We start from the raw sequence: 115343 nt of genomic DNA on the forward strand, positions 1-115343 counted from the left end.
GCCGGGTCGGGTCAAGCGGGGCAGTGTCAGGCATGATGGCAGGCCACTTCGTGATCGTCGGCCAATCGGCGCAGTTCGGGTTTCTCCCGGCGGCACAGGTCGGTCGCGCGCTCGCAGCGCGGGTTGAACCGGCACCCCGTGGGCGGGTCGAGCAGGTCGGGGATCGACCCGGGTATGCTTTTCAGCGTCACCTCGGCCTTGTCCATGCTGGGCAGCGCGGCCAGAAGCCCCTGGGTATAGGGATGACGCGGTGCGGTCAGCAACTCGGCGGTCGGCGCTTCCTCGACCATATTCCCGGAGTACATCACCCCGATGCGGCGGCACACGGCGGCCACCGCGCCGAAGTCGTGGCTGATCATGATCACCGACAGCCCAAGCCGATCGACCAGATCGGCGATCAGCGACAGGATCTGCGCCTGAATGGTCACGTCCAGCGCCGTCGTCGGCTCGTCGGCGATCAGAAGCTGCGGCTCGCCGGACAGGGCCATGGCGATCAGCACCCGCTGGCGCATGCCGCCGGAGAGCTGATGGGGATAATTACGCAGCAGCCGTTCCGCATCGGGCAAGCGCACCTTGGTCAACAGTTCGACCGACCGCTCGCGGATTTCTACCCTGGAGGGCTTGGCGCGCCCCATCGCCGCCGCATCGGCCCGGATCACGTCGGCCATCTGCTGGCCGACGCTGAGAACCGGGTTCAGAAAGGTCATGGGGTCCTGGAAGATCATGGCGATGCGCGCACCGCGCAGCCGCCGCCACCGTCGTTCCGACATCCCCAGCAATTCCTGCCCGTCGAAGCGGATGCTGCCCCCGGCGATCCGGGCGGGCGGGCTGGGCAACAGGCCTAGAAGACTTTTCGCCAGCACCGATTTGCCGCAACCGGTCTCGCCGACAATGCCCAGCGTTTCGCCCTGCCTGACGGTAAGGTCGATACCGTCCAGCACGCGGATGCGGCCGTCGAAGGTGTCGAAGTCGAGCTTGTAGTCCTCCACGGTCAGTAGCGGATCGCTCATCGGCCGCGGCTCCTTGGATCGAGAATGTCGCGCAGCCCGTCGCCGAACAGGTTGAAGCCGAGAACGGTGAGATAGATTGCCAGCCCCGGAAACAGCGAATACCACCACCAATCGGGCATATAGGTGCGCGCGATCGAGATCATCGCGCCCCATTCCGGCGCCGGCGGGCTGGCGCCCAGCCCGATGAAGCCCAGACCGGCGGCTGCCAGAATGGCCATGCCCATATCCATGCTGGCCTTGACGATGATCGGCGACGCGCAATTCGGCAGGATGTGGTGGAACAGGATGCGCGGCGTGCGCGCGCCGGCCGCGCGGGCCGATTCCACGAACAGCTCTTCCTTCAGCGACAGCGTCTTGCTTTCCACCAGCCGGACATAGCCGGGCCACCAGACCAGCGCCAGCGCGATGACGCAGTTCGTGATCCCCGGCCCCAGGGACGCGACGATCGCCAGCGCCAGCACCAGCGCGGGCACGCCCAGAAAGATGTCGGTGATGCGCATGATGATTTCACGCGTCCAGCCGCCGACATATCCGGCGATGATGCCCAGCGGCACACCGATGCCCGCACCGATGGCCGTGATCAGAACCCCGATCCACAGCGAGGTACTGGCCCCGATGATAACCCGGCTCAGGATGTCGTTGCCCATTTCGTCGGTGCCGAAGGGGTGGCCCCATGATGGCGCCAGCAGGCGTTGGGACATGTTGACCGCCCCGGCGGCGTCTTCGGGATAGGGGGCGATCCACTGGCCGAACGCGGCCAGGATCAGGAACAGCACGACCAGCCCCAGCCCCAGCATCGACGAGAAGCTGCGCGAGAATAGATAGGCATACAGCCGCCACTGCCGGATGGTGCTGGCGTTGCGTTCGCGCCAGGTCAGCTGGGGGATGTCATCGGCTTCTCGTTCGCCAACACTCATTATCCCGACTCCCTGAGCCGCGGGTCGAGCCAGATATAGGCAAGATCAACCATGAAATTGATGATCATGAAGATGAAACCGATCAGGAGCGTGGCGCCGATCACCGGCTTGAAGTCGGAATAAAGCGCCGACTCCACGGCATAGAGGCCGATGCCCGGCCAGTCGAAAACCGTTTCGACGAGAATGGTCGATCCCAGCATCCAGCCGAAACGCAGACCGACGATCGACACCGTCGGCAGCATGGCGTTCTTCAACGCATAGACGGTGACGATTCGCCAGGCCGACAGCCCGTTGGCTTTGGCCGCGAGGACGAAATCCGACTGCAGCGCCTCGATCATTTCGGCGCGGTTGACGCGCAGGATCGACGCCAGGCACGGGAACGACAGCACCACCGCCGGCATGATAATATAGGAGAGCGCCTGGGTGAAAACGTCGAACCGGCCCTGAAGAAGGCTGTCGATCAGCAGAAAATGGGTGATCGGGTCGGGCGGAAGCGTGACAAGGTTCAGCCGTCCGGAGATCGGCAGCCACCCCATCTGCACGGCGAACAGCAATTGCAGCAGAATGCCGAACCAGAAGGCCGGCAGCGCCACCCCTGAAATCGACCCGATGCGCACAACATGGTCGAACCAGCTGTCGCGCACCACCGCCGACATGATGCCGAAGCCGACACCGAACAGGATACCAAGCCCCATGGCCACGACGACCAGTTCCAGCGTGGCCGGGAAATAGCGCAGCAATTCGTCGACCACAGGCCGGGTCGAGACGATCGACCGGCCCAGATCGCCCTGAACCAGCCCGGTCATATAGACCACGTACTGCTCGATCAACGGCCGATCCAGCCCGTTTTGCTGGCGGACCGTTTCGACCATGGACTCGGTCGCATTGGGTCCAGCGATCAATCGGGCCGGATCGCCGGGCGCAATGTTGGTAATGGCAAAAGTGATCGTCGCCAGCCCCAGCAGCATGATGACAAGCAGCAGGAGGCGACGGGCAACGTAAATCAGCATGCTGTCCCGTTCGCGGGCCGGAGGACGGTAAGGCGCCGCCCGCGCCGGATCGCGGGCGGCGGCCGGGGCCGTTTGCTAAAAGGGCCGATTACTCGACATCGACCCAAAGCGGATAGAGATCAACTTCGCCGGTGAACCGGACGGGGCTGAACTGAAAGCCTTCCAACCAGTCCCGATGCGCCCAACGGCGGTTCTGAAGCATGCCGAAAATTTCCGGCGTGCCTTCCACGATCATCTCCTGGATCTCGGCATAGAGCGGTTCGCGCTCGTCCCAGTCGCTGAGCGAGCGGGCTTCCGAAATCGTGTCCCAGAGTTCCTGGTTTTCGTAGAAATGCATCGCGAAATACTGACCCCAGGAATTCTGGTGGTACTGATAGGCCACCGCATCCGGGTCGGTCGAAACCGGCGTGACAAAGACGCTGGTCATGTCCGGCGCGCTTTCCGGACTGGAACCGGCCGCGACCATGTTCGGCCACTGCTCTGGCACGATGTTCACATCGATGTTCAACTCGGCCAGATTGCTGAGCAGCACCAGCCCGATCCGCCGCGCTTCTTCCAGACCGGCGACGTGATAGTAGTCCAGCTCGATGCCGCCGTCGGGATACTCGGACTGCGCCAGATATTCGCGCGCCAGATCCATATCCTGTCGCGGGATGCCCTCGACGTCGATATGGCCCTGGATCGCTTGCGGGAACGGGCTGGTCTGCAGTACGGCATCGCCGTTGTAGATGTCGATCAGCGCATCGTAATCCATCGCATGGGCGATCGCCTTGCGCAGATTGATATCCGCCGTCGGGCCCTGCTGGGTGTTGAACTTGATGCCGAAGGTCGTCATCCCCGCATGGTTCTGGATGACGATGCCGGGCTCGTCCTCGATCTGGCCGTAATCGTCCGAACTCAGACCCTCGGCGATGTCGATCTCGCCGCGCTGAAGGGCGGCGCGCTGGGCGGCGGGCTCGCGGATGATGCGATAGATGATCCCGGCCGGGCGGTTTTCTTCACCCTGCGGCCAGCCGCGCCAGTAATCCTCGTTCGCGACCAGTTCATACAGCACGTTCTGCTGCCACCGGCCCATGGTAAAGGGACCGCTGCCGGCGGCGTTCTCGGTCATCCATTCCGTGCCGTAGTCGCCGTCGACCTCGTTTTCCATCACCTCGGCGGGGTTGACGATGTACCACCACGGCAGGAAGGACAGGAACGGGGCATAGGGGCGGCTGAGATTGAAACGGATGGTATAGTCATCGACCACTTCGATGCCGTCCGGCTCCAGAAAATCGGCCAGCATCCAGGCCACGCCCTGGTTCAGCTCAAGGCCGCGCACGAAGGAATACCGCACGGCTTCGGCATCGACCGGGTCGCCGTTATGGAAGGTCGCGTCTTCGACCAGATTGAAGGTCCAGACCGACGCGTCTTCGTTGACGTCCCAGGATTCCGCCAGCCAGGGCTCGATTTCCGGCGGGTCGCCGACATACTTGAACAGCGCGTCATAGATCGACTGCTGCATCATGCGGGTCGACCAGTCGTAACGGACATGGGGGTCGAGCACCGGCACCTGCTGACGGCCGCCAAAAACGATGACGATGCCGTCATCGGTACGCTCGAAGGCCTGGGCCGTATCGGTCAGCGCCGTGGCCGACAAGGCGGCGGCGGCCACCGCTCCAAGGATCAATTTTCTCATTGATTGGGTTTCCTTCTCTCCACTGTTCGGTAATAAATTGATTTTGTTAGAGTATTTGGCGGATACCCCCCGCAACGATGCGCCGGGACAACAAGACCGGGGCCTTGACCCGGTCGGCGACACGCCGGCGCATGGCCTCGTCATAGCCCATGCAATGCATTACGATCAGATCGGCCTCGGCCAGATCGTCGGCGGCCGCCTCGAACCGATCCTCGCCATAAGGGCTGGCATGGGTGCCCGTGACGCGGCGTCCGGGCGTTTCGCCCAGAGAAATATGCGCGATCTGGCGTTCAAGCGGCACGATGACGCCCAGATGACGCACGCCGGAGGCCAGCGCCTCGGCCAACCCATCAACGACCGCCTGGGCTTCGATCAACAGCGTATGGGACAACGGCGGCACGCGCGTACCGGTGCACAACACCACGACGGCATCCAGCGACGGATCGTCCATCTCGCGCAGCAGACGATCGAGGCGCGCTTCGGTCCGGGCCTTGTCGATGACCACTTCGCGCCCATCGGCAAGGCGCGTCGCCAGACTTGCCGCCCCGTCGGCCGGGGCCAGATCGGCAATGGCGGCATCGTCCAGCCCATCAAGCGCGCCGCGCTCGACCACCTCGATCGGCGGCAGATCGGCACAAATCTCCGGCACCATATCGGTTCGGGGCGACTGGCCGATGGTGACGAAAGCGATACGGCGCCGACGGGTCATGCGCGCTCTCCATCCTGATGGGTGCCAACGCGGTCTTGCGGTGCATCCAAGGATAGACGCCACGCCGACACCCCGCCCATAAGGGTATGCCCTTACAGCGCCGGTGAGGACTCTTGAATGCGAAATGACGCCACGGCCAGATTCGCCATCAAGGACGAACTTGATGTTTCATGATCTGTCATGATTGTTCATGATGGTATCGATGCGATACGGAGGATAACCGATGACCGACAGCGCCCGTGAAAAGTTCGCGACCCAAGTGGACGCCGAGATGCTCGCCACCGTTCGGAGCCTCGCCAAGACCGAGGGGCGACAACTTCAGTCGCTTGTTGAAGAAGCGCTCGCTGATCTGATCGAAAAACGCAAGCACACTCAGCCGCGCGCCCATGTCATGGCGGCCTATCAGGCCAGTCACGGCAAATATGCTGACCTCTACAAGAAACTGGCTGAATGACGGAGTACCTGACCGTCATCGAAGTCCTCATGATCCATTCCGACCAGATCGAACGTTATGGCGGAGTCGATGGCGTGCGCGATCCGGGTCTTGTCGAAGCGGCGGTGTTTCGCCCGCAGACGGGATACTACGAAGACCTGATCGCGGAGGCGGCCGCGCTCTGGGAGAGCCTGGCCATGAACCATCCCTTCATTGACGGCAACAAGCGTGTCGCCTTCGCGGCGACCTACACGTTTCTGACCATCAACGGTCTGGAAATCAAAGAAGAGCCCGACGCGATCTATCGCTTTATCATCGAGAGCCTGGAAATGGGTGAATTCCGACATGAACGGCTTGCCGCTTGGCTGCGCGCGAACACCGGACAAATAGGAAAGTGATCCGCCTTGCCGGGTTTGTGTGATCTGAAGAATGCCGCGAAGATGCTCACCGCTCGCTAAAGAAAGACCACCGGCACACCATAAGCCCGGGCCACCCGCACAGCCTGCCCCGTCCCGCCCGAGGCGCGGCCATCGGCCGTCCAGCAGATCAGGAATTCCGACGGGGTTTCGAGGTCAGCGCCCAGAACGATGCACACATTGCGGGCGTGGATGGCGCGCGATGCGGCGTTGCAGTTCCGCCAGCCCGGATGATGGCGAGCCGCAACTTCCATGGCGCGGTGCATGTCGGGCGGCACGACGCCGCAAGTACTGCCGTTGAACCCGGCCCAAGGCAGGAAGATTTCTTTCGCCGCACCGGCTCCCGATTCAAAGGCCCGGTCGGCGCCGTTCGCGCCACCGGAGCGCAGGACAAAGCCCTGTTCGCGCAAATTCTCCGCAATCCGGCGCATATGGTCCTGCACCGCCGCAGGCGTCTTGCGCGCCCCGACGCCTGAATAAAAACGCTGCATAGAGACCACCCCGAAAGGGGCGGTCCGCGCGTTTTTCATTGCGCGGACCGCCCGATGCCACAGTCGGGGAGGTCGAATAGCCGGTTACGAACGGCTCCGCTGGCCTTTGGCGACCGCAAGGTCGCTTGGACATACGCCAACGGCTCCCCGACCGCGAACACAGGAAATCATTACCATGATCCGGTGATCAACGGTCAGGGGTCCGGCATCGATTTTCGGCGATGCCATCCGTCGCAACGGGAGATTCGACCCTCCCAGGGGCAACGGCCGTCGCCCCCACCATGCATGCTATCGAAAGGCGGCGACAACGACAATAGATTGTTTTTATCAGTCAAGTTATCGCTTATTGGTATTGGTTATCGAGGCCGGAGTAGATCGTTCTTCTTACCTGTCCCGGGCTTGATCCCGCACAACCGCCCCATTCCTACCCCCTTAAGCGGATCGGCTTTTCAGGGTCACCCATGCCGCAAACGCCCTGCGGTCTTTGATTGGAACAGCGCGAAAGGCCCTTATCGCCACATCAGCCGCGTCAATCCAGGTGATGACATCGGTTCGGGCGAATGTTGCAGCCGGATCGTAATCCGCACGATGCCGCTCCAACTGAAGATCAACAAAGCAGTTCCCGAAGTCTTGAATATCGTTTGGGAATTTCCTCATGATGCGGCGGTCTTTACACTGCTTTGTCGCAAACCCGTGATCGATCGCGCGATAGGCTTGTTGCCAGGCGGAATTGCTTCTGTCAGCGCTGGCTGTTCCAATAAGACAGTCAGCGCCATTCCTGCACATCTGATGAAAAACAGCGTAATAAGCAGTGCTTAATGCACGCTTGAGATCGGATTGTTTGGGCCGTCGTGACCGGGAGGACCGAGCGAGAATGCGGGCCGAGCCAATCAGGTCAAGCAGTTTCACCAGTTTGCTCCGCTAGCGTCTTGAAGGAGAACACCGGAAAGCGGTCTTCGTTTAGGTCCTGCAGAGCCTCACCGACATGGCGGCCAAGACTCTTGACCTTCTGGGGGTTTAGCGGCCCGTTTCGCGGATCGAAGACGAATTCGACACGAAGAAACGGATCGCCATTGTGGTCATACTCACCCCTGACGAATACATCGAGATGAAAAACATCGCTTAATTCGCTCTGCACAACCCGCCTGATTTCGTCGATCACCGGCTTTTCGACATTGTTCACCATCACGTATCCCCGAAAGCCTGCCCAGTGAGCCAAGCGCCGATCGCTCTCCCCTGAGGCTGAAATATACCCGCTCGCTTGCTGAGAAACAAGGATCGCCCCTACAACTCAGGATGCTCCGACGAGAGCAGCAGCCGGATCAGCGCGGTGGAGCTGACGACCTCCATCTTGGACAGCACCTTGGCGCGGTGGATTTCCACCGTGCGCGGGCTGATGCTCAGTTGCAGGCCGATGGATTTGTTCGGCAGGCCTTCGGCGATCAGCGACATCACCTGGCGTTCGCGCGGGGTCAGGCGCTGCAGCCGGTCGGCCAGGATGTCGGCGCCGCCCAGGGGCCGGGCGACGGCGCCGCCGGTCAGTTCCGGCGCCAGCAGCAGGCGCACCGCCCCGGCGATGACGCGGCGGGCCAGAACCACCGGTTTTCCGGACGCTTTGCTGACAACCGCGCGGTCATGCTCGTCAAAGGTGACGGCGTTCAACACGATGATATCGCATCCCGACAGATCTTCGGCGGCCCGCGCCAGGGCATCCGCGTCGCCGGCCGCAGCCGAGGTCAGGCGGAACTCGACGCCCTCGACGCCGTCAAGCGTCGTCACCGGCACCTGCCGGGCGATCGGCTGGATGACGCCGACGGTCTGTCCGGCGCTGACCAGTGCGTTGACCGCGCTTTCCAGCGCGCGCTGGCCGTTGACGGTCGGCGACCGGCTTTCGAAATTGCGCACCAGTCCGGTCGACAGCAATACCACCAGGTCGAAATGCTTCTCGTCGAGCCCGGCCATGAGTTTCGCCAGTCTTTCGCCGATGCGCGACTTCGAAATGACGACCTGCCGCCCGGATCGAAGCAGTGTGGAGAATCCCGGATCGCCCGGTTCGGGGGCGAGACCGGCGATTGCCTGCTCGTCCAACCCGTCGAGCGCGCCGAACTGATGCACGTCGTATGGTTCCGGCAAATGGGCCAGAACGTCCGGAACCAGATCGTTTCGAGGCGTCTGCCCACCCGTAACGATGGCGACCCGGATGCGCTTCTCGAATGTCATCGCTTGATCCGACCGTGAAAATGCGGCGAAGCCGGCCCGGATCGATACCCTGCGAGCCGGTCCCGCTTCACCATGGTCACAGTAGTGCGATGCCGCATCGCGCCACAATAGCCGGTTTCGGGGCGGGATTTGGGACCCGCTTCGGTCCGTGGCCGCCATAGGGGCATGCCCTTATAGGCGCGCCGGTGCGGCTTATCCTAGCCTTCCACGGCTCCAAGCAAGGCGGGTGATATGCGTGAGTTTGCCGTAGACGAGATCGAACCCCTGGCGATCGGCGCCTGGATTCTGGGCACCGGCGGCGGTGGCAGCCCCTATCTTCATCAGCTCAACGTCAAGAAGCTGTACGATCAGGGCCATCGCATCCAGTTGATGGACTCCTCGGAACTGGCCGATGACGACATGGTCGCGGTGGTTTCCAAGATGGGCGCGCCGCTGGTCGGGCTGGAACGCCTGGTCGACCCGGCGATGATGGCGCGTGCGGTGCGGATGATGGAAGCCTATCTCGGCATTCGTTTTCGCGCCGTCATGAGTGTCGAGATCGGCGGCGGCAACGCACTTTCGCCCTTTCTGGCCGCGGCGATTGCCGACATCCCGGTGGTCGACGCCGATGCCATGGGCCGGGCCTATCCCGAAGCGCAGATGACCAGCTTTGCCATCGGCGATTTGCCGATGTTTCCACTGACCCTGGCCGATGTGCGCGACAATGACGTGATTGTCGCCCGCGCCGCGTCGTGGAAATGGATGGAGCGTATTTCGCGCAAGGTCTGCACCGAGGTCGGGTCGACCGCCGCGACCTGCAAGGCCCCGCGCACGGGCCGCGAAGTCAAGGATTGGGGCATTCAGAATACCGTCACCAAGGCGATCGCCATCGGGCGCACGATCATGGAAGCCCGGCGCGTCCATGACGATCCGGTGGCCGCGCTGGTCCGCGACCATGCGGGCAAGACGGTGTTCGTCGGCAAGATCGCCGATGTCTCGCGCGAGACAACCGGCGGGTTTCTGCGTGGCACGGCCGTAGTCGAAGGGCTGGACGGCGATCGCGGGCACCGAATGGAACTGGCCTTCCAGAACGAATTCGCGGTCGGCTGGATCGACGGCGAACCGGCGATCATGACCCCGGACCTGATCTGCGTGCTCGACAGCGTGACCGGCGACGCGATCGGCACCGAAACCCTGCGCTATGGCCAGCGGGTCAGCGTCGTGGCCCTGCCCGCGCCGGAAATCCTGTTGTCGCCCAAGGGGTTGACCCATGTCGGCCCGCGCGCGTTCGGCTATGACCTCGACTTCAAATCGGTGTTTGCAGCATGAAGAGAATCGGAATCGATGTCGGCGGCACCAACACGGATGCCGTCCTGATCAGTGCGGACACCATCGTCGCCGGGGTCAAGGCCACAACAACGGAAGATGTCCTGACAGGCGTCTCGAACAGCCTGGCTGCGCTGAAGGACAAAGTGGGCGGTGAGGCGCTGACGCAGGCCGACGCGGTCATGATCGGCACCACGCATTTCACCAATGCGGTGATCGAGCGCAAGCATCTCAACCGTGTCGCGGCCATCCGCATCGCCCTGCCGGCGGCCGCCAGCCTGGAACCGGCAGTCGACTGGCCCGCCGATCTCCGCGCCTCGGTCGATCCGGCGATTTTCATGGTCGAAGGCGGTCACGAATATGACGGCCGGCCGCTGGTGCCGCTGGACGAGGACGCGCTGCGCCAGGCGGCGCGCGACATCGCGCGGATGGGCATCCGGTCGGTGGCGATCACGGCCCTGTTCTCGCCCCTGACCAGCGCCTGCGAAACCCGCGCGGCGGAAATTCTGGCGGAAGAATGCCCCGACGCCGCGATCACCCTGTCGCACACGCTGGGCCGGATCGGCCTGCTGGAGCGCGAGAACGTCGCCATCATGAACGCGGCGCTGAAGGATCTGGGCGCGCGTACCGTGTCGGCCTTTCGCGATGCCCTGGCCCAGGCCGGACTGCATGCGCCGTTCTATCTGACCCAGAACGACGGCACCGTCATGCTGGCCGAGGTCGCGGCAGCAAACCCGGTTTACAGTTTTGCTTCCGGCCCGACGAACTCCATGCGCGGCTCTTCCGCCCTGTCCGGCCTGACCGACGCCATGGTCGTGGATGTCGGCGGCACTACCAGCGACGTCGGTGTGCTGATCAACGGTTTCCCGCGCGAAGCCAATGGCGTGGTCGAGATCGGCGGCGTGCGCACGCTGTTCCGGATGCCCGATCTGCTGCCCTTCGGCCTGGGCGGCGGCACGATCGTCGACCCCGACACCGGCCGCATCGGCCCGCAGTCGGTGGGGTATCGCCTGACCGAACAGGCCCTCGTCTTCGGCGGCGATATCCTGACGGCAACGGACATCGCGGTGGCCGCCGGGCGCATCGAACTGGGCGACCCCGACCGGGTGCGCCATCTGGACCGCCGGTTTGTCGACGATATCATGAGCCGCATTCGGGCGATGTTCGAAGAACGGGTCGACCGGATGAAGACATCGGCCGACGACGCCGTTCTGATCGCGTCCGGCGGCGGGGCATTCCTGGTTCCCGATGAGCTCGACGGCATAAGCGAGATCGTGCGCCTGGAACATGCCGGCGTGGCCAATGCGGTCGGCGCGGCGATGGCCCAGGTCTCCGGCGAAGTGGATCAGGTGTTTTCCGGCGTCTCGCGGGCCGAGGCACTGGCGCAGGCGAAAGCCGGCGCCGAAGCCCGGGCGGTCGAAGGCGGCGCCGATCCGACCACGCTGAAGACCGTCGATGTCGAGGATATTCCGCTGTCCTATCTGCCGGGCGAAGCCCGCCGCGTGCACACGCGCGTCGTTGGCGATATCGCGGCCATCACCGCGGCGCGTTAGGCCGTCCAGCCGCCAACCCGGACAAGCGGCCTGTCGATTTCCGTAAAGCCCGCACACGCGAATGCTCTATGCTCGGAACCGAACAGGGTCGGCCATCGCAGGCGAGCAAGGGGCGCGCCACGGAAACAGCCGACAGGAGGACACGTTCATGAGTGACGGCTTGCAGGCCATCGCGCCGGGCGAAACGCTGCGCGCGGCGATCAATCTGGGCAACCGGGCTCTGGCGCGGGAAGAAAATGGCGAACTTGGCGGCGTCACGCCGGCCCTTGCCAAGCGGCTGGCGGCGGAGATCGGCAAGCCGGTGGAGTTCGTGGTCTATGACGGTGCCGGCAAGACATTCAAGGACGCCGGCAAGGATCGCTGGGATGTCGGCTTCCTGGCAATCGACCCGGAGCGCGCGAAGACGGTTTCGTTCACCCGACCCTATAAAGAGATCATCGCGACCTATGCGGTGCGCGACGACAGCCCCATCCAGTCGATCGAGGAGGCGGACAGGCCCGGCATCAAGATCGTGGTCGGTACCGGCTCGGCCTATGACCTCTACCTGACCAAGGCGCTGGAACATGCCGAGCTTATCCGCATCGCGGATCCCGGCGAGTCCTTCGCACGGTTCCGGCAGGGCGACGGCGACCTCGTCGGCGGCGTGCTGCAAAGCCTGCAAAAAGCCTTCCCGGAAGGATCGGGGGTCCGGATTCTGCCCGGCCGGATTACCACGGTGCGCCAGGCGATGATGCTGCCCTATCACGACGCCGATCGGATCGCGGCCCTCGACGCCTTTGTCGAATGCGCGATCGCGGACGGGTTCGTCGCGGCAAACGACTAACGCGCGGCGACAGGAGCGTGGCGGTAGGGGCGAGCCGCCTGCCCGCGTTATTCCTCGGTGCGGCTCGCCCGCTCACGATCGCGCCAATATCGCGTCATGTGCGGAAATGGCGGCAACCAGGACTCGCGGCGGATGGTCCAGAGTTCATAGGTCGGCCTTAGCTGATCGGGGGCGTCCAGCGAGCCCAGGTTAACCTCGATTTCGTCGTCGGTGCGCGAGAAGACGGAACTGCCGCACCTGGGACAGAAATGCCGGCCGGCATAGTCGCGCGTTTCGCCCTCGATCGTCACGGCGTCCTGAGGGAATATCGCAGAGGCGTGGAACAGGGCCCCATGATGCTTGCGACAGTCGTTGCAATGACAAAGGCCGACCCGATAGGGGCGTCCCGTCGCCACAAACCGGACATTGCCGCACACGCAACCCCCCGTAAATCGCTCCATGCTGCGTACCCCTGGTAATCCTGCGGTCAATACATCCCACTTCCCTCGGAAGACGTAAAGTCGCTACGCGTACCGCACCGCCGGGAATGACGTGGAGACGTAGCGCCGCAAAGAATCCCCCCGCCCCGGACGCGATGCAACATGAAATGTTGTTTCGCTGATCCGGGGCCCACACTATCGGCGCTCTCGCGGAGCGTGTGGACCCCGGATGTCGCTTCGCTCCTCCGGGGAGGAGACAGGGGCGGATGCTGTGTTAATGAACACAGTTGCCGGGGCGGGAAAAGGTGATCCAGGGCGCTTTCCACCTTCACCAATTCCCGTGCGCAGCGCGGCGCGAAGTGACGCGCTGCAGACCCGGGATCGGGTGCCATGGCTCTCGGCGGTCGAAGCGCGGGCCGGGCTCTCGCGGAACGTGTGGACCCCGGACGGTGCTTCGCACCTCCGGGGAGGAGACAGGGGCGGATGCTGTGTTAATAAACACAGTTGCCGCGGGTAGGAAGGAACACGAGGTGACGGCGGGAAACAGCCCCTCCACTGCGATTGAATGTCATCGCAAGACCTTTTTCGATTCGGCGAACCCGACCCAGCTATGCGCAAACTGCATGTTGCGCTGCGACAAGCTATCGGTTTAGACAGTCCTCATTGAATCTGGACCCGGTGAAACTCCGGGTGGCTCTGCCGGCCGCCAATCCGCCGGACTCCCAATCTCGTGGACATCCGATCCGCCCGCCCGCTGCGGCACTGCCTGGGTGCGGCGCAAAGGATCGGCTTCGTCCATTCGGAACCAGCATGCCCTCACTGACTGCCTATCGCGACCAATGGTTCGGCAATATTCGCGGCGATCTGCTCGCCGGACTCGTCGTTGCCCTTGCCCTCATTCCCGAGGCAATTGCCTTTTCGATCATCGCCGGCGTCGATCCCAAGGTCGGCCTTTACGCGTCGTTCTCGATTTCGGTGCTGATTGCCTTCGTCGGCGGCCGCCCGGGCATGATTTCCGCCGCGACGGCCGCCACTGCCGTCCTGATGGTGACGCTCGTCCGCGATCACGGGCTGGAATATCTGCTGGCCGCGACGGTACTGGCGGGCCTGCTGCAGATGGCGGCCGGTGCCCTGAAGCTTGGCTATGTCATGCGTTTCGTCTCGCGGTCGGTCATGACCGGCTTCGTGAACGCGCTGGCGATCCTGATCTTCATCGCGCAGATCCCCGAACTGGTCGGCGTCCCCTGGCTGACCTATGTCATGGTCGCGGCCGGTCTCGGCATCATCTATCTGTTGCCCTATGTGACCCGCGTGGTCCCCGCACCGCTGGTCTGCATCGTCGTGCTGACTGGTGCGGCGATGCTGTTCGGTTTCGACAATTTGCGAACCGTGGGCGACATGGGCGAACTGCCGTCGACTCTGCCGGTGTTCCTGATACCGCAGATTCCGCTGACCTTCGAAACGCTGATGATCATACTGCCCTATTCCGCCGCCGTCGCGGTGGTGGGGCTGCTGGAATCGCTGATGACGGCACAGATCGTCGACGACCTGACCGACACGCCGTCGAACCGCAATCAGGAATGCGTCGGTCAGGGCATCGCCAACACCGCGACCGGCTTTATCGGCGGCATGGCCGGCTGCGCCATGATCGGCCAGTCGATCATCAACGTGAAATCGGGTGGTCGTGGCCGGCTGTCGTCCTTTGCCGCCGGCGTCTACCTGCTGTTCATGATCCTGGTTCTGGGCGATCTGGTCACGCAGATCCCGATGGCGGCGCTGGTCGCGATCATGATCATGGTGTCGATCGGCACCTTTTCATGGTCATCGATCAAGAACCTCAAGGATCATCCGCGGTCCTCGTCGATCGTGATGCTGGCCACCGTCGTCACGGTGGTGGTCACCCACAACCTGGCGATCGGTGTTCTGACCGGGGTGCTGCTGTCGGGACTGTTCTTCGCCTGGAAGATCGCGCAGCTTTTCCGCATTTCCTCGACCCTGAGTGCTGACGGTCGGCACCGGACCTATACCATCGAGGGCCAGCTGTTCTTCGCCTCGGCTGAAGATTTCATGGCCGGTTTCGATTTCAGGGAATCGCTTGAGAACGTCACCATCGACCTCAGCCGGGCGCATATCTGGGACATTTCCAGTGTCGCTGCCCTGGATATGGCGATCCTGAAATTCAGACGCGATGGGGCCGAGGTCGATATCGTCGGGCTCAACAAGGCCAGCGAGACAATCGTCGACCGGCTTGCTATACACGATCAACCCGGCGCGCTGGAAAAGCTGACGGGCCATTGATGCATAACACGGGCGCGGGCCGGGAGTTTTCCCGCCCGCCGCATCGCCGCCGCGCTGCGATGCCGGGAGGACACGAATGACCGACAAGATTATCGCCCTGGTGGACGGCTCCATCTATTCAAAGAGCGTTTGCGAAAACGCCGCCTGGATCGCCGGGCGCACTGACGCGGCGATCGAGCTGTTTCATGTTCTTGGCCGCCGCGAAGCCGCTGGCGCATCCGACCTTTCCGGGTCGATCGCGTTGGGCGCGCGCACGGCGCTGCTGGAGGAACTGAGTTCGCTTGACGAGCAGCGGGGCAGGCTGGCTCAGAAGCGCGGCCGGGCGATCCTCGACGACGCCGAAGCCCTGCTGAAAAGTTCAGGCATGGAAACAGTCACGACCCGGCTGCGCAACGGTGACCTTCTGGAGACCGTCAGCGAATTCGAGACCGGCGCCGACATGATCGTGATCGGGAAACGCGGCGAGGCCGCCGATTTCGCGAAACTGCATCTGGGCTCCAACCTCGAACGCATCGTCCGGGCCGCGAAAAAGCCGATCTTCGTCGTCGCTCGTGCTTTCCGGCCGATCAAACGGGTGCTGGTCGCGTATGACGGCGGCGTCAGTGCGATGAAGGCGGTTGACCACATTGCCCGCAACCGTCTGTTCAGCGGGCTCGACATCACCGTGCTTTCGGTCGGGCAGGATACGGACGAAGGGCGCAAACGGCTCGAAGACGCACGCCTGACATTGACCGCCGGCGGTCACGAGGCAACGACCGATCTCGTCCCCGGCCAGCCGGAAACCGTGATCTCGAAAAAAGTCGAAAGCGAAGGCTTCGATCTTCTGGTCATGGGGGCTTACGGCCATTCACGCGTCCGCAGCCTGATCATCGGCTCCACCACGACGGAAATGGTCCGCTCCTGCAAGATTCCGATACTGCTGTTCCGATAGGACCGTGCGCCACGCACTCCAAGTGCGACCATGGTAACCAAATAATTAATTGTCCGTTAGGGAATGAAAGGGTAATAGAACCGGCTTTCACACTATTGCCCCCAGGTGTCGTTGATGGCGTCGGATCCTCTGACCGGCACGTATAATTTCCTTCTGGTTTTCATGTCGTTCGCCGTGGCTTGCCTGGCCTCCTATGCCGCGCTGGACATTGCCAACCGCATCCGGGGCAGCGGGGGCGCGCGCAAAGCCGGCTGGATTGCCGCAGCGGCCGCCGCTTTGGGCGGCGGCATCTGGTCGATGCATTTCATCGCCATGCTTGCCTTCGCCCTGCCGGTCGATATTGGCTACGACGTCGGATTGACGCTTCTATCGCTGGTAATCGCGATCGGCGTCACCGGAGTGGCGTTCACACTCATCAGCTATCCAGGCGGCAAGGTGGGGCCGGCACGCATTCTTGGCGCCGGTCTCATCATGGGGGCCGGGATCGCATCGATGCATTATACCGGCATGGAAGCCATGATCCTGCCGGCGCGCCTCGACTACACCCAGGGCCTGTTCATCCTTTCGATCGTCATCGCCATTGCCGCCGCCACAGCCGCACTCTGGATTTCAACCCGTGAAACCGAGTGGCGTGCCCAGCTCGCCGCCTGTTTCGTGATGGGCACAGCGATCGCCGGTATGCACTATACCGGCATGGCGGCGACCTGCATTGAATCGGCGCCTGACCTGACGGGATTTGGCGGCGTCCAGTTTCATCAGGAGAGTCTGGCCGCCATTATTGCGGTGAGCACGATCTTCATTCTGGTTCTGGCGATGGTCTCCGCGGCCGCCGACAGCCGAATCGGGGCGCTGCGCCAACGTGAGGCCGACCTGCTGCGCGACAGCGAGGCCCGGTTCCGCAATCTCGTGCTCAATACCGGCGATCTGATCCTGGTGACTGACACGAAAGGGTTCATTACCTATGCCGCGCCGTCATCGCCGGCAATCGTCGGGCTGACGCCGGAACGGCTGATCGGCTCAAGGATCATCGACCATGTCGACGCCGCGGCCGCCGGGGCTGTCACAGCGGTCCTGACAGGGTTTGCCGAGAGTGAATCCGCCGCCGGAGCGGAACCGATCACGGCTATCTGGCATGGCGAAAGCCACGGCAGCATCATCTTCGACGTCATACTGCGCGACCTTCGCGACGAGCGGTCCGTCGGCGGGATCGTCGTCACGCTCAAGGATATCACGCAGCGCGAGCAGGCTTTCCGAGCCATGCGTGAAGCCCGTGATCTGGCAGACCGCGCGGTGGAGGCGAAAACCAGGCTGATCGGTCTGCTGGGCCACGAACTGAAGACGCCGCTGAACGCCATCATCGGATTTTCCGAATTGTGGGCCGCCGACGTGGCCAGCGGCTCGAAGCAGGCGGAACACGCCGCAATCGTGCGCGATAGCGGCCAACGACTGGACCGTCTGATCAACCAGGTGCTGGAACTGACATCGGTGCAATCGGGATCGGTGACCGTACAATCGCGACGCCTGGATGTGTACGACCTGCTCGCCCGCCGGGTCGCCAGTGCTGCCGCTACGGCCGCGGCGGCCGATGTAACACTTGAACTGGCAGATACCCTCAGGGGCGGGACGGTCGAAGCTGACGACGTTTGCCTCGGCAAGATTCTGGGCACCCTTATCGATAATGCCGTAAAATTCAGCAGCGCCGGCGATGCGGTCAGCATCGACGCGGCCATTTCGGGTGACGGCACCGGATCGGTAATCACGGTCAGCGACCGCGGTCCGGGACTGGATGAAGAAACCTGTGACCAGGCCTTCGAACCGTTTTTCCAATCCGGCAGCATTTATACCCGCAGCCACGATGGTGCCGGTCTCGGCCTGGCGATCGCGAAAGCCTATGCCGATCTCTGCGGTTTCCGCCTCTCGCTGTCGCCACGCCCCGGAGGCGGATTGGCGGCGTCGATCACGGTGCCGGGAGGCGGCACGCCATGCAACGACCAGGCTGTCGTTGCCCAGGCCGCAACCACCGGACAGCCCTTCGGCCGATAGCCTTTACGAACGGGGATTGCGCCCCAGGTTTCGATGGGCCATGGTTCGTGACCGCAATATGGCAGAAATATCGGCATCGGTGACGCGACGCTGCGACAGTTTTTCACCACAATACGAGTGCGCATGACATACGAAAACGCAGTCCCGCCTGAAGGGCAGACCAACCCGATCAAGACCGGATACAGAGTCGGACAAGACAATATCGCCTCTCGATTCGGTCCGATATGGTTCGACATTCATAACCCGGTTTTCGTCATATCCGGCCTTGGCATCATTGCGTTCACCGTCCTGACGATACTTTTTCCGGACCGCGCTTCCGAAACGTTCACCTTGCTCCGTGATACGGTAACATCCCGGTTCGACTGGTTCTTTCTGGCTGCGGGTAATGTTTTCGTTGTCTTCTGCCTCTTCCTGATCGTATCGCCGCTCGGCCGGGTGCGGTTGGGCGGCATTGATGCCAAGCCCGACTATTCCTATCCCGGGTGGTTCGCGATGCTGTTCGCTGCCGGTATGGGCATCGGGCTGATGTTCTATGGCGTTTCGGAACCGCTCGGCCACTTCGCCGCCTCGTTCGCGGATACAGCAGGATCGCCGGAAAGCTGGGCACCGCTTGGCGGCGCACCGGGCGAAGAACTGGCATCGCGGCGTCTGGCCATGGCTGCAACCATCTTCCACTGGGCCCTGCATCCCTGGGCGATCTATGCCGTCGTCGCGCTGGCGCTTGCGCTGTTCAGTTTCAACAAGGGCCTGCCGCTCAGCATCCGGTCGATCTTTTATCCGATCCTGGGCGAGCGGGTCTGGGGCTGGTGGGGCCACGCCATCGATATCCTGGCGGTTTTCGCCACGCTGTTCGGTCTTGCCACGTCGCTTGGCATCGGCGCGGAACAGGCCAATGCCGGCCTTGAATTCCTGTTCGGCCTGCCAGTCACCGATACGTCCAAGGTTCTTCTGATCGTCGGCATCACAGCCGTCGCATTGGTTTCGGTCGTCGCCGGTCTGGACGCCGGGGTCAAGCGGCTGTCGGAAATCAACATGATGCTGGCCGCCGCATTGCTGCTTTTCATCGTCGTGGCCGGACCGACGCTGACGATCCTGACCGGCTTTTTCGGCAATCTCGTTGCCTATGGGCAGTATCTGTTGCCGCTGTCGAACCCGATCGGCCGCGCCGACGACAACTTTCGCCAGGGGTGGACGGCCTTCTACTGGGCGTGGTGGATTTCCTGGTCGCCGTTTGTCGGCATGTTCATCGCCCGCGTGTCGCGCGGGCGCACGGTACGAGAGTTCATAACCTGCGTGCTGATCATTCCGTCGCTTGTCTCGGTATTCTGGATGACCGCGTTCGGCGGCACAGCTGTCACGCAGCTGCTTGTCGACGGTTACCAGGGCGCGACCGGCGCCGCTCTGGAACTGCAGCTTTTCATGGTGTTGCAGGAACTCCCACTGACGGCCATCGCCTCGTTCATCGGCATCGTCCTGGTCATCGTGTTCTTCGTCACGTCGTCGGATTCCGGTTCGCTGGTGATCGACACGATCACCGCCGGCGGCAAGGTCAATGCGCCACTGCCGCAGCGGATTTTCTGGTGCACCTTCGAGGGTCTGGTGGCGATCGCGCTGCTGCTCGGCGGCGGGCTCACGGCACTGCAGGCAATGGCCGTTTCCACCGGCTTGCCGTTCACGGTCGTTCTGCTCGGGGCGTGCTATGCCATCTTCAAGGGTCTGGCCAGCGAACCCCGTTAACGTCCGGGACCCCCCGAAATCCGGCCTTCTTCCAGCGGCGGCGCCCTCGACGGGCGCCGCCGTCTTTCATTCCGCAAGCCTGGAAAGCCGCCGGGATCAGTGCTGGACAGCAATTTCAATACAATGGTAACGTTTACAAAGCCAGAACGTGTAGCAAGCTGCGACTCCTCTAATCGAGAGGGGCGATCACCACCGCGAAGCAGGCCGAATACGCACGCTGGAAAGGCGGCACCGGGCCAGGGGATTCCGTTTCCGTTCGGTGCCGTAATGCGTCCCGATGAATGGACGTCAACAAAGGGAGGACCACGCTGATGACGAGACGCAGTCAGACATCCGCGATTGCATTGGCTATTGCCGGCTTTGCCCTGGCACCGGCGCTTGCAGTCGCACAATCCGAGTTTCCGACGCACACTGTCTACGACGAGCCGCTGTTTCCGGACGTCGACCCCAGCTATCATATGCGCATTGCGTATTTCGATCCGCCCAATCCGTTCGAGGCGAACGAACACGGCCAGTGCATCATCTTCAAGAACACGCTCGAACGGCAGACGCAGGGCGATATCTTCGTCGAATGCTTTCCGTCCGGGGCGCTCGGCAGCGAAACGGAGATGATCGAACAGGCGGATATCGGCGCGATCCAAGGCTTCATGGTCGCCGAAGGCGCCGTACCGGCGTTCTTCCCCGAAGTTCAGGTTCTGGCAGTCCCGTATATTTTCCGCGATCACGCCCACGCCTACCGCGTGCTTGACGGCGAGTTCGGCGACCAGATGAAGGAGGCCATTCTCGACGCGAGCGGCTTCAGGGTTCTGGCATATGGCGAGAATGGCGGATTCCGCAACTTCACGTCGAACGAGCCCATCAATTCGGTCGAGGACATCCAGGGCCAGAGCTTCCGGACCATGGATCATCCGGGCCACATGGCGATCGTGGAGGCACTCGGCGGTTCGGCAACGCCCATCGCGTGGCCTGAGGTCTATACCTCGCTTGAGACCGGCGTGATCACGGGTCAGGAAAACCCGGTTCCGGTCATCAACTCGTCCAACATGTACGAGGTGCAGGACTATCTGATCCTTGACGGACACGTCTACTCCATCGATTTCTTCTTCATGCCGGAAGATTACTTCCAGACGCTGCCCGAGCAATATCAGTCGCTCGTGCTTCAGGCCGGCCAGAAGAGTATGGAAGTGTCCCGCGGCATCAACCGCGTGCTCGAATGGGAAGCCCTCGCCCGCTGGGAAGAAGACGGCTCGTTCGAGGAGATCATCGTTCCCTCGCCCGAAATGAAGGACGAGTTCGCCGAACTCACCCAGGGGCCGTTCCTGGAATGGTACCACGCGGAGGTCGATCCCGAGGGCGTCTGGTCCGACCGGCTGATGGAGGCCGTCGAAGAGGCGGAAGACTACTTTGCCGGCGATCGCGGCTTCTGATCAGTCGGTCGATGAACCGATGTCGGCCGGGACACCGTCCCGGCCGATGGTCGCAAGACCATCCGACGCTGAAAAAGGATCGATCCGACCGTGTTTACACGCCTCGTCGACTGGTATTGCGAGTTCAGCCGCCTGACCGACAAGGTCGCTGCAGGCTTCACAGTAGTTCTGGTCACCCTGTTCACGCTCGTCGTGCTGCTCCAGATATTCATGCGCTATGTGCTGTCTAACGCGCTGCCCTGGCCGGAGGAATTCGCGCGCTACGCTCTGGTCTGGGTCACGTTTATCGCCGGAAGCTGCGCGTTGCGGCGCGGCGATCATGTCGGTATCGACTTCTTCGTCGAAATGCTGCCCAGCCTGCGCCTGCGCGCCCTCATCAAGCTGATCATCGTCGGCATTCTCACCTTCCTTTTCATCACGATGATCTATTACGGCGTGGACCTCGCCAGCCGCGCATCCGGGCGAACAACGCCGGGAATGGGCATCAGCCAGGGCTGGTTCCATACAGGACTGATCATCGGCGTGTGCTTCATGGTCGTCCAATCGATCGAGCACGGCCTCAGGGCAGCGCTGGCGCTGGTCGATCCCGACGCATCGGCCGCCCGCGCCGAGGCGATAACCTCGTCGGATCCGGTTTGATCCACCAAACCTGAAACAAGGATGCGTGCCCCATGCTGTCACTGGCGATGGTCCTGCTCGTTCTGCTCGTGATTGGAACGCCGGTGGCGTTCGCCATGGCACTGGCCGGACTCTGGGGCCTCCACGCCCAGGATTTCCCCTGGAGCGTCCTGGTCAACCGAATGGCCGCCGGGCCCGACAACTTCGTCCTGCTGGCGATACCGTTCTTCATGATGGCCGGGGAGTTGATGAACCGCTCGGGCATGACCGAGCAACTGGTCCGGCTTTCAACAGCGACAATCGGCCGGGCACGGGGTGGTCTGGGCCATGCCAATGTCCTGGCCAGCATTCTGTTCGCCGGCAAATCAGGCTCGGCCGTCGGCGACGTCGCGGCGCTGGGGTCGATCTTCGTGCCGGCGATGGAAAAGGAAGGCTATGACCGCCGGTTCGCAACGGCGGTGACGGCCGCATCGTCGCTCATCGGCCCGATCATACCGCCCAGCATCATCCTGGTCATCTACGGGTCCGTGGCCCAGGTTTCGATCGGCGGCCTGTTTGCGGCCGGCATCATTCCGGGCCTGTTGCTGGCCGTGTCATGCTTCGTCATCGTTCATCTGATCTCGTACAAGCGCCAGTATCCCAAGCGCGATCACCGTATCAGCCCGAAAGAATACCTGAAGATCTTCGGCAATGCCCTGCCGGCCCTGTTCCTGCCCGTCATCCTGCTGGGCGGCATTTTTTCAGGCGTCTTCACCGCGACCGAAGCCGCCGCCGTCGCCGTCGCCTATGCGTTTCTGGTGTCGTTCGTTTACTACCGCAAACTGAAGCTGAGCGACCTGCCCGAAATCTTTCTGGTCGCCGGTATCCGCTCCGCCGTGGTGCTGATGATCATCGCCGCCGCGGCGCTGCTCGGCTGGCTGTTCTCGACGCTGGGCGTGCCGCGCATGCTGACCAACCTGCTGTTCGGGATGGTCGGCGATCCGACCATGGCCATGATTGTGGTGGTCGGCATGCTGCTCGTCGTCGGAACAATACTTGAACCCGGCGCTGCGGTCATCCTGTTGGCGCCGATCCTGGCGCCGTCCCTGCACCAGATGGGATTCGATCCGTTCCAGGTCGCCATCATCCTGGTCATGACGCTGAATATCGGCCTGTGCACCCCGCCGGTCGGGGCAGTGCTGTTTACCGCCCAGTCAGTCTCCGGCGTGCGCATGGAGGAGATTCTCAAGGATATCTGGCCATTCCTGCTGGCGCAGGTGGTGGTCGTGGTCGGCCTTATCTTCTTCCCGGGACTGGTGATGTGGTTGCCCAACCTGGTCGGGTTCTCGTCGTGAGACGCGCCGAAGCGGACCAACAACGTCCCGGTCAAATTGGTCCATCCAATACTCAATAGCGCCGGTGCGCTCTCTTGATGACTCCTGTCGGCCTGCCCGTTGTCGGATCGGTTCCGACGAGGAGGCGCATCCCCGGCTTCCGCAGATCCCCAATTGCTTCAGACAAAGGCGTCGGCCCAGGCAGCGGTTTCCAGGAGCGATCAGGAGTCAGATGATCTATCAGGTTCTGGACGGACCAATCGGACAGGTCTACAAGACCGCCAGCTTCTTGTGACCTGTTACAAATAAAATCAGCGACATCTTCTTTAGTGAACGCAGCAGCAGGAGTATCATCAGCGCCCAGACAAACGATTGCCGCCGCACTCCTGCCAGTCGAATCAAAGACCCTCGCCAAGTTCATGTCGGGGCAGACGGCTCGGAAGTTCTTGTCCAGCCGTGACGCCAAATCCTGAATTGACCTGCCTTGGGGCGTCGGTCGCGTGCGGATTATCTTGTCGGCGGTCGCGTGATGCCGCATCCATTGCGCTGTGGTCTGGCACCGGAGATCGATCAGTTTTGCGATTGCCGACAGCATATCAGGGGGATTTTCCGACAGAATCGGCTCATGATGGGCCACGCGGTTTCGGAACCTATTGATCTTGCACACCAATTTTTGAATGTTATCACGTCCTTCCCCCCTCTGAAGATTCGGGAAAGCGATGTTTATCTTTGTGCGCCAGACAGATGCATATTCTCTTCGAAAAATGTTCGACCAGAAATCAAAATTTAGTTCGGCAACGAGTTTGTTTTTATCAGACTGCTCTCCCGCACGAACGATGGCCTTTTGTAACGCCTCATTGCTTCGACTACTAAATGTCTTGTCGATGAAATCGCGGTCCTTATGCCAATCAGACGTTCCGGCAATTCTTGCCAGCGTTTGATCCACCGCATTGCGAAAAACGATCTCAACCACATTTAGAGGAAAAAGAAACGATTTAGCCAACCTTGAATTGAACAGGTAGAGTTCAATGGCATGGCTTTCGTCTCCGCCTGCGCGGTCAAGATAGGCAATGAATCGCGGCTCAGAGAGACCCGCACGGATCGCAGCGCGACTCTCCACGTCATAGGGAAAGGGCACTTGACTTTCTGCCATATAATCCATAATCCTGTTGACAGAGCAGCCGATGCGGCCCCACTGGCCCTCAAGCCACTCCGGCTTGCGTGCTATGCGCCCTCGGCACCCTAATAGAGCACCGGGTCAGGCAATGCCTCACCCGGTGTTTCTCTTTACAACCAAAAACATATCTGCGCAATGCGCCCACCCATTAAACGGGTGAGACCGGCCGTGCCTATCGCCCGCCACACTTCCAATCCTGGCGCATCCGAGTGTACTCTGCGGCAACCAGCAGAAACCGTGGGAACCTCGCCGATGACCGAGAAAAAAATCGCCCCCGAACAAACCGCAGCAGAAGGCATGGATCGAGGGCTGACCAGCTATGGCGACGCCGCCTTCTCGCGTTTCCTGCGCAATGTGTTCCTGAAATCGGCCGGTCACAGCGATTTTGGCACCCAGCGCCCGGTGATCGGCATCGTCGACACCGGCAGCGACTATAATCCGTGCCACCGGACCGTTCCGGATCTGATCGAGGCAATAAAGCGCGGCGTCATGCTGGCCGGCGGCGTGCCCTTCACCTTTCCGGTAATCTCGCTGCACGAAAGCTTCGCCCATCCGACCAGCATGTATCTGCGCAACCTGATGGCCATGACGGTCGAGGAGATGATCCGCGCCCAGCCGATGGATGCCGTGGTGCTGATCGGTGGCTGCGACAAGACCGTGCCGGCCCTGCTGATGGGCGCATTCAGCGCCGACACGCCGGCCATTCTGGAGGTGACCGGCCCGATGCTGGCCGGCAGCCATCGCGGCAACCGTGTCGGAGCCTGTACCGACTGCCGCCGTTACTGGGCGGAGTATCGCGGGGGCCGCGTCGACGCCGAGGAAATCACCGAGATCGAAGCCAATCTGGCGCCCAGTGCGGGCACCTGCATGGTCATGGGCACGGCCAGCACCATGGCCTGCATGGCCGAATCCATGGGCATGATGCTGCCGGGCGGTGCGGCGATTCCGGCCGTTTATTCCGACCGTATCCGCCATGCCGAGGCGACCGGCGCCCGCGCCGTCGCGCTGGCTACGGAGAAGGTCAAGCCGTCCGATATCGTCGACCGGCGCGGGATCGAGAATGCCCTGCGCGCGTTGCTGGCAATCGGCGGATCGACCAACGGGCTGGTTCATCTGGCGGCCATGGTCGGACGCCTCGGCTATCGCCTCGACCTCGACGCGCTGGACGGGTTCAGCGCCGAGACGCCGGTCGTGGTCGACCTGAAGCCGTCGGGCAAGGATTTCATGGAGGACCTGTACCGCGCCGGCGGCATGACGCGGGTGCTTAAGGAACTGTTGGGCTCGCTGCATCTCGACGCGCCGACCGTGGCCGGCATGACCCTGGGCGAAGTGCTGGAGGCGGTGCCCTCGGGCTGGCCGCAGGATGTCGTCCGGCCGATCGACGACCCGCTGTTCGCCGGCGCGTCGCTGGTGGTGCTGACCGGATCGCTGGCGCCGAACGGGGCGCTGATAAAGCAATCCGCCGCCGATCCGAAACTGCTGGAACACACCGGCCGCGCGATCGTGTTCGACGGGCTGGAAGACATGGCCACGCGCATCGACGATCCGGCAGTCGGCGCGCGGGCTGAGGATATCCTGATCCTGCGCAATGCCGGCCCGATCGGCGCGCCCGGCATGCCCGAAGCGGGCTATATTCCTATTCCCCGCTATCTGGCCGAACAGGGCGTCAAGGACATGGTGCGGATTTCCGATGCCCGGATGAGCGGTACGGCCTTCGGCTCGATCGTGCTGCATGTCTCGCCCGAAGCCGCCATCGGCGGGCCGCTGGGACTGGTCGAGACGGGCGACACTATCCGGCTCAGCGTCAAGGACCGGGTTCTGGACCTCGATGTCGATACGGCAACGCTGGACGCCCGTGCAGCTCGCAAGCCCAAGGCGCCGACCCTGGCCGAACAGTCATCGGAACGCGGCTACCGCAAGCTGTTCCTCGACACCGTGCAGCAGGTCGAACACGGCTGCGATTTCGACTTCATGCGCCCGGAAATCACCAAGTCCGTGCCGGGATAGGCGGGCGGCAGCCGAAGACTCGAACCGGGCTCCGCCTGATCCGGGGCGTCTGATCAAGTCGGGGGCGGTCAGGTGCGTGTGATGGACCCCGTATGGCGATCGTTCGCGCCGCCACCCCTTGATCGTCCCCGCCTTGAGCGGGGACCTCGCTCAGCAACTTCCCGCGGCGAAAACGCGAGCTGGGCTCTCCCTTGATCCGGGTCTCAGATCAAGTCAGCGGTGTCCGGCTGGGGTGATCAGCGACTTGCCTTGCCCCTACATTTCAATTATTCTAGAAATATGGAGAAATCAGATGCCATCGCTGGGCTCGCCGCCCTGGCTCATGAAACACGGCTCGATGTCTTTCGGCTGCTGGTGCAAGCCGGAAGCGGGGGGCTTGCGGTCGGACGCATCGGCGCCACGCTCGGCCTCGCCTCGCCGACATTGTCGTTTCATCTCACCCAGCTGAAACATGCCGGCCTGATCGATTGCCGTCGCGAGGGGCGGAGCCTGATCTACACCGCCGACTTCAGCGCCATGACCGCTTTGCTGGACTACCTGACCGAGAATTGCTGCGCCGGTGACGGGACCGACGGCGATTGCGGACTGATGGCCGACGCCTGCCGCCCCGAACACCCGTCTCCCGACATCAAGGATTAGGCCACGATGACCACCCCCGCCGACAAATCCGCCATCGACGTCGTCATCTATCACAACCCCGATTGCGGCACGTCACGCAACACGCTGCAATACCTCCGCGATGCGGGCATCGAGCCCCATGTCGTGGAGTACCTGAAGACTCCACCGGCGCGGGCCAAGCTGACCGAATTGATCGACCGCATGGGCATGACGCCGCGCGATCTGCTGCGCCGCAAGGGCACGCCCCATGACGAACTCGGCCTCGACGATCCGGCGCTGACCGACGAGGCGCTGATCGACGCGATGATGGACCATCCGATCCTGATCAACCGGCCGATCGTGGTTACGCCGTGGGGGGTGAAGCTGACGCGCCCGTCGGAAACAGTGCTGGCACTGTTGGCCGACGGCGGCATCGCCGTCCCCGCCGCCAGGGATCAGAACGCTTCGTAAATGCACGGCACACAACGGTAACGACCCATGGATGACACGCTTCACGACCTGCCGAACATCGCCCCGGACCAGCTTCGGCCGATCGATGGTGCCGGACTGGCCGGACCGAACGCCCCGGACCATCCGCCGCGCATTCTGATACTGCACGGCTCACTGCGCGCGCGATCCTATTCGCGTCTGGCGTCGGAGGAAGCGGGGCGGCTGCTGCGCTGGTTCGGATGCGAGACGCGTCATTTCGATCCCAGCGGCCTGCCCCTGCCCGATGATGCGCCCGCCGATCACCCCAAAGTGGCCGAACTGCGCGAACTGGCGCAGTGGGCCGAGGGCATGGTCTGGTGTTCTCCGGAACGCCACGGCGCCATGACCGGCATCATGAAAGCCCAGATCGACTGGATTCCGCTGGCGCTGGGCGCGGTCCGCCCAACCCAGGGCAAGACGCTGGCGGTGATGCAGGTGAATGGCGGGTCGCAAAGCTTCAACGCCGTCAACCAGATGCGCATTCTGGGCCGATGGATGCGCATGGTCACCATTCCCAACCAGTCCTCCGTGCCCAAGGCGTTCAACGAGTTCGACGAACAGGGCCGCATGAAACCGTCGGCCTATTACAACCGGATCGTCGACGTGATGGAGGAACTGGTGAAGTTCACCTGGCTCGTCCGGGGGCGATCGGCCTATTTGACCGACCGCTACTCCGAACGCGTCGAATCCGCCGAACAGCTATCGAAGCGGGTCAATCAACCGGCGGTTTGATGTCCCCCCATCCTCGGCTGCCGGCCGATGACCGGGTATTTCGGATCGGTGAAGCCGGGCGTGGAGGCATGGCCAGCCGGGACGAGGCTGTCGATCAGGGCTTCATCCTCGGCGGTGAAATCGCCATCCAGCGCGTCGAGATAGCTTTGCCAGTGGGCCAGGGTTCGGGGGCCGGCGATGATGCTGTGGATGTTCCCGCTGTTCAGTGCCCAGCGGATGGCAAAGCTTGTCGGCGTCATGCCGCGCTTTTCCGCATGGGCCGCGATGGTCTGCGCCATCTGCAATGAGTCCTCCCTGAACTCGTGTTCCATCATGCGTTTGTCGCCGCGTCCGGCGCGGGTGTCGGGATCGGGTTGCTCGCCGGGCTGATATTTGCCGGTCAGCACGCCGCGCGCCAGCGGCGAATACGGCGCAATGCCGATGCCGTGATGCTGGCAGGCCGGGAACAACTCGGCCTCAGCCCCCCGGTTCAGCGCATTGTAGTGCGGCTGACACACGATCGGCCGCGGGACGCCCTGCATATCCGCCAGCCGCACGAGTTCACACGCCTGCCAGGCCCGGAAATTCGAAAAGCCCCAATAGCGGATCCGGCCGCGCCTGACCTCCTCGCCCATGGTAGAGACGATTTCCTCCAGCGGCGTCACGCCGTCATGGCGGTGCAGATACCAGATGTCGAGATAGTCGGTCCCGAGCCGGGAAAGGCTGCCCTCCAGCGCGCGCAACAGCCATTTGCGGCTCACACCGCCGCCCGCCGGCATTTCCGGCAGCGGGTTGCCGGCTTTGGTCGCCAGAATCCAGGCGTCGCGGTCATGGGCGATCAGACGGCCGACGATCCGCTCGGATTCGCCGCCAGTATAGGAATTTGCCGTATCGATGAAGTTGACCCCGGCCCCTCGCGCGGAGTCCACGATCGCGGCGGCCTCGTCGTCGGCCGTCGGCCCGCCGAACATCATCGTTCCCAGGCACAGTGTGGAAACGCGCAACCCGCTGCGCCCAAGCGTACGATATTCCATGGAATTTCCCCTGATTGCCCGGAGGCGCCCGCTCCCGTTGACCGGCGTTTACTGTCTTACCAAAATTTCCCATACTTCGATAGCAACCGAACCTCTGCCGAGGACAATAACAGCGGGAAGGAACGCCGATGGACATCATCCGAACGATCGAACGGCCCTCACCCGAATTGATCCGGCAATTCGCCGATTTCGACCCGGCCACCGTATACGAGGCCCAGGGCCAGTCCGGCATGGTCGATCCGGCCATCAAGCCGGTGTGGCAGGGAGCCACGGTTCTGGGGCCGGCGCTGACCGTCCGTGGGCCGCCGGGCGACAATCTGATGCTGCACAAGGCGGTTGAAGTCGCCCAGCCCGGCGACATCATCGTTGCCGATCTCGGCGGCTATCAAGGCAAGGGCGCGTGGGGCGAGGTCCTGGCCGCCGCCGCCCAGGCACGCGGTGTGGCAGGCCTGGTCGTCGACCACGCCATCCGCGACGTATCGGCATTACGCACGCTCGGCTTTCCGGGTTTCGCCCGGGGGCTGTCGATCGGCGCCTGCTCCAAGCGCAATCCCGGCCTGATCAATCATCCAATCATCATCGGCGGCCAACCGGTCAATCCCGGCGACATCGTGGTCGGCGACGATGACGGCGTGGCCATCGTGCCCCGGGAACACGCCGGAACCGTTCTTGAAGCCGCCCGCGCCCGCGCGAAAAAGGAAGACGAGATCATGGCCGCACTCAAATCCGGCCGGACGACCCTGGATCTGCTGGGCCTGCACGCCGTGATCAGCGCCACCGGCATGACCGAGGAGCAATAGCGCCATGGCCGAAGCGACCGGAAGCCCGCCCCAAGCGCCGCCCCGGTTCGACCGTGCGGCGCTGTCGGATTTCGCCGCCGCTGCGTTCGGCCGCTATGGCGTGCCGGACGATCAGGCCCGGATCGTCGCCGACGGCCTCGTCTTCGCCGATGCGCGCGGCATCGGCTCGCACGGCATCGTGCGGTTGCCGGTGTATGCCAGCCGGCTTGAGGCGGGCGTGGTCGCCGCCGACCCGGCGACCTCGGTGACGAAGGTCGCCTCCGGCGCGCTGTCGGTCGATGGCGGCAATGGTCTTGGCCTCGCCGTCGGAACACGAGCGGCCGACGAAGCCGTTGCCCTGGCCGGGGAAACCGGGATCGCATTGGCAGCCGTCAGGAACAGCAATCACTACGGCGCCGCCGGATTCTATGCTGAACGGGCGGTGGCGCACGACACGATCCTGATCACGGCGTCCAACGCGCCGCCCAACATGGCGCCCTGGGGCGGGAAGACGCGATTCCTGGGCACCAACCCGCTCAGCGTCGGCGTGCCGGCCGGCACCGAGCCGCCGGTGATCATCGATATGGCGACCAGCGTCGTGGCGCGTGGCAAGATTATTCTGGCCGATCACGAGGGGCGATCGATCCCCGAAGGCTGGGCCATAGACCCCGACGGTCGTCCGACGACCGATGCCCGCGCCGCGCTGGAGGGCGCCGTGCTGCCCTTTGGCGGCGCCAAGGGGTCGGCGATTTCGTTCCTGCTCGACATCCTTTGCGGCGTACTGTCGGGCGCGGCCTATGGCCATCACCTGCGCACGCTGGAGGACCTGTCGACGCAGCAGGATGTCGGCCATGTGTTCATCGCCATCCGCCCGGACGTCTTCATGCCGATGGCCGCGTTTCGACAACGCATGGACGACATCATCGGGATGCTGCGGGGCGTGCCGCCGGCGCCCGGCACCGACGCGGTGCTCTGCCCCGGCGATGTCGAACGCGCCCGCGAACGGGAAAGCGCAGAAACAGGCATTGCACTGTCGCCCGACGTCGTCGCCCAGCTCGAAACGCTGGGCCACCAGCTGGGCCTCGCGGTGCCGGCGCCCCGGCGGCACTAATGCCGGTGCGAACGGTCAGGCGCGTCGGCGCCGCCGATCGCGAGGCGTGGTGCCGAAACGCTCGCCGAAGCGGCGATAGAAGGTCGATACGTCGTTGAATCCCGAGCGGAACGCGATCTCGGTGATCGAGACCTCGTCAAAGGCGGGATCGTCCAGCATGCGCACACATTGTTGCAGCCGGTGCCGGGCGACATGATCGTGGAAACTGATCGAGACATCGGCCAGGACCGCATGCAGCCACCGGCGCGAGATGCCCAGGTCCGCAGCAGCGCGGCCGGCGGTCAGCGTCGGATCGAACAGATGTGTGTCGATATAGGCAAGGATCCGATGGCGGTGGCGCACCGCGTTGTTCTGCCTGGCTGTCGCCCGGTCGTGCTCAGCACCCGGTCCCGCACCCGCACCGACGGCCAGTCCGACAAGGCTGCAAAGATGGGTCAGCAGCGCATTGCGGGTCGGCGGCTCGAAATGCCGGCTGTTGTCCGCCGTCTGGCGGGCATAGCGGCTGAGCAGGTTGTTGATCCCCCCGGACCGGCCCAGATGATACGCTGGCTGGCGCGGACCATGCGGCAGAAACGGGACCAGGCGGCCTTGCGGCAGACTCCACCTCAGGACGGTTGCGCCGGTCGGATGCGTGACGTCGCACCGTGACCAGCCGTCGAGCAGCACGACATCGCCGGCGCATTGGTCAAAGGCGTAACCGTCGCCCCGATACTGCCCATCACCGGCAAGATGCAGCACCAGATGGAACGGCTGCCCCGCTGCCGGCATCGCTTCCCGGATGATCCGGACTGGCGGCACCGTGACGCGCGCCCAATGGGCGTCAGCGAATGACCGGCTTTTCAGGCGGGTGGCAACTTGCGCCTGCGGCTCATCCGACAGCCAGTGAAAACCCTTGTCCGGAAACGCCGCGACGGGAACGGCAACGCTTTGACCGGGCCAGCTTTCGCGCGTCGTCAGACTGCCCATGGCCGGGGCCTCCCTCGGATAGCCGGCCCGACATTGTGTGCGCATATTGCCGAAGCCGACTGCACAGAACGCCAATACACCATGATGACCGCAGCCTACAATACCACTTTAGGCTTGCATGGGAGGACCATGCCGGCCGCTGCGAAGCCAGCGCCATGCAAGAGTGGGCCATTCCCGGCGCGGCCACCGTCAGAACAGCATCGACACGGCCATGGGAGGCAGTGATGACCGAGGCATCGGTTGGCACCGAACGCAATGAATACGTGGATTTCTGGAACGAGATCCTGGTGCCCAAATTCGTTCAGTGGAAGCACATTCTGGTCGGCGGACTCACCCATCACAGCGAGCAGGTCTTTCCCAAACTGCCGGTAAGCCGGGGCGACCGGGTGGTCGATGTCGGCTGCGGCTTCGGCGACACGGCAATCGAACTCGCCCGCCGGGTCGGGCCGGACGGATCGGTGCTGGGGATCGACTGCTGCGACGCGTTTCTGGAATTCGGCCGGGCCGACGCCGAAGCGGCCGGGATCGACAATGTCCGTTTTGTCGACGCCGACGTGCAGACCTATCCGTTTGCGCCGGAGCACGATTTCTGTTTTTCCCGATTCGGCACCCAGTTCTTCGAAAACCCGGTCGCGGCGCTGCGCAACATGCGCACCAGCCTGAAGCCCGGCGGCATGATGACGATGATCGTCTGGCGGACGATCGACGACAATCCCTGGCTCGGCCTGCCAAAATCGATCGTCATGAACTATCTGCCGCCACCGGGCGAGGACGCCCGCACCTGCGGCCCCGGCCCGTTCTCGATGGCGGATTCCGATATGGTGGCAAAACAGTTGGAGATCGCGGGATACACCGATGTCGCGTTCGAGCGCATCGACGCGCCACTCATGGTCGGACGGACACCGGACGAAGCCGTCGCGTTCCAGCTGGCCGCCGGTCCGGCCGGCGAAGTCTATCGCGAGGCCGGCGACATCGCAGCCCGGCGCCACGACGAGATCGCCGCCGCGCTGAAAGCCGAACTGGCGCGACATGAAACGCCCGAGGGCATCGTTCTCGGCTCCAGTTCGTGGATGGTCAGCGCCCGCAATCCGGCATGACTGGAAGAACCGGCCTATTGGATCCGCGGGCGCTGACCGGAAGCGGATATCACGTCCGCGGATCGTCTTCGTCGTTGATATAGTCGATCCCCCACGGACCGGTGCCATGCAACTGGATGACCGTATCGACTTCGGTATAGCCGAACATCGGCTCACCCGGCGCCATGATCGCCACGCCGCCCTGCGGCAGTTCTTGCGCGCGCTCGCGGTCAAACGTATCCCCATGCGCGAAGTGAAGACTGCCGGAGATGACGGTCACCCGTTCGTAGGCCGGATGGATGTGCGGATCTATCTCGTACCCGGCCGGCAGGTTCAGGCGGAACGTGAACGGCTCCTCCGCGCCCAGGTCGCCTTCGATCACGGCAATCTCGGCTGGCGGCGCCATGGAGGCGACGTCGGACCATTCCAGTTCCGCCGGGTCGAGCAGCAGATGCCCCTCGCCCTGGTATGGCAACTCGGACGATCCGGCGAATGCCGCGCTCGATGCGATCAGGAGGGCCGCAGAGCAGGACGCTGTTACTGATTTCAACATCGGTTCTCTCCTCACTGGGAATAATCCTGAAGTAATCAACACGGCCATTTTTTATCAGACCGCGTATCCGCAGGACGCAGGCGGGTCGCGATCGTTCCCGATTTTTTGAACATCCCTGAAGAGAGAATCCGGGAACTTCGGCGACGCCGCTGCGTCCTGACCCTGGAACGAGATTTTAGCCGCACCGAGACAGCCCCCTGTTCCCGTAGCGGCGGGTGACCGCGCAATGCCCGATAAAAATCAGCGCCGACGAATATTCAAAGCAGAGGTGGAGCGGCTGATGGACCGCCTCTACGGCACCGCTTTGCGCCTGACGCGCAACCCCAGCCAGGCGGAAGATCTGGTCGCAGAGACGCTGGGCAAGGCGTGGGCCGGAATGGCGGGGCTGCAGGACACCCAGTGCTTTGAGAAATGGGTGTTCCGTATCATGACGAATACCTTTATCAGCGAACGCCGCCGGCAGCGGGACGTTTCGTTCAGCGAGGTCACCGATACCGATGACGATGGCGACGAGCCGTCATCGCTGTTCGACCGGCTGCACCAGCCATTCCTGCTCTGGTGGGGCAATCCCGAACAGCAACTGCTCGACAAGCTGTTGCGGGAAGATATCGAACACGCACTGGATTCTCTGCCGGATTCGTTTCGCCTGGTCGTGATCATGGTCGAAATCCAGGGCGCAAGCTATGCCGAAGCGGCTGACACTCTGGGGGTTCCCGTCGGGACCGTGCGTTCACGGTTGAAAAGGGGCCGAGCCAGGTTGCAGGCCGCCTTGTGGCGTCAGGCGGCCCAGCGCGGCATTTGCGGCGGTTCGCCGCCCACAGGGTGAGGGAAAACGGCAATGGCACCGGAAATCTCCTGCGAAGAGGTGATCGAGCAACTGATGACCTATCTCGACCGGGAACTGGACGAAACCGCCGAGCGCGAGATCGATGCGCATCTTGAAGCGTGCCGAGGTTGCTTCAGCCGGGCTGAGTTCGAGCGCCGCCTTCGCGCGCGGGTCGTCGACACGGCCAATGTCAAGGCACCCGCCCATCTGCACAACCGGGTGGAAGCCCTCACCCGCCGCTTCTGATCAGCCCATTTTCTGGGCCAATTTTCGGGGCCAATTTTCGGGGAGGCACGAATGGTTGCGATCCTGGGCTTCTCGAAACCACAGATCACCGCCGCCATCAGGCAGATGTATTCCGAGGTCGCGTCCCGGCCGGGCAATCCGTTTCACTTTCCGGTCGGCCGCAAGGCCTGTCTGGCGGTCGGCTATCCGGTGGCGGTGCTCGACGATATTTCGGCATCGGCCGTCGACGCCTTCGCCGGCGTCGGATACCCGCATGCCGCGGCGGTCATCGGTCCGGGCCAGACGGTGCTCGATCTCGGCGCCGGATCCGGAACCGACACCCTGATCGCCAGCCGCGCCGTAGGCGCCTCGGGCCGGGTCATTGCGATGGACATCACGCCCGGCATGCTGGCGCGGCTGCGCTCGACCATCGAAGCCGGAAACGTCGCCAACATCGAGACGGTCGTCGGCGACGCCGAACGAATACCATTGCCCGACGCAAGCGTCGACGTCGTGACCAGCAACGGCGCCCTCAATCTCGTCCCCGGCAAGAAGGAGGCGGTGGCCGAACTTCGCCGGGTGCTCAAGCCCGGCGGGTGGGTCCAGCTTTCCGACATCGTCATAAAGCGCCCCGTTCCCGTCGGTGGACGAGGCGACCCAAAGCTTTGGGCCGAATGCGTCGTCGGCGCGTCAGTGGACGACGATTATCTGGCCCTTTTTGAGGAGGCGGGTTTCACCGATATCGAGGTACTGGCCTCGCGCGACTATTTCGCCGAAAGCGCCAGCCCGGATACCCGGCAAATCGCCTCGACGCTGGGGGCGCGGTCGATCGATGTCCGGATGCAGCGTCCGGTGTCCGCGGGACAGCCGGGCTGGCTGGCACGCATGGCCGGGCGTCTTCACCCCTCGCGACTGACCCGGCAACTGAGAGCAATCGGCGAGCGGGGTCTCTGGGGCGCCGTGGCCACGATCGCGGCATTGGCTGCCTGCTATGGGACAATCGCCCTGCTGCCGCTCCTGGCCATGCTCGGTATCGGCGTTTCTGTCAATGAGGGGATCTGGGCGTTGACCGTCGCGGCCGGCGCCATTGTCGCGATCGCGGCGATCGCCTGGAACGCGACAAGGCATCGGTCACCCTATGCCCTGATCCTCGCCCTGCCCGGCGGGCTGGCCGTGGTTTATTCGATGCTGGTTGCCTATCACCCCGCGACGGAGGCCGCCGGCTTCGCCGCGCTGATCGCCGCCGTGGGCGTGGATCTGTATCTATTGTATCGGGCCGAGTTGTGCCGCTAGTCGCGTCTTCTGCGGACGCGGCGGAAAATCCGGGGAACTTCCGGCATCGCTATGCGTCCTCACCCGAAAAACGGCAACTCTGACTTTATCAAGGAGGCAACGATGACCGAGGCATCGGTTGGCACCGAACGCAATGAATACGTGGATTTCTGGAATGAAATCCTGGTGCCCAAATTCGTGCAGTGGAAGCACATTCTGGTCGGCGGACTCACCCATCACAGCGAGCAGGTCTTTCCCAAATTGCCGGTCAGCCGGGGCGACCGGGTGGTCGATGTCGGCTGCGGCTTCGGCGACACGGCAATCGAACTCGCCCGCCGGGTCGGGCCGGACGGATCGGTGCTGGGGATCGACTGCTGCGACGCGTTTCTGGAATTCGGCCGGGCCGACGCCGAAGCGGCCGGGATCGACAATGTCCGTTTTGTCGACGCCGACGTGCAGACCTATCCGTTTGCGCCGGAGCACGATTTCTGTTTTTCCCGATTCGGCACCCAGTTCTTCGAAAACCCGGTCGCGGCGCTGCGCAACATGCGCACCAGCCTGAAGCCCGGCGGCATGATGACGATGATCGTCTGGCGGACGATCGACGACAATCCCTGGCTCGGCCTGCCAAAATCGATCGTCATGAACTATCTGCCGCCACCGGGCGAGGACGCCCGCACCTGCGGCCCCGGCCCGTTCTCGATGGCGGATTCCGATATGGTGGCAAAACAGTTGGAGATCGCGGGATACACCGATGTCGCGTTCGAGCGCATCGACGCGCCACTCATGGTCGGACGGACACCGGACGAAGCCGTCGCGTTCCAGCTGGCCGCCGGTCCGGCCGGCGAAGTCTATCGCGAGGCCGGCGACATCGCAGCCCGGCGCCACGACGAGATCGCCGCCGCGCTGAAAGCCGAACTGGCGCGACATGAAACGCCCGAGGGCATCGTTCTCGGCTCCAGTTCGTGGATGGTCAGCGCCCGCAACCCCGCCTGATCTCCCGCCCGCTCCAATGGCGTTGCGCCAGCAATCGCGCCCACCACCGACCGCCTCCGGCTTCCGGTTCTGCAACCGGCGGCTCGGGGCGGTTTTTGGCGTCTTGCCGACGGGCGCATCATCGAATAGCCTCTTTCCAAATCAAGACTGATCCCATCGGTACTGACGCCCGCATGAACATTGATGTCAGTCCCTGCAAAATCACGGGCGGCGCAACTTCGACGAGCGCGAGAATTGCGGCAGGTCGTTCTATAAATAATAATACAGAAACGGGAGCGCATTGATGGACGACACCAGGCCGGTTGGGAGAAAAATTCTCGTCGTTGAGGATGAATTTCTGATCGCCCTTCACGTTGAGAACCTGATCGAGACGATCGGCCACAAAACGATCGGCCCCGCTGCCAGCATAAAAATGGCAAATCGTTATCTGCTGAACGAAACACCCTGTGCGGCACTGATCGACCTGAAGCTGCTGGATGAGTTTTCGACGCCGCTGGCCCGCCGGCTTCGGCAAGCCAGAATCCCTTTTGCCGTGATGTCGGCGTATGCAACCCTTCCTGACGCGTGCCTGGAATTGTCTGACGTACCGCGTCTGGAGAAGCCTGTGCTACGGGCGCATCTGGAGCGGACCATCAACACCCTTCTGCAATAGTCGGGGCACGGCACCCGCATTTGCCTGGGTCGCTTCTCGCCGGTTCCTTCGGCCCGCCGGGTCGCGTAGCATGAGACCGGAAAACCGGGTCAGGTCGGTGACATCAGAACAGGGCGGGAGGCGGCAGTGCGGACAGGTGTGCTTGAGCAGGGAGACCGGCGGCCATGGCGCGCCACCCGGTCGCGAACTGCCACCGCCACTCTGGTGACCGTGCCCGTTGTCCTGGTGGCGCTGCTGTCGCCCACCAGCCGGCAGGCCCACGCGGAGTCGCCGGAAATCGGCGACATCATGCGCATGTTCGGCGCCATGGGTCAGATGGAGCCCGAATTGCTTCATGTCTGGCGCGGCACTCTGATCGGGAACGAAGCGTCGGGACATGCGGTATTCGTCGACCCCCGGTCCATGATGTCCACAATGGCCGAAGCCTTTGGCACCGCAATCGAAGAGGGCGGGGAAATCGAATCCGCGCCGCGGTCGCTGCTGATGGCAGAGCCGATGGGCTGGGATAACCCCTTCGGCAGCGTCATGAGCGGTCTTCTCGGCAGCAATCTGCGCCAGGCGCCGTCTGTATTTTCACTGGCACAGACCGGCGTCGAGATCAGTTTCGACGTGCCCGGCGCGCTGACGCCGCAGGCCGTGCCGCTGATCGATGCCGACGGGCCGGCGCCGGGCACCGGCACGCTCGGCTTCCTGACCCCGCTGGGCGACGACAACTATGCCGGTCACGCGACCGGCGGCACCCTTTTTATCGACAATGTCGAAGGCGGCATTCGGGGCCGGTTTCAGGCCAATGTCCTCTATGGCCTGCACGACACCAACGACCGCGACCAGTTCGGCACGGTCGAGGGCGAATTCTGCGAAGTCAGCCGCGACGCCCTGGGGCCGGTGGTGGAAAACGGCGGCGACGTCACCTGGGGCGCCGTGCCATGCCGCTATCAGATCCCGTTCGATGTGGCCGATCATCGGCCGGTCGATCAGCAGCAGAATGTCGACCCGGGACTACCCCGCCCCGCACTTTCTCCGTCGATCGCGATGCTGGCGGCAACGACCGCTGACGCAGCCGGTGCCCAGATCCCGGCGCCGATCGACGTGAGCTTCACCGTTCCGGTCGATCTGGCCGAGGTCGACGACCATTTCCGCATATTCACCATGTCCAGCGCCGGCAACGAACTGGAGGTCGACGGCACGCTGCAAAGGACGACCGACCGGCGGTTCCGGTTCCGGCCCGATACCGGCGCGCTGGAAACCGGTGTTGTCTATGAAGCGCGCATCGCGGGCGGTAGCAACGGTATCGTCAGCCGCGCAGGCACCACCATGGCCGACGACAGATGGTGGCATTTTTCCACCATGGTCGACCCGGACGAGATCGACCCGGTGCTGTTTCAGACCGCGCGGAACGCCGATCTGCTGGTCGGAAAACCGACGCTGACGCGGGTTTATGTCGAATGGGAAGAGCACCCCCATATCGACCCCGGCTGGCAGGTGGAGACGTTCGAGGCGCTCCTGCGCGCCCGCGATCAGGACAGCCGCCGGCTCTACCCGCACGAGGCAGACACCGAATTCGAAATCCGCCGTCCGGACATCAATACGGACGACGATCGCCGCAATGCCCATAACACGGCCAATCTGTTCAACTGGCTTCCAGATGACACGCATGCGTCGGTCGACCTGACGGTCGAAGTCGAACCCATCGGCCAGTACCCGGATGCAAACCCGCCGGTGATGTTCGAGGGAGAGCGCACAATCGATATCTGGACGGGGACCCCGCGCACGCTGAACTTCGACTATTATCCGTTGCGGCTCGGCGTCTGGGCCGACGGCATTCCGGCGGAAGATCTGGGCCGGGTCCACGCCACCGTCCGATCGTCGGAGATCTTTTCGACGCAGAACTTTCCCGTTCTTTCGACACAGGGCCGTTATCGCTCCCACATTCAGCCCAGGTTCAGCGGCAGCGGAAACCCTTCGCGGATCCTGAAATCCCTGATGCAGTCGCTGCACGATTACACCATCCGGGCCGGAGCCGACTCCGACATCCTCGTCGGCATCTATCCCTATCCCTTCGAGACGTTCGGACAGTCGCTCGGCGACATTGATTTCCACATCGACGCCGTCGTGGATACATCGCCCTATACCCATCCCACCGTCTTCATGCCGGCCCTCTATAACGGCGATATCGACGGCACCGGACTGGTCCACGAATTCGGTCACGCGCTGGGCCTTCACCACATGCCGACATCGGCCAGCGCCGAGCAGCGCAACCAGGTTGCTGCCACCTGGAGCACACCGGGATCCCGCTTTCCCGGCATCGAGGGCTTTCGGATCGCGCCGGGCGGCGAAAGCGGATCGAACAAATCCCATGAAGAGGGCAATCAGGAGGGCGCCAACAACAATCTGCTGCCAATGATGTTTCCGGTCGGTCTGGCACAGCAGGATTCGTTCATACTCAACAACTATTACGATCTGCTGCTCGACATATTCGAGAACCATCTTCAACTGACCGAGGCGCCAACTGATCCGGCGCCCGCAGAGACGCGGCCCTATACGCGCCTTGCATCGCTATCGCCTGTACTTCCAGGGAACGAACCGGGGTTGCTGGTCTCGGGGCGCATATTCTCAGGTGACGGGCGGGCCGAGATCGACGGCGTCCATCGGATCGACCGCGTGCGCGCCGCCGATGACGGCCCATTGACGGCCGAACTGATCGGGCCCGCAGGCACAGTGCTGGCCGCCGCTTCCTTCGCGGCCCCGGGGCGGACAAGCGCGGAGACCCTGGCCGGGGGCAATGCCGGGGAAGAAGTGCCGGATTTCTTCAGCCTGACCTTGCCCCATGACCCCGACGCCGTGCGCCTCGTCATCCGCGACGGCGAGCAGGTGCTGGCCGACCGCCGCCGTCCCGCCACGCCGCCGAAACTGCAGCTTTCGCTCGCCGCGAACGACGAAGACGGCATCGACCTGACATGGGAAAGCGCCGGTGCCGCGCCGCTGACTCATACGGTTTTTTACAGTCCCGACGGATCGGCGCCGTGGACATTGCTGGCCGTCGATATCGCGGAAACCAATTTGACCGTACCGCCCAACCGGGTCGTGCCGGGGCCGCAGCCGCTGATCCGCGTCACCGCCAATGACGGTTTTCAGGAAGTATCCGTTGACCGCCCGATCATCGTGGAGCAACCGCCCCGCCCGCTGGTGACCCTGCCGTCGGGCGACGACGCTGGTTTACGGCCGGTGATCGAAGCCACCTTTCCGGTTGCCATGGATGCCGACAGCCTGCCGGGCCGGTTCTTACTGGAGGACGCATCGGGCGATGCCGTCCCCGCCGGTGTCCGATACGACGCCGGTGCAAAGCGTGCGTTTCTGATGCCGGCCGCGGCGCTCGACCCGGCGTCCGCGTATCGCGCGGTGCTGCGCCCCGGCGTCACCGACGCCTTCGGCAACAGCCTGAGCACCGAGGTCGACTGGACCTTCGAAACAGGACGCCCCGATCAGCCGTCGCCGGTCCGTGGCGCTTTTGACGGCGTCGGAGAAAGCCGCCCGGCTGATCCCGATTTGGCGCCCATCGTGTCCGCGCTCCCCGATGCCGCCAACGCACCGGGCCCCGTTTCGGGGAGCAATCCGCCGGGCGCGCGGCTGACGCTGGACGGTATCGTCTACGCCTTTGCCGTTGACCGATGTGTGCTCGACGCCGACCAGTCGGGGGTGACGGCGATCCACGGCACCGGAACGGACCCCGATAGCGGAGACGAAATCGTCACCACGATGCGGCGGGTACGGCTGGGCGAGGACCTGATGGAGACCGTCGTTCTGACCACGCCGCAGGGCACGTCCCTTGCCCGGCACACCCGATACGCCGGTCGCTGGATCGACCGGGACGGCCGCGACACCGGCCCGCTGGTCAGCGGGAACGGACCCTGGCGAGCCGAAGGCGTAATGCGCGGGGCAGCGGCGCGGCCCTTCAGCTTTGCCGCCACCTGTCCATAGGGTTGTGGAATGGCACCGCAGGGTGCGATCAGAATTCCTGAAGCGCCTGCCGCGCGGTATCGCTGAAGGCCGGATCGTCGAGGTCGGCGACCCGTTGCAGGAATTCCCGCCACTGGTCCTCGGCAGCCGGATCGTCGGCCAGCCAGCGAGGGCGTTGGTCGAGGAAGACGGCCAGCACTTCGGGCGGGAACGGCAACCGGACGCGCTGCCCGTCGGCGAAGATCGTCGGCTCCAGCGTGCCGATCACGCCGGCAACCGTGTTGTGGCCAAGGTCGGAAAGTGTGCCGGCCCCACCGCCTCGCCGAAGATACCGGTCGATATGGCCAAAATCGGTCGCCGGGTTGGCCAGGACCCGACCCATGAGGATGCCCGCCGTTTCCCGTGGCGGACTGTGGTCCAGCCCGGCCGTGTTTCCGGATGACAGGACCACGGCGGCAGCGGAAGACGCCGCCCATGTGTCGGCGTGGGCGGCGTAGCCCTCGGCAATGGCCTCGATGACCGCTCCTGCATGATCGGGTGAGCGCACCAGCGCCAGCAGCACATTTTCCGGCATCGCCGTCTGGGCCGGTGTACGGCCCTGCCATAGCAGTTCGACCGTTCGCCCGGCGAAATAGTCGGGATCACGCTCGGCCAGCCGTTCCGGTGTGCGGCTGACAGCATTTGCCGCCTGCTCGCGAATTTCGGCGGGCGCATCGCCGTCCGCGATCAGATCGAAAACCGGGTCGAGTGCCGCTGCGCCAGCGTCGGGATTGCGATGCAGATATGTGATCTGCCGGTCGATCCCCACGAGCGCATGTTCCGGCGTCGGGCGCTCCTCGATCAATGCCGCCATCGACCGGGCAAAAAGGGCGTGCGCGGCTCCGGGGTCCTGGTCATGGGCGTCGACCCCCGCGGCCAGGTCACGGGCGATGACCTCCAGCGCGGTCGCCACGGCCCCGATATCCCGGTCCGATGCGGCGCCGCGCCCCTCGCGAACAAGACGAGCGGCGGCCTGATCCGCTCCCATCGGGCCGCGTGCAAACTCCGTCATCAGGTTATACCGCCGCACTTCGTCGACACCATCCAGAGACAAGGCGACATCCAGCGCCTCGGCGCTTCCGAGCGCGGCCAGCATCGCTGCAACCTCCGGCGCATTCTCCGCCGCCAGCGCGCGGTGATCGCGGACATAACCGAGCCGTTCGCGATCCCTCAGGAACGGTAGATCCGCCAGTCTCGTCAGGAAATGGCGCGTGGCATCGTCGCCATGCCCGCGCTCGTAGACAGCGGCTTCCAGGGCCGATTGAACACCGTCGGGCAGGATGCCGATGGCCATCAGCCTTGCTGCGTGTTCGGGATCGCTCGCGGCCACGGCCAACAGGTCGCCGCGCAAGGTCGCCGTGTCGGGGCCGGCATTCACCGCCAGTTGCAACAGCGTTTCATGGGTGCGGTCGTGCGTCCCGAAATCGGGGTCGATCAGCTTTTCGCGCAGCAGATCCGTTGCCTCCGGCGCTTCCATCCGCATCAGCACGGCCAGGGCGTGCAGCGCCACTTCTTCGATCTGGTTGGCCGAGAAATCGGCATGCTCCGTCCGGGTCACCAGCGATCGGACGGCGCCACGCGCGGGCAGCGCGTCGACACCCATCGCGCCCAGATCCTCCAGCGTGCGCAGCTGCTGCATCATCATCGGGCTGTCGAGACGCTCGGCATGCTCAAGCGCGGTCCGCCCGCCATGCTCGGCTTCCGGATCGAAGGCCGGAGTGGCGGCACCGGTCATCGCCTGCGGGTCGGGCGGTTCGTACGCCGCCGCCGGTTGCGGCCCCTGGCCGCCCATCGAAAGGACGAAGACGAGTGCTGCAGCCGCCGCGGCTCCTGTCGGTATTCTTGCCATGGCTGCCATGCCCCGTTTGTGAATTTCCTGTACGCGACGCTAACCTGCCGGGGCCTGTTTGTCATCGTCGGCATCGGAAAGCCGCTTATGGGCCGTGGCCGCCGTGTCCATGAAATCGGCCAGATCGGCCGGGTCAGCGAGGGTGCGGTGGGCCGACCGATCGAGCTTTTGCTGGTGGGCCAGAAGCGCCGCCCGGCGTTCCGGCACATCGACCACGATGGCAAGATGGCTGATGATCCGGCTCATCTCGATCAGCACGGCGGCGTTCCCGGCGGCGGCCTGACGGATCTGGTTGAAGGAAGCGTCCAGAAGCCCGGCAAATTCGGGCGGCCGGGCCAGCAGGCGCACCCGCCCGTCGCCGTCGCGATAGCGCTCGGGCGGGGGCGGCCGCTGGCTGACGCTTTCCAGCGACGCGCCAAGCCGGTCGACCACCAGCAAGGCAGTAAAGGGGTCATTGATACCCGTGGACAGTGCTCTCACGGCAATCTCGACCAACTGACGGACGGAGTATTCCAGGTCCTGGGTCGCCGTCCGCTCGGCACCGATGACGACGGCCCGCTTGATTTCGTCAGTGAACCCCAGGCTCGGTACCGCGTGCGAGAACATCTCCACATGATGGCCACCGCACAGCAGAAACTTTCCGGCACGAAAGTTCAGCCGCAGCAGCATATCCTCGCGCGCCGCCAGCGCCACCAGCCGGTCATGGTCGATAACCTGCACATGGCCCGCCTGCCCCAGTGCCACCCACTCGCGGCGATCGTAGCGGGCCATCTCCCGGGCATCATCGTCAGCGTCGGTCGGGGTGTCGTCAGTCTTGGCACTGGCGATTACCTGCTCCAGATCGTTGGCCACATGCGTGACAACGGTATCGGCAATGATCGAACGGGCGATCTTCTGGACATAGAACAGCAGAGCGAACAGGCAGATCATCGCCAGCAGGCTGGCCAGAGAAACGGCCAGATGCGGCACGCTGGCGCTGTCGGCGTCGTCGCTGAGGCTGCGCAGGACGAACAGCGTATAAAGAATCGTGGCCATGAACAGTCCGAGCACGGCCTGGATCTGGCGATCGCTGAGGAAGTTCGCGATCAGCCGCGGCCCCAGTTGCCCCGCAGCCAGCGACAGGACCACCATGGTGATCGAGACGACCAGCGACGTCATGGTGATCATGCCCGACATGATTGCGGACAGCAGGTTTCTGGCGGTTTCCGGATCGCCGCTATAGAGCCACCAGACATCGCCCTGATTGACGTCGAACAAGCCGGAATACAGCAGGACCCAGGCGAGACCGACGGCCACCAGACTCATGAGCGCCGGAACCAGACCCAGGCTGGACTGGAGCCTCACTGCGATATTTCTTATCTGTTCCAATCGACCCACACCATCTGCCACAGGGATTTGCCGGAGACGCCGCAAGGGAGGTGGACCGGAACGGGGCCGGCACCCTCCATCACGCCAATGAATGGTACCGCCTCGCGCGATGATAGCGAGTCAGAAACGAAGGCAGGGCCACTGCTCATAGAACCATGACCAGCACAACGCCCAGATAGACGATCGCGATCGCCGTGCTCTCGAACCCGATTCCGGCGAATCCCTGGCGTTCCCGCCTGAGCAGCCCAAGCAGCAGGATGGCGGCCATCAGAATGGTAGCGCTGGCCAGAAACTGGTCCTCGGCCGAAAACTCGGCGTACAGCGATCCCTCGCGGTAGGCCAGGTCTGCGCCCGCCAGGAACAGCACATCGAAGCAGTTTCCTCCGATGATGTTGCCCACAGCAAGATTGAGCGCACCCCGCCGCACGGCGGCAACGGCAATGACGAGTTCCGGCAGAGATGTGACCACCGCGGTGAACAAGGCGCCGACGGCACTTTGGGAGAACCCGGTACGCCCGGCGATCGCCACGCCGGTCTGGGATACCGCATATCCCGCCACGGCCAGGATCGCAGCGAGGACGACGAACCTGAACCAGAGCGCCCCTGTGCTGACCGCGCTCATGGTGCTGTCATCCGCCTCCTCACGCTGGGTCTCGCTCGTCCGACGCGGTTGCCACATGGGGTGCGTGCCGGTCAGCCGCAAAAGGCGCAGGCCGAAAAGGTAGGCCAGAACGAGAACCGGGGTGGCAGGACTGATGCCATAAAACGATACCGGCGGCAGAGTGGCGGGTATCAGCGCCAGCGTGAGCAGCACGATCAGCAAAGCCGCCTGCACCATATTGCCGACTGAAGCGGCCGCGTGTTCGAGGTTGACCTTGCGATAGGCCAGATCGGCAATACACAGAAAGGCGGTTTGCGCGGCGATCCCGCCGAACGCATTGCCGGTCGCGAGGCTCACATGCCCCTGCCCTGCGGTGATGACGGATGTGATAATGCCGGGAAGGGAGGTGCTGGCGCCGAGCAGGACAGCGCCGACCATTGCCTCGCCCAGGCCGGTACGGTCCGCGAGTTCGTCGGCGACGCCGGCTAGTCGCGTACCGGCAACAGCGATGACGGCTGCTGCTGCGAAAAAGACAATAATGATGACAGAAAGCGGTAGGGCTGAGATTTCCGGCAAGCAGGGCGACTCCTCGAATCCCTGCGCGGCAGATGGCGTCAGGCGGTCGATCGGACTTTGGTGGGCGATCGTCAGGGTGAGGCAAAACCGTGGACGGATCAGGTGCCCGATCAACGGTCACCGAACGTTATTGTTCCCCGGCATCCGCCTTTGGCAGTATTTACCGCTTTTTCCCGCTTTGTCAGTCGTCGTAATCGGGGATACGCAGCTGATGACCGCAGGCCTTGCAGTGAACGGCGTCGGGGTCGTGGCGCTGGAGCGCGCATCGCGGGCACGGGAAGGTGACCTTGCTCGGCCGGAACACCGACTGGGCCAGACGGAAGAAAAGCGAGATGCCGATGATCATGGCAGCAATCGCCGTCAGCTTTCCCGCGGGTCCGGGCAACGTGATGTCGCCGTATCCGGTCGTCGTGACCGTGGCCACGGTGAAATAGAGCGCATCGACATAGCCGTCGATGCCGTAGCCGCGATAGGCAAAATTCGTATAGACGAAGCCCGAGACAACGAACAGGAAGGTCAGCAGATTGACCGTCGCATGCGTGGCGTCGCGCCATTCATGATAGCCGCGCCGCTCCAACGGCCGCCACAACACGCCGCTGCGCGACAGCGACCAGAGTCTGAGAATGCGCAGAAAACCGAAATTGCCCAGCGCATACGGGAAAAGCAGCGTGACCAGAATCAGAATATCGACCCAGACGGTGATCTTCAGGAACCGCCGGCGAACGTTCCACGACGCCAGCGTGCGGGCCACGATATCCAGCGCGATCAGGGCGGCGATCGAATAGTCGATCCACAGATAATGCGCCTCGCCCCGTAGGACCGGGGTCAGGATGAAGAACCCGATCACGATCAGATCGAGCGTCAGGGTGGCAATCTGGAAGCGCACGGCGTCCGGCGTCGTGCCGTGATAGAGATGCCGCAGGCGGACCCGCAGGCGGCCGAACCGACCGAGGCCCGACTGTTCGGCGGGTTCCGCCGCGCCTTGATCCTTGCCCTGGCGTTCATCTCTGATCGGCTTGTCGGTCACTGGATTCATACTCCCGAACATTCAAAACCGGCGCACCATTTTTGCAGCGCACAGGGGCGATGGCGCCACGGCGAATCCGGATCGTGGTAGAGTCCGGCGATTCGTCATCGATGCGATCCTTGACCGTCGAATAGCAGAGAAGCACGCCGTGCTCGACCCGTATTCCATCACCATACTGGCCGCGGCGGGACTTACCATCCTTTCGGTGCTGACGAGCCTGATCTCGTTCCGGGTCGGAACGCCGCTGCTGCTGATTTTTCTGCTAATCGGACTGGCCGCCGGCGAAGACGGTATTGGCGGCATCGACTTTCACAACCCGAGCGCCGCCTATTTCATCGGCAATGTCGCGCTGGCCGTCATCCTGTTCGACAGCGGCTTCGGGACCCGATTGACCACGTTGCGGCTGGCGGCAGGTCCGGCGGTGGTCCTTGCGACCGTCGGCGTTCTGCTGACGGCGGCGCTTGTGGCACTTCCGGCCCATTTCCTGCTCGGCTTCGACGTCATGGAAGCGCTGCTGCTGGGCGCGATCATTTCATCGACCGACGCCGCGGCGGTCTTCTTTCTGTTGCGGATCGGCGGCATCCAGATCCGCGAACGCGTCCGCGCAACGCTGGAAGTCGAATCCGGCTCCAACGATCCCATGGCGATCTTCCTGACCATCGCCCTGGTCGAGGCGATCACGGCCGGACACACCAACCTGGCCGCCTTGTCGGGCGACCTGATCACTGCCTTCGTGATGCAAATGGGCCTGGGCGCGCTGGCGGGTCTTGCCGGCGGGTTTCTGATCTCGTCAACGCTGAACGCCTTGCGGCTGGAGGCCGGGCTGACGCCGATCATCGTGCACGCGGCATCGCTGGCGGTGTTCGCGGTGACGGCCCTGTCCGGCGGCAGCGGGTTTCTGGCGGTGTATGTGGCCGGGCTGGTCGTTGGCAACAGACGCACCATCGGGATGCTGTCGCTGCGCCGGTTTCAGGACGGGCTGACCTGGCTTGCCCAGATCACCATGTTCCTGATGCTGGGACTGCTGGCAACGCCGTCGGAATTTCCGACCATCATGCTACCCGCCGTCGTCATCGCCGTGTTCCTGACATTGTTCGCCCGACCGGCGGTCGTGGCCCTCTGTCTGGCGCCGTTCGGCTATTCCATCCGCGAAATCGGCTTCATTGCGTGGGTCGGCCTGCGCGGTGCGGTGTCGATCCTGCTGGCCATCCTGCCCGTCCTCGGCGGTCTGGAAATGGGCCAGGATCTGTTCAACATGGCCTTTCTGATGGTCCTGACGTCGTTGCTGATCCAGGGCTGGACCATCGGCCCCATGGCCCGGCGCCTGCGGCTGACGGTACCGCCGCGCATCGGCCCGGTCGACAAGGTGGAGCTGGAACTGCCGGGGTCGGCCAATCACGAACTGGTGGTCTATCGGCTGGCGCCGAACTGTCCGGTGGCACGCGGGCAACGGCTGCCTCGCTGGGCGCGGCCGTCACTGATCGTCAGGGATGGCCGCTCGATGCGCCTGCATGACGCCGGGCGGGTTCGGGCCGGTGACTTCGTCTATATCTTCGCCGTGCCCCGTATGATCCCGCTGCTCGACCGGCTGTTCGCAACACCCGCGGCCCTGGATGATGACGATCTCGAATTCTTCGGCCAGTTCAGTCTGGATCCGAAACGGCCGCTGGGCGATATCGCCCGGATCTATGACCTGAACGTCAGCGACGACGTCGGGGCGCTGTCGCTGCGCGACTATCTCCGCCGAAAACTCGGTGCCGTTCCGACACGCGGCGACCGGCTGACGCTTGGCGCCGTCGACCTGATCGTCCAGGAAACCGGTGAGGATGGCGACATCGAGAAAGTCGGCCTGGCACTGGTGCCCGACCGGCCGGAACCGGTCTCGCCGCTCAAGCGGGTTCGTCGCTGGATCCGACGGCAAATCGCCGCTCCAGCCGCTCGAAAAGCTGATCGGTGATGATCGCCATCAGGCCGACCAGCACGGCCCCTTGCGTGATATAGGCCATGTTCTGAACGACAAGGCCGGAAATGATCGGTGTCCCCAGGCTGTTCGCGCCGACGGTCGACGCGATGGTCGCGGTACCGATATTCACGATGACCGACACCCTGACGCCGGCGATGATCACCCGCATGGCCAGCGGCAGTTCAACCCGGAACAGGATTCGGCTGCGTGACATGCCCATGCCGCGGGCCGCTTCCAGCGCCGCCGGCGATACCGATTGCATGCCCGCGATGGTGTTCTGCACCACCGGCAACAGGCCATAGAGCGCCAGCGCGACCAGGGCGGGGACGAAGCCGAAACCGGCGATCGGCACCATTACCGCCAGCACTGCCGGCGGCGGAAAGGTCTGGCCGATGGCAGCGATCGCCGAGATCATCGGCTTGAACTCTTCCCCGGTCGCCCGGGTCGCGAAAATTCCCGCCGATACGCCAACCGCGACCGAGATCAGGCTGGACACGCCGACCAAAACCAGATGATCGCGGGTCAGTTGAACGAATGTCTGACGCGTGAACATGGTGTTTTCCAGGTCCGGCATCAGCATCCGGAATATCGGCTCCAGCGCCGGCATGAAAAAAACCAGCAGCACGAACACCACGATCAGCCAGGGCAGCACGCCCTGGCCGCGCAGCAGCCCGCCCATTTCCCTACCGGACCGGCGTACTTCGGCTGCCGTCATGCCGGCGCCACCCGGCGGGGCTGGGCAGCGGGTTGAGCCGGGGGACCCGCATGCGACACCAGCGCGTCGAGCCCGACTTCACCGGTGAGTCGACCTGCCTCGTCCACGACCGGCAGCCGGTCGACACCGTTCCACACCATCCGCGACAGCGCCTCGCGCGCCGACATGCCCGACGTGGTCAGCCAGTCCTCGGGCACCGCCGTGCTGGCGCCGTCGCGCGACAACAGCCGCACTGGCCTGCCGTCTTCGGACAGAAGCCAGAGATGCCCCGCCGATTCAAGCCGCCGGCCCCGATCGTCATCGCCGATATCCGGCGCGGCCGACGGCGCATCGCAGCGTCGGTCGGCAACGGCTTCGCACGACAACAGCTTGAGGCCCAGATCGGATTTGCCGACGAAGTCGCGGACAAAGGCGTTCCGGGGCCGGGTCAGGATTTCCACCGGCGTGCCGACCTGCACCAGCCGCCCCTCGTCCATCAGGGCAACCTGGTCGCCAAGGCGCATGGCTTCGTCGATATCGTGGGTGACAAACACGATCGTCTTGCCGGTCGCCCGATGAACGCGGGCCAGCTCCTCTTGCAGGGCGTCGCGCGTGATCGGGTCGAGCGCGCCGAACGGCTCGTCCATCAGCAGCAGATCGGGATCGGCTGCCAGCGCCCGCGCAACACCCACCCGCTGGGCCTGACCGCCGGAAAGCTGGTGCGGATACTTGGCCCGGAACTCCGCCGGGTCCATCTTGAACAGCCCCAGCAGTTCGTCGATCCGCGATTCCACCCGCTGCGCCGACCAGCCAAGCATTCGCGGTACCACGCCGATATTCCCGGCCACCGTCCAATGCGGGAACAGGCCGATGGTCTGAATCGCATAGCCGATCCTCTGGCGAAGCGTTTCGGCCTTGATCGATGTCACGTCGCGGCCGTCGATGGCGATGCGGCCCCGGCTGTGCGGGATCAGCCGGTTGATCATCTTCAACGTCGTCGACTTGCCGCTGCCCGACGATCCGATCAGGACGCAGAACGACCCGCTGTCGATGGTCAGCGAAAAATCCGACACCACGTCGGTGTCGCCATAAGTCTTGTAGACGCCATCCAGTTCGATCATGCCTGCCCTCGCGGTTGGCTGAGGCTGATAAAGACCTGGAGCACGCCGTCGGCCAGCACAGCCATCGCAATGGTCGGTATGGCGCCCAGCAGTACCAGATCGATCGCGTTCTGCCCCAGTCCCTGAAAAATGAACGACCCCAGGCCGCCCGCCCCGATCAAGGCGGCAACCACGGCCAGACCGATCAACTGGACCACGACGATCCGCAGCCCGGACAGCAGGATCGGCAGCGCCAGCGGTGCTTCGACCTTGAGCAATATAGCCAGCCGGCTCATCCCCATACCGCGTGCCGCCTCGATGACGGCGGTGGGCACGGCGGCGAATCCCGCATAGGTGTTACGCGCGATCGGCAGCAGCGCGTACATGACCAGCGCCAGCAACGCGGGCGCCATGCCGATGCCCCGGACACCAAGATCGAAAAGCAGCGGCACGGCCGCGCCCAGCGCCGCCAGCGGCGCGATCAGCAAGCCGAACAATGCAATACTGGGGATGGTCTGGAAGAAATTGAGCAGTCCGAAGACGCCGCCGCGCACCGGTTTCCGGCGCAGCGCCCACAGGCCCAGCGCGATGCCGATCAGCAGGGCCGGCCCCAGCGCCCCCGCAACCAGGAAGATGTGCCGGGACATGGCGGCGGTAAAGGCCGACCGCCGGTTCGCATATTCCCGCAGGATGGAAAGGTCGTCGAAGACGCCGGCGGCAAACAGCGCAAAGACCGCCGCACCGACCGCAAGACCATAGCCGACGGCGACGAGTGAGCCGACGCGAAGGCGCTGCAGCCCATCCATCATGATCAGCGTAAGTGAGAATACCGCGACCCAGAAGGCGCCGCCCAGGGATGTCCGGGCCGCCGTCATTTCGGGATCGGTCATTCGGGTGGCAAAGTCACCGGCCCCATACATGATGGTCAGCAACAGCAGTGGCGCCGCACCCAGGGCAACCAAGGGGCCACCGATCCCGGCGCCGGCTCCCGCCCCGGTTCGTCCGGCCGCCAGGCGGGGCAGGACCAGCCGGCTCAGGGCAGGAGTCGCGGCAACCGCGAGCACCAGGGTCAGCACAGCCGCGATCGCCAGATGCCAGGGCGACAAGGCCTCTGCGATGCCGAAGGCAGTCCCGGAAACGATGCGGTTGGGCGCATGGCTGGCGAACGGCATCAGCGATACCCCGACGACGCCTGAAACGAGCAGCGTCGTCAGCACACGGTTGGCGATGATGGTCATCCTTCGCCCTCGCCAGACCTTGTTCCGGGAATGCGCCGCGCCGAACCCACCGGCACGTCAGTTGATGAAGCCTTCTTCCTCAAGATACGAGCGGGCGACCTGCCCTGCGTCCCGCCCCTCGACGATGATCGCCGCGTTGAGGGATTGCAGCGTCTGCAGGCCCAGCGTCTCGAAGACCGGATCGATGATGTCGCGGATCTCGGGATGCTCTTCCAGCACCTCGCCCCGCACGACAGGCGCCGGCTCGTAAACCATCTGGACGCCCTGCGTATCCTCCATGACCACCAGACCGACCGCCGACAGCGCGCCGTCGGTGCCATAGACCATGGCGGTGTTGGTGCCGTTGGTCTGTTCGGCGGCCGCGCGGATGGTCGCCGCCGTGTCGCCGCCGCTCAGAACCAGCATCTGGTCGTCGGTCAACTCGAAGCCGTACGCTTCCTGAAAGGCGGGCAGTGCGTTCGGCGACTCCACGAACTCCGCCGACGCCGCCAGCATGGCGTCGCCGCCACCGGAAACCCAGGCACCGAAATCCTCCATGGTTTCGAGATCGTTCTCGGCCGCCACATCCTGGCGCACGGCGAGCGCCCAGGTGTTGTTGGCCGGGGCCGGCGTCAGCCAGACCAGATTGTTTTCCTGCGCATCCAGTTGCGAGACCAATTCATAACCCGCGCCCCGATTGTTCCAGGCCTGGTCACCCTGACGGTCGAAGAAGAACGCGCCATTGCCGGTATATTCGGGGTAGATATCGATCTCGCCCGCGATGAGCGCCTGGCGCACGACGCTGGTCGCACCCAGCTGGATCTTGTTATCGACCGTGAAGCCCGCATCCTCCAGCAGGATCATCAGCATGTTGCCGAGCAGGGCGCCTTCGGTGTCGATCTTCGATCCGACGGTAATGTCCTGAGCCTGGGCCTGAGCCACAGGGGCTGCCGCCATGAGCGCGGCAACGGCCGATCCGGCCAAAACACCGGCAAGTCGGCGGGCCGCGGGGAAGCGTTTGGTTTCCGTGATCATGGCAGGCATTCCTCGTTGTCGGTTTGGAGACGGAAAAGCGGGCGCCGGGGACGCGAGCGGCAACTGTGCCGCGATCGTCGATCCGTCCATGCTCAGTCGGCAACAAGCCGATCGGTTCAAGCGCGCCCCTGGATTGTCAGAATCTGCGAATGGTCTGCGACTTTAGCGGGCGGCATCCGCCCAACGCAAGACCGTTTAACGGCCACCGCCGCTTCCCCGGCTTGCCCGCTCACGGTTAGCGGGAAATCCCGCTAAAGATACCATTTCTCAACGGGGACGCCGCCTATCGGGAGAGGCGCGCTTCGACCATTTCGGCCACGGCGGCATCGGTAAGGCCCAGGCGGCGGACTGTCTGCGGAACATGTCCGCCAATATAGCCGATGGCATCGGCCACCACGGCATTGCGAACCTCGACGCGGGCGAGATCGGCACCCTGGTCGACGGCCCGGCTGCGCGCATAGGACACGGCCCAGCCGACGGCGTCCTGGAGCCGGCGGGACAAATCGCTTTCCGCTTCGATGCCGAGCCGGTCGGCAAGCCGCTTCGCCGCCCAGCTGCCCGCCCCCAGCAGCATCGCCGCGCCTACGTTGATCACGGTTTCAAGAACCGGGCTCAGATCCAGGAATTCCATAGTCGCCTCCACAAAGATGATGATGTGATCGATGGTGTCGGGTGCTGCGGCGCTGCGCGGGCCCTGCGCACCGGCCCGGTCGCCCCGTCTCTCGCCCCAACTCTTTCCCCGTCTCGCCAGGGAGCCAGGGCTTCGGCTTCCTGGTGACAGGCGACGGCGCGCCGCGACCAGCCGAGACCGAATGTCGGAAAGGTCGACAGCCGCCCGTAATAGGCCAGTCTTCGGGCGGTATAGTCGTCGAAGCAGGTCGGGTCGTCCGCCCTCGCCATCGCGGCGGCCAGCGTTTGTCCACCGACCAGCCCGTCGACAGTGACGTCGAGGGCCTGCTGCAACAGCCGGACAGCCCGGGCCGGGCCGGCGTTGACCGCCATATCGAAGACGGCGAAAGCCAGATGCACCGGCAGATCGGGGCCGTGACAGGCCCGCCAGTAGCCATGGCGATAGATATCAAAGACGTGTATCTCGGGAATGGATTTGAGGTCGTCCACACCCGGTTCGGGGAGTCCGTTACGGCGCGCCCAGCCGCGATAGGTGGCAAGCGTAATGCCAAAGTTGGTCGCCCCACCCGGATCTTCAGGATGGTCGGCGAACCCGCCTTCGTGCCGCAGAACGAAGTCGAGTGCGCGCTCGAACGCATCGCCGGCGCTCTGATTGGCGGTCATGTCGACAGCATCTCGCGCAGACCCAGCCAGGTGGCCGTGGCGGCGGCACCAAGCACGAGGCCGATGGCCGTCCGGCGAAAGATCGGCATGATCTGCTCGTGGGCAAGGCGCTGGTTGCGCAGGAACATGCGGTCGCGCTGGTATTCCGGATCCGCCGAGCGCAGGCGCGCATCGCGGAGCCAATCCGCATCCTGGCGGGTTGCACGGGTGTCGGTGGTGTCGAACCCCAGCCGTTCGAGCACATCGCGGACTGCCGTATGGGCCGCTTGTTCCGCTGCGTCGCGCGCGGCATCGGCAACCGCCTCACGAACGGCATTCTGGGCGGCTGCGCAGGCCAGTTCGCGGACGATGTCCACACTCAGAGCGGGGTCGCCCGGCGCCGCCGACGGGGGCGCCGGTTCGGTCGTTACTGTCATATCCTGTCCTGATCTGTACGTTTGCGGGAATAGGCCCGGAGGCCATCGCCCGGCAGCCGACGCCCGGCATCAAGCGATGCAACGGACAAAAAAAACCCGCCATCCCCGAGGGGTGGCGGGCTTACACGTCCGGCTGCTAGGACGATAATCCTATTATAGCCTTGCTGTCGCTGTCAAGACGCTAGGGGACCGGCAGACGGCTGTTCGGCGGCTTCCCCGGCTACCAATTCCCCAAATCAGCGTTTCCAGCTCCCCCGCGTTGCCGCGTTGCTCTCCATGCGCACGAGTTCCCGGTTCAGCGACCGGAACTCGCGGTCCAGGGCCCGGATCTCCAGGCGTAGCGCGCGGCGTTCGTCCTCGTCGACGCCATCGCTGGCAAGTCGGTTTTCCAGGCGGTCGATGTCGCGCTCGACGCTTGCCAGTTCCTGCGAAACCTGGTGAATGGCCCTGCCATCGCGATAGCCCGCCAGGAACCCGGCTTCATCGCCGGGCGGACAGACCCCCTGATAGCTACCGCCGCTTCGGCCGACCTCGAAACCGCTTTCCGGCGTGCAGTACCGCGCAAGTCCGTCGTCGCGACCCTGGAAATAGGCCTCCGGGTTGGGGATAATACCGTATTCGCCGCAGGCCTCGGCGTGATTGTTGAGCCGCGAGCGGGGCTGGCCGTTGGCGCCGTCGAGCCGGCCGAGTTCGTACCAATTCGCCGTTCGGCACTCACCTTCGGATAATGTGGCGCAGGCCGATACGCCCCACGCCAGCAGAACCATGGCCGTGACCCCGACGAAACCGTGTTGCATTTTTCCATCCCGCGTTTTTTGCTGCCGGATCGGCGCTGGTGCCCCCAAGATCGCGGGGGATCTGTGCCAGAATACGACGGCCCCGGACATCGATGCAAACGCCTTGGGATACGCACGGCTCGGAAAGCGTCTGCGGCGCGACGGCATACTGAAGGCGCGATTGTGCGGTAAAACTTGTCTGTCCGGACCTACTGGCTGATATAGGCCCGCAGCAGCGTCGCTTCTTCTTCGATATCGGCCATACGGCTCTTCACGACGTCGCCGATCGACACCATGCCGACGACACGACCGGCGTTCATTACAGGAAGATGCCTGATCCGCCTTTCGGTCATGGTATGCATCAGATCGCTGATACTGTCCGACGGCGCGCAAGTATAGACTTCGGCCGTCATGACCTCTCCGACGGTCGAGGCGATATCGCCCTGGCGGGCGATGACGCGGACAAAATCGCGTTCCGACACGAGACCGAGCAACCGCTCGTCCTTGTCCATGACGAGAAGGGCGCCAACCTTGCGTTCGGCCATCGTCGCGGCGGCTTCTCGAACCGTCGCGTCGGGGGTGACGCTGTAAACGGCTGACCCCTTGACCTGAAGGATCGATGCAACAGTCATGATCTGCCTCCCCTGTTCAGGTGGCCGGAACGCGCGACGCCGACGCACGGCTCCGATGGGACAGCATACAACATTACCGCCGACATTGACCATCCGGATCAAACAATCGGGGGCAAATTACTGCGGTCAGTTGCCGATCAGCCGTTCAGTCTTCCTCGTCCGTCTCCGGGTCTTCATCACCCGACTCCTCGGCAGTTTCCTCACCGGGGAAGCCGCTTTCGCCGCCACCGCCAGCTCCGGCATCGGGGCCGTTCATGGAGTCCACGATCGTTGAACCGGATCCGGTCGACTCGAGCTCGGCCTCCATCTCGGCCTCGACATCGTCAGCCGTGACTGTCGGGATGCCTTCTTCGACCGCAGCCAGGATGGTTTCCTCCAGATCGTCCAGTAGACCCATGGCCATCTCGTCGTTGCCGCCGGCGCACGCCTCGGAGGCCTGCTGTTGCAGCGTGAAGATGTCGTTCAACGCACCGGACGGGATCTCCATATCCTTTTCCCGAATCAGATCCTCGATCTCCGCCATGCGCGTGTTGCAGTCAACAGCGGCATCAGCGGAACTGCTGGAATCGGTGCCCGATTCGGCAAATGCCGACGCCCCCAAAGTCAGCAACAATGCCGACGCCAGCGATGCGAAGCCGTATCTGGATAACCTGCTATCAATGATCATCGTGTTTTCTTCGTCCCCATTGGCCATCGAGACCGATACCGGTCTCCAAAGGATTTTCCGCCGGACCCCTACCCTGCCATGCCGGTCCGGCCAACGATTCCGGCTACGCGGGCGCGATGGGTCCTGAGCCCATCTTATCAGACAGGTGCCGGTCCGGATTCTATCCCCCCGAAATCCATGTTCGGACCTCCGGGCCGGCAGTTCCACCTCGTCACTCGTCGTCGATACGGCCGATGCGCTCCTGAATGTAGTTCTGGATGCCGACCATACGGACCAGATCCTGCTGCGCCTCGACCCAATCGATATGCTCCTCGGTCTCCCGCAGGATCTTCAGCAGAATGTCCCGCGACACGTAGTCGTTGGCCTGTTCCGCGGCCTTGATCGCCTCCTTGAGGTCGGCCTGGTTCTGCTTTTCCAGCCCCATATCGGCGGTGAACATTTCTTCCACCGACTCACCGACCTTCAAGCTGTGCAAATCCTGAAGATTGGGCAAGCCGTCGAGCATCAGTATCCGCTCGATCAGCAGGTCGGCGTGCTTCATTTCGCCGATCGATTCCTCGTATATCTTGTCGGCGAGGGTGAGAATTCCCCAGTTTTTCAGAATCCGCGCATGCAGGAAATACTGATTGGTCGCGGAAAGCTCGTTCGTGAGAATCCCGTTCATATGCTTGATGACGTTCGGGTCACCCTTCATCGTATTCTCCTGTCGTCTCCGGTTACCGGTCCGGCAGCAATTACTGCCGCCGCTCCGCCATACATCAGGCACGAATATCACGCCTCAAACTGAGGCAACCTGACGGGCCGATCAATAAGCAAGCACGAACTGCGAAGAAGGAGCAGGCGATTGACAATCATTCGCAACTCGGATAGCACGTTCGGCATGATTATCTGCTCATGCAACGTCCTTAGCGAACGATGCATCGATGGCGCGATCAGAAGTGGCGCCCGACGCATGAGTGACGTCTATGCCTGTCTGGGTTGCGCGCCGCAATGCGGCCGGTGCGCCCGATCGATCAGGGAACGACTCCGGGCGGGTACGGATGAGCCGGCGCTGACGCGCAACGGGCCATCGTACGGTCGGGTCATTACCCTTATGCCGGAAACCGGGAAACCGGAAACCGAAGCGCGGGATCACGTTCCCGTTCAGGCCCCGAGTCACGCCCCGAGTCGGGCCCCGGGTCAGGCCCCGGGTCAGGCCCTGAGATAGATCTTCGACAGGTCGCCACGCGCCGACAGAAACCCGAGCCGGATCTTCTGCCAGAGTGTCGCCACGGACGCTCGTCCCGGCGCGGCGAGGAACACCGAGCCAACATCGTAGCGGTCGATCGCGGCCTTCAGATCGGTATTCCACAGCCGCCGCTGGTTGGAGTGGAACTCGACCGGTATGGCGGAACCAGCGCCGCCGACGCTGTCGCGCACCGCCGCCTGCGCTGCCTCGCCGATTCCGGCCGCACTGTCGGTCCACACCACGACCGCCGAGAAGGATCCGGCATACCGACTGAGGAAATCGAGCAGCGGGCCGCTGGCAGAGTCCCCGGGCCACAGGACCATCAGGGCCGACCGGTCGGCGCCCTCGGATAGAGCGGCGCCATGTGCGGGACCAGAGCCGGAACCCGCACATCGCCGCACCTGTATGGCCGGCACGCCCGCCGTAGTGGCCAACCGTTGCGCATTTCCGCCGGATCGGGGGAACGGCGCTGGCGCCTGATCGTCGAATAGCACAAGATCGTACTGCACAACCGGCACCCTGCCGTCGAAAAGCGCGCCGGAATCGCGCCAGCCGAGGCTTTTGACATCGATCGGCCCTGCCAGCCCGCGGCCGGCGAGTGCCGCCTCCAGGCCGTCGATCCCGGGCGCCGCGTCGACGGATTCGCTGGCCGTCCCGCCTCCGCCCTCACCATCGGCCAGCGAGGGTTCCGGCCGATGGACACCCATCACATCGACATAGGTACAGAACTCGCGATAGCTCTCGATGAAAACGACATCCAGCACTATTTCATCGCCGCACAGACGGGCGAGCTTGTCGGCCAGACAGCAGAAGTGCCCATTGCTGTTGTCGACGACCGCCAATACGCGCGGCCGGGCCGGCCATGGCCTTGCAGCCGCAAGCGTGCCGGCAACCGTGGCCGCAGCGCTTGGATCGACGCTTCGGCCCGACAGAGCAGCCGTCAGGCCGCAGGCAGAGATCCCGCCGACAGCCGCTGCTCCGCCCATGCGGGGATGGACGCTTTGAAGACCCGAATGCATCACCGGCAGCCCCCTCCATATACCACACCTTTTTAGTGTGATTCGTTGCGGGATTACCTTGTGTATTTACACCATTTTCTCCGACCAAACAATGTGATTAATATCAGACTATCGTCTTGGAGTGTGGTTTTGTGCGTCCGCGCCATTCAGCCGCGCCGACTCTCTCTCCTGCTCGTCCCCGACACCGATTGGGGCCCCGAGCCGGCGGCACCCGGTTCGTGTGTCACGATCGAGAGGTGCTGCACGAGGTCCCGGGCCGGCACTGCGTCACTTCGTGCCGCGCAGCGCCCGGGACGATCAGGGTGTGGAACTCACGTTTCCCGCAATCGATGCTAATGTGTGAGCACAAAAAAGGGGACGACACCCACCGGCGCCGCCCCCAATCGATACAAGCGCGAATGTTACTCCGCAGCCTGCTTCGGCTGGTCGACCATGCCGCGCAGGACGTAGTGAAGAATGCCGCCGTGGCGGTAGTATTCCAGTTCGTCCAGCGTATCGATGCGCACCAGCAGCGGGATCTCGTCCTTGCTGCCGTCGGCCCGGTTTATGGTCATCGTGATCTCGGCGCGCGGTGCGAGGCCCTCGGCGATGCCGTCGAAATCGAACGTTTCGTCGCCCTTGAGCGCAAGGTCGCCACGGGTCGTGCCGTCCTTGAACTGCAGCGGCAGGACACCCATGCCGACGAGGTTCGACCGGTGGATGCGCTCGAAGCTCTCCGCCACCACGGCCTTGACGCCCAGCAGTCTGGTGCCCTTGGCCGCCCAGTCGCGGCTGGAGCCGGTGCCGTATTCCTTGCCGGCAATGATGGCCAGGGGCACGCCCGCGTCCTGATAGCGCATCGCGGCATCATAGATCGGCATTACGTCGCCCGACGGCATATAGCGGGTATAGCCGCCCTCGATGCCGGGGACCAGTTCGTTGCGGATCCGGATATTGGCGAAAGTGCCGCGCATCATGATTTCGTGATTGCCGCGACGCGCGCCATAGGAGTTGAACTCGCGCGGCGGCACCTGACGATCGGTCAGGTACGACCCGGCGGGGCTGTCTTTCTTGATCGCGCCGGCCGGCGAGATGTGGTCCGTGGTCACGCTATCGCCAAGCGACGCCAGCACCCGCGCGCCCGTGATGTCCGTGATTGGATCGGGCGTCCGGCTCATGTTCTCGAAGAACGGTGGCGACTTCACATAGGTCGACCCGACATCCCAGGTATAGGTGAGGCCGCTGCTGGTCTTGACCGACTGCCACTCCTTGGGCCCTTCGAACACGTTGTCGTAGCGCCGGCGGAACATGTCCGGCGTCAGCACGGTCTCGATCGTGTTGCGGATCTCCTCGTTGCTTGGCCAGATATCCTTCAGATAGACGGGCTTGCCGTCCCTGTCTTCGCCCAGCGGCTCGTTGGCGACATCGACCTTGGTCGATCCGGCCAGGGCGAAGGCCACGACCAGCGGCGGCGAGGCCAGATAGTTGGCCTTGGCATGCGGGTTGATCCGGCCTTCGAAATTCCGGTTACCCGACAGAACCGACGAGACGATCAGGTTGCCCTTTTCGATGGCATTGGCGATCGGCTCGGATAGCGGGCCGGAATTGCCGATACAGGTGGTGCAGCCATAGCCGACGAGATTGAAGCCGAGTGTGTCGAGATCGTCCTGAAGTCCGGCAGCTTCCAGATAATCCGTCACCACCTGGGATCCGGGCGCCAGCGACGTCTTTACCCACGGCTTGACCTTCATGCCCCGCGCCGCGGCGTTTCGGGCCACCAGACCGGCCGCCAGCATGACCGCCGGGTTCGAGGTGTTGGTGCAACTGGTGATCGCAGCGATGACGACGTCACCATGATCCAGTTCATAGTCCGCGCCTTCGACCGGTACCGGATTGGAAAGCCCGTTACCCGATCTGGCGGCTGGTGCCGTGGCACCGGCCTCATCGGCCATCCGGCCTTCGGCGCCGGTGGCGTCGATGCCCAGTTCCCTGGACAAATGGCGCACGAACTCAGCCGACGCCTCGGTCAGCAGCACGCGGTCCTGCGGGCGTTTGGGTCCGGCGAGCGACGGCACGACATCGCCCAGATCGAGTTCCAGCGAATCCGTGAATTCCGGCTCCGGCGCGTCGGCGTCGCGCCACATGCCCTGAGCCTTGGCATAGGCTTCGACCAGGCGCACCTCGTGTTCCGGGCGACCGGTGAACTGCAGGTAGCGCAGGGTTTCGTTGTCGATCGGGAAGAAGCCGCAGGTCGCGCCGTATTCCGGCGCCATGTTGCCGATCGTCGCCCGGTCGGCCAGCGTCATCTGGTCCAGCCCGTCGCCATAGAACTCGACGAATTTGCCGACGACGCCCTTGTTGCGCAGCATCTGCGTCACGGTCAGAACCAGATCGGTCGCGGTGGTTCCCTCTTTTGGCTTGCCGGTGATCCGGAAGCCGATCACCTCGGGCACGACCATGGAAATCGGCTGGCCGAGCATCGCGGCCTCGGCTTCGATGCCGCCGACGCCCCAACCCAGAACGGCCAGACCGTTGACCATGGTCGTGTGGCTGTCGGTGCCGACGAGGGTGTCGGGATAGGCAACGGTATTGCCGGTCTTGTCGTCCTTTTCGTACCAGACCGTCTTGGCCAGGTATTCCAGGTTCACCTGATGGCAGATGCCGGTGCCCGGCGGTACGACGCGGAAGTTGTCGAACGCCGTCTGACCCCAGCGCAGAAACGAATAACGTTCCTGATTGCGCTCGAACTCGCGCTCGACATTATGCTTGAAGCTGTCCGGTCCGCCGAATTCATCCACCATGACCGAATGGTCGATGACCAGATCGACCGCCGTCAGCGGGTTGATCCGTTCGGCCTCGCCGCCAAGGCTGATCATGGCTTCGCGCATCGCGGCCAGATCGACCACGGCCGGCACGCCGGTGAAATCCTGCATCAGAACCCGCGCCGGACGATAGGCGATTTCGGCTGTCGATGATTTCGTCTTGAGCCAATCGGCGACGTTCTTCACATCGTCAACCTTGACCGAGCGGCCGTCCTCGAATCGCAGCAGATTCTCCAGAAGAACCTTCAACGAGAATGGCAGCCGCGAGATGTCGCCGACATGCTCCTTGGCGGCCTCCAGGCTGAAATAGTCATAGTCCTTGCCGTCCACGCTCAGCGTACGACGTGTCTTGAGTGTATCTTGCCCTGTAAACGTCACTGTGGTGTCCTCCTGCCTTCGACCGCGGCCGTGGCCCGTCGACTGTCCCGCCATCCGGTTCCAGCGTTTATCGCATATGGCGGACTATGTAGGCGTTTTTTCCGATCGACGCAAACCGCTCTGGTAGGCAGCAGTATACAGGTGCATCGGGCTTCCCCTGTCAGAGCCCCGATCGGCATGGGGCTGCGAAGTCGAACCCGCATAGGGCAACGAATGGCGCCGGATCAGAAGTACGGCATTTATTTGCTTCCGGTTTGAACAGGGTCGGCTCAATGATGGGCGCAAGCGCGGCAACCCGAGACGTCGAATGGATGAGTTTCACACCGATGCGCCGGCGAAATCGCGGGCGCAAGTCAGCAGACCCGGGCGCGCGGCCATCACCGCCGGGCTCGCCGCCTTCGCGGCCGGAGGCGCCGCCGCAAGCGCTGCCATGCTCGAAGGTGCAGTTTTCTCGGGGCTCATGGCCGCAATTGTGTGGCTTGCCTCGGGGTTCACCGGTGCCGCCGGTTTCGGGCGCACCGGCGCATCGGCGCCATCGTACGTCAAGGGTCTTCGTCTGATTGTCGGCGGGTCGGCCGTCGCGTTCGCGATCGCGGCTTCTGCGGGCGGCCTCGTCGTTTTGCTGACCGGTATCCTCGCCGCCGTTCTGGGCTTGCTGCTCGTTCCGTCTGTTTCGGCGCTGTTCGGCGCCGGAACGCCTTCGTCGGAGTCGTCACGCCATGGTCGCGATGCAGGGTGGGATCAGGAAGGGAACAGGAGCCGGATTCCGGGCGGAATCGACGACCGCGGCTTCTGGCAGGTCAACAGCGCCCTGGGCGGGAGCGGCATGTGGGGATATGGGTTCAAGCGGGCCTACAATCCCGTCACGGGCGAAGCCGGCGAGTGGCTCGGCCCGGGATTGATCCGCAAGTCCGACGGCACCGTCATTCGCGTCGACGCCGAGGGTCGGCCGCACACAGGCTGAGGGGGCTGCGCTTGAATCGCGGACCATGAAGTATCAGCGCCGACGGGACATTCCGGGGCGCGCGTCGGACACGCCAGTTCTCATCCTCCCCATCCCGTTTCTTTCAAAAGTAGAATTAATTTTGCATTTACGCTCGTTATGGTAGATAACCGAAAGGTTGCAGGTTTCGGCAATTCAATCGGCCCAGGGCGACCGCCGTCGCAATGACGGCGTCCGCTCCAGCCAGCCTGCGGCCGCCGATAGCTGGCAGGATCCATCGTTGACGCTCGAACCCCTCACCTCAGCCGTCGGACCGCGCGATGGCGCGACATCCGGCAGGACCGCCGATCCTGGCGCGCCGCCGAAAGCGGAAGCCGACTCCGGATATCGTTCGCCGCAGCCGACGTCCCCGGCGGAAGGGCTGCACGCCGCAGCACCGCTCGAATTACCCTTCGCGTCGACCCGCGGACTGGTCTTCGCCGTCGCCTATATCGTCGTCTGGTACATGACGTGGAACCTGTCCGGCCTGTTGCCAGGCGGCACCGGCGTCAGTCTCTGGTATCCTACCGCCGGCCTTACCATGGCTCTGTTGCTGGCTTTCGGCGGACGGGTGATGCCGCTTGCCTTCATCGCCGGATTCGTGGGCATCGTGGCGGCCGACCGCACCACGCCATCGATCCAACTCCTGATATTCGCCGCGCTCGGCAGTGGAATCCCGGTTCTGTGCTATGCTTTGGCGGCTCGGTTTCTCACCGGCACACTTTCATTCGACCGCCGGGTTGCCAGCCTCCGGTCGGCGGTGCTCTTTCTGATCGTGATGCCTCTGGCGGCGATGGCGACGTCGTTCGCAACAGTCGCGCCGGTCTTCCTGTCTGGTGGATTGCCGGCCCGCGCCTTCATCGATATGTGGCTCGGATGGTGGCTCGGCGATCTCCTCGGATTGCTGACGGTGACACCGGCCTTGCTCGTCATCGTCGCGCCGATCGTCTCGGACTGGGCCGTTCGGCGGCCGGTGCGTCTGGCCGCGGCCACCCGGCAGCGCGATCCGGCAACCAGCAGCATGGCAGGTCGCATCTTCGTCGCCGCTGCACTGGGTATTGCCGGCGTCGCCCTGTTGGCGGCTGCGGGATTGCCCTATTCCCGGCCCGATCATACGGCAATCGACGGGCGCATAGGACTGGAATTCGGGTTCCTCTTGTTCCTGCCCCTGATCGGGGTCGGAATCCGCTTCGGCGTCCGCGGCACCACGGTCGCCATCCTGGCGATCACGCTGACCGTCGCACTGGCCGTCGCCTGGACGGGAACCAGCGTTTCTTCCGGCCCCTATCAGCTGCTGATCGGCTCCATGGCCGCTATGGGCCTGGCACTCGGTGCCGCCGTTTCCGCGCGCAACGACGCCATGGCCAGTGTCGAGGCGGCCCGTCAGGATCTGGAAAACCGGGTCGCGGAACGAACCCGGGCACTACGCGATGAAGTCGACCGCCGCAGCCGGGCCGAGGCGCAGGCCCGAGCCGCGCAAGCCGCCGCCGAAGCCGCGAGTTCGGCAAAATCGACCGCGCTGTCCCAGATGACGCATGAATTCCGGACGCCGCTGAACGCCATCATCGGCTTCAGCGACATGATGCGCGGCGAACTTCTGGGCCCACTCGGCTCGCCCAAATACGTGAGCTATGCGGAGCATATCAACAGCAGCGGGCAGCACCTGCTCGCCCTGCTGGACGACATCATCGATCTTTCGCGGGTGGAGGCCGGAATGATCACCGTCGCCGCAGACCGGATCGATCTTGCCGACCTCGCGCGCGAGGCATCCGCCTTGCTGGCCCCGGACAGCGAACCCAAGAAGATCCGACTGACGCTGAATGTTCCCGACGAAGCGCCAATCATCGGCGACGCCTGCCGGGTCCGTCAGATCCTGCTCAACCTGCTGTCGAATGCCGTCAAATACACGCAGGCCGGAGGGGCGGTCGAGATGGCGGTGACGACGCTGGACGATGGCCGGGTGCAGTTGTCGATCACCGATAACGGGCGGGGCATTGACCCCGATGATCTGGCCCATCTCGGCCAGCCATTCTTTCGCGGCCATCACGCCGAACGGCTGGAGGAAAGCGGTTCGGGCATCGGCCTGACCGTGGTGTTTCAATACGCCCGCGCTCACAACGCGACGGTCGCCTTCGACAGCAATCCCGGCGACGGCACCCGCGTGACCGTCGTGTTCCCGCGTCCGGCTCGCAGCAATGATCTTGCGCCGGCCGAAACGGCCCAGATGAAGGCGACCCCCACTATGGCAGCGGATCCCCCGAAACACGGGTTGACGGCGGCCGCTATGGCAGCGGGGCAATGAAATCCGCCATCAGGGGCATGACCGAATCGAATGCCTGAAAGTGTGGAATGTGGCGGCAACCCGGGATCATGCGGGTCGAGACCGGCCCGCCGACACCGGCGACGATCAGGTCGAGTTGCCGGGGCGTCCCGTACTCATCGTCCTCGCCCTGGATGACCAGGAGCGGGGCCGTGATGCCCGGCAGATCGTCCAGCATTGAAAAGCGCGCGAATTCCGGCGTCAGCCACACATCGGCCCAGCCGGAGAAAGTCGCTGCGGTCTTTTCGCCGTGATACCGCTCCAACCCCGGCCGGAGTCGGCCCTCGGGGTCGTCGAACGCCGCCTGTGCGGCGCGGATGCCCGCCAGGGTCCGCGACTCCACGACGACATGGGGCGCTTCTATGACCAGTCCCGCCACCAGATCGGGCCGCCGGGCGGCAAGGATCAGGGCGATGGTCGCGCCGTCGCTATGGCCGACCGGCACGCAGGTCTCCAGTCCCAATGCTTCGATCACCGCCGGCAGTGTCTCCAGCGCCTCGTCGTACAGGTAATCCGGTTGGCGCTGGCGGGTCAGCGCGGGCGACCGGCCGAAACCCAGCCGGTCGTAGACAAAGGCGCGACGCCCGGTGGCCGCGGCGATTGTTGCCGGGACATCCATCGCCCCCGATACCCATTGCCGCACGCTGCCCAGCCCTTCGTGAAGAAAGACCAGCGGCGCACGATCTCCGGCCGCCTCGGGCTCAACCCACTCGCCATACAGCCGCACGCCTGAAATATCCAGATCGACCGGCCGACGCCTAACGGCCGGTTCGGCTGACGTTAAACCCGCAGCATTCACGCCGTTGCCACTCCTCACCGTCTTTGATCTCGATAATCGGGTATCGCATATCGTCCCGCCTGCAAAAAGGACCATTCTTGCAGCCGTTCCAAATCAATCGCGGCGAGCATTCGTAGAAGTTCCAGCCCGCAGCAATGACATTCCTGCTTAAACTACTCGTAATGGTAGTGTATGACCGACGCCCGCCCCCTATGAGGGGGTTGACTTGGAAATCAACCATGATAGCGTAAAGCGGTTAGGTCGATGGATGTAAAGTTTTCACACAATGCGGGTGGAAAGCTGAAGCAAATTGCAGCCAACAATCCGGCGGCCTATGTGGAAATCCGCGCGAAGCTCGACGCAGTTCGAAACTTTGGATTGGCAACGGAACCACTGGTCGCAGTCATCGACAACACATATGAATTATATATACTGGAAGTACCATCCACCCCATTGTATATATTGTCAATTAACGACCCTGGATCTAATTTAATTGTTGTTGGCTTTATAAATCGAATACCGCCCTATAACAAGGGGATTTTGATACTGGCAGGTATCGCGGCCACAGAAATCAGTCTGAATCCTCGCAACATCGATCTGGTTCAGTGGATATAAGCCATGAAAGAGAAACCTGATAACTTCGTAGGTCTCGATGATGTCCATGAAACGATCATGGCAGAGTCACAGGAGGTCCGGGTTCTGTGGGATAGAACGGCAAAAAAGAGAAAATTTGCGCTTTTGTTGGCCGGCATCCGGAAAGAGGCCGGATTGAGCCAGCGAGACGTCGCCGACCGCGCGGGCTGGGGAAAGGCCTACGTCTCCAGGCTTGAAGGGGCGCAGGGCGGCATCCCCGAGATTGAAACGCTCGAACGCTTCTTTCGCGCTTGCGGCAGTGCGTTCGGTCTGGTCACCGGTTCGCCGGGAGCAAAAGGACATTTTCATGTCACCCATGCCATAACGATTTCTGGAACCGATGACATGCACCCGCAGGTATTCGAACGATTGGAAGAAATGGACCTCGACATCGACACCGAGAAAACGCCCGATCACATGTTGTCGTTTGAACGTTGACGAATGAAGTATGTTGACTTGATCGGACCCGGACTGGGCCTTGTCGGCGTGATCCTGCTTTCCTTTCCGGCAATCTATGCCGAAAAATACGGACGGCTCTTGGGCCGACTGAACAAACTCGACAAGCAACGCTTCTCCGATGCCGAGAGTGAGGCGCACGCCACGGCGCTCTCAGCCCTTGCGGACCATCGCGATCGTTGGACAAGGGGCAAAAGTCTGTGCCTATTTGCGGGTCTCGCTATGGCTGTCCTGTCGTATTTCATCGCGCTGATCGAGCGGCTCTGACACGACAGCCGGGGGCACAGCTCTCGTCTCCACCCCGCGGACTCCGGGGACTGAATCCCTGAATTCCGAACGGCCGCAAGTCGTTCTTGCAACTTCCGAAGAAGCTCCCTTACAGTCTACCGAAACGCGGGCACCAGAACAGGACCCGCAACTCCGGATCGCCGGGGGAATCGAACAAGAACGGCGGCGGCACCCCGCTGCGGCCGACGGGGGGAGGAAGCGGATGGCGCTGGGCGATCATGCCGCCAAGGATCCGGCCCGGCCGGCGGATCGGCAGGACGAGACGCCGATCCTGCGGGCCGATGCCATCAACCTGTCGTTCGGCGGCATTCATGCCCTGACCGATGTCAGTTTTCACGTCAGACAGGGCGAACTTTTCTCGATCATCGGCCCCAATGGCGCGGGCAAGACCTCGATGGTCAATTGCATTTCCGGACGCTACACGCCGACTTCGGGGACGATCGAGTTCCAGGGCAAGGACATCGGCCGGCTGCGGCCCAACGCCCGCGCCGATCTCGGCATCGGCCGCACCTTCCAGAACCTCGCGCTCTTCTCGCACATGTCCGTGCTCGACAATATCATGGTCGGGCGCCATCACCTGCTGAAGAACAATTTCCTGACCGGCTCGCTTTACTGGCTTACCGGCGCCAGAACCGAGGAACTCGCCCATCGCCGGGAGGTCGAGGACATCATCGACTTCCTGGAAATTCAGCATGTCCGCAAGGCAGTGGCCGGCACGCTTTCCTATGGACTGCGCAAGCGCGTTGAACTGGCCCGCGCGCTGGCCCTGAAGCCGAGTCTGATCCTTCTCGACGAGCCCATGGCCGGCATGAACCTCGAAGAAAAAGAGGACATGGCCCGGTTCATCATCGACATCAACGAGGAATGGGGTCTGTCGGTCATCATGATCGAGCACGACATGGGCGTGGTCATGGACATCTCGCACCGGGTCATGGTGCTGGATTTCGGCCGCAAACTGATCGAAGGCGAACCCGACGCGGTGATGGCCGACCCGCAGGTGCGCAATGCCTATCTGGGCGACGAGGAGGCGGCGCAATGACCGGCCCGTCCCTGCCCGATACCAAAACCCTGAACACGCTGCCCAAGCTGCTGGCCTACAACGCCCGGCACTGGCCGGACGAAACCGCGATGCGGGAAAAAGCGTTCGGCATCTGGAACGTGCTGAGTTGGCGTCAGGTCAATACCCGCGTCGCCGAAATGGCCCTGGCCATGCGCGCCCGGGGGATCGGGCAAGAGGACGTCGTCGGCCTGATCGGCGACAACCGTCCGGAATGGGTGATGGGCGAAATCGCCGCCCATGCCGTCGGCGCCATGAGTCTCGGCCTCTATCGGGATTCTCTGGACGACGAAATCGACTTTCTCGTCAATCAGGCTCAATGCCGCCTGATGATCGTCGAGGACGAAGAGCAGGTCGACAAACTGCTCAATATCGGCGATCGGCTGGATTGCGTCGAGACGATCGTCTACTGCGATCCGCGCGGCCTGCGCAAATATGACGATCCCCGCCTCATCGACCTGAAGGATTTTCTTGCCGCCGGGCGGCAGGTGCTGGACGGAGCGACCGATGCCTGGGACCGCATGGTCGCAGCCACCGATGGTGAAGCCGTCGCCATCCTGTGCACGACCTCCGGCACGACCTCGAAACCGAAAATGGCCATGCTGCGGTCGCGGGCGCTGATCGCGCATTGCGCGTCCTACCTGTCCGTCGACCCGAAGCTGCCCGAGGACGAATACGTATCCGTTCTGCCGCTGCCCTGGATCATGGAGCAGATCTACGCCCTGGGCATGGCCATGATCAGCCGGATGACCGTCAATTTCGTCGAGGAACCCGAGACGACGATGGCGGATATGCGCGAGATCGGGCCGACCTTCATCCTTCTGGCGCCGCGGGTGTGGGAAGGTATCGTCGCTGATGTTCGGTCCCGAATGATGGACTCCTCAGCGTTCAAGAACCGGATGTTCGATCTGGGAATGAAGCACGGGCTTCGGGCGCTCGACGCCGGTCGAACGTCGCCACTGGCGGACCTTCTGCTGTTCCGGGCGCTCAAGGACCGTCTGGGCTTCACCCGTCTTCGATCCGCGGCCACTGGCGGTGCCGCGCTCGGGCCGGAAACCTTCCGCTTCTTTCTGGCGATGGGCGTTCCGCTGCGCCAGCTGTACGGGCAGACCGAGCTGCTCGGCGCCTATACGATCCACCGGGGCGGCGATATCGACTTCGATACGGTCGGCCTGCCATTTGACGACAGCGTGTCGGTACGCATCGACAACCCCGATCCCAACGGCGTCGGCGAGATCGTGACAAAGCACCCGAACATGTTCGCCGGTTACTACAAGAACGAGGAAGCCACCCGCGAAGACATCAACGACGCCGGCGAAATGCATACCGGCGATGCCGGATACTTCAACGCCAAAGGCCATCTCGTCGTCATCGACCGGATCAAGGACCTCGCGGTCACGGTCAACGGCGACCGTTTCAGCCCCCAGTTCATCGAGAACAAGCTCAAATTCTCGCCATTCGTGGCCGAGGCCGTCATCCTTGGCCATGAACGCCCCTATCTGGCCGCCATGATATGCATCCGGTTTCCAATCGTCTCCAAATGGGCGGAGAAGAACAGGATTTCGTTTACCACCTACACCGATCTTTCGGCACGGGACGAGGTTTATTCCTTGCTGGAGGCCGAGGTCCGCAAAGTAAACGAGACGCTCCCGGCCGCGCAGCGAATCCGCAAATTCCTGTTGCTTTACAAGGAACTCGACGCGGATGACGGCGAGTTGACACGCACGCGCAAGGTCCGGCGCGGCGTCATCCACGAAAAATACGGCGACATCGTCGACGCCATGTACGCCGACGAGGCTGCAATCCCCGTCGATACGACGATCGCCTTTCAGGACGGCACGAAGCAACGCATCCGCACGACGCTCCGGGTCGTCGATCTGGATGCCGGCGGAGCGGCCCACGCGGCGCGGTCGGCGGCCGAATAACAGGGGGACGGGCGACCATGGATTTCTTCTTCCTGCTGCAGCTGCTGATCGTCGGCACCATCGTCGGCACCCTCTACGGTGTCGTCGCCATGTCGTTCGTGCTGATCTACAAGGCCTCGCATGTCGTCAATTTCGCCCAGGGAGAATTTCTGCTAATTGGCGCCTGGGTTTGCTGGTGGTTCCTGACCGAGTTTCAGTTGCCGTTCGTTTTCGGCTTTCTGTTCACGCTCGTATTCATGATGATCTTCGGCATGCTGCTTCAGGTGCTGGTGCTCAGGCCGATGATCGGCGAGCCGGTGATCTCGGTCATCATGGTCACGATCGGCCTGTCACTGTTCTTCCAGGCCCTGATGAAATGGATTTTCGGGACCACCGCCGAGCCGTTTCCGCCGATCTTCGAGTCCCGATACGTCGAACTGTTCGGCATCATCAATATTCAATCCGTCTATATCATGTCGATCGTCGTCAGCGGCCTGATCATGCTGTCATTTGCCTGGTTCTTCAAATATTCCCGCACCGGCCTCGCCATGCGGGCGACGGCCTTCGACCAGCAGGCGGCGCAGTCGATGGGCGTGTCCGTCAAACAGGTTTTCGCCATGGCCTGGGCGATTTCCGCGATGGTTTCCGCCGTGGCCGGCGTCGTCATGGGAGTGGTGAACGGCGTCAGCCATGCCCTGGCCTTCATCGGCATCAAGGTGTTTCCGGCCGTCATTCTCGGCGGTCTCGACAGCGTGGTGGGGGCGGTGATCGGCGGCCTGATCATCGGCCTGCTCGAAGCCGTGTCGCAGTTCATCGATGTCGAACTGGGATTGGGCATGAACCTTTATCAAGTTGCGCCGTTCTATGCCCTGATCATCATCCTGATGTTCAAGCCGTACGGCCTGTTCGGAACACGCGACATCGAGCGCATCTGATCTGAACGAAAGAAATGGGGGCACAGAGAAGCCCCATGATCGAACGTCTGAAACGGCGGTTCCGCGCGGAGCCGATCGAAAGACGAAGCAGGGGGCGGACGGGATGGCAGGTGTGCAGATGAGGCCGGCAGGCGATTTTCGGACCGGCTATGGCCGGGACACGACGATCTTCGACGACCGGGCCAGTTTCCTGACCGTCGTTATCCTGATCGCGATCGCCGCCTGCGCGCCGCTGCTGCTGAGTGGGTATGGCCTGAACCTGATGATCCAGATCGGCTATCTGGGCATCGCGGCGCTGGGATTGAACATCCTTGTCGGCTTTACCGGGCAAATCTCGATCGGCCACAGCGTGTTCTTCGGCTTCGGCGCCTTTGCCAGCGTCTTCATCCACCAGCGCACCGGCATCCCGGTCTTCTTCTGCATCCCGCTGGCCGGATGCTTCACCGCCGCCATCGGCCTGATCTTCGGCATCCCCGCCGCCCGCATCAAGGGGCTGTATCTTGCCATTGCCACTCTGGCGGCGCAGTTCATCCTGCAGGATTTCTTTGCCCGGGCCAGCTGGTTTACCGGCGGCGTGGCCGGCACTCTCGCCGATCCGGTCAGCATCTTCGGCTATCAGCTGATCGCCGACCAAACGTACTTCTATCTCGTCCTGGCTTATGTCGTCGTGATGTACGTTCTGGCGGCGAACCTGATGCGCACACGCGACGGCCGGGCGTTGATCGCCGTACGCGATCATTATCTGTCGGCCGAAATCATGGGCGTGAACCTGACGAAGTACCGGATCCTGTCCTTCGGCATCAGTTCATTTTACGCCGGCATCGGCGGCGCGCTGTACGCCCACTATCTGGGGTTCGTCTCGGTGGAAGCGTTCACCATTCTGTTTTCCATCCAGTTCCTGGGCATGATCATCATCGGCGGTCTCGGCTCGATCATGGGCACGCTCATGGGAACCGCGTTCATGGTGCTGCTTCCGGAAACCATGGATGCCATCGGGCGCGCCCTGACCGACACACCGATCGACACCGCGCTCAGCCTGCGGTCGAACATCGCCTTCCTGCAGGAAATGGCGATCGGCCTGGCCATCGTTCTTTTCCTGATCTTCGAGCCGGACGGGCTTGCCCATCGCTGGCGCCAGATCAAGGCGTACTGGAAGCTGTACCCGTTCTCGTATTAAGAGCACCATAGTCACAACCAGGGGCAAATCCCGACCGGCCGCGACCCGAGAACAACGGCCGGACACGAACTCGGAGGAAGACCACCATGAAACGACAGAAACTTCTCGGACTTGCGGCCGCTGGCGCCCTGTTGACCGCCGGAACGGCTCACAGCCAGGATATCGAGGTCGGCCACCTCGCCGACCTGACCGGCGCGACATCGGCCATCGGCGTCGAATACGCCCTGGGCGTGCGTCACGCCCTGGAATGGTTGAACGAACAGGGCGGCGTCGACGGCCGGCAGATCAACTTCGAAACGGTCGACTATTCCTATCAGGCCCCACGGGCGGTCTCGACCTATCGCCGCTGGGCGGGGCGCGGCGTCGTCTCGATCCTGGGATGGGGCACGGCCGATACCGAGGCGCTTGTCGACAGCGTGACACAGGACGAAATCCCCTATATCTCGGCCTCCTATGCCGGCACCCTGACCGACCCGACCGGGGACGCACCACGCTCGACCAAGGGCGCCCCCTACAACTTCTTCTATGGCCCCAGCTATTCCGACGCCTGCCGCGGTCTCGTCTCGTGGGCGGCCGACGATTGGGCGGAACAGGGCGAGGATCGCGCGCCGCGCTTCGTTCATATGGGCGCGAACCACCCGTTCCCGAACAGCCCCAAGGCCGCTTGCGCCGAATATGCTGAAGAACTCGGATTCGAGGTTTTGTCCGAGATCACGTATTCGCTGGCGCCGGAAGACTTCAGTTCGCAATGCCTGACGCTGAACCGCAACGAAGCCGACTACGCCTATATCGCCAACACGGTTGATTCCACGACGTCGCTTCTGAACGCCTGCGCGGGCGCCGAGGTCGATGTGCAGTTCCTGTCGGGTGTGTGGGGACTTGACGAGAACGTCATGCGATCCGCCGGACAGAACGCGGACGGTGTCGTTCTGGCGGTGCGAACCGGCGCGACCTGGACCGACACCGACGTGCCCGGCATCCAGCTGATCAACGAGATCTCCGATATGCAGGACGAGACCGGGGAAATGTACCGTCCGCTGTCCTATCTCGCCGGCGTGTGCGCCTCGATGTATATGGCCGAGGCAATGGAGATCGCTGCAGAGTCCGGCGATATCACAGGACCCGCCATCCGCGATGCCTTCTACGAGCGCAGCGACTGGGTACCGGAAGGCTTCGAAGGCGTCTGCCTGCCGTCCAACTGGTCGCCCGAAGACCATCGCGGCATGATGACGGTGCCGATCTACCGGGCCAGCGTCACCGAAGATGTTCAGGGCCGCGAGGTTCGCGAACTGATCGACGCCGGCGCGATGGAACTGCAGCACCTGACCACCGTCGAGTTGCCGCGCCGCGAGGAATGGCTCGGCTATTGAGCCGCAGCCGGTCGGACGACCGGTAACGGTTACCCGCTGATCGGGACCGGCGGCGCAATGCCGTCGGTCCCCGCCCGGAAGCGAGAGACGCATGACCGACATCGCCACCGCTACGGCGGCCCCGGATCCGCATGACGCCGGCAGCGGAGATCTGCTGGTCGTCAACAATGTCGAAGTCGTTTATGACGACGTCATTCTGGTGTTGCGCGGCCTGTCACTCAATGTCCCGAGGGGTGGGATCGTCGCCCTGCTGGGCGCGAACGGCGCGGGCAAATCGACGACACTGAAGGCCATTTCGGGCTTGTTGAAGACCGAAGACGGCGAGGTCACACGCGGCTCCATCGTCTATGACGGCCACGACATCACCGGCAATGATGCGGGCGCGATCGTGCGCCAGGGCATTTTTCAGGTCATGGAGGGCCGGCGCATTTTCGGCGACATGACGCCGGCGGAGAATCTGTGGCTGGGCGCCCATACCCGCCGGGACAAGGACATTCGCGCCGACATCGACATGGTCTATTCCTATTTCCCCAGGCTGCGCGAGCGCACCGGCCTTGCGGGCTATCTTTCCGGCGGCGAACAGCAGATGCTGGCGATCGGGCGGGCCCTGATGGCGCGGCCCCGGCTGATCCTGATGGACGAACCGTCGATGGGGCTGTCCCCCATGCTGGTGAAGGAAGTCTTCGAGATCATTCGGCAGTTGAATCAGGACCTCGGAATCACGATCCTGCTGGTCGAACAGAATGCCCGGATGGCCCTGCAATGCGCCGACTATGCCTATATCATGGAGAACGGCAAGGTCGTTCTGGACGGCGACGCCAAGGCGCTGATGGACAACGAGGACGTCAAGGAGTTCTATCTCGGCGGCGGCGGTGAGCAACGCAAGAGCTTCAAGAACATCAAGAGCTACAAGCGCCGCAAGCGGTGGCTTTGACGCCGAATCCGACGCCCGACCTTTCCCGCGACCTGAACATGAGGCACGACGCATGATGGCACCATTGGCCCTGCCGGAACCGGTGGCCGAGGCGCTGGGGCGCATGCTCGATCCGGCCCGGACCGGACAGGGGGCCGGGCAGGGGGCCATGATCGAGCGGTACCGCAACCGCCGCGAACCCGGCGCCGCCGGTCTGGTCTCCGACGCGGAACGCCGTGCCTATCTCCGCCACCGGTTTCCGGCAACATTTGCCGCCGTATCGGCCGCTCTGGCGACGATGCCGCCCGCTCTTGCGGCCGGGATCGCCGACGCCGTCGATCTGGGCGCCGGAACGGGGGCGTCAGCCGCCGCTGCGGCCGTGCGACTTCCGGGGCTGACGGCCATGACGATCATCGATTCCGATCGTGCCGCTCTGGCGCTCGCCGAACCGCTGGTCGCTGCGGCGAACCCGGATCTCGCGGTCACCACCCGCACGGCCGATGCTGCGGCCGGTCTGGCGCGGGTCCATTCGGGCGGCGCCGACCTCGTCATGGCGTCGTACCTTCTCAACGAACTTCCGGGCGACCGCGCCGACACGGTCACCGACGCGATGTGGCACAGCGCCCGCCGGGCGGTTCTGATCGTCGAGCCGGGCAGCCGCGTCGGATTCGCAGCGCTGATCCGCGCCCGGCAGCGGTTGATCGATCTCGGCGCCCGGCTACTCGCGCCCTGCCCGCATGTCCGGGCGTGCCCGATGGGAGAGCCGGGACAAGGCGACGACTGGTGCCACTTTCCGCTGGGCTACGACGATCCGTTCGAGGACCAACAGGGCCGATCGACCGAGAAGATCAGCTTCGTGCTGGCCATCCTGCCCTCGGATGAAACCGACGCCGACGGCATCGCATCCCCCGCCGACAACCGTATCGTCAAGGCGCCGATGCGGCGCACGGGCCATGTCGTGCTCGACCTCTGCACCCGAAGCGGTACGCTGGAGCGACGCACCGTCACCAGACGCCAGGGCAAGGACTACAAGGCCGCCCGCGCCGCCGACTGGGGCGATGCCTGGCCGGATACCCAAGCTGGCGACCTATCCGGGGGCCCATCCGATACCGAGGGAGATCCGTCATGACCACACCCACCCGACCCGGTGAGCAGGGCTCAGATATCCCCGGGCCCTTCGACGCAAGGGAAACGCGCGATCCGGCCGAGCGTGAGGCCGCGCAGTTCGCTGCCCTGGCTTCGCTGTTGGACCGGGCAAAGCAGAGCGTTCCCGCCTATGTCGATACCCTGGCCGACATCGACCCGGCCGCCGTCACTGACCGCGAAGGTTTGGCAGCACTGCCGCTGGTGCGGAAATCGGACCTGCCGGAGCGCCAGAGCCGGCATCCCCCCTTTGGCGGCATGACGGGCACAGCGACCTCGGCACTGGCGCGGATCTTCGCATCACCAGGGCCGATCTACGACCCCGAGGCGCACCGGACGGACTACTGGCGCACTGCCCGCGCTTTGCATGCCACGGGCATCCGGCCGGGCGACATCGTCCAGAACTGCTTTTCCTATCATTTCACGCCGGCCGGCTCGATGTTCGAAACCGGCGCCCATGCGCTCGGCTGCGCCGTCATCCCCGCCGGCGTGGGCAATACCGAGCTTCAGGCCCGGGCGCTCAACGACCTGGGGCCGCGCGCCTATGTCGGCACGCCCGACTTTCTCAAGACGATCCTGGAAAAGGTCGACGAGCTTGGCCTGGACGCGTCGTCGTTGACCCGCGCCCATGTCTCCGGCGGGCCGCTGTTCCCGGCGTTGCGCAGCTTTTACCAGGGCCGCGGCGTCACCTGCCTGCAAAGTTACGGCACCGCCGATATCGGCTTGATCGCCTATGAAACGCTGGGCCCGGACGGCATCAATCCGGGCCTTGTCGTCGACGAAGATGTGATCGTCGAGATCGTCCGGCCCGGCACCGGCGACCCGGTTCCGGCGGGCGAAGTTGGCGAGCTGGTGGTCACCACCCTCAATCCCGATTATCCGCTGATCCGGTTCGCCACCGGCGACATGTCGGCGGTACTGGACGCGCCCAGCCCTTGCGGCCGGACCAATATGCGCATCAAGGGCTGGATGGGCCGGGCCGACCAGACGACCAAGGTCAAGGGCCTGTTCGTTCATCCGTCGCAGGTGGCCCAGGTGCAGCGCCGGCACCCCGAACTTGCCCGCGTCCGGCTGGTCGTCAGCGGCGGTTCGGGCCCCGACGTCATGACGCTGAAGGCCGCGCTGAAAGACGCCGGGGCGCAGGACACTGCGCTGGCCGGAAATATCGCCGCGACGCTCCAGTCGGTCACCAATCTGCGCGGCACGGTCGAGATCGTCCCACTGGACGCCCTGCCCAATGACGGCAAGATGATCGACGACGCCCGATCCTATGGCGCCCGATCCGATGACGCTGGCAGCTGACGCGGAACCTACGTCGCCAGCATGTCGAGCACGAACGCGGCGCGCTGCCCGACCGGCACTTTCGGCAGTATGATCGTGTCGTAGCCCAGCGATGGATAGACATCCAGAAGCCGCTCGTATTCCGCCACGGCGCTGTCCAGATCGTGCTGACGGTCGGCATCTTTGCGGTAAATCTCCGGCCATGGCGGCGTCAGGAACACGCGCCTGTTGTATCGGTGGGAATGCGCCAGCGCATCCAGGGCCGGTTCGCCGGTCGCGTGCTGCAGCGCGGCCGCCGCGTCGATCAGCCCGCGATCGAAGAACACCCAGCCCTCCCCTTTTATCGACTGCGCACGGTCGTCAATTGCCATAGCCATGGCGCGGCGGGCGAAAGCCGCCAGATCGACCCATGGCAGGGCCGTCCCGCCGCTCTTGCGCTCGGCATCGATGACGCGGCGCCCCGGCTCGTCCACGACGGCGTATCCGCGGCGCGCCAGTTCCATCAGTAGCGTGGATTTGCCGCCGCCCGAACAGCCGGAGACAACGACGAAATTGTCCATTCCGTGCTCCCTTCGACGATCAGGAACAGCCGTCACACAGGCAGCGGCGAAACGCCGATGAGCGGCCCGTGCAGCAGCAGCAATACCAGATAGACAGCCACGGCCACCGCCAGACGGACCGGCGCCGCATCGATGCCCGCGATGCTGAACCGTCCACCGATCACGTTCGCGAACGGGATCAGGGATGTCCGCCGCGCCATGTCCCGCCAGTGTGGGGGCTCCATCGCGCGTGCCCGCCGCCGGTCGATCATCAGCATCCCGGCAATCGCCATCGCCATGAAGAACCCGAACAACAGCACATGGGCGAGATTGCCGTTCGGGACCAGATGCGCCCCGGCCCATAACAGGATCGCCCACAGCAACGGATGGCGCGTCAGGCCGGCGATGCCCGGACGGTCCGGATCAAAGCGGTCGGTCTTGCGCCCGGCGAACGAAAACGGGTTGGGGGCCGCGATGCCAAGGGCGGCGAGCAGGATCGCCGCCGGCGTTACGAGATTGGGTACCCAGATCTGCCACGGCGCGAAATCCCACAACGCCACGTACGGCGCGCGGCCGGCCGCGACGATCAGCCAGCCCAGCAGCACCAGCGAGATCAGGGAATAGATCAGCAGATAGACACGCTCGCCCACCAGCCGCGTTATCGCCAGACGCACTCCCGGCCGCGACGGCAGATAATGGCTGACGAGAAACAGAATGAACACGCCCGCAAATTCGCCCCAATCCGCCACGACGACGCCCCTTGCCGGTTTCGTTGCTCGATCGCGCCGGTATGCTGCGGCAAGGCGGCCCTGGAAACAAGCCGCGACGATACCGGAAATGACGCTTCCAGGCCCGTCCGGATTGCCAAGGGCCTTCGACATGGCCACAGTGCCGATGCCTTGCCAACGACGCCCCTGTGCCGGATGCACCGATATCGACTGGAAATGGACGAACTCGCCTGCATGCGCGGCGACCGCTTGCTGTTCGCCGGTCTGTCGGCGCGCGTCGTGGCCGGGGGCTGCCTGCGTCTGACGGGCCCCAACGGTTGCGGCAAGTCGACCCTGATGCGGGTGGTGGCGGGACTGGCCAGGCCGTTCATGGGACGAGTGGCTTTTTGCCACGATGGCCAGCCTGACAATGATGGCCACAACGGCGACGAGGATCGACGCGACCATGTCGCTTATCTCGGTCATCGCGACGGGGTGAAGGCGGCGCTGACGGCGCACGAGCATCTGCGCCTTCATGCCGCGCTGCATGGCGTGAGATGGATTGATAGCGCATCCATCATCGACCGGATGGGACTAACCCCGGCAGCGGACCTGCCGGGCCGTCTCCTGTCATCGGGACAACGGCGGCGACTGGCGCTCGCGCGGCTGTTGGTGGCGCCGGCGCCGCTCTGGGTGCTGGACGAGCCGGTGGTCGGGCTGGATCAGGACGGAACGGTCGTGCTGGAAGCAATGTTGGCTGAGCATCGGGCGCGGGGCGGTCTGGCCGTGCTGTCGACGCATACGCCCATCGACACCGGCGAGACACTTGACGTCGCGCTGGCGGATTATGCCCCTGAAAACCCGATAGCAGGAGCCGGCGCATGACAATGGCGCGCGCGCTGGCCAGCCTGATCGGCGCGGAACTGCGGCTTGCGTTCCGGGCCGGGGCCGATGCCGTCATGGCGGTGGCCTTTTTCGTGGTGACGGTGTCGCTGTTTCCGCTGGGTATCGGGCCGGAACCCAATCTACTGCTGCGGATCGCGCCGGGCATCATCTGGGTCGTGGTGCTGCTGGCGACGCTCTTGCCGCTCGACCGGCTGTTCGCGGAAGACCGGAACGACGGAATGCTCGATCAACTGCTGCTGGCGCCGTTGCCGCTGGAGGCCGCCATCCTGGCCAAGCTTGCGGCCCAATGGGCGATGACGGTGGTGCCGATCCTGATCGCCGCGCCGGTGCTGGCCATCATGCTGGGCATGCACGCCGATCACCTGCCGGTTCTGGTCCTGACCCTCGTCATCGGCACGCCCGCGCTGACCCTCTGGGGCGCCATCGGCGCGGCGCTGGCCGTCGGCGCGCGGCGGGCCGGCATCCTGATCAGCCTGCTGGCACTGCCGCTGCAAGTGCCGGTACTGATCTTTGCCGTCGCCGCCGTCGATGCGGCGATGATGGATCTGACGCCGCGGCCGCATCTGTTGCTGTTGACGGCGATGACCGTCTTCGCCCTGACCGTCACACCCTTCGCCGCCGCCGCCGCGCTGCGTCAGGCGGCGGAGAATGATTGATTGACACTCACCGCTCAACCCAGGGCCCGGTAGCTTCTCGAAAACGCGACAGAATCGGCACTGGAATATGCAGGATTGACGCCGGTGCTGTCAGCGCGATAGCTTAAAGATGGATTGTATTTACTTTTTTTTGAGGCTCCGATGACGCAAGAGGACCGCAGAGCCGCAGCGATCGCCGACATCATCGCCCGAACCGGGATCGATGAGGCGATGATCGACCATCTCGTGCGGGCATTTTACGGCAGGATCCGGGACGACGCACTGCTCGGACCGGTTTTCGCCGCCCGGATCGTGGACTGGGAGCCGCACCTGCAACGTATGTCCGCGTTCTGGTCCTCGGTCGCCCTGATGAGCGGGCGTTACCACGGCCAGCCGATGGAAAAGCACCTGCCGCTGCCGGTCGACGCCCGTCACTTCGACCGGTGGCTCGCGGTCTTCGTCGAGACCGCCAGGGACGTCTGCCCGCCCGTTGCCGCCGACCATTTCATCGAGCGGGCCCAACGCATTGCCCAGAGCCTGGAGCTGGGGATCGCGGCGCAGAACGGCCTGCTTCTGGCGAAAGGCCAGCGTCTGCAGCGCCCGGATGCCGATGTCTTTCTGCCGGATACCTCTTTCGCCGAGGCCGAACACCTCGCATAACCCGGCATAACCGGGCATAACCGGCCCGGCCCGATTTCGAGCGAGGAACCATGATTGCCGTAATTTTTGAGGTATGGCCGGAAACCGGCCGGACGGATGACTATCTCGACGAAGCCAGGGCCCTGAAAGCCGAGCTTGAGAAAATCGACGGTTTCATATCCGTCGAACGGTTCGAGAGTATCCACGAGCCGGGCAAATACCTCTCCCTGTCATTCTTCCGCGATGAAGAGGCCGTGGCCCGATGGCGCAATCACGCCACCCACATGAAGGCTCAGGAAAAAGGGCGCGGCGGCATTTTCTCGAATTATCGGCTGCGCGTTGCGCATGTATCGCGTGACTACGGAAAGCACGAACGCCGCCAGCAGGCTCCGGAAGAATTTCAAAGCCGACGATAGCGCGCAAGACTGCCGGCTGCGGCGATGATGGACTTGACACCCCAGCCCCATTTGTTGCTGTTGACGGCGACCGAGAACGATTGACCCTGCGTCCAAGGACGGCCGGACCCGGCCGGGAAATGCCGATGCATCGCTTCGCCAACCCGACACGCTTCATCAAGCTGGCGGACCGTCTGATCCCCTGGACGGCGGCGGCCATGGTGATCCTGTTCGCCGTCGGCCTTTATTACGCACTTGTCGCCTCGCCGGCGGATTATCAGCAGGGCGATACGGTGCGGATCATGTATATCCACGTACCGTCGGCCTGGATGGCGATGGCCGCCTATGCCTCGATGGCCGTGGCGGCGGTCGTGGGCATCATCTGGCGTCATGCCGTAGCCGACCTCTATATGAAGGCGGTCGCGCCGCTGGGGGCCGCGTTCACGGTCGTCTGTCTGGCCACCGGCAGCCTGTGGGGCCAGCCGATGTGGGGCACGTGGTGGGTCTGGGACGCGCGGCTGACCAGCGTGCTGATCCTGCTGTTCCTTTACCTCGGCTACATGGCGCTGGTTTCCGCGTTCGACGACCAGCAACGCGGGCTGCGGGCCGGCGGCATCCTGGTTCTGGTCGGCTCGATCAATCTGCCGATCATCAAATTCTCCGTCGACTGGTGGAACACCTTGCACCAGCCGGCCAGCGTCAGCCGCCTGGACGCCCCGGCGATCGACCCGTCGATGCTGACGCCCCTGCTGCTGATGACCGGCGCGTTCATGGCCTATTTCACAACCTTCGCCCTGATCCGGACCCGCATGGAAATCCAGCGCCGCAAGGCCGAAGCCATGCGCATCTCCCAGGCCATGGGCACGTGACGGAACCCACCGGGCCGACCGGCGGCACTCACTGAATGGATAACCCACGCATGTTCGACGACTCCCCTTCCGGCACGACCAATCCGGCCCTGGTGGACTGGAACGGCCCACTCGGCCTGCCGCGCTTCGAGGCGATCACCGATTCCGATTTCGCGCCGGCCCTCGACGCGGCCCTTGCCGCCCACCGGGCCGAGGTCGAAGCCATCGCCGCGGCACCCGAACCGCCGACGATCGAAAACACCCTTGCGGCGCTGGAACTGTCGGGCGAGGCGCTGGACCGCGTGTCGGCGATTTTCCGAACCAAGGCCGGAGCGGACACGAACGCGGAAATCCAGGCCGTGGAACGCGACATCGCGCCGAAAATGGCGCGGCATTTCTCCGCGCTTCATATGAATGCCGCCCTCTTCGCCCGCATCGATACACTGTACGAGGCGCGCGAGAGGCTGGACCTCGACGCCGAGACGACGCGCGTGCTGGAAAAGACGTGGAAGCGCTTCGTCAAGGCGGGCGCGAAGCTCGACGACACGGCCAAGGCGCGGCTCGGCACCATCAACGAGGAACTGGCCTCGCTCGGCGCGCAGTTCGGCCAGAACGTGCTGGCCGACGAGGCTGAATGGGCGTTGGTCCTGGACGAGAGCGACCTGGACGGCCTGCCCGACTTTCTGCGCGATGCCATGGCCGAGGCGGCCGCGTCACGCGGGCACGACGGCCGCTATGCCGTGACGCTGTCGCGCTCGATCTACGAGCCGTTCACGACCTATTCGACCCGCCGCGACCTGCGCGAGCAGGCATGGCGCGGCTTCACGGCGCGGGGCGAGGCGAAGAACGCCGACCTCATTGCCAAAACGCTGCAACGGCGCGCCGAAAAGGCAAGGTTGCTGGGCTATGAGACCTATGCGGCGCTGAAGCTCGACGACACCATGGCGAAAACTCCGGAGGCCGTGCTGGGCCTGCTGGAGCCGGTCTGGGCGAAGGCCCGCCAGCGCGTGGCCGAGGATCAGGCCGAGATGGAGCGGATCGCCCGCGACGCCGGCGCCAACGGACCGTTCGCGGCGTGGGACTGGCGCCATTACGCCGAAAAGCTGCGCACAGAACGCTTCGCCTTCGACGAAGCAGCCGTGAAGCCGTATCTGCAACTCGACCGGATCATCCAGGCCGCCTTCGACGTGGCAACCCGGCTTTTCGGCATCACGTTCGAGGAAAAGACAGGCGTCGCCGTCTGGCATCCGGATGTGCGGGTGTTCGAGGTGAAGAACCCTGATGGCACACACCGGGCGACCTTTCTGGCCGATTACTTCAACCGGTCGTCCAAACGCTCCGGCGCGTGGATGAGCGGGCTTCAATCCGGCCATCGCCTGGGCGACGGGGCAACGCCGATCATCTATAATGTCACCAACTTCGCCAAGCCGCCCAGGGGCGAACCGGCGTTGCTGTCGGTGGACGAGGCGCGGACGCTGTTTCACGAATTCGGCCACGCGCTGCACGGCATGCTGTCGGATGTGACATGGCCGTCGATTTCCGGCACCTCGGTGTCGCGCGACTTCGTCGAGCTACCCTCGCAGCTTTATGAACACTGGCTGATGACGCCGGAGGTTCTGCAAACCCACGCCGTGCACTACCGCACCGGCGAGCCGATGCCGTCCGACCTGCTCGACCGGATGCTGGCCGCGCGCAATTTCGGCCAGGGCTTCGCCACGGTGGAGTTCACCGCCTCGGCGCTGGTCGACATGGCCTATCACGCCGAACCGGACGCCCCGGCCGACCCCGCGGCGTTCGAGGCGGAGACGCTGCAACGTCTCGCCATGCCCGAGACGATCGCCATGCGCCACCGATCGCCGCATTTCCTGCACGTCTTCGCCGGTGACGGTTATTCGGCGGGATATTATTCGTATATGTGGTCGGAAGTGCTCGACGCCGACGCCTTCGGCGCCTTCAGGGAAACCGGCGACATCTTCGATCCCGACACCGCAGCCCGCCTCAGGGAGCATATCTACGCGGCCGGCGGCTCGAAGGACCCGGAAGACCTCTACCGCGCCTTCCGCGGCCGCATGCCCGAACCAACCGCGATGATGGAAAATCGGGGGCTGGTTTAGGCCGCGCCCGGCCTCTATGCGCAAGAATGGCCGCGAGCGGGGGCTAAGCAGAGTCACGAAGACTCCGTGACCCCGTGCCCCCGTAACCTCGTGGGCCAACTGGTCCGCGACCGCACCAGCCGCAAACACGGCACCACCCGCATCGCCGCTGGAACCCCCGTCCCTCTTGAATCCTGCCATTTTTATGAAGCTATAGCTTTGTTTTCCCGGCGCCCCTTCTCTAAAATGCGGATCTACGCAATTATGACTGCGTCATTATCATCGATTAGGCTTTTTGATAAATCATGTTTTTCTTTACGTCTGATGTGGATAATATGATAAGCTGACGTTTATATAGCTGTCCGAAATCTCATCGGATCCGGTTTCGGGAAAGGGATAGTTTAACATGAACCGGCGAAATGCGCAGATATTGTTCAAAGATCGGCCGGCCGGCGTGCTCAGCGAGACCGCTTCAGGTGGGACGCGGTTCGTATACGCGGCCGGTTGGAATGAACAGATTGCCTGCTGCTTTCCCGTCACGCGCCGGGAGCATAAGTGGCCGGCAGGGCTGCACCCGTTTTTCCAGCATCTCGGTCCGGAGGGCTGGCTTCGAGAGCAGCAGGCCCGTGTCGCCCACATCGAGGAGGAAGACGATTTCGGCCTGTTGCTGCGCTATGGCGCGGATTGCATCGGTGCCGTCAGCATACGGCCGACAGACGGCGTCCCCCTGCCCAGCATCACCGAGGCGACGGCGAGCCCTGGCCGTACGGTCTCCGGCGTTCAAAAAAAGCTACTCGTGACCGCGGAGGGCAAGAATGACTTTGGACCCGCTAGCGCCGATGGTCCGGCTCCGCATATTGCGAAATTCAATTCGGAACGTATCGATACGCTGGTTCGTAACGAAGCGTTGAGCCTGCGTTGGGCCGCCAAGGTGCTGGGCGCAACCGAGGTCAACGATTTCACGGTGGCCTCAATCTCTGCCGTTAACGAAACCGCTTTGGTCGTCAGACGCTTCGACCGGGGGGGAATCGGCGAAAAACTGCGGCTCGAAGACTGCGCCCAGATTCTCGGCAAACCCAAGGGGCAGGACTATGCCGGGAAGTACGATGCCGCCTACGAGGATATCGCAGAGATCATTCGCAAGCATTCCGCCCGGGCCACAATCGATCTGGCGCGCTTTTTCAGGCGCCTGATCGTCTTTGCGCTCGTCGGGAACTGCGATGCTCATCTCAAGAACTTCTCTCTTCTGGAAACACCGGCGGGGTTGCGGCTATCGCCCGCGTATGACGTTGTCAATACGGCCATATATGATGGATTTGACCGCACACTGGCCCTCTCCATTGGCGGCAAGAAAATCAGTCTCGATGCTATCGATGCCAAGGTGTTCCGACATTTCGGCAAGGCGATCGGCGTGCCGGAGCGCGCCATCGAGCAGACGTTTGTCGACCTCAGGCGACAGGTCGGAAAAGCGGAGTCGATCATCCGACCACCCGTGGGCGAACCACCGGACGGCTTTGTGACACGCTATCAAGAAATTGTGAGTAACGCATGCCTGCGAATTCTCGACACATAGACCCCGTGAACTGGGGTGCCCTCGTCGACGAGGCACTGCGCCGACGCAAGGCGGAAGGCCTGACACAGCGCGAGCATGCGGCCCTCGCCGGGGTCAGCGGGCCGACGATCGTCGGGTTCGACCGCAAGGAGACGACGCTGACGCTGGCCAAGGCATTCGACATCCTGCGTGTGGTCGGGCTGATCGATGAGCCGGCGGAAAGTACGGCGCAGGACGCGTTCGTGAACGCCGCATTCGCGCGCTGGCAGGAACTCACGGCCGGCCTGACCAAGACCTCGCCCGCGCGCTTTCCGCACGGTTGGTATCGTATGGACTATTGCCTGAACGGTGACCTTGAAGAAGTCCAATTGAACCGTTTTGAACCGCTGCTGCGGCAGGCGGTCACCCACCATAGCGGCTGGCCGCCCTTCTGGCTGCCGGATCGCGGGGAGATTGCGCCCCAGCAGATGGATGGCGCGATCGAGTGCTGGCTGAAGCCGGAAGGCGAACCCAATGTCCGGTACATGAGCGATCCGGCTCATTGCGATTTCTGGCGCGTTACGCCGTCGGGGCGCGCATTCCTGATCCGGGGCTATCAGGAGGACGGCGAGGAGACCTTCCCGCCCGGCACTCTGTTCGATACGACCCTGCCGATCTGGCGGATGGCCGAGGTGCTGCTGCACGCCGAAAGACTGGCCGGGCTGGTCGGCAAGGGCGGTGGTGACGCCGCAACCGTGCAGTTTCGGGCGCATTACAGCGGGCTGAATGGGCGCGTTCTCCGGTCCTGGGCGAATCCCCTGAGTGATCTGGGCATTCAGGGCGGTGCGGCCCGCAGCGACGAAACGGTGCTGGAAGCCGAGCTCCAGGTCGACGGAATCGGCCAGCGGCTGGCCGAGGCGATCCATCCGCTCGCTTCGTCGCTCTTCGAGCGGTTCGGAGTAACGGGATTGTCCGAGGAGCGGGTCTCCGCAGAAGTGCAGCGACTGTTGCAGAAACGCCGGTAGCGGACCCGGCATTGGGATGCCGGAGGAGGCATCTTTTGCTAGCAAATCCGTTTGAAAATCCCGCCAAAGGCGATAACATGCACGCGGAGGTGGTAAAACAGCCGCCCCTGGGGGCCTCAGAAACCCTCGCATAGCGGCGGGCACCGCCGTGATTGATGCCGGAACCCTGACCGTTCGCATCGGGCGTGGTATACCCTCGCCCCAGTGTTCGCGGTCGGGGAATCGTCTGCGTATGTCCAGGCGGCGGCGCATCATCCGGGCTGGCATCGCTGTTCGCCCGCCGCCCGCGCCATTCATGCCCGCAATGTCTGCATCGTTCTGGGCGGTGATCTTGCGACCCCGTCCGAATTCGTCATCTGTTGGACACCGGACGGTCGTGCCTCGGGCGGCACCGGTCAGGCCGTGCGCGTGGCGCGGGCGTATGGAATTCCCGTCTAATTTCTTTAGTCTGGTCTTTGGGCTGACCATTCGGATGGCATCCGGTGAAGGAACCCCGCCCTGCGACAATGGTTTGGGTTTCGGCGGTTGCCACCGATGGGGTAGAACCGGTCGGGATGGCACGGTGACGGGACAAGCGGGTTGATGGATCAATACGCCGTATACATATGGGCTGCTTATGCTGTCGCGGCCGTCGTCCTGATCGTGATGGCCGGGGCGTCGCTGTTCGGCGCGCATCTGGCCGACCGGGCGGTCGCGGCGCTGCGGGCCGCCAGTGGCCGGACATCGCGCCGGGACCGGAACGGCGCCGAGGCGAGCAAGCGGGGCGACAGCCCGACAAAGGGAGAAGCCGCACATGGCGGTTAGACGGTCGCGCAAGAAGCGGCGGATGATCGGCGTCGGCTTGGGCCTGCTGGGTCTGGGCGCGGCGGCTGCGCTGTCGCTGACCGCGTTTCAGGACAACCTGTTGTTCTTTTACAGCCCGACGGAACTGCGCGACCGCGAGATGGCCGAAAGCCAGCGCTTTCGCATCGGCGGTCTGGTGGCCGAGGACAGCGTCGAGCAGATCACCGACGGCGCCGACGCGGGCGTGCAGGACACCGTGCGGTTCATGGTCACCGACACCGAAAACGCGGTCCCCGTCGTCTATTCGGGCATCCTGCCGGATCTTTTCCGCGAGGGGCAGGGCGTGATCGCCCATGGCCGGCTCGGCGCCGACGGCACCTTCCAGGCCGACGAGATCCTGGCCCGCCACGACGAAAACTACATGCCGCCGGAGGTCCACGAAGCCCTGCAGCAGGCCGAACGGGTGCGCGCGAGCGGGACCGAGATCGGGGGCCCTGAAACCGTCGAGAACGGCGGCGGCACATGATCGGGGAAACCGGCCATTTCATGCTGATCCTGGCGCTGGTCGCGGCCATCGTGCAATCGGGGGTACCGCTGATCGGCGCGGCCCGGCGCGACACCGCGATGATGGGCGTCGGTCCGGCGGCAGCGACCGTGCAACTGGCCGCGATCGCGATTGCCTATGGCGCGCTGACGGCGGCGTTTCTGGTCAGCGATTTCACGGTCGTCAATGTCGTTCAGAACAGCCATTCGGCCAAGCCGCTGCTGTACAAGATCACCGGCGTCTGGGGCAATCACGAGGGGTCGCTTCTGCTGTGGGTGCTGATCCTGGCCCTGTTCGGCGCCATGGTCGCGTGGTTCGGCGGCGCGCTGCCGGAAACGTTGCGCGCGCGGGTGCTGGCCGTGCAGGGCATGATCGGCGTCGGCTTCCTGATCTTCATGATCGCGACCTCGAACCCGTTCGACCGGGTCGATCCGCCGCCGATCGACGGCCAGGACCTGAACCCGCTGCTGCAGGATCCGGGGCTCGCCTTTCATCCACCGTTCCTCTATCTCGGCTATGTCGGGTTCTCGATCGCGTTCTCGTTTGCCGTCGCCGCCCTGATCGAAGGCCGTGTCGACGCCGCCTGGGGCCGCTGGGTGCGGCCGTGGACGCTGATGGCCTGGACCGCGCTGACCATCGGCGTCGCGGGCGGCTCGTGGTGGGCCTACTACACGCTGGGCTGGGGCGGCTGGTGGTTCTGGGACCCCGTGGAAAACGCCAGCCTGATGCCATGGCTGACCGGCACCGCGCTTTTGCATTCCGCCATCGTGGTCGAACGGCGCGACGCGCTGAAATCCTGGACGATCCTGCTGGCGATCCTGACCTTCGCGCTCAGCCTGCTGGGCACGTTCCTGGTGCGCTCCGGCGTGCTGACCAGCGTTCACGCCTTTGCCCTCGATCCCGATCGCGGGTTGCTGATCCTGCTGCTGATGGGCATCGCCGTCGGCGGGTCGCTGACGCTCTATGCCCTGCGCGCACCGGTGCTGGAACCCGGCGGCCTGTTCGCCCCGATCAGCCGCGAAGGGGCGCTGGTGTTGAACAATCTGCTGCTGTCGACCGCGGCGGCGACGGTGCTGATCGGGACGCTTTATCCGCTGATACTGGACGTGGTCGGCGGCGGCCGGGTGACGGTCGGCCCGCCCTTTTTCAACACGACGATCATTCCGCTGGCCGTGCCGCTGGTCGCGGCCATGGCGATCGCCCCGATGATGGCGTGGAAACGCGCCGATCTTGCCGGAGTCCTCGGCCGGATGAAAGCCGCCGCCGCGATTACCGTCGTCGTGGCGCTGACGGGTGCGTATTTCGCCACCGGCGCGCCGGTTCTGGCGGCGGTGGGGCTGGCGCTGGCGCTGTGGGCGATCCTGGGCTCGGTGACCGATCTCGCCGGGCGGGCAAAACTGGGCCGGGTGTCGCCGCGGGACTCGCTGCGGCGGTTGTCGGGCCTGCCGGGCGGCGCGTGGGGAACCGCGCTCGGCCATGCCGGAATCGGGGTCATGGTGCTGGGCATGACGGTTTCGACCATCTGGCAGGAGGAAGTCTCGCAACGGGTCGCACCGGGCGAGACGGTATCGATTGCCGGCTATGATATCACCTTCGACGGCATCGAAAGCGGCCCGGTCGCCAACTATGTCACCGACCGGGCGACGCTGACCCTGCGCGACGGCGATACGGTGGTCGACACGATGACGCCCGAGCGGCGGTGGTATCCGGTCGCGCAGATGGGCACGACGCAGGTCGCCCTGCGCACCCGCCTTTCGGCCGATCTCTATGCCGTCATCGGCGAAGGCCATGACGATGGCCGCTGGACCTTGCGGGTGCATCACTATCCGATGGTGATCTGGATCTGGCTGGGCGCGCTGATTATGGTGGCCGGCGGCCTGTGCAGCCTTGCCGACCGGCGCCTGCGCATCGCCGTCCGCAGCCGTGGCTCCGCCAGTGCCGCGCCGCCTTCCCGGCCCGGACCAACGCCGGGCGATTCCGGGGGAACCGCCGCCGCCCCGCAGCCGGGGGAATAAGCATGAGCCGCCGCATTCTGGTCGCCGTGCCGATCGCCGTCTTTCTGCTGCTGACGGCTGCCTTTGCCGTGCCGATCCTGACCGGCTCCGACCCGTCGGCGGTGCCCTATGCCCGCATGGACGAGCCCGCGCCCGCGATCGAACTGCCGCCCCTGCACGACGGCGCCCCCGGCTTCGACACCGACCTGTTCACGGGCGAAGTCGTGCTGCTCAACGTCTTCGCCAGTTGGTGCGCGCCCTGTCTGGTCGAGCATCCGGTCCTGACCCGCCTGGCCGAGGAAGAGGACATCCCGCTTTACGGAATCGCCTATCGCGACGCCCCGGCCGACACCCGCGCGTGGCTGGCCCGGCACGGTGACGCCTATACCGCAATCGGCGTCGACGAGGATGGCCGTGCCGGCGTCGAATGGGGCGTCCATGGCGTGCCGGAAACCTTCGTGATCGACGCCGAGGGCCGGATCCGCCACCGCCACACCGGCGCCGTGACGGCGGAAGTGGCCCGCGACACGCTGGTCCCCCTGGTTCGCGCGCTTCAGGATGGAGGCGTCGAGACCCGCGTGTCGGACGCTGGAGAAATGGCCCCATGACCCCACGCCTCGTTGCTGCATTCCTCAGGCTGGCCGCCCTGTCGCTGGCGCTCGCCATGATCATACCCGCGCCGGTGACCGGCGCCGTGATGGGTCTGGACGAACCGCTGGCGGACCCGCAACAGGAGGCGCGCGCCCGCGATATCGCACAGAGCCTGCGCTGCGTCGTCTGCCAGAACCAGACCATCGACGACAGCGAGGCGCCGCTGGCCCGCGATATGCGGCGTCTGGTGCGCGAACGGATCGCCGCCGGTGGAACGAACGAGGAAGTGATCGGCTATATCACCGAACGCTATGGCGATTTCGTGCTGATGCGGCCGCCGTTTCAGCCCAACACCTGGATATTGTGGCTGGCGCCGGTGGCCGTCGCCCTGACCGGCGCCGGTGGCGTGGCGCTGCTGGTATTGCGACGGCGGCGCATGGGGGGGCCGCACGGCCGGGGCAGTGATGTTCACCGCTATGCTTCGATGCCGCTGACCCCGGATGAGCAGGCGGCGCTGGGCGCCCTGCTCGCCCGCGAGGAGAAGCGGCGGGATTCGGGCCAGGAGTTGGGGCGGAATGCGTCGGGCGGGGGACGACACAGAAATTCGGGATCCGGGAAGAAATCATGACGTTCTGGATCGTCGCCGCCGTTGCAACGGCGCTCGCCGTCGCCCTGATGGTGCGCCCGCTCATGCGCGGCAGCGCACGGGATGGAGTGGATGGGGCCGGGGATCCGGACCATGATCCGTCGACGGCGGCCGCGCTCAAGGTCTACCGGGCACAACTCGCGGAGGTTGACCGCGACCGGGCGCGCGGCCTGCTCGACGACCAGCAGGCCGAGGCCAGCCGGATCGAGATCAGCCGCCGCATGCTCGCCCTTGCGCGCGGGCGTCAGACGGTGACCGCAGAGGGTCCGGTCACGCCCTGGGCACGCCGCGTGGCGATGGTGCTGACGATCGCGGTGCCCATTGCGGTGCTCGGCCTTTATGTTCCGACCGGTTCGCCGGATTTGCCGTCGCAGCCGCTCGCCGGCCGTGACGTCGGCGACCGCGAAGCCCGGATCGCAATGCTGGAAGAGGCCCGCACGCTCGAAGCCGCGCTGGAAGACGCCCCCGACGACCTGATCGGCTGGCTGAAACTGGGGGTGCTCCACACCGATCTGGAAGACTACGACCGGGCGGTCGATGCGTTCGCGCGCGCCGTCGACCTGTCGTCGGGCGATCCGCATATCACCAGCCTCTATGCCGAGGCGATCGTGAACGCCGACGACGGCATCGTCACGCGCGAAGCCCGGCTGGCGTTCGAACAAGCTCTGGAGTCCGCACCGAACGACCCGCGCGCCCGGTTTTACCTGGCCATGGGGCGCGAACAGGCCGGCGATCTGGAAGGCGCGCTGGATCGCTGGGTCGATCTCGCCGCCGGCACGCCCGCCGACGCGCCATGGCTGGCCATGGTGCGGAGCCAGATTACGCGGACCGCGCAACGGATCGGCGCCAATATCGACACGGTCATGCCCGACCCGCAACCGGCCGCCGGACAGAATACCGAAACCCTGACCCGCGACCCGGCAACAGCGGTGCGGGTCATCGATGCGCTGGAAGACGCCACCGCCGAAACCCCCGGCGACCTGTCGCTGTGGTTCCGGCTCGGCGATCTGCGCGCCGAACTGGGCGACCTCGAAGGCGCCGCCGAGGCGTTCAACGCCGCCGACCGCAACGCGCCCGACGGCTTGCCCGACGACCAGAGGCTGCAACTGCTCGAAACCCGTGCCAGCGCCCTGATGGCGATGCATGACGGTGACATGGCCAACTTCATGACCCCGGAGTTCGTGGACGTGCTGGGCCGTATCCTCGAACTCGACCCCGACAACGACCGCGCGCTGTGGTTTCTGGGCGTCGCGGCGGAACAGGACGGCGACATGGCCACCGCCACCCGCCACTGGAACCGCCTCCTCGAAACCATCCCACCCGACAGCCCGGCCGCCGCCCTGCTGCGCGAGCGGTTGGGGCGGGAGTAGAAGGACGGCAGGGCAGTCTGCAAGTTTCAAAAATGGGGTTAAATCGGATGTACCGTGTTCGGGCAAGGCGACTTTAAACCATATTCCGTCGGCCGGGTTCACTTTGAACCCAGGCACGATTGGCTCGAGCGCAAGCACAAGGGAAACGGTATTTCGGAGCTATCTCGAAGGCGGATTGAGCGGGCATGGCAGGGTCATAAACTGCGAAAACGAAAATCATGCGTCGACAGCATGAATGAATCCGACGTGATCAGCGCCATCGATGATTGTCATTTCGTGTGCCGCTTAACGACCCGCGAGTTGGGCGCTGAGGCAGGGCGAGAGAAATCGCTGACGGCCACAAGGCTCGCTACTGCGGCCATTGCCCTCATTTGGAAAACGCCATCAAGAGCGCTCAGCCGCATCAATCTGGCCTTCGACCGCCAGCCGCACCGTCGCGAATTTCTAAGTCATGTTCCCGAAGAGTCCTTATCGGTGCATTCAATGTGGTCGTACGCTCCCTCTGGTCCGCATATCAGTCCGGATGAATGGGAGATTGAGCTCCTGAATTGGGCCGACACATTCGCGGCGGTCGGCGATATTCACGAGTTTGTCGTGATAGTGGCGGTCGCAGCCGAATGATCCATGGAAACAACGAGAAATTGGCCAATGATTGGTCTCAAACGCGCGCAATAGCCGAGCACCTTGCAAGAGATTGCTTGATCGCCTGCCTCGATTGGGCTGCCACGAATCCGGATTCCGATGATCCCCATCAGCTTCGCAAGTGAATCCCGGATAGCCACGCAGCCGAAAATTTCGTCGGCACCAACTTCAATGCCCCAACGACATCGCCCAATTCCAGAGCCTGCGGCTGCTCGAAACCCGCACCTCTGTGCGAACGGCGCCGCTGAACGGGCGTTTGGCAGATGAATCAGGTCTTCCAACGCGAACGGGGCCGTCCATTGACGAAACGGGCCCCGTAGCGCAAATATTGGTTGCGCAGTGAGAACGCGCCGAAAGGTCCCCTCACCGCGGTCGGATGAAAGGCGACCGCGCGGCTATGCCGCGCGGATCGACGCCACGAACTTCTCCATTTCCTGGCTTAGTTGGGTGGCTTTGCGGCTGAGTTCGGACGAAGCATCGAGAACGTCCCTTGCCGTATTACCGGTATCGTCGGCGGCGGCGCGGACATCGCCGATATTGCTGGAAACAGCCCGGGTACCGTCGGCAGCCTGCTGAACGTTGCGCGAAATTTCATTCGTCGCCGCCGACTGCTCCTCGGCAGCAGTCGCAACGGCAGTAACGTTTTCGTTGATCGAAACCACCGTGTTTCCGATCCCGGCGACGGCGTTTACCGCATCTTCGCTGACCGCCTGCATCTCGCTGATCTGTTTGCTGATCTCTTCGGTAGCTTTGGCGGTCTGATTGGCAAGGTTCTTGACCTCGCTGGCGACGACGGCGAATCCCTTGCCGGCCTCACCGGCCCGCGCGGCTTCGATCGTTGCATTCAGCGCCAGCAGATTGGTCTGTTCGGCGATGTCCTGGATCAGCTTGACGACATCGCCGATGCGCTGCGCCGACGTCGACAGGGTAGCCAGCGTTTCGTTCGTCTGTTCCGTTTCCGCGACCGCCCCCCTGGCCAGTTCGGAACTGGCATTGATCTGGCGATTGATCTCGCCGATCGCGCCGCTCAACTGCTCCGCCGCCGCGGCTACGCCCTCAACATTCTGGGTGGCGTCTTCCGACGCGTTCGACATCGTCATGACCCGCTGGGTCGTCTGGGTGGCATTGGCCGACAGCGATTCCGCGTTGGACCGGAGTTGTTCGGCGCCGGCGGAGACGCCCTGGACGATGGTCGATACCGTTGATTCAAAGGAATCGGCCATCCTGTTCATCGCCTGGCGTTCCCGTTCCTCGGCGATTCTTTCCTTTTCGGCGGATTCAGCTTCCAGCCGTTCCGATTTCGCCATGCTGTCGCGGAAGACGACCATGGCGCGGGCAATATCGCCCACCTCGTCGCCGCGCTCGTCGCCCGCGATTTTCAGTGTCAGATCGTTGTCGGCCAGACGCTTTAGCCCCCGAACCGTGCCGGCAAGTGGGCGGGTGACGCCGAAATGCGCGATCGAGATCGAGATGGCGACGCCGGCGAATATGCCGAGTATTGCCAGAGCAAATATGACGGTACGCGCGAGCGCGTAGATCTCCGCCGATTCGGCTTCGAGGTCGTTGACGAGACTGTCGGTGTCGAGGGCATAGGCGCTCAGGCTGTCGCGTGCCAGAGCGGCGATCTCGCGATTGTTGCGTACAGTCGCCAGCACCGCCGCCGCGCCGTCAACTCCCTGTGCCTCCGCCTGGTCGAAAGTGGTCTGCACGGCCTCGAAGTATCGGTTGAGATGCGTTCGGATATCTCGAAGCTCATCCTGCCGTCCCGGCCCGGCCAGAGATTCGATCCCGTCGAGCCGATCCTGAATCCGGGCATACTCGGTCTCGATCGCGGCGCGATAGTCTGCAACGGTTTCCGACGTAGGCTCGGCGGCGATCCCATACTCGGCGCGGTTCAGAGACACCAAAGCTGTCGTTGTCCGAGAGGCCAGCAGGCTTTCGGTCGAAAGGCGGTCCATGCGCTCTGTCGTCTCGTGAACCGTGGCCAGGGACCATACGGATGCGATGCTGAGAATGCCCGCCACCAGCGACATCATTGCGACTATGAGCAATATCTTATATACGAGTCTAATGTTCTGAAGTCCCATCAGTCTTCTCCGGATCCAAAATTCCGAGAGGGAAGATAAGAGACAACGGTTACGAAAGCGTAAATTCCGCGAAACTCTGTCGAGATATATAAATTTATTCGACTCAGTCCGGAATTAATCTTCCCGGATGGGAGAAAGGTTCAAATCATAACTTCTCAACATTTTCTACTGTGACAAGTAAAATCGGCATGAGCCGAACCTGACACTGGCATACCGCCAGGAAGAATCAAATCGCGTAAGCATTTTCCGAGCATTTTTCCGCCAATTTATTCAACCATAAGTTCCGCAGGATTGTCGACATGTCGTGTCATTGCCTGCCTGAGCTTTTGCAAGGCACGGTGCTCCAGCTGACGCACCCGCTCCTTGCTCACACCCAGTTCCCGGCCCAGTTCTTCAAGTGTTGCACCCTCGTCCGCAAGCCGACGTTGACGGATTATTTTCTGTTCACGCGGCGACAACTCGCCGATGGCCTCGGCCAACCATCGCGATCGCGATTGACTGTCGCGCATGCCGATGACGACCGCTTCCGGCGTTGGCCGCTCGTCCGCCAGAAACCCCTGCCAGTCATCCTCGCTGCCGTCCGAAATGGCCGTGTTGAGCGACTGATCATGGCCCGACATGCGCATTTCCATGGATTCGACGTCGCTGATATCGACATTGAGTTGCTGGGCAATCCAGCGACGGCCGTCGTCGGTCAGACGCGTCGACGAGGCATCCTCGATCCTGGCGCGCAAGCGTCGAAGATTGAAGAACAGCGACTTCTGGGCGGCGGTCGTGCCGGTCCGGACGATCGACCAGTTGCGGAGAATGTAATCCTGCATGGCGGAGCGAATCCACCAGGCGGCATAGGTCGAAAAACGGACATCGCGTTCCGGCTCGAACCGGGCCGCGGCCTGCATCAGTCCGACATTGCCCTCCTGGACCAGATCGCCCATCGGCAGGCCGTAATTGCGAAAGCGGGAAGCGGTTGAGACCACGAGGCGGGCATAGGCGCGCACCATTTCGTGGAGGGCCTTCTCGTCGTTCTGGACCCGCCAGCGCGTCGCCAGTTCGAACTCGTGATCGCGCGTCAACAGGGGCTCGTTCATGGAACTGCGGATATACCGCAGATTGGCCCTCTGGGTTTCGGGATCGTCGATATACGCCATGTCCAGCCTCTCCGAGCTAATCGCATCAAGCCTGCTTGACCCGGCTCGATGCGGGCGCAGCCTCGTGCAATTGTTTACGGAGGCGTGCCGGGCCCGGATCACCAGCCCTTGAAATTTCTTCAAGGGGATCAAAGGCAGTCGGAGTCGAACGCGGCCGGTCGACGATTGTTCCCTCACGCGGACGGTCGGTAGCAGCCCACCCAGGCCGTCAGGCCGTTCCGGGCCGGACTAGACTTCCATGATGTCGCTGACGGTGCCGTCGGATTCGACTTTGGCGCATATGACTGTACCCGCCCCGCCGTCAAGGCTGGCCGTGACTTCGGAGACGTCGATGCCGCCGCCGTTCGGGTCGAAACCCCGGACGATCCGGATGAACCCCTCATAGGGGTCGGTAATGGCGCTGAAGCCGCGCGCGCCCCACCAGAAGCTGTCGCCCTGGGCCGCGAGCGGCCGCTGGGGGTCCAATCCTGCCGACACGAAAAGGAGCGTATTACTGTCGTCGAATGCGGCCCGCCGCAAAGCGCTGAACAGAGACGTGTGCCCGGGTGCATGGCGCATGGTCTGCCGAAGGTCGTTCGTCCAGCGGGTGAGCTGCACCGCCCCGTCCCGCGCAGCGGCCAGGCCATTGTCCGGACTGCCGCCATAGGCACGCAAAGTCGGCGCCACCCCCTGGTCCAGCATCCAGGTCAGCACGTCAGCAGGATTGGGCGCAAACTGCAGCTGCAGCAGCTTCTGCCACATTTCCTCCTGCGTCCCGCGCAGATAAACCACGTCGCTTGCCAGCATTCCCGGAAGCGCGATCAGGGCGCGTCGGAACGTCAGAAGTTCATGAATGGTTTCGAACAGCGCCGGACCGCGCCCGATCATGTTACCGAGATAGACGACACGGTCGCCCGGCCGGATCAATGGCCAGACATGATCGTGAAGGGCCGTCAACCGCGCGACGTCGCAATGAATGGCCGAGATCGCCCAGACCCGGAAGGGCCGTCCCAATCTTGCGAATTTGTCGCTATCCGGCGTCAATGCCCGTCCTCTTCGATGGGGAAGCATTCCACCGGGATCGGTGGATTTCTCCCATTATCTGGCCCAGTCGCCGACCCCGATTGGCCAGGTATAACCCGCAACCGGTTTGGGCGCCGGCCGGCCCAATCCTTAACGACAGTAAAGGATTGCGTCTGTCCCGGCAAAGCCGGAATGGTGTGATATTGTGCGATAGTCGCAGGTATTCGGATCAAGACCGTCCGGCGGTTCCGCCTGCGCCCTGCCGGCCGGGCGATCGGGGGCTGTGTCGGCAACTCGCAAAGCGGCTCACCCACGACCAAACCTGTCAGACAAAGAAAAGGGGAGCATGTTTGCCCCCCTCGTTACGATGCCTCAACTGGACCGTGGCCGGCCACCGCCCGGCGCGCACGTTCTACGCTGCCTTGAGAAGTACCTGCTCCAGCCGCTCGGTCGCCTTGCGTTCGTCGATCTTCTCGACAGCCGCAAGTTCGCGAGCCAGCCGCTCAAGCGCGGCCTGATAAATTTGCCGTTCGCTGTACGACTGCTCGGGCTGATCGGTGCTTCGGTGCAGATCGCGAACGACCTCGGCGATGGAGATCGGATCGCCGGAATTGATCTTGGCTTCGTATTCCTGGGCGCGACGCGACCACATGGTACGGCGTATGCGCGAGCGACCGCGCAACGTGTCCATGGCCGTCTTGATGCGGTCCTTGGACGACAGGCGCCGCAGACCCGATTTTTCCGCCTTGGCCGTCGGCACCTTAAGCGTCATACGATCCTTCTCGAAGGCGATCGCATAAAGCTCCACCGCCAAGTCACCGACCTTATGCGTTTCGATGCTGGAAATACGTCCGACCCCATGAGCCGGATAAACAACGTAGTCGCCAACTTCGTACGAAGTCTTCAGTTGTTGTTGCGCCATGTAGCCGAAATGCTCCACTCTGTTAAGGCCGAAACGCCATCGGTCGTGCAGGTCGCCCCGGCGTTGCCGTTCGGCCATGACTTAAAGCGTTTGACGCGTTCCGTACCGTTCGCCGACCCCCGGGAAAAACAGGCGTCCGACAAAAAGTTACCCCCGAAAATCCGTTTCGAGGGCAACCTGAGCTAGGCGGCGTTCCGTCTGGAGTAAAATGCGTCGCCGCAGCGTATGCTGCAATCCGTATCATACACCAAATGGGGATGGAACGAAAGTCCGGCCCGCCGATATGTTTCGCTTTTTTTGCAGATCAGGATACAGCGTGGCGCAATGCCAACGGACGGCGAGTAACGCTCAGTCGCCTTCTCCGGGAGCGGGTCGAAAATGCTCCTTGAACTTCTCCTGGACCTTCGCCCATTCATCGGCGTCTTCGGGAGCATCCTTGTGCATGGTGATATTCGGCCATTGTTCCGAATATTGCCGGTTGAATTCCAGCCATTGCTCCGCCCCCGGCTCGGTATCCGGCTTTATTGCATCAACGGGGCATTCCGGTTCACAGACGCCACAATCGATGCACTCGTCCGGGTGAATAACAAGCATGTTCTCGCCCTCGTAGAAACAATCCACCGGGCAGACCTCGACACAATCCGTATATTTGCATCGCACGCATGCTTCCATAACGACGTATGGCATCTTGCCTCCTTCTAGAGTGCGCACCCTTCGATGGGGTCCGCGCACCGCAATCGACCACTCAATCCGACAAACCATGCGCCGCTATGGCACGCTTTCGTGCAGCACCGCTTTCCTGGTCGGTAACGTGCAGCAAGCCTGAAATCCGCCGCAACAAGGCTGCTTCCATGTCATGGAGCTCGCCGTCGGTATAGGCGATGTCCCACAGCATTTCCACCAGTTGGACCCGTTCCTCGTGGGAGAAGGCCTTGACGATAGTGGAGACGAAACCGTGATGCTGTACGCTTGTCTTCACGGCTTTCTCGGCGCGGTCAACGAGATGGCGGCCCTCGTCCTCGGTCAGCGCGAATCGCCATTTCACGAGTTCGACGATCCGGTCCCGTTCGCCAGCCTCAAGGCTGTCATCCATCTGCGCGGCCTCGACCATAAGGGCCGCCGCTGCCAGACGCAGCTCCTCGTCGCTGTGCGCATCGCCGTCAGCCGGTGCTGCCGACCGGGCGGTGAAGAAATCTTTGATTCGATTGAGCATGACGTGGCCTACCACTCGACATCGTTCAATTCAACCACGCTAGATTTGTGGATAAGGGCCAAAGAACAAGGGGCGCCGGTAAATGGGAGCGCGCTCAATCGCCCTTGTCGACTGACGGCATGCATCAATGGGCCCAGACGCCATCAGCCGTCGCGGCCTGTAAAGGCGTCCACGCGGCGGCGGTCGCGCTTCGTTGGCCGCCCCGCGCCCGATGCCCGCCCGCCCGGCCCTGCGTCGCTTCGCGGCAGGGCGTTATCGGCACTCGGCGGCGACAGATCGTCATAGGACAGGGCCGCTTCCGGTGCCGGGCCGCGTCGTGCCGGCAGCGCGACGACCCGCACGACACGAACATGGGTCCCCTGCACGAATGTCAGGACCTGGCCGGGCCTGACCTGCCAGTGCGCCTTGGCCATGACCGTGCCGTCGACCCGCACGCCGCCACCCTTGACGATCTTTGCCGCCAGACTGCGCGTTTTGAAGAAGCGCGCGTGATGAAGCCAGATATCCAGTCTCTGCACGCCTTCGGCCGTATTCGCAACCGGGCCCGCAACCGCAGCTGGCACCTGATCGGGGCCGGGGGCCGGATCGGGAGCGGGGTCAGGAGCCTGGTCAGGAGCTGGGCGCCAGGTATCGCCGCCCGTCATGCCTCCCCCCCGGCGCCACCGCGCGCCAATGTCCTCAGCGCCGCAAACGGGCTGTCATCGGCGAGGTTCCGGCGCTCGCGCCGGCGTGCGGGTGTTGCATTCGCGGTTTCGGACCGCTCCTGACCGCCCGACACCTTGGCCTTGCGGCGGCGCCGGATGCGGCGCCAGCGCACGACACCACCGCCGTCGTCCGGCCCACGGGTTCCGTCGGCCTCGCGTCGATACCCCAGCGCAGATGCAATCGCCGGCAGGGCGTCAACCGACAATCCGGCCAGCGACGCGATCTCCGGCGCCAACGCGAACGGCTCCTGCCGGTTGCGCAGATCGCGGTCGATCGCGTCGAGCCGATCGATACGCAATGCGATGGCGCCGACCGGCTCGAATCCGACGGCCGACCAAAGCGATGGCGACGTGCCGCCGATCCTGATCGATTGCGCACCACCGGCGGGCAGGCCGTCGGCCAGGGGCAGGCCGCGATGGACCGACAGAAGCTGCGCGCGCAGTGCCAGCGGTCCGGGCTTGAGCATGCTCGGCAGGTATATGTGCCAGCCGCCGATGCGCACGCCTGCGGACTGCAGGCGCCGGCGATCGGGCGCGGAAAGGGCCGCAACGAGATCCGCAACGCCCGGCCGCGGGAGAACGCCCAGGCCCTCGACCAGTTGAAACGCGATACCGCGGGCCGGACCGGCCAGCGACTGCGTGAAACCCGGTTCGTTCAGATTGGTCAGCGCACGCAGCCGGACGCCGATCTGGCGGTGAATTGCGCTTTGGACACGGGCGGCAATGCGGTCGCGCTGGCCCGTCTCGACCAGCGTTCCCTGATAGGCCGCGACGCGCGGTGTCAGCGGCGTTTCGCCGGCCCTGAGGCGCGCGACGGAGCCGCCGCGCCAGGACACGGTATTATCCGGGCGCAGCACGAAGGCGTCGTCGCTGTCCTGTTCTAGCGCCGCAACCCGCCTTGCGATCTCGTCGCGCAGGACCCGTCGCGCCGCCGTCATGAGCGATTTGACATCGTCGGGATGGGCGGTCGGATCGGGGTCGAAGTCGAACCCGTTGATCATGCCGATATACTCGCCCTCGACGATGACTTCGCCATTGGCGCGGACGGCACTCAGCATATCGCCGCCACCTTCCAGCGACTTGACGAGGATGGCAGAGCGGCGGTCGACAAAGCGCTGAGTCAGGCGTTCGTGCAGCACGTCGCTGAGCCGGTCCTCGATCGTGCGGGTCATCGCCTGCCACCCGGCACTGTCGTCGACCCAGTCCGGCCGGTGCGACACATAGGTCCAGGTGCGGATCGAGGCCAGCCGGCTCATCAAGGCGTCAATATCGCCGTCGGTGCGGTCAAGGCGCCGGATATGCGTCGCCATCCAGTCGGGGTCAAGTTGCCCACGGTCGGAGGTCAGTTGATCGAAAAGGCGTCCGAGCAGCCTGGTGTGGCTGTCAGAGAGCGTTTTACGGAAATCCGGTACCTGGCAGATCTCCCACAACAGCCGGGTATCGGCAATCGACCGGGCACGGGCGGCAACGGCGTCCTGACCGGCCAGGGCCGCCAGTGCGCGATGATCGTCGGCATCGCGGACCCGCCGCAGAATTTTTTCCGGCGGCTGGCGTTCCAGCGACTTCAGCAATGCGCGCGGTCCCCGGAAATCCAGATCCTTGTTGCGCCACCACAGGCTTTCCAGCGCCGGGAATTCGTGATTCTCCACCCGGTTGATGCTGTCCTCGGCCATGGCCGACGCGTCGGCAGTTGTGCCGAACGTGCCGTCGGCCATATGCCTGCCCGCCCGCCCGGCGATCTGCGCGATTTCAGGTGCCGTCAGGTCGCGCGGCTTGCGCCCGTCGAATTTCGAGAGCCGGGCGAACGCGACATGATCGATGTCCATGTTCAGCCCCATCCCGATCGCATCGGTGGCGACCAGATAGTCCACGTCGCCGGACTGGTACATTTCGACCTGGGCATTGCGCGTCCGGGGGCTGAGGGCGCCCAGCACGACCGCGGTGCCGCCCCGCTGGCGGCGCAGCATTTCGGCCGTGCGATAGACATCCGTCGCCGAGAACGTGACGACCGCCGAGCGCCGGGGCAAGCGGGTCAGCTTGTGGTAGCCGGTATAGCTCAGCACCGAGAATCGGGGCCGTTGGATGAACCTGGCTCCAGGCACCAGCCGGCGGATCAGGGGCCGTATGGTCTCGGCCCCGAGAAACATCGTCTCGTCCAGTCCCCGCGCGTGAAGCAATCGGTCGGTGAAAATATGGCCACGTTCGGGATCGGCGGCGAGCTGGATTTCGTCAACGGCAAGAAAATGAACCGGGCGGTCGACCGGCATGCTTTCCACGGTGCAGACGAAATAGCAGGGATTGAGCGGAATGATGCGCTCTTCGCCCGTAATCAGGGCGACGCGGGTACGGCCCTTGATTTTCGCGATTCGGTCGTAGTTTTCACGCGCGAGCAGGCGCAGGGGAAAGCCGATCATGCCCGTCGGGTGTCCGAGCATCCGCTCTATTGCGAGATGCGTCTTGCCGGTATTTGTCGGCCCGAGAACGGCAGTGACCGGCGGCGTATCATCGAAGGCCCTCATACTCTAAGAATTGAGCCTTTGCCAACGCGAAGCAAGAGCGCAAAATCCACCGCTATGACATAATTGGCCTTGACGGTGGAGTTTGGCAGGCTGTCTCTCGACCTGTGAGCCGGACATTCGAATGCGGGAAAGAACCATGACCATGATGTGCGCAATGAAGACGAAGCGGTACCGCCGCGTAACCGCCGTTTCGACGACGGCCCTGATCGCCGGATCCCTCTGGATGACCGCATTGCCGGCCGCGGCCCAGGATACGGCCGATACCGACGAGCGGACGCCGGAGGAGAAAGCCGAGGCTCTGCAGTCCGATATCCTTGGAATGATCGACACCATCGTCGAAAGCGATTCCGAGATTGATTCGGTCACCTTCGACGGCGACCTTTCGGTCGTGGCTGACGGCGAGGACTATGTCGTCACCGTGCCGCCGATGACGATGCTGCTTGACGGCACGATGTCGGTGACGACGGGCGATGCGCTGAAGATCGACATGGCGCTGATCGAGGACGGCATCTACGATCTGAGCTGGACGAGCTTCGAGCGAATCGAGGTGACAGACCTCAACGATCCCGAAGCCGACCCGCTGACGATCACGTTCAACAATTCGGCCTCCGAGGCCGTCCTGATCACCGCCGTCCCGACCCTGTTGACGGCCAATGCGGAAATCACCGATTTCCGGATCAGCGACGGGGACGAGGATCTGGTCGTGATCGACCGCATCGCCCTGCTTGCCGACGGAGAACGGCGCGATGCCGACGGCACAATGCTGGTCGATAACGACTCTTCCTTTGTCATCGAGGGCGTTTCGGTCCATGAACCCGACGGCCTCGCCCGCTTCACGCTCGACAGCATGACCCTTTCGTCGGCCGTGGGCGCGCTGAACGTGCCTGCCTATGCCGCCCTGACCGATCGTATGGAAGCCCTCGCACCGACGATGGAGAACGTCGACAGCGACGATCTGCCGCCCGAGATGTACGATATGATGCTGTCGGCTCTGGAATCCGACCCGCCGCTGTTCGGCGCCGCCGATTTCGACTTTTCGCTCGACGGCCTGCGGTTCGAGGACGACACCTTCGTCGCCACGCTGGAGTCGCTGGCATTCGGATCCGGGTTGGCCGGTCTGGGCGACGACGCCGCGACGCTGGGCATCCGCATGAACATGGATGCGCTCGATATCGGCCTCGACATGGAGAATTTCGATCCGTTCATTCCGCGCAGCATGTCGTTCAACATCAACCTGGCCGACCTGCCGACGTCGGGCCTGAACGACGCTGCGACGCAGTTCCTGGAAGCGGGACGCCAGATGGGTCCCGAGGCGGCGGCGATGATGTCGCTGTTCCGGGTTCAGGGTGTCCTGCTTGAATCCGATGCCCGCATCGAAGTCGTCGACACGCGTGTGATGACGGACATTGCCGAGATGTTCGTGGAAGGCAATATCCGGCCCAGCAGCGATGCGCTGTTCGGCGCTCTGGCGGAAAGCCGCGTCGAGATCACCGGGATGGCCGATTTCATTGCCGCGTTGCGCACGCTGCCGGAGGTCGACAACGACATCCTGACCGGCCTGACGCTGCTTCAGACCATGGGTCGCGAGGAATCCCGCGACGACGGCGCATCCGTGCGCACCTACAACTTCGAATTGGCGCCGGATGGACGGCTACTGCTGAATGGAACCGATATGAGCCCGCTGCTCAGCCAGTTCTGAGGCATTCGGCCGGTTTCCAAGCTGGATTTGCGGTATTCGGACAGCATTGGAGCGCCCGTCGGTCTTGCATCGGCGGGCGCTCCTGCACATATGCGGTGCGGTTCGCCAACCCGACCCGGACCCCGACTCAGACCCCGACTAAGACCCCGACTAAGACAATGACAACGCAACGGATCGACGCATGACCACGTCCTCGACACACGCCGACGACACGGCCGCAGCGGCCACCGCTTCGCAAAACGAAGAACGGCACAACTTCCAGGCGGAGGTGAGCCGGCTTCTGGATATCGTCACCCGCTCCCTCTACAGCCAGAAGGAAGTGTTTCTGCGGGAACTGATTTCCAATGCTTCGGATGCCTGCGACAAGCTGCGCTATGCCTCCCTGACGGAGCCGGGACTGATCGCGGACGACCCCGATTTCAGGATACGGCTTTCCTTCGACACCGAAACCCGCCGTCTGACCGTTGCCGACAACGGCATCGGCATGTCGCGCGACGAACTCGTCGACAGTCTCGGCACGATCGCGCGCTCCGGGACGCTGTCCTTCGTCGATCAGCTGACCGGCGATGCGAAAAAGGACATGTCGCTGATCGGCCAGTTCGGCGTCGGCTTCTACAGTGCATTCATGGTCTCCGACACCGTCGAGGTCATCACCCGCAAGGCCGGTACCGAGCAAGGCTATCGCTGGGTTTCCGACGGCAAGGGCGCCTTCAGCGTGGCCCCGGTCGAGGGGCCCGTGCCGCGGGGTACGCAGGTGATCCTGAACCTGAGCGAAGGCGAGGAAGAGTTCTGCGACGAGACCCGCCTTGGCCATATCGTGCGGACCTATTCCGATCACATCGCTCTGCCGATCGTCCTTGAAGGCACCGACGAGGGCGAAAAGCAGCTCAACACGGCATCAGCGCTGTGGACGCGGCCGAAATCGGAGATTTCCGAGGACGACTACAAGGAATTCTATCATCACGCCGGCCACGCCTTCGACGATCCATGGCTGACCGTTCACTGGCGCGCGGAAGGCATGATCGAATATACAGCGCTGCTGTTCCTGCCCTCGACGCCGCCCATGGACCTCTATCACCCCGAGCGGCATCACCACGTCAAGCTGTATGTCCGGCGCGTCTTCGTCTCGGAGCAGGCCGACGGGCTGATTGCACCCTATCTGCGCTTCCTGAAGGGCGTCGTCGACAGCGAGGATCTGCCCCTCAATGTCAGCCGCGAGATGCTGCAGAACAATCCGACCGTCGCGCGCATCCGAAAGGGCGTGACGAAGAAGATCCTGTCGGAGCTGCAGCGCAAGGCAAACGACGATCCCGAGGGTTATGCGACCTTCTGGTCGTCTTTCGGCGCCGTTCTGAAGGAAGGCCTCTATGACGACACCGAAAACAGGGACGCGCTGCTGTCGATCGCCCGTTTCCGGTCTTCCGCCAGTGACGGCTTGGTGACGCTGGACGACTATGTCGGGCGGATGAAAGAAGGTCAGGAATCGATCTTCTACGCCACCGGCACCGACGCCGAAGCGCTGAAACGCTCGCCGCATCTGGAGGGATTCCATGCAAAGGGCGTGGAAGTGCTGTTGCTGACCGATCCGGTCGACGAATTCTGGGTCCCGGCGCTTGGCGCGTATCAGGAAAAGACCTTCAAATCGGTGACACGCGGCGGCGCCGATCTTGAGAAGATCGCGAGCGGCAAAGACGACGAGGATGCCGACAAATCCAGCGATGACGCCGACGAGAACAAGAACGGCGAAATCGGTACTGTGATCGCGGCGTTCAAGCTGGCGCTCAAGGACGAAGTCAAGGATGTGCGGGTTTCTCACCGCCTGACCGAAAGCCCGGTCTGCCTTGTCGCCGACGATTCCGACATGGATATCCAGCTCGAACGCCTTCTGAAGCAGCACGGCCAGCTCGACTCGGTGTCGAAACGGATTCTGGAGATCAATCCGAAGCATCCGCTGATCACGGCACTTGCCCGGAATGCCGGACCGGACGGCGACGCCGATACCATGGACGATATGGCCTATCTGCTGCTCGATCAGGCCCGCATTGTCGAAGGCGACGATCCGTCCGATCCGGCGGCCTTCGCGCGGCGCCTTTCGGCGGCCCTCGCCCGCGGCCTGCCCACGAACTGAGGTCGCGGGCGGCGCCTCCGGCTAATCCAAGTCCCGGGCCTGCGGCACGCAGTCACGCGCCGCAGGCCCGGGATCGTGCGCAGCAACGTCCCTAGGTGGACACGCCGGATGGTGCGTTTCTACCCGCAATCTCCGGTCGGTGCCCCGCCTCGGACTTGATTTACCGATGCAAGCGCCCCATTTGGTCGATCATGCAGCGCACCGATAAATTCCTCCGCATAGATAGCAGGGTCGGCCTGATCACAGGCAACTGACCCTTGGTCGGAGGTAGTGCGCCTGGCCAAGGGCGCAATTCAAGTGATCCCCTTGTGGATACTTGACGCTGGCACGGCAAGCATCATTAAATCCAAGACACTGAATGTCAGCCGCGACCAGCGGCCAAAATGGAGGTCAGAATGGCCACCGAGAAAACCAGATATCGCAAACCTTCGATAAAGATCGGGCAATCTGAATACGATACGCTGACGACACTCGCAGACAGTCTCAGCACCCATGATCCCGAAATCGCTGAAGATCTTTTCAGCGAACTTGAGCGAGCGCGCATTGTTTCCGATGACAAGGTGGGCAAGGATGTGATCCGCATTGGATCCACCACGCGTTACATCACCGACACGGGCGAGGATCGGACCGTCACCCTCGTATATCCGGCCGAAGCAGACATTGCCGCCGGCAAAGTCTCGATTCTGACACCGATCGGCACCGCTCTCCTTGGCCTGTCGCCGGGGCAGACAATCGAATGGGAAGCGCGCGACGGGCGTGCGCGTCGTTTGACGATCGAAGAGGTTTCGCCGTTGGCCGACGCCAGCGGATCGAAATCGTAGCTATCCATCCGCTGCCGCGTTCGCGCGGCTATTTTCGAGTTCAGGGGGGCGATCAGGCGGCGCGGGGCGGCCGCTTGCGGCGCAGCAGGCGATCGGGAACCGAGAACCATCGAGGCCACCGATGCTTCGCCCAAGCGTATTTCCGCTTTGCCCAGCGAGACGACCGCAGCACCAGAACGAGGCCGAACAGCGCCACCGGAAGTCCCAGAGGCCCCGGAATCGGGCCAAGCAATCCCCCGACCAGAATCAGCAGAATGCCAGCGGTCAATTGTGCGATACGGAGAAGTTCGGTGCGGCGCGGTATTTCCATGTCATAGATATCGCCCGCGATCATGGCGGATGCAAGGCGTGGTCGAGCACATTCCGAGCGCTTCGACTATGCGTTCGGAGCGGGTCTGCGATAGGGCGTCAGGACCCATTCCAGCGCCCGGACCGCCTGCGCGGCCAGGAAATTGATCGCGAGATACAGCGACCCGGCGACCAGGAATATCTCGACCGGCGCGAAGGTCTGGCTGATGATCCGGACCGAAATGCCCGTCATTTCCAGCAGCGTTATCGTACTCGCCAGCGAGGTCGCCTTGACCATCAGGATGGCTTCGTTGCTATAGGCCGGCAGGGCCTGGCGTATGGCAATCGGGAACACGATGCGCCGGAACAGAAGAAGGCGCGACATCCCGGCCGCGCGGGCGGCTTCGATCTGGCCCCAGGGGACCGACTGGATGCCGCCGCGAATGATTTCCGATCCATAGGCCGTGGTGTTGACCGTCAGCGCCAGGACGGCGCACCAGAACGGTTCACGCAGCCACGGCCAGAGAAAACTCGAGCGCACGACCTCGAACTGGCTGATGCCGAAATAGATCAGGTAGATCTGCACCAGCAGCGGGGTGCCCCGGATGACGAAAACATAGCCATAGGCGAGCCCCGACAGCAGCCGCGACGACGACAGCCGCATCAGCGCCATGCCCAGCGCCGTGCAGAATCCGATCGCCAGGGAAATTACGACCAGCTCCAGCGTCAGCACCGCGCCCCCCAGGATACGGGGCACACTCTCGATCATGAGGCCGAAATCCATGGCCGTTCCCCCCTAGGCCGTGCGCACGCCGCGCGCCGCCCGGCGTTCGGCGAGCTGGAACAGCACCTGCGAGCCCGTCGTCATGACGAGGTACAGTACAGCGGCGGTGACATAGAACAGGAACGGCTCGCGCGTGCTGTCAGAAGCGACGCGCGAAATGCGCATCAGTTCGGCCAGCGCGGCCACCGATACCAGCGCCGTGTCCTTCAGCGTCAGTTGCCAGACATTGCCCAGACCCGGCAGCGCGAACCGAAGGAGCTGGGGCAGCGTGATCCGGAAGAAGATCTGCCGCCGGTGCATGCCCACAGCCATGGCGGCTTCGATCTGGCCCTGCGGCACCGACTGGATCGCACCGCGGATCACCTCGGTCGAATAGGCGCCGGAGATGATGCCGACGGCCAGGACTCCGACCAGAAAAGGCGGCAGTTCCAGATAGCCGGTATAGCCGAATATGCCGGCGACCGACATGATCGCCCCGGCCGAGCCGAAAGCGAACAGGTAGATCACCAGCAATTCCGGGACGCCGCGAAAGACGGTGGTATAGACCTCCGCACCCCAGCGCACGGGGGCGCTCGGGCTGAGTTTGGCCGCCGCGCCCAACGTGCCGAGAACGAGGCCGAGCGCGAACGCCGAGATCGCCAACAGCACGGTCACGCCCGCGCCGAGCAGGATCTCGTCGCCCCAGCCCTGATTGCCGAAGGACAGCAGTTCTAACACCGGTCCTGTCTCTCCCGATCCTGCCTCAACGAAGCAGTTCCCCGCCCGTCCTGTCAGTCACTCGTGCTCAATCGCAAACCGGGCCCGGCGCCAGCGTGGTATCGAAACCGAACCATTCGACGGCCAGTTCGCGCAGCGATCCGTCAGCTTTCATCTCGCACAGCGCCGCATTGAAACGGGCCAGCAATTCGGTGTCGTCCTGCCGCGCGCCGATCCCGACACCTTCGCCGAAGACCGAGAAGTCGTCGCCGGTCAGGCCCGGTCCGGTGACCGTGTAATCTTCGCCTTCTTCGCTGGTCAGGAACGGCTCCCAGCCGGACGCGTCAGCCAGACCCACATCGACGCGGTCGGCCATCAAATCCAGATTCAGTTGTTCCTGGGTGCCATAGGTCCGCAGGTCGGCGTCGGGCAGTTCCTGTTCGATGAAGGTCTGGTGGATCGTGCCGCTCTGGACGCCGAGAACCGCGCCGGACAGGGCCTCCAGCGTTTCGTCGATCCCTTCCAGCCCGTCATAGTCGCTGCCTTCGGCGGTCACGAACTGAGCCGGCGTGGTAACATAGCCCTGCGAGAAGGCGATCTGTTCACGGCGCTCGTCGGTGATCGACATTCCGGCGATGATGACATCGTAGCGTCCGTTGAGCAGGGCCGGGATGATGCCGTCCCAATCCTGAGCGACGAAGGTGCATTCGGCGCCCATGCGCTCGCACAGTTCCCGCGCCATGTCGATTTCGAAGCCGACCAGTTCGCCCGACGCGTCGGTGAAATTATAGGGCGGATAGGCGCCTTCGGTGCCGATGCGGATCTCGTCCTGGGCGTGGACCTGCGCCGCGGCGCCCAGCGCCAGAGCGCCGACAGCGGTCAGAATGGTAAAGCGATATGTCATACTTCAGTATCTCCATGTTTGGTTTCGGGCGTTCGATGGTCGTCAGCCGGTTGGCCGGCCCCCGGTATCGTCCCCGGTACCGTCCCTGACATTACCCAGAAACTGGCCGCACCGTTCGGAAGACGGATTGTCGAAAACCTGTGCGGGCGGGCCTTCTTCCTCGACCCGGCCCTGATGCAGGAACATGACCCGGCTGGACACATCGCGGGCGAAGCCCATTTCGTGGGTCACCAGCAGCATCGTGTTGCCTTCCTCGGCGAGTTGGCGGATGACCCGCAGCACTTCGCCGACGAGTTCGGGATCGAGCGCCGATGTCGGCTCGTCGAACAGCATGACCTTGGGCTGCATTGCCAGCGCCCGCGCGATAGCGGCGCGCTGCTGCTGGCCACCCGACAGGTGGTTGGGGTAGTGATTGCGTTTGTCGGCGATGCCGACCTTGGCCAGCAGCGATTCGGCGCGGTCAATCGCCTCTGCTCGGGGCTGGCCGAGGACGTGAATCGGCGCTTCGATCACGTTTTCAAGCACCGTCATATGGGTCCAGAGATTGAAGTTCTGGAACACCATGCCCAGCGACGCCCGAATCCGGTCGACCTGCCGGGCATCGGCCGGGACGGCCCCCCTGGAACCGCGGCGCATGCGTATCGCCTCGCCGTTCACATAGACATGGCCGGCGTCGGGCACCTCAAGCAGGTTGATGCAGCGCAGGAAGGTCGATTTGCCCGATCCGGACGCGCCGATCATGCTGATCACGTCGCCCTGTTGTGCGGTCAGCGATATGCCCTTGAGGACGTGAAGATTGCCGAAGCTTTTCTCCACGTCGGTGGCGACCAGCGCCGCGTCCGGTGCCGGACAGGGCGGGGCGGGAATTTCCGGGGCTTCGGTTCGCAGAAACGATATCATGGAAAGATCAGACGCTACCCCGGCAGACATCGGGTTGCAAAGATGAATCGTACCGGGCCGCTTTGGCGAATGCGACGCGGGCGATCGCTACCGGTGCCGGGGCGCGCGGCTGTCGCCTTCGCCAAGCGCGCGCTGCATGAGCACGCTGTCCAGCCAGCGGCCATGTTTCCAGCCCACCGATCGAAGAACGCCGGCATGCTCGAAACCGACCGCCTCGTGCAGCCGGATCGACGCGGCATGGCCGGAATCGCCAATCACCGCGATCATCTGACGGAAGCCGCGGCGGCTCGATTCTTCGACCAGCGTGGACAGCAGCGACCGGCCGATCCCCCGGCCCTGGAAATCACCGTGTACATAGACCGAGCTTTCGACCGTGCTGCGATAGGCGGGCCGCGGCCGATAAGCGCCGGCGTAGGCATATCCGGCCACCAGCCCATCGGCCTCCGCAACGATATAGGGATAGCCGCCCGCCAGGATCGTGTCACGCCGTGCGGCCATCTCCACCTCGTTCGGCGGGACCAGTTCGAAGGACGCGGTCCCGTGGACCACGGCATGGCGGTAGATGGCCGTGACCGACGGCATGTCGCTGGAATGGCTGGCGCGGATGGTGACGGTCTCGGTCATCGGCTACAAAGTCCTGTGGGGTGCTCGGGCGGTCGGTACCCCTTCGCGTCGAAGCACCGGTTGCGGCCATTGATACACCCATACCAGCCCCGGCCTGTCAACGGCCTGGCAAGGGGCCGGGGACCGCGATCCCGCACCGAATTCGCCCGGATGGCGGATTGTTTTCGCCCGACCCGGTAGCGCCGACGGCGCCGAAATGGCATGAAGGGCGGCGATAATCGGGCATCCATTCCCAGGGACGGGCATCCATGCAGCTACTGTTCGCGGGCTCGCCGCTCGCCCTGATCCTGGTCGTCATGCTCGGCCTCGGCCGTTCCGCCGCCGTGGCGGGCATGGCCGGTCTGGCGCTGGCGCTGGCGGTGTCAATCTGGGTCTTCGATCTCGGCACCGCGACGCTGGCGGATATCGGCGTCGCACCGGCCGTCGGCGCATCCCTTGTCGAAGCCGCGTTCACGGCGGCGACCATCTTGTGGATCATCTTTCCCGCCCTGTGCATCTATGTCCTTCAGGACCGCCACGGCGCGTTCGGCGTCATACGCGACGCGCTGTTCGCCGTGTCGGCCGACCGGCGGTTTCTGGTGCTGCTGATCGGCTGGTTCTTTTCGCTGTTCGTCGAGGGCGCGGCCGGATTCGGCGCATCGGTGGCATTGGCCGCACCGCTGCTGGTCACCATCGGCTATACCCCGCTCAAGGCCGTGGTGCTGGCACTGATCGGCCACGCGGCCGGGGTGTCGTTCGGCGCCGTGGGAACGCCGGTCATCACCCAGGCGGCGGTGACCGGGATGGACGGCGGCGCGATCGCCACCCAGGCCAGCCTGATGCATCTGACGCTCGGCTGGATGCTGGTCGTCGCCCTGTTGTGGATGTCCGGCGAGCGCCGGCCGACACTGCGCGATATCGGCTGGGCCCTGCTGGCGGCGCTGTGCTTTCTGGCCCCGGCGGCGGCAATCGCCTGGGCGGTGGGACCTGAATTGCCGACACTGGGCGGATCGCTGATCGGATTGGGCGTATTCGTCTGGATCCTGAAGCGCGCGCAGCAAAGGGAGGCTACCCGGACCACGGCCAGCGACCGCGAGCCCGGCCCGGAACTGCGCGTCATCTTCCACGCGGTACTGCCCTATGCTGTGCTGCTGGCGCTGATCCTGCTGACCCGCCTGATCGGTCCGGTGCAGGAGGCCCTGCGCGTCGTGGAATGGAGCTGGACGCTGCCGGGGCCGTTCGCGGGGTCGTTCCAGCCGCTCTATCATCCCGGCACCATGCTGATGGGCGGGTTCCTGATCGGCGCGCTGCTGCAGGGGCGCAATGCCGGCGACATCGGTGCGGCCATGAGCGCGGCACTGGCCCGTCTGGCAAAGGTGACGGTCGCCCTGCTGGCCATGCTGGCGCTGTCACGGATCATGGTGCATGGCGGCATGATCACCGAACTGGCCGAGGGTGCGGCCCAAATCGGCACGGGTTGGCCGCTGCTGGCGCCGGCGGTCGGGGCGCTGGGGACATTCGTGACCGGATCGGCGACGGCGTCGAACATCCTGTTCAGCGAATTCCAGGTCGCCACGGCGCAGTCGCTGGGCCTGCCGGCGATCACCATGCTGGCGGCCCAGACCTTTGGCGCGGCGATCGGCAATATCGCCTGCCCGCACAACATCATCGCCGGCGGCGCGACGGTGGGATTGCAGGGCGAGGAAGGCCACGCGCTGCGGGCGACATTACCGGTCTGCCTGATCTATGCCGCCGCCGGCGGGCTGCTGGTGCTGGCGGTCGTCGCCGCTGCCGGGCCGGTCTAGGGGCTACGGCGTCGAGGTGCCGATCCCGGCCAGCCGCGCCATGTGCCAGGCGAGGACCTGATTGCTGGCCAGCACCGGCTTGCCCAGTTCATGCCGTGCATCGTCCAGCACCTCGACCGCGCGCAGATTGGTGCACGAGGCGAACACAGCATCGCAGGCCGGATCGGCCCCTACCCGCAGCAGCGCCTGCCGGATCGAAGCCGGCGAGATGCGGGCCACCAGCCGTTCCTCTTCCTGGTCGAACGTCGCCACGCAGCCGACCGTGATGCCGTCGTCTGTCAGGGCGCCGACCAGCGCGTCAGAGACCGCCGCCACATACGGGCTGACCAGGCCGAGCCGCCGAATCCCCGTTGCGCGGCAGGCGGCTTTCAGTGCGCCCAGCGGGTCGGTCACCTGTACGCCCGGATGCGCTGCGTTCACGAGGTCGGTCACCGTACGCTCTCCCAGAAGCGTCGCGCCGGACGTACAGGCATAGCCGATGACGTTCAGCCCGGCCGCGCGGGGCAGCAGCGCCGCCGCCGCCGTCAGCCGGCCGGCCATCAGGGGAATGGTCTCCGCCGTCAGGTTGGGCGCGCTTTCGATCCGGGTGTGAAAGAGCCGCGCCCTGTCTGCCGGTATCAGACGGCGGAAATCGTCTTCGACCGTCTCGTCGACGCCCAGCACGATCAGGCCCAGCCCCGGCCGCGCCGGCTGGTCGTCAAGGTCATAGCTCAGGCGCATGATCGGGCTCCGGCCATGGTTTCAGGGGCTCATGATATCACGGGCAGTCTCTGCGGCGCGCGGCGGCTGAGCCATCGCGGGCCGTCGGCGCCGACGACGATGTTTTCCTCGTGCACCATTATCCGGCCGGGCATCCGGTCCGGTCTTGGGGCCAACGCCGGCTCCAGCGTCAGCACCATGCCGGGCCGAATGACGGTCGCGTCGTCAGCGGTCAGCGACGGCCATTCGGTCAGTTGCATGCCCAGACCGTGACCCAGACGACCGACGGCGTTGCCCTCGCCGCCGTCACCGCCGCTCAGAACCGCTTGCATGGCGCGGAACACGTCGCGGCATTCGGCGCCGGGTTGGGCGGCGCGGAACCCCGCCTCGGTCGCTTCGAACAGGGTTTCATGGGCCCGCTCGACAGCCGCATCGGCGTGACCGAAGGCATAGTTCCGGTCGAAATCGCAGTAGTAGCCGTCGAACACCGCACCGGTGTCGAGAATCAGGACATCACCGTCGACCACCGAACGCGCCGACGGCGGCGAGATGATATCGCCGTAACCGCCCGGCCCGGCGCCGCCGACCAGATAGGCGACGTCGTCGGCCCCGGCCGCCAGGCACTGCATCCTGAACAGGCGGAAGATGTCGATCTCGCTCATCCCCGGCCGCAGATGCCCCGCCAGACCGTCGAAGACATCGCTGGCGATGATGCAGATATGGCCGATCTTGGCGATCTCTGCCGGTGATTTGACCATCCGCAGCGTTCGCACGACGTCGGTCGCGTCGGCCACGGCGATACCCGGCAACAGATCACGCAGGCGGTAAAAGTCGGCCA

General features: G+C 63.9%; 109 protein-coding genes and 1 other annotated feature (2 of these 110 only partly in view). Of the genes, 58 read left to right on the plus strand and 51 right to left on the minus strand.

The features are described 5' to 3' along the window. The 6 genes from ABZ728_RS00780 to ABZ728_RS00805 all read right to left on the minus strand — a co-directional run. Positions 1 to 34 carry the start of an ABC transporter ATP-binding protein gene (locus ABZ728_RS00780; RefSeq protein WP_366653653.1) on the minus strand. It extends 998 nt beyond the left edge of the window, so the window shows 34 of its 1032 coding nt (coding positions 1-34); the start codon lies at positions 32 to 34; the stop codon falls past the left edge of the window. Beyond that, positions 27 to 1010 carry an ABC transporter ATP-binding protein gene (locus ABZ728_RS00785; protein WP_366653655.1) on the minus strand — a complete coding sequence of 328 codons (984 nt, stop codon included), beginning with the start codon at positions 1008 to 1010 and terminating at the stop codon, positions 27 to 29. Before ABZ728_RS00785 ends, ABZ728_RS00780 begins: the two co-directional genes overlap by 8 nt. Beyond that, positions 1007 to 1927 carry an ABC transporter permease gene (locus ABZ728_RS00790; RefSeq protein ID WP_366653656.1) on the minus strand — a complete coding sequence of 307 codons (921 nt, stop codon included), beginning with the start codon at positions 1925 to 1927 and terminating at the stop codon, positions 1007 to 1009. Before ABZ728_RS00790 ends, ABZ728_RS00785 begins: the two co-directional genes overlap by 4 nt. Continuing rightward, the gene (locus ABZ728_RS00795; protein WP_366653658.1) at positions 1927 to 2937 is read right to left on the minus strand and encodes an ABC transporter permease; all 1011 of its coding nucleotides are present in this window, start codon (positions 2935 to 2937) and stop codon (positions 1927 to 1929) included. Before ABZ728_RS00795 ends, ABZ728_RS00790 begins: the two co-directional genes overlap by 1 nt. Before the next feature lie 88 nt (positions 2938 to 3025). Continuing rightward, positions 3026 to 4615 carry an ABC transporter substrate-binding protein gene (locus ABZ728_RS00800; RefSeq protein WP_366653659.1) on the minus strand — a complete coding sequence of 530 codons (1590 nt, stop codon included), beginning with the start codon at positions 4613 to 4615 and terminating at the stop codon, positions 3026 to 3028. A 46-nt stretch (positions 4616 to 4661) separates the two neighbouring features. After that, a complete protein-coding gene (locus ABZ728_RS00805; protein WP_366653660.1) occupies positions 4662 to 5324 on the minus strand; it encodes an AroM family protein in 663 nt (220 codons plus the stop codon). A 223-nt stretch (positions 5325 to 5547) separates the two neighbouring features. Between ABZ728_RS00805 and ABZ728_RS00810 the strand changes: the two genes are divergently transcribed. Both ABZ728_RS00810 and ABZ728_RS00815 read left to right on the plus strand, forming a co-directional pair. After that, positions 5548 to 5778 carry a hypothetical protein gene (locus ABZ728_RS00810; protein ID WP_366653661.1) on the plus strand — a complete coding sequence of 77 codons (231 nt, stop codon included), beginning with the start codon at positions 5548 to 5550 and terminating at the stop codon, positions 5776 to 5778. Next, positions 5775 to 6155: a type II toxin-antitoxin system death-on-curing family toxin gene (locus ABZ728_RS00815; RefSeq protein ID WP_366653662.1), complete on the plus strand. Its 381-nt coding sequence runs from the start codon at positions 5775 to 5777 to the stop codon at positions 6153 to 6155. The genes ABZ728_RS00810 and ABZ728_RS00815 overlap by 4 nt, the downstream gene beginning before the upstream one ends. A gap of 56 nt (positions 6156 to 6211) precedes the next feature. Here the strand turns inward: ABZ728_RS00815 and ABZ728_RS00820 are convergent, their stop codons facing one another. The 4 genes from ABZ728_RS00820 to ABZ728_RS00835 form a co-directional block, all read right to left on the minus strand. Beyond that, positions 6212 to 6664, minus strand: coding sequence for a hypothetical protein (locus ABZ728_RS00820; RefSeq protein WP_366653663.1), 453 nt, complete (start codon positions 6662 to 6664; stop codon positions 6212 to 6214). Between the two features lie 432 nt (positions 6665 to 7096). Continuing rightward, positions 7097 to 7573: a hypothetical protein gene (locus tag ABZ728_RS00825; RefSeq protein ID WP_366653664.1), complete on the minus strand. Its 477-nt coding sequence runs from the start codon at positions 7571 to 7573 to the stop codon at positions 7097 to 7099. Further along, a complete protein-coding gene (locus ABZ728_RS00830) occupies positions 7560 to 7850 on the minus strand; it encodes a hypothetical protein (RefSeq protein ID WP_366653665.1) in 291 nt (96 codons plus the stop codon). Before ABZ728_RS00830 ends, ABZ728_RS00825 begins: the two co-directional genes overlap by 14 nt. Before the next feature lie 98 nt (positions 7851 to 7948). Further along, the gene (locus tag ABZ728_RS00835) at positions 7949 to 8884 is read right to left on the minus strand and encodes an AroM family protein (RefSeq protein WP_366653666.1); all 936 of its coding nucleotides are present in this window, start codon (positions 8882 to 8884) and stop codon (positions 7949 to 7951) included. Between the two features lie 231 nt (positions 8885 to 9115). Here ABZ728_RS00835 and ABZ728_RS00840 point away from each other — a divergent pair, with 231 nt between their 5' ends. The 3 genes from ABZ728_RS00840 (at position 9116) to ABZ728_RS00850 (ending at position 12565) form a co-directional block, all read left to right on the plus strand. Beyond that, positions 9116 to 10192 (plus strand): DUF917 domain-containing protein, encoded by a 1077-nt coding sequence (locus tag ABZ728_RS00840; protein ID WP_366653667.1) that lies wholly within the window; start codon positions 9116 to 9118, stop codon positions 10190 to 10192. Next, positions 10189 to 11742, plus strand: coding sequence for a hydantoinase/oxoprolinase family protein (locus tag ABZ728_RS00845; RefSeq protein ID WP_366653668.1), 1554 nt, complete (start codon positions 10189 to 10191; stop codon positions 11740 to 11742). Before ABZ728_RS00840 ends, ABZ728_RS00845 begins: the two co-directional genes overlap by 4 nt. A 148-nt stretch (positions 11743 to 11890) precedes the next feature. Continuing rightward, positions 11891 to 12565 (plus strand): transporter substrate-binding domain-containing protein, encoded by a 675-nt coding sequence (locus tag ABZ728_RS00850; protein ID WP_366653669.1) that lies wholly within the window; start codon positions 11891 to 11893, stop codon positions 12563 to 12565. A gap of 47 nt (positions 12566 to 12612) precedes the next feature. Here the strand turns inward: ABZ728_RS00850 and ABZ728_RS00855 are convergent, their stop codons facing one another. After that, complete coding sequence (locus ABZ728_RS00855; RefSeq protein WP_366653670.1) at positions 12613 to 13005, minus strand: GFA family protein; 393 nt, start codon at positions 13003 to 13005, stop codon at positions 12613 to 12615. A gap of 647 nt (positions 13006 to 13652) precedes the next feature. Then, positions 13653 to 13708: a sequence feature (sul1 is cis-regulatory element that is thought to sense ions involved in sulfur or methionine metabolism; They are found in Alphaproteobacteria), on the plus strand. Between the two features lie 86 nt (positions 13709 to 13794). On the opposite strand from ABZ728_RS00855, the gene ABZ728_RS00860 reads away from it, so the two are divergent. The 7 genes from ABZ728_RS00860 (at position 13795) to ABZ728_RS00890 (ending at position 23372) form a co-directional block, all read left to right on the plus strand. Continuing rightward, a complete protein-coding gene (locus ABZ728_RS00860) occupies positions 13795 to 15282 on the plus strand; it encodes a SulP family inorganic anion transporter (RefSeq protein WP_366653671.1) in 1488 nt (495 codons plus the stop codon). A 76-nt stretch (positions 15283 to 15358) separates the two neighbouring features. Continuing rightward, on the plus strand, positions 15359 to 16213 hold the full coding sequence (locus tag ABZ728_RS00865; RefSeq protein WP_366653672.1) for a universal stress protein: 855 nt from the start codon (positions 15359 to 15361) through the stop codon (positions 16211 to 16213). 114 nt (positions 16214 to 16327) lie between these two features. Continuing rightward, positions 16328 to 18256 carry an MHYT domain-containing protein gene (locus ABZ728_RS00870; protein WP_366653673.1) on the plus strand — a complete coding sequence of 643 codons (1929 nt, stop codon included), beginning with the start codon at positions 16328 to 16330 and terminating at the stop codon, positions 18254 to 18256. Positions 18257 to 18379: 123 nt separating this feature from the next. Continuing rightward, positions 18380 to 19993: a BCCT family transporter gene (locus ABZ728_RS00875; RefSeq protein WP_366653674.1), complete on the plus strand. Its 1614-nt coding sequence runs from the start codon at positions 18380 to 18382 to the stop codon at positions 19991 to 19993. Positions 19994 to 20304: 311 nt separating this feature from the next. Continuing rightward, the gene (locus ABZ728_RS00880) at positions 20305 to 21420 is read left to right on the plus strand and encodes a DctP family TRAP transporter solute-binding subunit (protein WP_366653675.1); all 1116 of its coding nucleotides are present in this window, start codon (positions 20305 to 20307) and stop codon (positions 21418 to 21420) included. Positions 21421 to 21510: 90 nt separating this feature from the next. Next, positions 21511 to 22059: a TRAP transporter small permease gene (locus tag ABZ728_RS00885; protein ID WP_366653676.1), complete on the plus strand. Its 549-nt coding sequence runs from the start codon at positions 21511 to 21513 to the stop codon at positions 22057 to 22059. Between the two features lie 32 nt (positions 22060 to 22091). After that, entirely contained in the window at positions 22092 to 23372 is a 1281-nt protein-coding gene (locus tag ABZ728_RS00890; protein ID WP_366653677.1) for a TRAP transporter large permease, read from the plus strand. Positions 23373 to 23424: 52 nt separating this feature from the next. Here ABZ728_RS00890 and ABZ728_RS00895 read toward each other — a convergent pair whose 3' ends face one another. Then, positions 23425 to 24504, minus strand: a complete 1080-nt coding sequence (locus ABZ728_RS00895) for an Abi family protein (protein WP_366653678.1) — start codon at positions 24502 to 24504, stop codon at positions 23425 to 23427. 276 nt (positions 24505 to 24780) lie between these two features. On the opposite strand from ABZ728_RS00895, the gene ABZ728_RS00900 reads away from it, so the two are divergent. The 4 genes from ABZ728_RS00900 (at position 24781) to arsH (ending at position 28353) form a co-directional block, all read left to right on the plus strand. After that, positions 24781 to 26535: a dihydroxy-acid dehydratase gene (locus ABZ728_RS00900; protein WP_366653679.1), complete on the plus strand. Its 1755-nt coding sequence runs from the start codon at positions 24781 to 24783 to the stop codon at positions 26533 to 26535. 279 nt (positions 26536 to 26814) lie between these two features. Further along, positions 26815 to 27174: a metalloregulator ArsR/SmtB family transcription factor gene (locus ABZ728_RS00905; protein WP_366653681.1), complete on the plus strand. Its 360-nt coding sequence runs from the start codon at positions 26815 to 26817 to the stop codon at positions 27172 to 27174. A 33-nt stretch (positions 27175 to 27207) separates the two neighbouring features. Beyond that, positions 27208 to 27603 (plus strand): arsenate reductase (glutaredoxin), encoded by a 396-nt coding sequence (gene arsC, locus ABZ728_RS00910; protein WP_366654335.1) that lies wholly within the window; start codon positions 27208 to 27210, stop codon positions 27601 to 27603. 27 nt (positions 27604 to 27630) lie between these two features. Next, on the plus strand, positions 27631 to 28353 hold the full coding sequence (gene arsH / locus ABZ728_RS00915) for an arsenical resistance protein ArsH (RefSeq protein ID WP_366653682.1): 723 nt from the start codon (positions 27631 to 27633) through the stop codon (positions 28351 to 28353). Here arsH and ABZ728_RS00920 read toward each other — a convergent pair. Further along, positions 28338 to 29366, minus strand: coding sequence for an aldo/keto reductase (locus ABZ728_RS00920; protein ID WP_366653683.1), 1029 nt, complete (start codon positions 29364 to 29366; stop codon positions 28338 to 28340). The genes arsH and ABZ728_RS00920 overlap by 16 nt on opposite strands. Positions 29367 to 29494: 128 nt before the next feature. Between ABZ728_RS00920 and ABZ728_RS00925 the strand changes: the two genes are divergently transcribed. Beyond that, the gene (locus tag ABZ728_RS00925; RefSeq protein ID WP_366653684.1) at positions 29495 to 30166 is read left to right on the plus strand and encodes a 4-carboxy-4-hydroxy-2-oxoadipate aldolase/oxaloacetate decarboxylase; all 672 of its coding nucleotides are present in this window, start codon (positions 29495 to 29497) and stop codon (positions 30164 to 30166) included. Between the two features lie 4 nt (positions 30167 to 30170). Further along, positions 30171 to 31256, plus strand: coding sequence for an Ldh family oxidoreductase (locus ABZ728_RS00930; protein ID WP_366653686.1), 1086 nt, complete (start codon positions 30171 to 30173; stop codon positions 31254 to 31256). Between the two features lie 15 nt (positions 31257 to 31271). On the opposite strand, the gene ABZ728_RS00935 is transcribed toward ABZ728_RS00930, so the two are convergent. Next, entirely contained in the window at positions 31272 to 32222 is a 951-nt protein-coding gene (locus tag ABZ728_RS00935) for a helix-turn-helix domain-containing protein (RefSeq protein ID WP_366653688.1), read from the minus strand. Between the two features lie 224 nt (positions 32223 to 32446). On the opposite strand from ABZ728_RS00935, the gene ABZ728_RS00940 reads away from it, so the two are divergent. Next, positions 32447 to 33319, plus strand: a complete 873-nt coding sequence (locus ABZ728_RS00940; RefSeq protein ID WP_366653690.1) for a class I SAM-dependent methyltransferase — start codon at positions 32447 to 32449, stop codon at positions 33317 to 33319. 49 nt (positions 33320 to 33368) lie between these two features. Here ABZ728_RS00940 and ABZ728_RS00945 read toward each other — a convergent pair whose 3' ends face one another. After that, positions 33369 to 33851, minus strand: a complete 483-nt coding sequence (locus ABZ728_RS00945; RefSeq protein WP_366653691.1) for a cupin domain-containing protein — start codon at positions 33849 to 33851, stop codon at positions 33369 to 33371. A 226-nt stretch (positions 33852 to 34077) separates the two neighbouring features. Between ABZ728_RS00945 and ABZ728_RS00950 the strand changes: the two genes are divergently transcribed. The 6 genes from ABZ728_RS00950 (at position 34078) to ABZ728_RS00975 (ending at position 41800) form a co-directional block, all read left to right on the plus strand. Beyond that, complete coding sequence (locus ABZ728_RS00950; RefSeq protein ID WP_366653692.1) at positions 34078 to 34677, plus strand: sigma-70 family RNA polymerase sigma factor; 600 nt, start codon at positions 34078 to 34080, stop codon at positions 34675 to 34677. A gap of 12 nt (positions 34678 to 34689) precedes the next feature. Beyond that, positions 34690 to 34923 carry a zf-HC2 domain-containing protein gene (locus tag ABZ728_RS00955; protein WP_366653693.1) on the plus strand — a complete coding sequence of 78 codons (234 nt, stop codon included), beginning with the start codon at positions 34690 to 34692 and terminating at the stop codon, positions 34921 to 34923. Positions 34924 to 34974: 51 nt separating this feature from the next. Then, entirely contained in the window at positions 34975 to 36195 is a 1221-nt protein-coding gene (locus ABZ728_RS00960; protein WP_366653694.1) for a MerC family mercury resistance protein, read from the plus strand. A 102-nt stretch (positions 36196 to 36297) separates the two neighbouring features. Beyond that, positions 36298 to 37170, plus strand: coding sequence for a class I SAM-dependent methyltransferase (locus ABZ728_RS00965; RefSeq protein WP_366653690.1), 873 nt, complete (start codon positions 36298 to 36300; stop codon positions 37168 to 37170). A 283-nt stretch (positions 37171 to 37453) separates the two neighbouring features. Further along, positions 37454 to 37822: a response regulator gene (locus ABZ728_RS00970; protein WP_366653695.1), complete on the plus strand. Its 369-nt coding sequence runs from the start codon at positions 37454 to 37456 to the stop codon at positions 37820 to 37822. A gap of 126 nt (positions 37823 to 37948) precedes the next feature. Then, positions 37949 to 41800 (plus strand): Ig-like domain-containing protein, encoded by a 3852-nt coding sequence (locus tag ABZ728_RS00975; RefSeq protein ID WP_366653696.1) that lies wholly within the window; start codon positions 37949 to 37951, stop codon positions 41798 to 41800. A gap of 28 nt (positions 41801 to 41828) precedes the next feature. Here the strand turns inward: ABZ728_RS00975 and ABZ728_RS00980 are convergent, their stop codons facing one another. The 4 genes from ABZ728_RS00980 to ABZ728_RS00995 form a co-directional block, all read right to left on the minus strand. Further along, on the minus strand, positions 41829 to 43667 hold the full coding sequence (locus ABZ728_RS00980) for a hypothetical protein (RefSeq protein WP_366653697.1): 1839 nt from the start codon (positions 43665 to 43667) through the stop codon (positions 41829 to 41831). 39 nt (positions 43668 to 43706) lie between these two features. Beyond that, complete coding sequence (locus tag ABZ728_RS00985; RefSeq protein ID WP_366653698.1) at positions 43707 to 45011, minus strand: DUF2254 domain-containing protein; 1305 nt, start codon at positions 45009 to 45011, stop codon at positions 43707 to 43709. 169 nt (positions 45012 to 45180) lie between these two features. Next, positions 45181 to 46212 carry a sodium:calcium antiporter gene (locus ABZ728_RS00990; RefSeq protein WP_366653699.1) on the minus strand — a complete coding sequence of 344 codons (1032 nt, stop codon included), beginning with the start codon at positions 46210 to 46212 and terminating at the stop codon, positions 45181 to 45183. 181 nt (positions 46213 to 46393) lie between these two features. After that, positions 46394 to 47239 (minus strand): ion channel, encoded by an 846-nt coding sequence (locus ABZ728_RS00995; protein WP_366653700.1) that lies wholly within the window; start codon positions 47237 to 47239, stop codon positions 46394 to 46396. Positions 47240 to 47387: 148 nt separating this feature from the next. On the opposite strand from ABZ728_RS00995, the gene ABZ728_RS01000 reads away from it, so the two are divergent. After that, the gene (locus tag ABZ728_RS01000; protein ID WP_366653702.1) at positions 47388 to 49196 is read left to right on the plus strand and encodes a potassium/proton antiporter; all 1809 of its coding nucleotides are present in this window, start codon (positions 47388 to 47390) and stop codon (positions 49194 to 49196) included. On the opposite strand, the gene ABZ728_RS01005 is transcribed toward ABZ728_RS01000, so the two are convergent. The 13 genes from ABZ728_RS01005 to acnA form a co-directional block, all read right to left on the minus strand. Continuing rightward, positions 49129 to 49917: an ABC transporter permease gene (locus ABZ728_RS01005; protein WP_366653704.1), complete on the minus strand. Its 789-nt coding sequence runs from the start codon at positions 49915 to 49917 to the stop codon at positions 49129 to 49131. The genes ABZ728_RS01000 and ABZ728_RS01005 overlap by 68 nt on opposite strands. Further along, positions 49914 to 51017, minus strand: a complete 1104-nt coding sequence (locus tag ABZ728_RS01010) for an ABC transporter ATP-binding protein (protein ID WP_366653705.1) — start codon at positions 51015 to 51017, stop codon at positions 49914 to 49916. The genes ABZ728_RS01005 and ABZ728_RS01010 overlap by 4 nt, the downstream gene beginning before the upstream one ends. Continuing rightward, positions 51014 to 52234: an ABC transporter permease gene (locus tag ABZ728_RS01015; protein WP_366653706.1), complete on the minus strand. Its 1221-nt coding sequence runs from the start codon at positions 52232 to 52234 to the stop codon at positions 51014 to 51016. The genes ABZ728_RS01010 and ABZ728_RS01015 overlap by 4 nt, the downstream gene beginning before the upstream one ends. A 57-nt stretch (positions 52235 to 52291) precedes the next feature. After that, entirely contained in the window at positions 52292 to 53248 is a 957-nt protein-coding gene (locus ABZ728_RS01020) for an ABC transporter substrate-binding protein (RefSeq protein WP_366653707.1), read from the minus strand. Between the two features lie 283 nt (positions 53249 to 53531). Further along, positions 53532 to 53879, minus strand: a complete 348-nt coding sequence (locus ABZ728_RS01025) for a hypothetical protein (RefSeq protein ID WP_366653708.1) — start codon at positions 53877 to 53879, stop codon at positions 53532 to 53534. Continuing rightward, the gene (locus ABZ728_RS01030) at positions 53861 to 54541 is read right to left on the minus strand and encodes a glycosyl hydrolase 108 family protein (RefSeq protein WP_366653709.1); all 681 of its coding nucleotides are present in this window, start codon (positions 54539 to 54541) and stop codon (positions 53861 to 53863) included. The genes ABZ728_RS01025 and ABZ728_RS01030 overlap by 19 nt, the downstream gene beginning before the upstream one ends. Continuing rightward, positions 54538 to 54957, minus strand: a complete 420-nt coding sequence (locus ABZ728_RS01035; RefSeq protein ID WP_366653710.1) for a hypothetical protein — start codon at positions 54955 to 54957, stop codon at positions 54538 to 54540. The genes ABZ728_RS01030 and ABZ728_RS01035 overlap by 4 nt, the downstream gene beginning before the upstream one ends. A gap of 236 nt (positions 54958 to 55193) precedes the next feature. Then, a complete protein-coding gene (locus tag ABZ728_RS01040) occupies positions 55194 to 55754 on the minus strand; it encodes a DUF2799 domain-containing protein (protein ID WP_366653711.1) in 561 nt (186 codons plus the stop codon). A gap of 188 nt (positions 55755 to 55942) precedes the next feature. Beyond that, a complete protein-coding gene (locus ABZ728_RS01045; protein ID WP_366653712.1) occupies positions 55943 to 56365 on the minus strand; it encodes a CBS domain-containing protein in 423 nt (140 codons plus the stop codon). A 145-nt stretch (positions 56366 to 56510) separates the two neighbouring features. Next, the gene (locus tag ABZ728_RS01050) at positions 56511 to 57032 is read right to left on the minus strand and encodes a hypothetical protein (RefSeq protein WP_366653713.1); all 522 of its coding nucleotides are present in this window, start codon (positions 57030 to 57032) and stop codon (positions 56511 to 56513) included. Between the two features lie 211 nt (positions 57033 to 57243). After that, a complete protein-coding gene (gene bfr, locus ABZ728_RS01055) occupies positions 57244 to 57726 on the minus strand; it encodes a bacterioferritin (RefSeq protein WP_366653714.1) in 483 nt (160 codons plus the stop codon). Between the two features lie 497 nt (positions 57727 to 58223). Continuing rightward, complete coding sequence (locus ABZ728_RS01060) at positions 58224 to 59279, minus strand: hypothetical protein (protein WP_366653716.1); 1056 nt, start codon at positions 59277 to 59279, stop codon at positions 58224 to 58226. 401 nt (positions 59280 to 59680) lie between these two features. Next, positions 59681 to 62458: an aconitate hydratase AcnA gene (gene acnA / locus ABZ728_RS01065; RefSeq protein WP_366653717.1), complete on the minus strand. Its 2778-nt coding sequence runs from the start codon at positions 62456 to 62458 to the stop codon at positions 59681 to 59683. Between the two features lie 307 nt (positions 62459 to 62765). Here acnA and ABZ728_RS01070 point away from each other — a divergent pair, with 307 nt between their 5' ends. Further along, the gene (locus ABZ728_RS01070; RefSeq protein WP_366653718.1) at positions 62766 to 63422 is read left to right on the plus strand and encodes a hypothetical protein; all 657 of its coding nucleotides are present in this window, start codon (positions 62766 to 62768) and stop codon (positions 63420 to 63422) included. A 259-nt stretch (positions 63423 to 63681) separates the two neighbouring features. After that, positions 63682 to 65742: an ATP-binding protein gene (locus ABZ728_RS01075; protein ID WP_366653720.1), complete on the plus strand. Its 2061-nt coding sequence runs from the start codon at positions 63682 to 63684 to the stop codon at positions 65740 to 65742. Here the strand turns inward: ABZ728_RS01075 and ABZ728_RS01080 are convergent. Next, positions 65723 to 66559: an alpha/beta hydrolase gene (locus ABZ728_RS01080; protein WP_366653721.1), complete on the minus strand. Its 837-nt coding sequence runs from the start codon at positions 66557 to 66559 to the stop codon at positions 65723 to 65725. The genes ABZ728_RS01075 and ABZ728_RS01080 overlap by 20 nt on opposite strands. Before the next feature lie 243 nt (positions 66560 to 66802). On the opposite strand from ABZ728_RS01080, the gene ABZ728_RS01085 reads away from it, so the two are divergent. The 11 genes from ABZ728_RS01085 to ABZ728_RS01135 all read left to right on the plus strand — a co-directional run bounded on the left by ABZ728_RS01085 (position 66803) and on the right by ABZ728_RS01135 (position 77716). Then, positions 66803 to 67153 (plus strand): hypothetical protein, encoded by a 351-nt coding sequence (locus ABZ728_RS01085; RefSeq protein WP_366653722.1) that lies wholly within the window; start codon positions 66803 to 66805, stop codon positions 67151 to 67153. A 3-nt stretch (positions 67154 to 67156) separates the two neighbouring features. Then, positions 67157 to 67609, plus strand: coding sequence for a helix-turn-helix transcriptional regulator (locus tag ABZ728_RS01090; RefSeq protein ID WP_366653724.1), 453 nt, complete (start codon positions 67157 to 67159; stop codon positions 67607 to 67609). A gap of 3 nt (positions 67610 to 67612) precedes the next feature. Then, a complete protein-coding gene (locus ABZ728_RS01095) occupies positions 67613 to 67894 on the plus strand; it encodes a hypothetical protein (RefSeq protein WP_366653725.1) in 282 nt (93 codons plus the stop codon). Positions 67895 to 68117: 223 nt separating this feature from the next. After that, a complete protein-coding gene (locus tag ABZ728_RS01100) occupies positions 68118 to 68954 on the plus strand; it encodes an ABC transporter ATP-binding protein (RefSeq protein ID WP_366653726.1) in 837 nt (278 codons plus the stop codon). Continuing rightward, positions 68951 to 70897, plus strand: a complete 1947-nt coding sequence (locus tag ABZ728_RS01105; RefSeq protein ID WP_366653728.1) for a long-chain fatty acid--CoA ligase — start codon at positions 68951 to 68953, stop codon at positions 70895 to 70897. The genes ABZ728_RS01100 and ABZ728_RS01105 overlap by 4 nt, the downstream gene beginning before the upstream one ends. A gap of 17 nt (positions 70898 to 70914) precedes the next feature. Continuing rightward, positions 70915 to 71811, plus strand: coding sequence for a branched-chain amino acid ABC transporter permease (locus tag ABZ728_RS01110; RefSeq protein ID WP_366653729.1), 897 nt, complete (start codon positions 70915 to 70917; stop codon positions 71809 to 71811). A 103-nt stretch (positions 71812 to 71914) separates the two neighbouring features. Beyond that, positions 71915 to 72988, plus strand: a complete 1074-nt coding sequence (locus ABZ728_RS01115; protein ID WP_366653731.1) for a branched-chain amino acid ABC transporter permease — start codon at positions 71915 to 71917, stop codon at positions 72986 to 72988. A gap of 86 nt (positions 72989 to 73074) precedes the next feature. Further along, positions 73075 to 74358 (plus strand): ABC transporter substrate-binding protein, encoded by a 1284-nt coding sequence (locus ABZ728_RS01120; RefSeq protein WP_366653732.1) that lies wholly within the window; start codon positions 73075 to 73077, stop codon positions 74356 to 74358. A 91-nt stretch (positions 74359 to 74449) separates the two neighbouring features. Then, on the plus strand, positions 74450 to 75292 hold the full coding sequence (locus ABZ728_RS01125) for an ABC transporter ATP-binding protein (protein ID WP_366653733.1): 843 nt from the start codon (positions 74450 to 74452) through the stop codon (positions 75290 to 75292). A 52-nt stretch (positions 75293 to 75344) separates the two neighbouring features. Beyond that, the gene (locus ABZ728_RS01130; protein WP_366653734.1) at positions 75345 to 76400 is read left to right on the plus strand and encodes a small ribosomal subunit Rsm22 family protein; all 1056 of its coding nucleotides are present in this window, start codon (positions 75345 to 75347) and stop codon (positions 76398 to 76400) included. After that, complete coding sequence (locus ABZ728_RS01135) at positions 76397 to 77716, plus strand: AMP-binding protein (protein WP_366653735.1); 1320 nt, start codon at positions 76397 to 76399, stop codon at positions 77714 to 77716. Before ABZ728_RS01130 ends, ABZ728_RS01135 begins: the two co-directional genes overlap by 4 nt. Before the next feature lie 8 nt (positions 77717 to 77724). Here the strand turns inward: ABZ728_RS01135 and ABZ728_RS01140 are convergent, their stop codons facing one another. Both ABZ728_RS01140 and ABZ728_RS01145 read right to left on the minus strand, forming a co-directional pair. Further along, entirely contained in the window at positions 77725 to 78255 is a 531-nt protein-coding gene (locus ABZ728_RS01140) for an AAA family ATPase (protein ID WP_366653736.1), read from the minus strand. 32 nt (positions 78256 to 78287) lie between these two features. Next, positions 78288 to 79115, minus strand: coding sequence for an NnrU family protein (locus ABZ728_RS01145; RefSeq protein ID WP_366653737.1), 828 nt, complete (start codon positions 79113 to 79115; stop codon positions 78288 to 78290). A gap of 63 nt (positions 79116 to 79178) precedes the next feature. Here ABZ728_RS01145 and ccmA point away from each other — a divergent pair, with 63 nt between their 5' ends. The 15 genes from ccmA to ABZ728_RS01220 all read left to right on the plus strand — a co-directional run bounded on the left by ccmA (position 79179) and on the right by ABZ728_RS01220 (position 93562). Continuing rightward, the gene (gene ccmA, locus ABZ728_RS01150; protein WP_366653739.1) at positions 79179 to 79826 is read left to right on the plus strand and encodes a heme ABC exporter ATP-binding protein CcmA; all 648 of its coding nucleotides are present in this window, start codon (positions 79179 to 79181) and stop codon (positions 79824 to 79826) included. Then, positions 79823 to 80503, plus strand: a complete 681-nt coding sequence (ccmB, locus tag ABZ728_RS01155) for a heme exporter protein CcmB (protein ID WP_366653741.1) — start codon at positions 79823 to 79825, stop codon at positions 80501 to 80503. The genes ccmA and ccmB overlap by 4 nt, the downstream gene beginning before the upstream one ends. Positions 80504 to 80644: 141 nt before the next feature. Then, complete coding sequence (locus ABZ728_RS01160) at positions 80645 to 81142, plus strand: group III truncated hemoglobin (RefSeq protein ID WP_366653742.1); 498 nt, start codon at positions 80645 to 80647, stop codon at positions 81140 to 81142. 50 nt (positions 81143 to 81192) lie between these two features. Beyond that, positions 81193 to 81537: an antibiotic biosynthesis monooxygenase gene (locus tag ABZ728_RS01165; RefSeq protein WP_366653744.1), complete on the plus strand. Its 345-nt coding sequence runs from the start codon at positions 81193 to 81195 to the stop codon at positions 81535 to 81537. Positions 81538 to 81662: 125 nt separating this feature from the next. Further along, positions 81663 to 82385, plus strand: coding sequence for a heme ABC transporter permease (locus tag ABZ728_RS01170; RefSeq protein ID WP_366653745.1), 723 nt, complete (start codon positions 81663 to 81665; stop codon positions 82383 to 82385). Between the two features lie 35 nt (positions 82386 to 82420). Next, entirely contained in the window at positions 82421 to 84478 is a 2058-nt protein-coding gene (locus ABZ728_RS01175; protein WP_366653746.1) for a M3 family metallopeptidase, read from the plus strand. 385 nt (positions 84479 to 84863) lie between these two features. Further along, on the plus strand, positions 84864 to 86030 hold the full coding sequence (locus ABZ728_RS01180) for a HipA domain-containing protein (RefSeq protein ID WP_366653747.1): 1167 nt from the start codon (positions 84864 to 84866) through the stop codon (positions 86028 to 86030). Further along, positions 86006 to 87013 (plus strand): hypothetical protein, encoded by a 1008-nt coding sequence (locus tag ABZ728_RS01185; protein ID WP_366653749.1) that lies wholly within the window; start codon positions 86006 to 86008, stop codon positions 87011 to 87013. Before ABZ728_RS01180 ends, ABZ728_RS01185 begins: the two co-directional genes overlap by 25 nt. Positions 87014 to 87595: 582 nt before the next feature. Continuing rightward, a complete protein-coding gene (ccmD, locus tag ABZ728_RS01190) occupies positions 87596 to 87817 on the plus strand; it encodes a heme exporter protein CcmD (protein WP_366653750.1) in 222 nt (73 codons plus the stop codon). Beyond that, complete coding sequence (gene ccmE, locus ABZ728_RS01195) at positions 87807 to 88322, plus strand: cytochrome c maturation protein CcmE (protein WP_366653751.1); 516 nt, start codon at positions 87807 to 87809, stop codon at positions 88320 to 88322. The genes ccmD and ccmE overlap by 11 nt, the downstream gene beginning before the upstream one ends. Next, positions 88319 to 90355, plus strand: a complete 2037-nt coding sequence (locus ABZ728_RS01200; RefSeq protein WP_366653753.1) for a heme lyase CcmF/NrfE family subunit — start codon at positions 88319 to 88321, stop codon at positions 90353 to 90355. Before ccmE ends, ABZ728_RS01200 begins: the two co-directional genes overlap by 4 nt. A gap of 2 nt (positions 90356 to 90357) precedes the next feature. Beyond that, entirely contained in the window at positions 90358 to 90942 is a 585-nt protein-coding gene (locus ABZ728_RS01205; protein WP_366653754.1) for a DsbE family thiol:disulfide interchange protein, read from the plus strand. Further along, complete coding sequence (locus ABZ728_RS01210) at positions 90939 to 91553, plus strand: cytochrome c-type biogenesis protein (RefSeq protein ID WP_366653756.1); 615 nt, start codon at positions 90939 to 90941, stop codon at positions 91551 to 91553. The genes ABZ728_RS01205 and ABZ728_RS01210 overlap by 4 nt, the downstream gene beginning before the upstream one ends. Next, entirely contained in the window at positions 91550 to 92941 is a 1392-nt protein-coding gene (gene ccmI, locus ABZ728_RS01215) for a c-type cytochrome biogenesis protein CcmI (RefSeq protein ID WP_366653758.1), read from the plus strand. Before ABZ728_RS01210 ends, ccmI begins: the two co-directional genes overlap by 4 nt. A 231-nt stretch (positions 92942 to 93172) precedes the next feature. Further along, positions 93173 to 93562, plus strand: coding sequence for a hypothetical protein (locus ABZ728_RS01220; RefSeq protein WP_366653759.1), 390 nt, complete (start codon positions 93173 to 93175; stop codon positions 93560 to 93562). Between the two features lie 416 nt (positions 93563 to 93978). Here the strand turns inward: ABZ728_RS01220 and ABZ728_RS01225 are convergent, their stop codons facing one another. The 8 genes from ABZ728_RS01225 to ABZ728_RS01260 form a co-directional block, all read right to left on the minus strand. Then, positions 93979 to 95607, minus strand: a complete 1629-nt coding sequence (locus ABZ728_RS01225; RefSeq protein WP_366653760.1) for a methyl-accepting chemotaxis protein — start codon at positions 95605 to 95607, stop codon at positions 93979 to 93981. 329 nt (positions 95608 to 95936) lie between these two features. Continuing rightward, the gene (locus ABZ728_RS01230) at positions 95937 to 96818 is read right to left on the minus strand and encodes an RNA polymerase factor sigma-32 (RefSeq protein WP_366653761.1); all 882 of its coding nucleotides are present in this window, start codon (positions 96816 to 96818) and stop codon (positions 95937 to 95939) included. Between the two features lie 228 nt (positions 96819 to 97046). Beyond that, positions 97047 to 97841: a hypothetical protein gene (locus ABZ728_RS01235; protein WP_366653762.1), complete on the minus strand. Its 795-nt coding sequence runs from the start codon at positions 97839 to 97841 to the stop codon at positions 97047 to 97049. 391 nt (positions 97842 to 98232) lie between these two features. Further along, complete coding sequence (locus ABZ728_RS01240) at positions 98233 to 98742, minus strand: CarD family transcriptional regulator (RefSeq protein ID WP_366654337.1); 510 nt, start codon at positions 98740 to 98742, stop codon at positions 98233 to 98235. A 348-nt stretch (positions 98743 to 99090) separates the two neighbouring features. Continuing rightward, positions 99091 to 99429 carry a ferredoxin FdxA gene (gene fdxA, locus ABZ728_RS01245; protein WP_366653763.1) on the minus strand — a complete coding sequence of 113 codons (339 nt, stop codon included), beginning with the start codon at positions 99427 to 99429 and terminating at the stop codon, positions 99091 to 99093. Positions 99430 to 99487: 58 nt separating this feature from the next. Beyond that, complete coding sequence (locus tag ABZ728_RS01250) at positions 99488 to 99955, minus strand: TerB family tellurite resistance protein (RefSeq protein ID WP_366653764.1); 468 nt, start codon at positions 99953 to 99955, stop codon at positions 99488 to 99490. 143 nt (positions 99956 to 100098) lie between these two features. Next, positions 100099 to 100599 (minus strand): RNA-binding S4 domain-containing protein, encoded by a 501-nt coding sequence (locus tag ABZ728_RS01255; protein WP_366653765.1) that lies wholly within the window; start codon positions 100597 to 100599, stop codon positions 100099 to 100101. After that, entirely contained in the window at positions 100596 to 103178 is a 2583-nt protein-coding gene (locus tag ABZ728_RS01260; RefSeq protein WP_366653766.1) for a helicase-related protein, read from the minus strand. The genes ABZ728_RS01255 and ABZ728_RS01260 overlap by 4 nt, the downstream gene beginning before the upstream one ends. Positions 103179 to 103314: 136 nt before the next feature. Between ABZ728_RS01260 and ABZ728_RS01265 the strand changes: the two genes are divergently transcribed. The 3 genes from ABZ728_RS01265 (at position 103315) to rnk (ending at position 107826) form a co-directional block, all read left to right on the plus strand. Beyond that, the gene (locus ABZ728_RS01265) at positions 103315 to 104877 is read left to right on the plus strand and encodes a hypothetical protein (protein ID WP_366653767.1); all 1563 of its coding nucleotides are present in this window, start codon (positions 103315 to 103317) and stop codon (positions 104875 to 104877) included. 181 nt (positions 104878 to 105058) lie between these two features. Continuing rightward, on the plus strand, positions 105059 to 107005 hold the full coding sequence (gene htpG, locus ABZ728_RS01270) for a molecular chaperone HtpG (protein ID WP_366653768.1): 1947 nt from the start codon (positions 105059 to 105061) through the stop codon (positions 107003 to 107005). A gap of 395 nt (positions 107006 to 107400) precedes the next feature. After that, entirely contained in the window at positions 107401 to 107826 is a 426-nt protein-coding gene (gene rnk, locus ABZ728_RS01275; protein ID WP_366653769.1) for a nucleoside diphosphate kinase regulator, read from the plus strand. Between the two features lie 52 nt (positions 107827 to 107878). Here rnk and ABZ728_RS01280 read toward each other — a convergent pair whose 3' ends face one another. From ABZ728_RS01280 to ABZ728_RS01305, 6 genes are all read right to left on the minus strand, one after another. Further along, positions 107879 to 108136 carry a hypothetical protein gene (locus ABZ728_RS01280; protein ID WP_366653771.1) on the minus strand — a complete coding sequence of 86 codons (258 nt, stop codon included), beginning with the start codon at positions 108134 to 108136 and terminating at the stop codon, positions 107879 to 107881. Between the two features lie 66 nt (positions 108137 to 108202). Continuing rightward, entirely contained in the window at positions 108203 to 108898 is a 696-nt protein-coding gene (locus tag ABZ728_RS01285) for an ABC transporter permease (RefSeq protein ID WP_366653772.1), read from the minus strand. 12 nt (positions 108899 to 108910) lie between these two features. Next, the gene (locus ABZ728_RS01290) at positions 108911 to 109615 is read right to left on the minus strand and encodes an ABC transporter permease (protein ID WP_366653773.1); all 705 of its coding nucleotides are present in this window, start codon (positions 109613 to 109615) and stop codon (positions 108911 to 108913) included. A gap of 67 nt (positions 109616 to 109682) precedes the next feature. Further along, a complete protein-coding gene (locus ABZ728_RS01295) occupies positions 109683 to 110498 on the minus strand; it encodes a transporter substrate-binding domain-containing protein (RefSeq protein ID WP_366653774.1) in 816 nt (271 codons plus the stop codon). 42 nt (positions 110499 to 110540) lie between these two features. Next, positions 110541 to 111398, minus strand: coding sequence for an ABC transporter ATP-binding protein (locus tag ABZ728_RS01300; RefSeq protein WP_366653775.1), 858 nt, complete (start codon positions 111396 to 111398; stop codon positions 110541 to 110543). An 87-nt stretch (positions 111399 to 111485) separates the two neighbouring features. Then, positions 111486 to 112022, minus strand: a complete 537-nt coding sequence (locus tag ABZ728_RS01305) for an N-acetyltransferase family protein (protein WP_366653776.1) — start codon at positions 112020 to 112022, stop codon at positions 111486 to 111488. 248 nt (positions 112023 to 112270) lie between these two features. On the opposite strand from ABZ728_RS01305, the gene ABZ728_RS01310 reads away from it, so the two are divergent. Next, positions 112271 to 113806: an L-lactate permease gene (locus tag ABZ728_RS01310; RefSeq protein ID WP_366653777.1), complete on the plus strand. Its 1536-nt coding sequence runs from the start codon at positions 112271 to 112273 to the stop codon at positions 113804 to 113806. Between the two features lie 3 nt (positions 113807 to 113809). Here the strand turns inward: ABZ728_RS01310 and ABZ728_RS01315 are convergent, their stop codons facing one another. Both ABZ728_RS01315 and ABZ728_RS01320 read right to left on the minus strand, forming a co-directional pair. Next, positions 113810 to 114526, minus strand: coding sequence for an Asp/Glu racemase (locus tag ABZ728_RS01315; RefSeq protein WP_366653779.1), 717 nt, complete (start codon positions 114524 to 114526; stop codon positions 113810 to 113812). Positions 114527 to 114555: 29 nt separating this feature from the next. Next, a protein-coding gene (locus tag ABZ728_RS01320; protein WP_366653781.1) for a Xaa-Pro peptidase family protein crosses the window boundary here: on the minus strand, positions 114556 to 115343 show its 3' portion. 400 nt of this gene lie beyond the right edge of the window; only the last 788 of its 1188 coding nucleotides appear in the window; its start codon lies off the right edge, out of view — the gene reads right to left on this strand; its stop codon occupies positions 114556 to 114558.

The sequence above is a fragment of the Fodinicurvata sp. EGI_FJ10296 genome (genome assembly GCF_040712075.1).
Classification (GTDB): domain Bacteria; phylum Pseudomonadota; class Alphaproteobacteria; order DSM-16000; family Inquilinaceae; genus JBFCVL01.

Bases quoted from the DNA above. Each gene is read 5' to 3' on its own strand.
- ABZ728_RS00875 (WP_366653674.1), top strand. From the start codon at position 18,380: ATGACATACGAAAACGCAGTCCCGCCTGAAGGGCAGACCAACCCGATC.
- ABZ728_RS01260 (WP_366653766.1), bottom strand. From the start codon at position 103,178: ATGAGGGCCTTCGATGATACGCCGCCGGTCACTGCCGTTCTCGGGCCG.
- ABZ728_RS00935 (WP_366653688.1), bottom strand. From the start codon at position 32,222: ATGGGCAGTCTGACGACGCGCGAAAGCTGGCCCGGTCAAAGCGTTGCC.
- ABZ728_RS01310 (WP_366653777.1), top strand. From the start codon at position 112,271: ATGCAGCTACTGTTCGCGGGCTCGCCGCTCGCCCTGATCCTGGTCGTC.
- ABZ728_RS01060 (WP_366653716.1), bottom strand. From the start codon at position 59,279: ATGCATTCGGGTCTTCAAAGCGTCCATCCCCGCATGGGCGGAGCAGCG.
- ABZ728_RS00790 (WP_366653656.1), bottom strand. From the start codon at position 1,927: ATGAGTGTTGGCGAACGAGAAGCCGATGACATCCCCCAGCTGACCTGG.
- ABZ728_RS01050 (WP_366653713.1), bottom strand. From the start codon at position 57,032: ATGATCATTGATAGCAGGTTATCCAGATACGGCTTCGCATCGCTGGCG.
- ABZ728_RS01100 (WP_366653726.1), top strand. From the start codon at position 68,118: ATGGCGCTGGGCGATCATGCCGCCAAGGATCCGGCCCGGCCGGCGGAT.
- ccmI (WP_366653758.1), top strand. From the start codon at position 91,550: ATGACGTTCTGGATCGTCGCCGCCGTTGCAACGGCGCTCGCCGTCGCC.
- ABZ728_RS00795 (WP_366653658.1), bottom strand. From the start codon at position 2,937: ATGCTGATTTACGTTGCCCGTCGCCTCCTGCTGCTTGTCATCATGCTG.
- ABZ728_RS01250 (WP_366653764.1), bottom strand. From the start codon at position 99,955: ATGCTCAATCGAATCAAAGATTTCTTCACCGCCCGGTCGGCAGCACCG.
- ABZ728_RS01120 (WP_366653732.1), top strand. From the start codon at position 73,075: ATGAAACGACAGAAACTTCTCGGACTTGCGGCCGCTGGCGCCCTGTTG.
- ABZ728_RS01240 (WP_366654337.1), bottom strand. From the start codon at position 98,742: ATGGCGCAACAACAACTGAAGACTTCGTACGAAGTTGGCGACTACGTT.
- ccmD (WP_366653750.1), top strand. From the start codon at position 87,596: ATGGATCAATACGCCGTATACATATGGGCTGCTTATGCTGTCGCGGCC.
- ABZ728_RS00940 (WP_366653690.1), top strand. From the start codon at position 32,447: ATGACCGAGGCATCGGTTGGCACCGAACGCAATGAATACGTGGATTTC.
- ABZ728_RS00890 (WP_366653677.1), top strand. From the start codon at position 22,092: ATGCTGTCACTGGCGATGGTCCTGCTCGTTCTGCTCGTGATTGGAACG.
- ABZ728_RS00785 (WP_366653655.1), bottom strand. From the start codon at position 1,010: ATGAGCGATCCGCTACTGACCGTGGAGGACTACAAGCTCGACTTCGAC.
- ccmA (WP_366653739.1), top strand. From the start codon at position 79,179: ATGGACGAACTCGCCTGCATGCGCGGCGACCGCTTGCTGTTCGCCGGT.
- ABZ728_RS01175 (WP_366653746.1), top strand. From the start codon at position 82,421: ATGGATAACCCACGCATGTTCGACGACTCCCCTTCCGGCACGACCAAT.
- ABZ728_RS01095 (WP_366653725.1), top strand. From the start codon at position 67,613: ATGAAGTATGTTGACTTGATCGGACCCGGACTGGGCCTTGTCGGCGTG.
- ccmB (WP_366653741.1), top strand. From the start codon at position 79,823: ATGACAATGGCGCGCGCGCTGGCCAGCCTGATCGGCGCGGAACTGCGG.
- ABZ728_RS00805 (WP_366653660.1), bottom strand. From the start codon at position 5,324: ATGACCCGTCGGCGCCGTATCGCTTTCGTCACCATCGGCCAGTCGCCC.
- ABZ728_RS01005 (WP_366653704.1), bottom strand. From the start codon at position 49,917: ATGACGGCAGCCGAAGTACGCCGGTCCGGTAGGGAAATGGGCGGGCTG.
- ABZ728_RS01180 (WP_366653747.1), top strand. From the start codon at position 84,864: ATGAACCGGCGAAATGCGCAGATATTGTTCAAAGATCGGCCGGCCGGC.
- htpG (WP_366653768.1), top strand. From the start codon at position 105,059: ATGACCACGTCCTCGACACACGCCGACGACACGGCCGCAGCGGCCACC.
- ABZ728_RS01185 (WP_366653749.1), top strand. From the start codon at position 86,006: ATGCCTGCGAATTCTCGACACATAGACCCCGTGAACTGGGGTGCCCTC.
- ABZ728_RS01200 (WP_366653753.1), top strand. From the start codon at position 88,319: ATGATCGGGGAAACCGGCCATTTCATGCTGATCCTGGCGCTGGTCGCG.
- ABZ728_RS01135 (WP_366653735.1), top strand. From the start codon at position 76,397: ATGACCACACCCACCCGACCCGGTGAGCAGGGCTCAGATATCCCCGGG.
- ABZ728_RS00980 (WP_366653697.1), bottom strand. From the start codon at position 43,667: ATGGCAAGAATACCGACAGGAGCCGCGGCGGCTGCAGCACTCGTCTTC.
- ABZ728_RS01035 (WP_366653710.1), bottom strand. From the start codon at position 54,957: ATGACAGTAACGACCGAACCGGCGCCCCCGTCGGCGGCGCCGGGCGAC.
- ABZ728_RS01010 (WP_366653705.1), bottom strand. From the start codon at position 51,017: ATGATCGAACTGGATGGCGTCTACAAGACTTATGGCGACACCGACGTG.
- ABZ728_RS00870 (WP_366653673.1), top strand. From the start codon at position 16,328: ATGGCGTCGGATCCTCTGACCGGCACGTATAATTTCCTTCTGGTTTTC.
- ABZ728_RS01045 (WP_366653712.1), bottom strand. From the start codon at position 56,365: ATGACTGTTGCATCGATCCTTCAGGTCAAGGGGTCAGCCGTTTACAGC.
- ABZ728_RS01115 (WP_366653731.1), top strand. From the start codon at position 71,915: ATGGCAGGTGTGCAGATGAGGCCGGCAGGCGATTTTCGGACCGGCTAT.
- ccmE (WP_366653751.1), top strand. From the start codon at position 87,807: ATGGCGGTTAGACGGTCGCGCAAGAAGCGGCGGATGATCGGCGTCGGC.
- ABZ728_RS01040 (WP_366653711.1), bottom strand. From the start codon at position 55,754: ATGCAACACGGTTTCGTCGGGGTCACGGCCATGGTTCTGCTGGCGTGG.
- ABZ728_RS01220 (WP_366653759.1), top strand. From the start codon at position 93,173: ATGAATGAATCCGACGTGATCAGCGCCATCGATGATTGTCATTTCGTG.
- ABZ728_RS00945 (WP_366653691.1), bottom strand. From the start codon at position 33,851: ATGTTGAAATCAGTAACAGCGTCCTGCTCTGCGGCCCTCCTGATCGCA.
- ABZ728_RS01030 (WP_366653709.1), bottom strand. From the start codon at position 54,541: ATGACCGCCAATCAGAGCGCCGGCGATGCGTTCGAGCGCGCACTCGAC.
- ABZ728_RS00850 (WP_366653669.1), top strand. From the start codon at position 11,891: ATGAGTGACGGCTTGCAGGCCATCGCGCCGGGCGAAACGCTGCGCGCG.
- ABZ728_RS01170 (WP_366653745.1), top strand. From the start codon at position 81,663: ATGCATCGCTTCGCCAACCCGACACGCTTCATCAAGCTGGCGGACCGT.
- ABZ728_RS01025 (WP_366653708.1), bottom strand. From the start codon at position 53,879: ATGGAATTCCTGGATCTGAGCCCGGTTCTTGAAACCGTGATCAACGTA.
- ABZ728_RS01090 (WP_366653724.1), top strand. From the start codon at position 67,157: ATGAAAGAGAAACCTGATAACTTCGTAGGTCTCGATGATGTCCATGAA.
- ABZ728_RS00865 (WP_366653672.1), top strand. From the start codon at position 15,359: ATGACCGACAAGATTATCGCCCTGGTGGACGGCTCCATCTATTCAAAG.
- ABZ728_RS00930 (WP_366653686.1), top strand. From the start codon at position 30,171: ATGGCCGAAGCGACCGGAAGCCCGCCCCAAGCGCCGCCCCGGTTCGAC.
- ABZ728_RS00905 (WP_366653681.1), top strand. From the start codon at position 26,815: ATGGAGAAATCAGATGCCATCGCTGGGCTCGCCGCCCTGGCTCATGAA.
- rnk (WP_366653769.1), top strand. From the start codon at position 107,401: ATGGCCACCGAGAAAACCAGATATCGCAAACCTTCGATAAAGATCGGG.
- ABZ728_RS00860 (WP_366653671.1), top strand. From the start codon at position 13,795: ATGCCCTCACTGACTGCCTATCGCGACCAATGGTTCGGCAATATTCGC.
- ABZ728_RS01140 (WP_366653736.1), bottom strand. From the start codon at position 78,255: ATGGACAATTTCGTCGTTGTCTCCGGCTGTTCGGGCGGCGGCAAATCC.
- arsH (WP_366653682.1), top strand. From the start codon at position 27,631: ATGGATGACACGCTTCACGACCTGCCGAACATCGCCCCGGACCAGCTT.
- ABZ728_RS00855 (WP_366653670.1), bottom strand. From the start codon at position 13,005: ATGGAGCGATTTACGGGGGGTTGCGTGTGCGGCAATGTCCGGTTTGTG.
- ABZ728_RS01230 (WP_366653761.1), bottom strand. From the start codon at position 96,818: ATGGCGTATATCGACGATCCCGAAACCCAGAGGGCCAATCTGCGGTAT.
- ABZ728_RS01110 (WP_366653729.1), top strand. From the start codon at position 70,915: ATGGATTTCTTCTTCCTGCTGCAGCTGCTGATCGTCGGCACCATCGTC.
- ABZ728_RS00920 (WP_366653683.1), bottom strand. From the start codon at position 29,366: ATGGAATATCGTACGCTTGGGCGCAGCGGGTTGCGCGTTTCCACACTG.
- ABZ728_RS01300 (WP_366653775.1), bottom strand. From the start codon at position 111,398: ATGATATCGTTTCTGCGAACCGAAGCCCCGGAAATTCCCGCCCCGCCC.
- ABZ728_RS01315 (WP_366653779.1), bottom strand. From the start codon at position 114,526: ATGCGCCTGAGCTATGACCTTGACGACCAGCCGGCGCGGCCGGGGCTG.
- ABZ728_RS01255 (WP_366653765.1), bottom strand. From the start codon at position 100,599: ATGACGGGCGGCGATACCTGGCGCCCAGCTCCTGACCAGGCTCCTGAC.
- ABZ728_RS01160 (WP_366653742.1), top strand. From the start codon at position 80,645: ATGACGCAAGAGGACCGCAGAGCCGCAGCGATCGCCGACATCATCGCC.
- ABZ728_RS01145 (WP_366653737.1), bottom strand. From the start codon at position 79,115: ATGTCGAAGGCCCTTGGCAATCCGGACGGGCCTGGAAGCGTCATTTCC.
- ABZ728_RS00955 (WP_366653693.1), top strand. From the start codon at position 34,690: ATGGCACCGGAAATCTCCTGCGAAGAGGTGATCGAGCAACTGATGACC.
- ABZ728_RS00965 (WP_366653690.1), top strand. From the start codon at position 36,298: ATGACCGAGGCATCGGTTGGCACCGAACGCAATGAATACGTGGATTTC.
- ABZ728_RS01020 (WP_366653707.1), bottom strand. From the start codon at position 53,248: ATGATCACGGAAACCAAACGCTTCCCCGCGGCCCGCCGACTTGCCGGT.
- ABZ728_RS00970 (WP_366653695.1), top strand. From the start codon at position 37,454: ATGGACGACACCAGGCCGGTTGGGAGAAAAATTCTCGTCGTTGAGGAT.
- ABZ728_RS01285 (WP_366653772.1), bottom strand. From the start codon at position 108,898: ATGGATTTCGGCCTCATGATCGAGAGTGTGCCCCGTATCCTGGGGGGC.
- ABZ728_RS00880 (WP_366653675.1), top strand. From the start codon at position 20,305: ATGACGAGACGCAGTCAGACATCCGCGATTGCATTGGCTATTGCCGGC.
- ABZ728_RS01015 (WP_366653706.1), bottom strand. From the start codon at position 52,234: ATGACCATCATCGCCAACCGTGTGCTGACGACGCTGCTCGTTTCAGGC.
- ABZ728_RS00820 (WP_366653663.1), bottom strand. From the start codon at position 6,664: ATGCAGCGTTTTTATTCAGGCGTCGGGGCGCGCAAGACGCCTGCGGCG.
- ABZ728_RS01305 (WP_366653776.1), bottom strand. From the start codon at position 112,022: ATGACCGAGACCGTCACCATCCGCGCCAGCCATTCCAGCGACATGCCG.
- ABZ728_RS00835 (WP_366653666.1), bottom strand. From the start codon at position 8,884: ATGACATTCGAGAAGCGCATCCGGGTCGCCATCGTTACGGGTGGGCAG.
- ABZ728_RS01105 (WP_366653728.1), top strand. From the start codon at position 68,951: ATGACCGGCCCGTCCCTGCCCGATACCAAAACCCTGAACACGCTGCCC.
- ABZ728_RS00830 (WP_366653665.1), bottom strand. From the start codon at position 7,850: ATGGTGAACAATGTCGAAAAGCCGGTGATCGACGAAATCAGGCGGGTT.
- ABZ728_RS00815 (WP_366653662.1), top strand. From the start codon at position 5,775: ATGACGGAGTACCTGACCGTCATCGAAGTCCTCATGATCCATTCCGAC.
- ABZ728_RS01295 (WP_366653774.1), bottom strand. From the start codon at position 110,498: ATGACATATCGCTTTACCATTCTGACCGCTGTCGGCGCTCTGGCGCTG.
- ABZ728_RS01085 (WP_366653722.1), top strand. From the start codon at position 66,803: ATGGATGTAAAGTTTTCACACAATGCGGGTGGAAAGCTGAAGCAAATT.
- ABZ728_RS00845 (WP_366653668.1), top strand. From the start codon at position 10,189: ATGAAGAGAATCGGAATCGATGTCGGCGGCACCAACACGGATGCCGTC.
- ABZ728_RS01125 (WP_366653733.1), top strand. From the start codon at position 74,450: ATGACCGACATCGCCACCGCTACGGCGGCCCCGGATCCGCATGACGCC.
- ABZ728_RS00960 (WP_366653694.1), top strand. From the start codon at position 34,975: ATGGTTGCGATCCTGGGCTTCTCGAAACCACAGATCACCGCCGCCATC.
- ABZ728_RS00840 (WP_366653667.1), top strand. From the start codon at position 9,116: ATGCGTGAGTTTGCCGTAGACGAGATCGAACCCCTGGCGATCGGCGCC.
- ABZ728_RS00950 (WP_366653692.1), top strand. From the start codon at position 34,078: ATGCCCGATAAAAATCAGCGCCGACGAATATTCAAAGCAGAGGTGGAG.
- ABZ728_RS00925 (WP_366653684.1), top strand. From the start codon at position 29,495: ATGGACATCATCCGAACGATCGAACGGCCCTCACCCGAATTGATCCGG.
- ABZ728_RS01210 (WP_366653756.1), top strand. From the start codon at position 90,939: ATGACCCCACGCCTCGTTGCTGCATTCCTCAGGCTGGCCGCCCTGTCG.
- ABZ728_RS01205 (WP_366653754.1), top strand. From the start codon at position 90,358: ATGAGCCGCCGCATTCTGGTCGCCGTGCCGATCGCCGTCTTTCTGCTG.
- ABZ728_RS00810 (WP_366653661.1), top strand. From the start codon at position 5,548: ATGACCGACAGCGCCCGTGAAAAGTTCGCGACCCAAGTGGACGCCGAG.
- ABZ728_RS01265 (WP_366653767.1), top strand. From the start codon at position 103,315: ATGACCATGATGTGCGCAATGAAGACGAAGCGGTACCGCCGCGTAACC.
- ABZ728_RS01070 (WP_366653718.1), top strand. From the start codon at position 62,766: ATGGATGAGTTTCACACCGATGCGCCGGCGAAATCGCGGGCGCAAGTC.
- fdxA (WP_366653763.1), bottom strand. From the start codon at position 99,429: ATGCCATACGTCGTTATGGAAGCATGCGTGCGATGCAAATATACGGAT.
- bfr (WP_366653714.1), bottom strand. From the start codon at position 57,726: ATGAAGGGTGACCCGAACGTCATCAAGCATATGAACGGGATTCTCACG.
- ABZ728_RS01165 (WP_366653744.1), top strand. From the start codon at position 81,193: ATGATTGCCGTAATTTTTGAGGTATGGCCGGAAACCGGCCGGACGGAT.
- ABZ728_RS01280 (WP_366653771.1), bottom strand. From the start codon at position 108,136: ATGGAAATACCGCGCCGCACCGAACTTCTCCGTATCGCACAATTGACC.
- ABZ728_RS00800 (WP_366653659.1), bottom strand. From the start codon at position 4,615: ATGAGAAAATTGATCCTTGGAGCGGTGGCCGCCGCCGCCTTGTCGGCC.
- ABZ728_RS00900 (WP_366653679.1), top strand. From the start codon at position 24,781: ATGACCGAGAAAAAAATCGCCCCCGAACAAACCGCAGCAGAAGGCATG.
- ABZ728_RS00895 (WP_366653678.1), bottom strand. From the start codon at position 24,504: ATGGCAGAAAGTCAAGTGCCCTTTCCCTATGACGTGGAGAGTCGCGCT.
- ABZ728_RS01130 (WP_366653734.1), top strand. From the start codon at position 75,345: ATGATGGCACCATTGGCCCTGCCGGAACCGGTGGCCGAGGCGCTGGGG.